Source organism: Sphingomonas pseudosanguinis (assembly GCF_014196255.1).
Lineage (GTDB): Bacteria > Pseudomonadota > Alphaproteobacteria > Sphingomonadales > Sphingomonadaceae > Sphingomonas > Sphingomonas pseudosanguinis.
Map to the genome: position 1 here is coordinate 1 of NZ_JACIDH010000002.1, position 114,503 is coordinate 114,503.

Sequence of the window (114,503 nt, forward strand, 5' to 3'; positions counted from 1 at the left end):
AAGGCCGACTGTTTGCCTAACCGCGCTCTATCGCTTTTTTTTTTTCCCCCCCCCCCCCCCCCCCCGGGGGGGGGGGGGCGGGGGGGGGGCCGCTTCCCCAGGCGAACAGTTCGCGGCGATGCCCCACCCCAACCCCTCCCCTGAAGGGGAGGGGCTCGCGTTGACTCGGCGCAATGTCATCACGCTCTAAATGGATCTGCTCAACAGCCGCATGGTCGGCGCTGCCGTTGGCATGGTGGGACCCCAGGCTTGGGTTGGTGGCGTCTCATTCACGCTGTCGATCGGGCTGCGCGCGGAGGCGTGGCGCTATGATCCGCTCTTTGCGATGCTGGCCGCGTTCGATCTGGACGCCGCGGCTTTTTGCAGACGGCCCGAGCCAAGCTCCGCCGCTCATCCAAGGGAAGCTAAGGGCTCATCACCGCCGTGCGGCTATCAGGTCCGTCAGCACCTGCAGGTCCTGCTCTGACGCGGTCCAGTGGGATGCGAACAGGCCGCCGGCACCGAACAGCGCCGCCGCGATGCTTTCACGGCCCGCCTTGCCCCAGATGGCGTTTAGTTGCTCGGCCATCGGATCGTCGACCGGCCCGTTGTCACCGCGCACATGGATGATCCACGCCGCGAGCGCCGTCAGCGTCGCCGGGCAATCCTGCCCGCGCGCACGGTTGACGGTCAGGCTTTCCAGCCAGCGCTGGCCGATCTTCTGCGATCCGTCCATGGCGATCTGGGCCAGCCGGTGCGGCAGGGCGGTGTTGCGGAACCGGGCGAGCAGCGCATCGGCATAAGCGTCGAGGTCTTGACCGAGCGCGGCGGCGATCGTGCGCGCCGCCTCCACCCGCATCAGCCGTTCGACCAGCGGGAACAGTGCGGGATCGGCGACCGCCTGATGGACATAGCTGTGCCCTGCCGCCAGCCCGAGATAGGCCAGCGCCGAATGCGCGCCGTTCAGCATGCGCAGCTTGGCGGTCTCATAGGGGCGCACGTCGTCGACCATTTCCGCTTCCACCCGGTCCCAGCCGGGGCGGGGGGTGGCGAAGCGATCCTCGATCACCCATTGGCGGAACGGCTCGGTCACCACCGCCGCCTCGTCGCGAAGCCCCAGCCGTTCGGCGGCGGAAGCGTAATCCGATTCTTGCGTCGCGGGCACGATGCGATCGACCATCGTCGAGGGGCAGGCGCATTCGCGGGCGAACCAGGCCGCCTCCTCGGGTGCATGGCGCTCGCAATAGGTCTGGAGCAACTCGCCCAGCACCCGGCCATTGTCCGCCAGATTGTCGCAGGACAGGATGGTCAGTCCGCCGATGCCGCTCAGGCGTCGCGCGCGCATCGCGGTGGCGAGGATGGTGTAAATCGTCTGCCCCCGATGCGCGGCGTCCAAGTCGAGCCGACCATCGGGGCCGCGCAGATAGCCCTTTTCGGTGACGGTCAGCGTCACGATCCGCGTCGAGGCCGCCGCCAGCGTCGCGGCCAGCGCGCCGGGGTTTTCGGGCGCGACGATGACATCGCGGACCGCGCCGATGATCCGGATTTCGTCGCCCGAAGGACCGCCACGCGTGGTGACCGAATAGAGACCGTCCTGCGGCACCATCGTGTCGCGTACCTGGGGCGAGCGGAGCGATACGCCGGTGATCGCCCAGTCGCGGTCGCCCGCCGCCATGGCGTCGTCGGTGAAGACCGCCTGATGCGCGCGGTGAAAGGCGCCAATGCCCAGATGGACGATCCCGGTCGCCTGCGCCGCACGGTCATAGGCGGGGCGCGCCACATCGGGGCGAAGCTGCGCCAGGGTTGCGGAAGACAGTCTCATATCCGGTACGCCTTTCGGACCAGCGTGCTGGTCAATTCCTGCGCCAGTTCGGCGGCTTCCCAATCCTCGATCCGGTGCTCGGCGACGAGCCGCGCGAGGAACGCGCAGTCGACGCGCCGCGCGACGTCATGCCGCGCGGGGATCGAGAGGAAGGCGCGGGTGTCGTCGTTGAAGCCGACCGTGTTGCGGAACCCGGCGGTCTCGGTCGTCATCTCGCGGAAGCGGCGCATCCCCTCCGGACTGTCATGGAACCACCAGGCAGGGCCGAGCTTCAGGCAGGGATAATGGCCCGCCAGCGGCGCCAGCTCGCGCGCATAGACGCTTTCGTCCAGCGTGAAGAGGATGATGGTCAGGTCGGGTTCGTTGCCGACCACGTCGAGCATGGGTTTCAGCGCCTGAACATATTCGGTGCGCACCGGAATGTCCGCGCCCTTGTCGCGACCATGGCTGGCGAACAGGCCGGCATTGTGGTTGCGGAACGATCCGGGATGGATCTGCATCACCATGCCGTCCTCGACGCTCATCTTCGCCATCTCGGTCAGCATCTGCGCGCGGAACAGCTCGGCATCGGCGGCGTCCCAGCGGTTGCCGACGATCCGGGCGAACAGCGCCTCGCACTCCGCCTGCGACAGATTGGCGGTGCGCGCGGTCGGATGGCCGTGATCGGTCGCGGTCGCACCGGCCGCACGGAAATCGGCGCGACGCTTGGCGTGTGCGGCGAGGTAGCCCGACCAGCTATGGACGTCCTCGCCGGTCAGCGCGGCGAACGTCTCCAGCGCGCCGGCGAACTGCTCATGCTCGACATCGATCACGCCATCGGGGCGATAGGTGGTGACGACCCGGCCGCCCCAGCCCGAAGCGCGGATCGCATGATGCGCGTCGAGACTATCCTGCGCCCCCTCGGTAGTGGCGAGGAAGTCGATGCGGAACCGGTCGAACAGCGCGCGCGGACGAAAGGCGTCGGTGGCGAGCTGCGCGTTGATCATATCGTAATAATGATCGGCGGTGTCGGCCTCCAGCCGGACATCGATGCCGAACACCTCGGCAAAGACATGGTCGAGCCACATCCGCGTCGGCGTGCCGCGAAACAGGTCGTAATGCGCCGCGAAGGTGCGCCAGGCGGCGCGGGGATCGGTCGCCGGCGTGCCGCCGCGATGCGGGATCGCGAGCGCGTCGAGCGAGACGCCCTGCGAATAGAGCATGCGGAAGACATAATGATCGGGCGCGAGCAGCAGGGTGGTCGCATTTTCCCATGGCGCATCGGTCGCGAACCAATGCGGATCGGTATGGCCGTGCGGGCTGACGATCGGCAGGTCGCGGATGCCGGCATAAAGCGTGCGGGCGATGGCACGGGTGTCCGGATCGGCGGGGAACAGCCGGTCGGGATGGAGTTCCAGCGGTCGCGTCATCGTCCATTCGCCTTTCTATGCAGCAGCCCGCGTTCCAGCCCGCGCAATTCGGCCAGTCCGCGCATCCGCCCAAGCAGCGAATAGCCGGGATTGGTGACCTTGGTCAGGTCGTCGATCATCTGATGGCCGTGATCGGGGCGCATGACGATCGACCGATTCTCGCGTTGCTGAAGCCGGACGATCTCGTCCACCACTTCGACCATATCCGCGCTCCCTTCCAGATGCGCCGCCTCGTGAAAGGCACCGTTCGGCTCGCGCTGAACGCTGCGAAGGTGGAAGAAGCCGATCCGCGATCCCAGCCGCTGGACCATGCCGGGCAGGTCGTTGTCCGCGCGGACCCCGAACGAACCGGTGCAGAAGCACAGGCCGTTGGCCGCACTCGGCACCGCATCGAACAACGCGGTGACATCCGCCTCGGTGCTGACCATGCGCGGCAGGCCGAAAATGGGGAAGGGGGGATCATCGGGATGGACCACCAGCTGGATACCGCATTCCTCCGCGACGGGGCACATCGCCTCCAGAAAGGCGATATGGTTGGCGCGCAACCGCTCGGGGCCGGTATCGGCATAGGTCTGGATCGCAGCCAGGAACTGGCCGGAGGTGAAGCTCTCCTCGCTGCCGGGCAGGCCGGCGATGATCGTGCGCTCCAGATGCCGGCGGGCGTCATCGTCCATCGCGGCGTGGCGGCGCGCGGCGGCCTCGATCGTCTCCGGCGTATAATCGCCGGCCGCACCGGGGCGACGCAGGATATGGATGTCATAGGCCGCCACCGCCTCCAGCTCGAAGCGCAGCGCGCGCGCGCCATCAGGCAATTCCCAGGCGAGGTCGGTGCGGGTCCAGTCGAGCAATGGCATGAAGTTATAAGTGACGGTGGTGATGCCCTCGGCCGCCAGATGGCGCAGCGTCGCCGCGTAGTTGTCGAACAGCTCGTCGCGCTCCGGGCCGGCGGTCTTGATCGCCTCGTGCACCGGCACACTCTCCACCGTGGTCCAGGCGAGCCCCGCCGCCTCGATGAGCGCGCGGTGCGCGGCGATCTCGGCGCGCGGCCAGACCACGCCGTTGGGCAGGTGATGGAGCGCAGTGACCACCTCGGTCGCGCCCGCCTGCCGGATATGCGCCAGGGGTATGGGATCGCTGGGGCCGAACCAGCGCATCGCCTGGGTCATCAGTCTGGAAGGCATGGGCGACTAATCCTGTAGATGGGTACGAACCGATCGGGGCGGAGCAGGACGCCCGCCAAATGCGAAATTGGTATGACCGATATTTTTTCCCCTGTCATCTGGTCCAACCAATTTTCCTTTTTGGCAATGTGATCGGATCGACATCCGGGTAGCCACACTTTCCTGCCCGGTAAGGGGAGGGGGACCATCCGAAGGATGGTGGAGGGGTGTCCCCGATCGTGATTGCGATCCAACATCTTGTACCGGGACACCCCTCCGTCAGGTCTGAGGCCTGCACCTCCCCTTAAAGGGGAGGAATTGGGTGAGCATCGATCTCGCTCAGCCATTCCATGGGGAACCCGCGGGGCTCGGTGTTCACCCGGATGTTTCACCATCCTATCTTACCAATTGCGCCATGCTGGCCAATCCCGCACGGCATGGTTAGACAGGGCTAAGGTACGACAGGGAGAGACAGGATGCGGGCGGTCATCATCGGCGAGGGCATGATCGAACTGTCCGGTGGCGGCGAGATGGGCGGCACGGCGCGCGGCCAGGGCTGGCGGCTGAGCTATGGCGGGGACACGCTCAACACCGCGTTGCACATGGCGCGTTCGGGGGCAGAGGTCGCCTATGCCACCGCGCTCGGGACCGATCCCTTCAGCGACGATCTGCTCCGTGCCTGGGCGGATGACGGTCTCGACGTGTCGATGGTGCTGCGCGACCCCAGTCGGATGCCCGGCCTTTATGCGATCCGGACCGATGCGTCGGGCGAGCGCAGCTTCGCTTATTGGCGCAGCGACAGCGCGGCGCGGCGCTTCTTCGAATTGCCCGATGCGGCCACGCTGCTGCCGCGGGCGATGGCGGCGGACCTGTTCTATTTCTCGTTGATCAGTCTGGCCGTCCTGCCCGAGGACGGCCGCCATGCGCTGCTCGATGTCGCACGGCAATTGCGGGCGGCGGGACGGACCGTGGCGTTCGACGGCAATTACCGCCCCATTTTGTGGCGCGATCCCGGCGAGGCCGCGCATTGGCGCGACGCGGCGATCGGCTGTACAACGATCGGGCTGCCGACCGCCGAGGATGAAGCGCTGCTGAGCGGCGAGCCGGATGCCGCGGCGGTCGAGGCGCATTGGCGCGCGGCCGGCGCACAGGAGATGGTGGTGAAGATGGGCGCGGCCGGCTGCCGGCTGACCGGGGGGCAGGTCGTCGCGCCTGCCGCATCGCTGGTCCCCGTCGATACGAGCGGCGCGGGCGATGCCTTCAACGCGGCCTATCTGCTGGCACGGATGGCGGGGAAGCCGCCGGTCGAGGCGGCGGCGGCGGGCCATCGCCTGGCGGGCTGGGTGATCCAACGGCGCGGCGCGGTGCCCGACCGCGACGCCGAGGCACCCTATTCGCGTCTGGAATGAGGGGCCGACGCCCGTCGCCAAACGGGCTATCCCATGCGATCAATGGCAGAGCCGCGTGTTTTCAACCCGTTGCGCAATGACGGAGCTTGCTGCATAACGGCCTATGACACAACGGTTACAAACGCCGCAGCCGCTTGACCGCATTCAGCAGAACTGGCTCGCAACCACCGAACGTCGGATCTTGAACTGGCTGTGCGCCAGGATGCCCGCCGCTATGACTCCCGACCGACTGACCGCGATCGGCATGGCCGGGGCCGCGCTGGTCTTTGTCGGCTATGTTGCCAGCAATATGGGGCCGGGCTGGCTGTTGCTGGCGCTGGCCGGTTATGCGGTGCAGTGGTTCGGCGACTCGCTCGACGGCAGTCTGGCGCGCTATCGCAAGATCGAGCGGCCATCCTATGGCTATTTCCTCGATCACAGCTGTGACGGGCTGGCCAATCTGATGATCGTGCTGGGCATCGGCCTGTCGCCCTTTGTCGGCATGAACGTCGCGCTGATCGCGCTGGCCGGCTATTTCCTGATGTCGATGCACGCCTTCCTCGCCGCGCGGGTGATCGGCGAACTGCGGCTATCCTATATGGCGGCGGGGCCGACCGAGCTTCGCCTGTTCCTGATGCTGTTGACGGTCGCGATGATGTTCGACGATCCGACCAAGGACCTGATCGGCAATGTCTCGGGCTTCGACATCTTGATCGGCGGGATCGGCGGCGGCCTGATCCTACTGTTCGTCATCCAGACCTTCGCGGTCGCCAAGCAGCTGGCGGTGACCGACCGGCGTTGACCCATGCCGGTCGTCGTCGATGACGACGACCGGTCGAGGCGATCAGCGGCTCAGCCCGCGGTCAGCAGACCGTGATGCTTCTTGCCCGAGGACAGCTTCACCGGCTCTGCGCCGATGGCGATGACGGCGTTCTCATCCACCACCTTCTCGCCATCAATGCGCGCACCGCCGCCAGCGATCAGGCGGCGCGCCTCGCCCTTCGACTTGGCGAAGCCCAGTCCGATCAGCGCATCGACGATTCCGATCGATCCGCCCGCCACCGCATAACTCGGCAGCGCGGCGCCGGCGGCGCCTTCCTCGAACGTCCGACGCGCCGTCTCGGCGGCTTCGTCGGCGGCGGCGCGGCCCCGGCACATGGCGGTCGCCTCATTCGCCAGGATCTTCTTGGCCTCGTTGATCTCGGCACCTTCCAGCGTTTCGAGGCGCGCGATCTCGTCCAGCGGCAGGTCGGTAAACAGGCGCAGGAAGCGGCCGACGTCGCGGTCGTCGGTGTTGCGCCAGAACTGCCAGTAATCGAAATGCGGCAACTGGTCCTCGTGCAGCCAGACCGCGCCGGCCATGGTCTTGCCCATCTTGCCGCCGTCCGCCGTGGTGATCAGCGGGGTGGTGACGCCGAACACTTCGGTCCCGTCCATGCGGCGGGCCAGCTCGATACCGTTGACGATGTTGCCCCACTGGTCGGACCCGCCCATCTGCAGGCGGCAGCCATGGCGCTGCGCCAGCTCGCGGAAGTCATAGGCCTGGAGGATCATATAGTTGAATTCGAGGAAGCTGAGCGACTGCTCGCGGTCGAGGCGCAGCTTCACCGAGTCGAACGACAGCATCCGGTTGACCGAGAAATGCTGCCCTACCTCACGCAGGAAGGGGATATATTCCAGCGCGTCGAGCCAGTCGGCATTGTCGACCATCACCGCATCGGTGGGGCCGTCGCCAAAGGTCAGGAAGCGTTCGAAGATACGCTTGATCGAGGCGACATTGGCCTTGATCCCGTCTTCGCCGAGCAGCTTGCGCGCCTCGTCCTTGAAGCTGGGATCGCCGATCTTGCCGGTGCCGCCGCCCATCAGCACGATCGGCTTGTGCCCGGTCTGCTGCATCCGGCGCAGGAGCATGATCTGCACCAGGCTGCCGACGTGCAGCGATGGGGCGGTAGGATCGAAGCCGATATAGCCGGGTACCACCTGCGTAGAGGCCAGCCGGTCGAGCGCGGCGGCGTCGGTCATCTGGTGGACGTAGCCCCGGTCATCCAGGGTGCGAAGCAGGTCGGACTGGTACGTCATGATGGCGATCCGTTACACCGCCGTTCCGCGTTCGTCACCCTCCGCCGATACAAATGGAGCGCGGGTGGACGGACCACCCGCGCTCCTCTGTTACGGCCCTAATCGGGGCTTAGCGGCAGACGGTGCGCCCGCCCCGTTCGACATAGGTGCAGGGACGATAGCCCGAACCCCGGCCGGTATAGTTGGTATAGTCGCCCTGCGAGCGGGGATCGACATAGCCCGGGTTGCGGCGCGCGCGGTCATATTCGCGCGCGACCCGCGCATCGCGGCGCGCCTGCCAACCGTTACCGCGCCAGCCCCGGTCGTCGCGCCATCCGCGACGCTCACCGCGCCAGTCGCCACGGTCGCCTCGACGGTCGTCGCGCCAGTCGCGCCGCTCGTCACGCCATTCGCGGCGATCCCGATCGCGGTCGTAACGCGGTCCGTCGCGCCAGGACTGGGCCTGCGCCTCCGATACGGGAAGCGCAGTGGTGGTCGCCACGCCGGCGACCGAAAGGCCCAGAATGGCAAAGACATGCAGGAATTTCTTCATACGCCAACTCCTTCGGGGCAACGGCCCCATGCCGGCATTTAACCGGCAAGGCGCTGTCGCGTTCCTTAACGGGGGTCAGCGACGCGGGAGCTGGCCCAGCGGATCGACCGGGGTGCGGCCCCGCCGCAGCTCGAAATGCACCTCGGGCCGGTCGGCAAAGCCGCTTTGTCCCGACAGGGCCAGCGTCTGGCCGCGCTTGACCGCCTGGCCGCGCTGGACGAGCAGCTTGGAGGCATGGCCATAGACGCTGGTCCAGCGGTCGCCATGCTTGACGATCACCAGCCCGCCGAGCGCGGCGATGCCGTCGCCGACATAGGCGACGACGCCGTCCGCCGTGGCCTTGACCGGGGTGCCGATCGGCGTCGCGATCTTGATGCCGTCATTGCGCTCGCCACTGGAGCCTGCGCCGAAGCGCTTCACCACGCGGCCCTCGACCGGCCAGACGAAGCCCGAGCTGAGCCGCGCCGGCGCCGCGACGACGGCGGTCGGCGGCAGGACGCGCGACGGTGTGGTGCTGGGCTTGGCGGGGGCCTGGTTGCTCGCCAGCGCCGGCTCGCCGCCGGTCAGGATGTCGTCGATGTTGAGCGAGAAGGCGGCGGCCCGCTCGGCGGCGGTGCTGGCGGGCGCGCCGACCGTACCGCCGGGGATCAGGACCCGCTGGCCCGCGCGCAGCACATAGGGCTCGGTCAGCGCATTGGCGTCGACGATCTGCGACCAGGGCACGCCATAGGCGCGCGCGATCGCGATACCGGTCTCGCCGGGGCGGACGAGGTGGAAGCGGCCGCCGGGAATGATCAGCTTCTGACCGATCCGCACCATATAGGGCGGCGGCAGCGCATTGGCGCGCGCGATCGCCTCGGTCCCGGCGCCCGTCTGGTCGGCGATGCTGCGCAGCGTGTCGCCGGGGCGGACGGTGTAGGTCGAGCCGGCAATGGCGCGCGCGTCGGGCGTGACCGGCCGGATTTCCCAGGAGGGGCGGGGGGCTGGCAACGTCGCGACCGGCTTTTGCGGTGCCGCCTCGACCATGGCGCGGGTCGCTGGGGGGCGGGCCTCTGGAGGCCGGGTGACCGGGGGGCGTGCCACCGGCCGGGTCGCCGTCAGGGGGACCGAGCGGCGGATCGCCGGGCGTGTCGTGTCGCGCGGCGTCGGGGCGGGCGTGATCGGGGCGGCGCGCGTGGGCAGCGGACGCGATGGTGTCGCTCGCGGCGTGACGGGAGCGGGCGTCGGCTGGACGATCGGCGGGGCGGGCGCGGTGGAGCCGGCGGGCGGCTCCATATTGGGGATGCACCCCGTGACCAGCATCCCGATGCCGATAATCCCCAGCTTCCGTTCCACGCCCCGTACCCCTTGGCTCATTCAGCGATAGGCCGCGTCGAGCATAGCAAGAGATGCGTCATGCGTAAGATCGAGATGCAGCGGCGTCACTGCGATGTAATCCTCGGCGATCGCGTCCAGATCGGTGTCATGGCCGGGCTGGTGCGGCAGGCGACCGAGCGCCAGCCAGTAATAGTCGTACCCGCGCGGATCGCTTCGCCGTTCGAAGGTGGCGCGGCCATAGTCGCGCAGACCCTGGCGCGCGATGCGGATGCCCTTCACCGCCTCCGGCTCCACCGGCGGGAAGTTGATGTTGACGAGCGTACGGGGGCCGAACTCCATACTGAGGAGCGGACGCAGCACCCGCTCGCCCCAAGCCTCCGCCGTGGCGAACGACACGCCGTCGCCGACCGCCTGTCGGGCGTAGCGCTGGCTCAGCGCGATCGAACGGATGCCCGCCATCGCGCCTTCCATGGCGGCGGCGACCGTCCCGGAATAGAACACGTCCTCGCCCAGATTGGCGCCGCGATTGACGCCTGACAGGATCAGATCGGGCTTCCGGTCGGCCATGACCTCGCCCAGCGCCATCAGCACCGAATCGGTCGGCGTGCCAGTGACCGAAAAGCGCCGCTCGCCGAACTGGCGCAGCCGCATCGGCCGGGTCAGCGTCAGCGAGCGGCTGGTCCCCGACTGATCCTCCGCCGGCGCGACGATCCAGACATCGTCCGATAGCGTCGCCGCGATCCGCTCCAAGGCAGCGAGGCCCGGTGCGTGATAGCCGTCGTCGTTGGTCAGCAGGATGCGCATCAGCGCGGCTCCAGCACCGCCTGCCCGCCCAGATAGGGACGCAGCGCGTCGGGCACGACGACCGAGCCATCGGCCTGCTGATAATTCTCGATGACTGCGACCAGCGTCCGGCCGACCGCCAGCCCCGAGCCGTTGAGCGTATGGACGAAGCGCGTGCCCTTGCCTTCCACAGGGCGATAGCGCGCCATCATCCGCCGTGCCTGGAAATCAGTGCAGGTCGAGCAGGACGAAATCTCGCGGTAGCGCGCCTGTCCGGGCAGCCAGACCTCCAGGTCATAGGTGCGCGCCGCCGAGAAACCCATGTCGCCGGTGCACAACAGCATCCGGCGATAGGGCAGGCCTAGTGCCTCCAGCACGCCCTCGGCGGCGGCGGTCATCCGCTCATGCTCGGCATCCGATTGCTCGGGGGTGGTGATCGACACCATCTCGACCTTGTCGAACTGATGCTGGCGGATCAGCCCGCGCGTGTCGCGCCCGGCGGCGCCGGCTTCGGAACGGAAACAGGGGGTCAGCGCGGTAAAGCGCAACGGCAGTTCCTGTTCGCTCAGGATCGCCTCGCGCACGATATTGGTGAGCGACACCTCGGCGGTGGGGATCAGCCAGCGGCCATCGGTGGTGCGGAACAGGTCCTCGGCGAATTTGGGCAGCTGGCCGGTGCCGAATGCGGCCTCGTCGCGGACCAGCAGCGGGGGCTGCACCAGCTCGAAGCCATGCTGCTCGGTCATCCGGTCGAGCATGAACTGGCCGAGCGCGCGTGACAGCCGCGCCATCGCCCCACGCAGCAGCGTGAAACGCGCGCCCGACAGCGCGACGCCGGTATCGAAATCCATGCCCAGAGCGGGCGCGATCACGTCATGCTCGCGCGCTTCGAACGCGAAGGTCGCCGGCTCACCCTTTTGATGGACCAGCACATTGTCATTCTCGTCCGCGCCCTGCGGCACATCGGCGGCGGGCAGGTTGGGGATGGCGGCGAGGGCGGTGTTCAGCTCGGCCTCGACGACACGCTCCTGCTCTTCCAGTTCGGGCAGGCGGGCCTTCAGGCCGGCGACTTCCTCCATCAGCGCCTGCGCGCGCGCCTCGTCCCGCGCGGCCTTGGCCTGGCCGATCTGCTTGGACAGGTCGTTGCGGCGGGTCTGGACGGCTTGCGTCTCGGTATTGATCGCGCGGCGGCGTTCGTCGATCGCGATCAGCATGGCCGACTGCGGCGCGGCACCGCGCTTGGCTAGGGCGGCGTCAAAGGCGGCGGGGTCGGCCCCGATCAGGCGAATGTCATGCATGGGGGCGAGGCTATGGCCTCCGCTCCGCCGTCACGCAACCCGTGGCGAAGCCGTCGCGTTATCCCTTTCGCACAGACAAGGAGATACGCGATGCAAGTGCCGCATAACAGCTTCGTGCTGGTCGTCGATGGCCGCAAGAGCCTGTTCTTCCGCAACGAGGGCGATGCCGAATATCCCAATCTGGTCGTCGAGCATGCGGTCGAACATCCCAATCCGGCGGACCGCGACCAGAAGACCGACAGCGCCGGCGCGGCCTCCTCGACCCAGAGCGGCGCGGGCGCGCCGCCGATCGCGCAGGGCGGATCGAATCAGGCCGGCGGCGGCGGACAGGGCGCGCAATTCGCCGCGTCGCGCGGATCGATGGGCGAAACCGACTATCACCAACAGGAAGAAGACCGCTTCGCGGCGGAGACCGCCGACATGCTGAAGCGCCGCGCGATAAAGCAGGAGTTCGAGTCGCTGATCATCGTCGCGCCCCCCAAGATGCTGGGCGAGCTGCGCAAACATTATCACAAGGAGGTCACCGACCGTCTGGTCGGCGAGATCGCCAAGGACCTGACCGGCCATCCGGTGCCGGACATCGAGGCCGCGCTGCAAAAGGCGTAACGCGGCCTCTCCGGCCGGCGGCGCGTCAGGCTTTGCTGGCGAGCCGCCGCCGGATCATGAGCGCCGCTGCGGCGCCGCCGAACAGCAAGACCATCGGCGGGGCGGGCACCGGCGTCGGCGGACCACCCGTCGAGCTGCCCGAGGACGAGGCGCTGCTGGCCGAGGATGCGCTCGACGCGCTGGAGGCCGAGCTGGCCGACGAACCGTTGGACGACCAGCCATCGCTGCTCGATCCATAGCCGCTCGACGACGCGGATGATGTCGAGGAGGCCGACGAGGTCGACGATGCGCTGCTGACGTCGCCCGACGACGAACTGGTCGACGAGATATTGCCCGACGAGGACGTGCTGCTGACCCCGCCGGTCGACGTCGAAGAACCGCCCGTCGAGGTGGAGGAGCCACCCGTCGACGTCGACGAACCGCCGGTCGAGGTGGATGACCCGCCCGTGGAGGTGGAGATACCACCCGTCGACGAACCGCCGGACGATGTCGACGATCCGCCGGACGATGTCGACGATCCGCCGGACGATGTCGACGATCCGCCCGTGGAGGTCGAGGAACCACCCGATCCGCCCGAGGCCGAGGATGTCGAACTCGATCCGCCGCTGCTCGTCGAGGACACGACGATATTGCCGTTCGACCCGCCGCCAAAGCCGAAGCCGCCGCCAAAGCCGCCCCCGAAACCGCCGCCAAAGCCTCCACCCCAGCCGCCGCCCCAACCGCCGATCACGGCCGGAACGTAACCGCCGCCGCTGACGAATGCGGGTGCGGCGGCGGGGAGGGGGACGGGAACGGGCGGGGCCTGCGTGGTGACGGTGATGACCGTTGGGGGCGGAGTGGTGGTAACCGTCCGCCGGGTGACGACGCGGCGAACCGGCACGGCCGCGACGCGGCGATGCACGATCTTGCGGCTGGGCTTGGTCTGTTTCAGGACCGCCGGCCGCTTGGGGCTTTCGACCATGTGCACGGCACCGCCGCCGATCACGGCACCACCTGCCGCACAGGCGGTCAGCTTCGCCAGGGCCATTCGCACGGACATCGTCAATTCCTCACACCGTACAGCCGAATGGCGCGACCGAGCGGCGCGTCCAGGCTCCTTACATCTTCTCCCCTGTCATCACACTGACCAAAAAAGCTTTAAGGGCCAAGGGCGATATTCCCCCTGGGCCGTACGGTTTTGGGATTCGAGAACCGCCCGATCGCAGGGAACCGGGCAGCGTCAACAGGATCATGTCATGCGGATGACACGCCCGGGCGACGCAGAATTCGGTTTTCGAGATTCGGGTGTGGAAAATCGTTTGCCGCTCAGCAGTTCGTCCATATTCCATTCACTTCGCAACATTATTATCAAAAACATAATCACGACGAAATGCCAGTCGCTTGCGGCAAGTGGTGGCACCGACTATAGGCGCTCTCGACCATCAGGGGGCGGCTCCGAGGACGCGGTGCAGAAATGTCGCGCCGACGGGCCCTTTGGGAGAGTGGTATGGCGACGGTGTTTGATCGCATGACGGAATCCACAGGCCCGGACGTGGCCAATGATCTCGACGAGAACTACCGTCCCAGCGCGGACGAACCGTTCATGAGCCTGAAGCAGCAGGCGTATTTCCGCCGCAAGCTGCTCGATTGGAAGGAGTCGATCCAGCGGGAGGCGCAGGGAACCCTGTCGCAGCTGCAGGTCGATTCGCTGCGCGAGCCCGATCTGACCGATCGCGCCTCGAGCGAGACCGACTGGTCGATCGAACTGCGCACCCGAGATCGCCAGCGCAAGCTGATCGCCAAGATCGATGCCGCGCTCCGCCGCATCGACGAGGGCGAATATGGCTATTGCGAGGTGACCGGCGAACCGATCAGCCTGGGTCGCCTGGAAGCGCGCCCGATCGCGACCATGACGGTCGAGGCGCAGGAACGGCACGAGCGCAACGAGAAGGTGTCGCGCGACGACTGAGCCATGGGCGGACCGCGATCCCGTCGTCCGGCGGCGCGGCCCGCTCGTCTCTCTTCGGTCGATTGGCCTTGCGGCCCCCGCGATATTAATGGAATGGCAACGCCATCGCGCGTAACGCATGATCGCGTGAGGAAGAACGGGGCCGCACGGAACTCGATATGGACGCGATGAGGCGCGAGCCCGACACCGGGCCGAACGAAACAGAGCAGCAGGGCAGCCGGCCGCGCCGCGACAGCCTGTTGCTGATGGCCACCATGACGCTGGCGGACGACGCCCATCCGCGTGAAGTGCGCGTGCGCAACATCTCCGAGGGCGGGCTGATGGCCGAACTGGCGACGCCCGTCGAGATCGGCACCGCGATCACCTTCGATCTGCGCGGCATCGGCCCCGTCTCCGGCCGGGTCGCCTGGTGCACCCAGGGGCGGGTCGGCGTGTCGTTCGACCGCCCGATCGATCCCAAGCTGGTTCGCAAGCCGGTCGGCGGCGGCACCACCACCCCCGAATATGCCAAGGCACCTGCGACCCCGCACACGCGCTCCTTCCACCGCTGAGACGGAACGCGGGCTTTCAGCCTCCCAGATATGGGAGGGGGCGCAAAGTCCGTTAGGCGCGATCGACATTCATCTTATTCCTCCCCTGTAAGGGGAGGTGCAGGTCGTAAGGCCTGACGGAGGGGTGTCGCGGTCCAAGAGGTTGGACCGCATCCACGGCTGGGTACACCTCTCTACTATCGTTCGGATACCCGCTCCCCTGGAGGGGATAGTTGCGAAACTGGCGTTTCCTCGCTCCTCACGCACCACCCCGGCCTGCGCCGGGGTGATGCGAAGCGTTTTGCAACGATCGCCTAGCAGCAGAGGAAGGAAACTGATCCAGCCAATCTACCATCCGGGCGGAAAGTCGGCTGCGACCATGATCCGACCTCGCTATCGGGACACCCCTCCGTCAGGCCTTACGGCCTGCCACCTTCCCTTGCAGGGGAGGAATGATGAGGGGTGCGGATCATCTCTCGGAGAGCCTTCAAATGGCCGATGGCTTGGTGTGTTGGGAACGCCATCATCGGCCCCGTGCCCGGTCTCGCATCCATCGCCCATGAAAAAGGCCGCGGCGGGCGTGATCGCCCGCGCGGCCGGTTGCGGATCGGGGTGGTGGCCGTGCGACCATCGTCATGGTCCGGTCACCCTGGCCTGCGATAAGGCCGCCGATCGTTGAGGCGAAGCGCTGCTAGATGTTCTGGATTTCCTCCTTCAGTCGCAGCTTCTGCTTCTTGAGATCGGCGAGGACCGCCGTGTCCGGCAACGGTCGTTGCGATTCGGCATGGATTCGCCGATCGAGCGTCGCGTGCTTGGTTTCCAGGGCCGTTTGATGCGCCGTATGCATAGGGCTTCAACCTCCTGTCCATTGGTAGGGGAAGGAAGTAAATCACCAATCGGGCATGTTGTCGCCATGGATTTTCGACCAATTCGACAAGCTGAGCCATTTGGCGGGACGACATGCCATCGGCGGGGGAAGGGCGCCGTCGCGACCTGACCAGGCCCCTCTCGCGCGATCGGGCGGGGCTTGCTAGAGGAGCATCGGGCTCGATCGGGAGGGGCAGGATGGACGTCACGCTGGCACGCGCACGGATCGACACGCTGCGGATCGAGCATCGCGATCTCGACGACGCGATCGCCGCGCTGCTTCAGTCCAATACGCCCGACCAGCTTCAAATCGCGCGCCTGAAAAAGCGCAAGCTGCGGCTGCGGGACGAGCTGGCCGAGCTTGAGGACCGGCTGATCCCCGACATCATCGCCTGATCGCGTCGTATCGGGACAGGCGATGGATCGCGGCTCTTGTCGCGTCGCGGCCCGCTATGCGAGCCAATCGGTCATGCTCGATTCCTCCACGCCCGAACCCTTGCACCGCAAGCTGATCGACGGTCTCTATACCGAGGCGATGGGCCTGGCCGAGGCGGCGCGCGGCTATTTCGACGGGATCGGCCGCGAGGATCGCGATGCGCTGGAGCCGGCGGCGCGGATCGGCTTTTCCTGCGAGTCGCTGAAAGTCACGACCCGGCTGATGCATGTCATCGCATGGATATTGACCCAGCGCGCGGTGGAGGCGGGCGAATTGTCCGAGGCCGACTCGCGCGCTTCCGTCCGGCGGCTGGGCCCGTCGCCCGAGTCGGACGAGGCGGTCGTCGCCGCCCTTCCGCCACGCGCCGCCGCGCTGACCCGCGCCAGCCTGGACCTGCATCACCGGGTCGAGCGGCTGGACCAGATGGCCGATGCGCCCGTCGCGGCGGTCAGCCCGGTGCAGATGCTCCAGGCGCGGCTCGGCGGCTCCTTCTGACGCCGCCCAGAGGTCACGCCCCCAGCGACAATCGCCGGCGGGCGGCTTCATATTGACGGGCAAGCGTCGCGATCCGCTCCGCCGCCGGTTCGACCGCATCGACCGCGCCGATGCCCTGGCCCGCCCCCCAGATGTCGCGCCACGCCTTGGCCGCCTGTCCGCCGCCGAAGTTCATCGTGCCGACATCGCCGTCGGGCAGATTGTCGGGGTCCAGCCCCGCCGCGACGATTGAGGCGCGCAGGTAATTGCCGTGCACGCCGGTGAACAGGCTGGAATAGACGATGTCGCTCGCCCGGCCCTCGACCACGCCCTGCTTATAGGCCTGGGCCGCATTGGCCTCCGCCGTCGCGATGAAGGGCGAGCCGATATAGGCGAAGTCCGCACCCATGGCCTGCGCCGCCAGGATGGCGTCGCCCGTCGCGATCGCCCCGGCCAGCGCCAGCGGTCCCTCGAACCATTGCCGGATTTCCTGGACCAGCGCGAAGGGCGAGAGTCGCCCCGCATGACCGCCGGCACCGGTCGCCACCGCGATCAACCCGTCCGCGCCCTTTTCCACTGCCTTGCGCGCGAAACGGTCGTCGATCACGTCGTGCAGCGTAATGCCGCCCCAACTATGGACGCCCGCATTCACATCCTCGCGCGCGCCCAGCGAGGTGATGACGATCGGCACCTTCCACTTGGCGCAGGTCGCCAGATCCTCCTCCAAACGATCATTGGAGCGGTGGACGATCTGATTGACCGCGAAGGGGGCCGCCGGACGATCGGGATGGGCGCGGTCGTGCGCCGCCAGTTCCTCGGTGATGCGGTGCAGCCATTCGTCGAGCAGGCTGGCAGGTCGCGCATTGAGGGCCGGGAAGGAGCCGACGATCCCCGCCTTGCACTGGGCGATCATCAGATCGGGATTGGAGATGATGAACAGCGGCGACCCGATCACGGGCAGCGCGAGGCGACTCAAGGCGGCGGGCATGCTCATGGCTTTACGATAACGTAAACGGAAAGTGTGTCCAGCCTGTGGCGATCGGTCGATTCGCACGCCAATCCCTTGTCATGGGATAATATGACACGGGTGACATTTGCATTGGGTCGGGGAGGGCGTAGAGCTTGGCCATTCCAACGTGAAAGGCCTCGATCCCGATGAAGTCCGCCCTTTCGGTCCTTCTTGCCCTGACCGTATCGACCCCTGCTCTTGCGGCGGGCCAATTGCCCCAAACGGTGGCGCCGGTCCTCTATGACATCACCATCCGCCCCGATGCCAAGGCGCTGACCTTTTCCGGTGAGGAAACCGTCGATGTCGATGTCCGCCAGGCGACGACGACGATCGTGCTGAACGCCGCCGAACTCGCCGTCACCCGCGCGACCTTCGACGGCAAGCCCGTGCCCTTCACGATGGACAAGGCCGCGCAGACGCTGACCCTCACCCTGCCGCAGGCGGCATCGGTCGGCCGGCACAAGGTCGGCTTCGCCTGGACCGGCACGATCAACCGTTCGGCCAACGGCCTGTTCGCGATCGATTACAGCAATGCCGATGGCAGCCAGTCGCGGATGCTCGCCACCCAGTTCGAGGCCCCCGACGCGCGTCGCTTCGCGCCGATGTGGGACGAACCGGCGTTCAAGGCCAAGTTCCGCCTGTCCGCCTCCGCGCCCAAGGGGCAGATGGCGATCTCCAACATGCCCGTCGCCTCGGTCGCGGCGCAGGCCGATGGCACGCAGCTCTATCGTTTCGGCGAGACGCCGGTCATGTCGAGCTATCTGCTCTATTTCGGCTCGGGCGATCTGGACCGGAAGACGGTGAACGCCAGCGGCGTCGAGATCGGCGTCGTTAGCCGCAAGGGCGTGGTAGACCAGGGCGATTACGCGCTCGGCTCGGCGTCCAAGCTGCTGTCCTATTATAACGACTATTTCGGCACGCCCTATCCGCTGCCCAAGATGGACATGATCGCCGGCCCCGGCTCCAGCCAGTTCTTCGGCGCGATGGAGAATTGGGGCGCGATCTTCTATTTCGAGAACGAGCTGCTCTTCGACCCCAAGGTCATGACCGAGAGCAACCGCCAGCGCATCCACACCGTCGTCGCGCATGAAATGGCGCACCAGTGGTTCGGCGACCTCGTCACCATGCGCTGGTGGGACGATCTGTGGCTGAACGAGGGTTTCGCGTCGTGGATGGAGGGCAAGGCCACCCACGACCTGAACCCCAGCTGGAACGCCGCCGCCGCCAGCATCGCGGGCGAGCGCGAGTCGGCGATGGGCATCGACGCGACCAGCGCCACCCATCCGATCATTCGCAAGATCGAGACGGTCGACCAGATCGGCGAGGCGTTCGACAGCATCACCTATCTGAAGGGGCAGGCGGTCATCGGCATGCTCGAATCCACCCTGGGTTCGGACATTTTCCGCAAGGGCATCCGGTCCTATATGGCCAAGTATAAGTACCAGAACACGGTGACCGAGCAGCTGTGGGAGGAACTGTCCAAGGCGTCGGGCACCAATATCGCGACGATCGCGCACGACTTCACGCTCCAGGGCGGCGTGCCGCTGGTGACGCTGTCGGGCGCGCGGTGCGAAGGCGGGCAGACGGTGGCGATGCTCAGCCAGGGCCGCTTCGGGCTGGATGAGGCGTCGAAGACCCCGCAGACCTGGCACGTGCCGATCCGCGTCGCGACCATCGGCGGCGTAGAGACCAGCACGGTCGTGACCGGGGCCGCGCCGGCGCCGGTCAAGGTCGGCGGCTGTGGCACCCTCGTCCTCAATCGCGGCAAGGGGTCCTATACGCGCGTGATGTACGACGATGCCGGCCATGCCGCGATCGTGCGCGACTATACCCGACTGTCGCTGGAGGACCGGCTGGGGACGCTGGGCGACGATTATGCACTGGCGGCGGGCGGCTATCAAAACCTGGGCCGCTGGTTCGACCTGATGGCGCAGGTCAAGCCCGATGCCGACCCGCTGGAATGGGGAACGGTCGCGGCGGAGCTGGGGCGCCTGGATGGTCTGTATGAGGGCACGCCGCTCGAAAAGCCGCTGCGCGCCAAGGTCGCGTCGATCCTGTCGCCCGTGCTAGCCCGGGTCGGGTTCGAAGCCAAGCCGGGCGAGAGCGCGCCGGTGTCCAACCTGCGCGAGGCGCTGATCGGTCGGCTGGGCACCAGCGGCGATGCGATGGTCGCCGCCCGTGCGCGCGGCTATGTCGCGGCGCTGGCCAAGGACCCGGCGGCGATCCCGGCGGCGATCCGCCAGCCGATCCTGTCGACCTACGCCACCCGCGCCACGCCGGCCGAGTGGGACAAGCTGCTCGATCTGGCCAAGGCGGAGCGCAACCCGGTGGTCAAGAACCGCTATGTCTCGCTGCTCGGCTATGCCGAGGACGAGAGCGCGGCGCGCCGGGCGCTCGGGCTGCTCAAGACCGACACCTTCACCCCGCCGCAGCGCGCCGCGCTGCTCCGTTCGATCGCGGGGGCGCATCCCGATCTGGCGTTCGACTGGGCGGTGGCGAACAAGGCGCTGGTCGACAGCTTCCTGGAGGAAAGCAACCGCGCGACCTTCATCGTCGGGCTGGGTGCCGGGTCGAACGATCCGGCGATGCCCGGCAAGATCCAGGCCTTTGCCGACGCCAACCTGCCCGAGGGATCGCGCGGCGGCGCCAAGCGATCCATCTCGCAGATCGCGGTGCGCAAGGCGGTGGCGGATCGGTTGAAGCCCGCCGTCCAGACCTGGCTGGCGCGGTGATCCGAAGGCTGGCGGGGTAAGGTGCCCCGCCGGCCTTTTTTGCCGTCGCCGCCGTCTCCGTCCCTCCGTTCAGCCTGAGCGCAGTCGAAGGCCACGGGGCGGTATCATGGCCGACCCTCACCCTTCCCACGCGTCTGCGACGCGCGGGCCCCTTCCCTCTCCCGGTGGGAGAGGGAGGGAGGCGCGAAGCGCCGGAAGGGTGAGGGTGGACCGCCGCTCAGCCCCGTGGCCTTCGACTGCGCTCAGGCTGAACGGAGGGGGTGGGTAGCCCCGACGCTGCGTGGCCGGGAAAATCGCCCACCCAAACCCCACAACCCCTTGTCTCGCATAACGAAACGCGGGAACCATGACGCTCCCGTCATTCAATCGTGAGCGCTTTCGTGATCCGTAACACGCTGGTCCTTCTCCTCGCCGCCACCGCCCTGACTGCCCCGCTGGCCGCGCAGGAGGATGGCGACAAGAAGGGCGGCTCGCATGCCGAGGCGGCGAAGGCCGAAGCGGAAGCCGCCTGGGCGCGCGCGCCGATCGACGACAGCGAGGTCCGCCACCGCGACAGCGTGACGATCAACGGCCGCAGCTATCCCTATATCGCCTCGGCCGGCACGCTGACCGTGCGGGACATAGAGGGCAAGCCGACCGCCTCGATGTTCTATACCGCCTATACGCTCGATGGCGTGAAGCCGGGCACCAAGCGGCCGGTGACGTTCCTGTATAATGGCGGGCCGGGCTCGCCCTCCTTCTGGCTGCGCATGGGTTCGTTCGCGCCGATCCGCATCCGCACGACCAGCCCGGAATTCGTCCGGCCGGCGCCCTATGATGTCGGGCCGAACCCGGACTCGCTGCTGGACAAGACCGACCTCGTCTTTCTCGATGCGATCGGCTCGGGCTATTCGCGGCCTTTGGGCGATATGAAGCCGGCGCAATTCTACGGCGTGGACGAGGATGTCGATGTCTTCGCCGGCGCGATCCAGCGCTATGTGACCAAATATGGCCGCTGGATGAGCCCCAAATTCCTGCTCGGCGAAAGCTATGGCACGCTGCGCTCCGGCGCGCTGGCCTATCAGTTGCAGGAGCGGGGCATGGCGCTCAACGGCGTCGTGCTGCTCAGTTCGATCATGAATTACGGCTATCGTCAGCCGGGGTTGGATCAGGTCTATCTGAACTACCTGCCCAGCTATGCCGCGACCGCCTGGTATCACAATCGCCTGACCGATCGCCCCGCCGATGTCGCGACCGTGGTGGCGCAGGCGCGCGCCTTTGCGGTCGGGCCGTACATGTCGGCGCTGGCCAAGGGCCAATCGATCTCAGCCCAGGAGCGCGACCAGATCGCCGAACAGATGAGCCGGCTGATCGGCCTGTCGCCCGACTTCATCAAGCGCGCGAACCTGCGTATCGACCTGCCGCGCTTCCAGAAGGAATTGCTGCGCGGGCAGGCGCGCACGGTCGGGCGTTTCGACTCGCGCTATCTGGGCATCGACACCGACGCCGCCGGCGAGCGGCCCGAGACCGATGCCTCTTCGGACGCGATTTCAGGGGCTTATATCGCGTCCTTCCAGGATTATCTGCAATCCACGCTCGACTATAAGACCGAGTTGCCCTACCGCCTGTCGGCGCGCGATGCGGCGGGGTGGACCTGGAATTGGAAGCATAAGGCGCCGGACGGGTCGCAGAACAATCCCAACACCGCGATCGACTTGGCTGCCGCGATGCGCGCCAACCCGTATCTCAAAGTCCTGTCGATGAACGGCTATTACGACATGGCGACGCCGTTCTTCGGGACGGAGAATGACCTGGGCCACATGATGCTGGAGCCGGCGCAGCAGGCGAACCTGCGCTTCACCTATTATCCGGCCGGGCACATGACCTATCTGAACCCCGATGCGCTGCGGAGCATGAAGGTCGATCTGGCACGCTGGTATGACGAAGCGGTCAGCGACGCGAAGTCGTCGACGCCGCCGGTGCCGCCTTCGGGGCAGGGGGCGCGGTAAGCTAGCGCCGGTAGAGCGCCCGGTAGGTTGCTTGGGCGAAAGTCAGGACAGCGACATTGCCGCTGGTCAAATGCCCTTGCAACTCATCGGGCGTTATCGTCAGAATCTTGTCGAGCGACGACCGGACATCGGGATTTCGCCAGTTCCATGTGGACGAACCGATCATGCCGGCGAACGCCTCCATCCTGTCAAACTGCCAGGCAAGGTTGACGATGGCCTGATAACAGGCGACGTAATCATCAAATGCGAAAACCTGACCTTTCGTCCCGAGGGATCGCAATCGGATTACGGTCGCCCGCGCCTCGTTCAGGGCATCGAACAGACGTTTGGAGTCCTGCTCGCCCCGCGCGTTGATATAGGCGATCGCTCCATGCGCGACAGCTCCCGCTTCGTCTTCGGTTCCCCAATCCTCACTATGACTGCGCATACCAGTGCGCGCCATTTCGACCATGGTAACGGGCTTGGCCATGTCGACGATGAAGGCATGGGTCGCTTCGATGAGCGCATCAAGAAACTCGGCTTCGCGCTTTGCCTTGTCCTGCCGTCGCCAATTTTGAAGCGCGACATACGCAACGCAGGCGGTGATGACTGAGGCTCCCGTACGCATCACGTCGAGCCAGTCGACCGTTGCTATAAAGGACGCGGCCTTGGACATGCTGTCGGCGATCATGATGACAGCTTAGTCGAGGTCAGGCGTTACGAGAAAGATATATGGTGGACGCACTTGGGCTCGAACCAAGGACCCGCTGATTAAGAGTCAGCTGCTCTACCAACTGAGCTATGCGTCCATTGCCGGTCTGCGGCAAGGCGGGGAAGCGATGTCCCCGGCTGGTGGCGCGCTGTTAGCGGAGCTTATCCGACCTGCCAAGAGGGTTTTTGACATTTTTCTTGCGGTCGGGATCGCGCGCGCCGATCCCGACCGGCCTCATACCTCAATAGCCGACGGTGAAGCGCTGGCGGATATGGCGCGGCTGCGCGATCTCGTCGGCCAGCGCGATGGCATAATCCTCATAAGAGATGCTGCTGCCCTGTTCGTTGGACAGGAGCGTATCGGTGCCCAACCGGAATTGGCCCGTCCGCTCGCCGGGCACGAACATCGCCGAGGGGGAGAGGAAGGTCCATTCCAGATCGTCGGCCTGACGCAGCGTGTCGAGGAAGGCCGCCCCCGCACGGGCCTCGGTCTTATATTCCTCGGGGAAGCCCGGCTGGTCGATCAGCCGCTGGCCGGGCGCGACCTCCAGGCTGCCGGCGCCGCCCACGACCAGGAAGCGGCTCACGCCCGATGCGCGGACGGTGTCGATCAACCCCGCTGCATCGGTCGGGGCGAAGGGCAGGGCGCTGACGACCGCGTCATGCCCGCGCAGCGTTTCGGTCAAAGCCGCCGGGGCGCTCGCATCCCCGGCGACGGCCGTGACGCCGGGCAGGTCCGCGATCCGCTCGGGCTGGCGGGCGATGGCGGTGATGGCATGGCCGCGATCCGACAATTCCTTGAGCAGGCGCGAGCCGACATTGCCCGAGGCTCCGATCAGTGCGATCTTCATGGCGTTCCTTTCGTCTTGACTGGGTGGTCTATTATGTAGACCGTTGAGCTATGCCTGCTTCCGCGATCGCACAAGACGTCACTTTCGAGGGACCGGGTCACAGCGATGTGACCGCCCCGTCACCGCTGTTGACCGGGGAAGGGGGCTGTCCGATCCGCGATGTGCTCGACCGGATCGGCGATCAGTGGACGCTCTTGGTGCTGGCCGCGTTGGAGCCGGAGACGCTGCGCTTCAACACGCTGCTGCGGCGGATCGGCGATGTGTCGAAACAGATGCTGTCGCGGACGCTGCGCCGGCTGGAAGAGGACGGCTTCGTCGAGCGCACCGTCTATGCGGAGGTGCCGCCGCGCGTCGAATATCGGCTGACCGATCTGGGACGCTCGTTCCTGGAGCCGATGCGCGGGCTGATCCGCTGGGCCGATACGCATCAGCCCGAAGTGGAGGCGGCGCGGGCGGCCTATCGGGCGCGTAGCCAATAGCGAAAGGGGCGCCACCGATCGCGGTGGCGCCCCATGCTGCTTCCCGGGTCGGGAAGGATCGCCGTCAGGCGATGTGAACCGCCTTGGTGATCATATGGTTGGCGATGCCCTCGGGGCCATCCTCCGAACCATAGCCGCTTTCCTTGACCCCGCCGAACGGCGCGTCGCCCCAGCTCAGGCGGACGGTGTTGATCGCGACCATGCCGGCTTCGATCTCGTCGGCCAGCTGGTTCTGGCGGCGGCCATTTTCGGTGAAGCAATAGGCGCCCAGGCCGAAGGGCAGGCGGTTCGCCTCGGCGATGGCGTCCTCGGTGGTGGCGAAGGGGCGGATCAGCGCGATCGGGCCGAACGGCTCCTCGTTCATCGCCTTGGCGTCGAGCGAGACATCGGCCAGCACGGTGGGTGCGAAGAAGAAGCCGCCGCCATCCTTGGCCTCGCCGCCGGTCAACTTGCGCGCGCCGTTTCGCACCGCGTCCTCGATCATCGCGCCGATCGCCTCGGGGCGGCGGGGATTGGCCATCGGCCCCATCTGCGTATCCGTCGACAGGCCGTCACCGATCTTCAGCGCGGCGGCGCGCTCGGCAAAGCCCTTGGCGAAGCGCTCGTAAATGCCCTCCTGCACATGGAAGCGGGTCGGCGCGACGCAGACCTGGCCGGCATTGCGGAACTTGTGGGTGACGAGCAGGTCGAGCGTCTTGTCGAGGTCGCAGTCGTCGAACACCAGCACCGGGCCATGGCCGCCCAGCTCCATGGTCGACTTCATCACCGTATCGGCGGCGAGCTTGAGCAGATGCTTGCCCACCGGCACCGAGCCGGTGAAGCTGAGCTTGCGGGTGACCGGCGAGGCGAGCAGATGGCGGGACACGGCGTCGGGCACGCCGAAGACCAGCTGCGCGACGTCACCCGGCAGGCCGGCGTCCTGGAAGCAGCGCATGATCGCGATGGCGCTAGCCGGCGTTTCTTCGCTGGGTTTGAGGATCACCGAACAACCGGCGGCAATCGCAGGAGAAATCTTGCGCACCGGGTTCATGACGGGGAAGTTCCAGGCGCAGAAGGCGGCGACCGGCCCGACCGGCTGGTGCAGCACCAGCGAGCGGGTGCCGGTCGGCCGGGGCAGGACGCGACCATAGATGCGCACCGCTTCGCCGGCATGGAAATCGAGCAGCGCGGCGGTGGCGGCGACCTCACCGCGCGCCTCGACGATCGGCTTGCCCTCTTCCATGGTGGCGAGGCGGGCCAGTTCCTCGGCGCGTTCGCGGACGAGCGCGGCGGTGCGATGCAGGACGGCGGCGCGCTCCTGCGGCGCGACCTTGCGCCACTGGTCGAAGCCGCGCGCGGCCGCCTCCAGCGCACGGTCCATATCGGCCTTGGTCGCCAGCGGCAGGTCGCCCAGCGGCTGGCCGGTCGCCGGGTTCAGCACCGCCTGCGTCTCCCGCCCGTCCGGCCCCAGCCATTCGCCGGCGATATAGAGGCCGTTCTTCACGTCAAATTGCTGGGCGGTCATGCGCGTCCTTTCCGATAGTCTGGCGATGATGCGCGCGGGAGATCGGCCTTTCGCGCCCGACATGCAAGGCCGGCGGCGGACGGAGCGGGGTCCGTTCGAGGCGGGTTGGCAAAAGCGATGAATTTTGAGGCGTCATGGCGCGTTTTGCCCGCTTTGGTGTTTCGCCATTTGCCAGCCGGGGACGGCATGGGCATGAGACGACCGGCAATTGGGGAGATAGCCTTGAAGGTCGGACAGGAATGTTGGCGGATCGAACGGGCCGACAGGATGGCGGTGATCGTCGATGCGGAAAATTATTTCCGCCTGGCGCGCCGCGCGATGCTGAACGTCAAGCGGCGAATCCTGCTGATCGGCTGGGATTTCGACGCGCGGATCGTGCTCGACCATGACGAGGCGCCGAACGAACCGCTGGGCGACTTCATCTACTCGCTCGTGCAGCGGCAGCCCGAGCTGGAGATATTCCTGCTCCGCTGGGACACCGGCGCGATCAAGTCGCTGTTCCGGGGGCGCACTTTCTTCACGGTGATGAAGTGGATGGCGCACAAGCGCATCCATACCAAGCTGGACGGCCATCACCCGATCGCGGCGTCGCATCACCAGAAGATCGTCATCATCGACGACCAGTTCGCCTTTTGCGGCGGCATCGACATGACCGGCGATCGCTGGGACACGCGTGAGCACCGCGACGACGATCCCGGCCGCAAGCGTCCGGGCGGCCAGCCCTATAAGCCCTGGCATGACGCGATCAGCGCGGTCGAGGGCCCGATCACGCGGGCGCTGGGCGAACTCTTCCGCGAACGCTGGCGGGCGGCGGGCGGCAAGCCTATGGCCCCCGCGGTGCCGGGCGCAAGCTGTTGGCCGGAAGGGCTGGAGCCGGACTTCCTGGATCAGGACGTCGCGATCGCGCGAACCATGCCCGAGATGGACGATCAGGCCCCGGTCCATGAGAATGAGGCGCTATTCCTGGCGCAGATCGCCCGCGCCGAGCGACACGTCTATATCGAGAGCCAGTATTTCGCCTCGCGCCGGGTGGCGGAGGCGATCGCCCGTCGGCTGGATGAGGAGGATGGCCCCGAATTCGTCATCATCAACCCGCTGACCGCGCAAGGCTGGCTGGAGCCGATCGCGATGGATACCGCGCGGGCGCGTCTGTTCGAGGCGCTGCGGCGGCGGGACCGTCACGGCCGGCTGCGGCTCTATCACCCGTTCACGGCCGGCGGCGAGGCGATCTATTGCCATGCCAAGATCCTGATCGCCGATGACCGCGTGTTCCGGCTGGGGTCCTCCAACCTCAACAACCGCTCGATGCGGCTCGACACCGAATGCGATCTGGCGCTGGCGGTCGAACCCGATAGCGATGCGGCCAAGCGGATCGCGGCCATCCGCGACGACTTGCTGGCCGAGCATCTGGGCGTCGCGCCGGCGCAGGTGGCGGACACCTTCGCACGGACCGGCTCGCTGATCGCCACGGTCGAAATCCTGCGCGGCGCGGACGGGCGGACGCTGCGTCCCTATGAAATCCCCGACCTGTCGAGCGTCGAGGAATGGCTGGCCGACCACGAGGTGCTCGACCCCGAAGGTCCCGACGAAATGTTCGAGGCGATCAGCGCGCGCAAGGGGCTGTTCCGGCGCCTGCGGCGGCATTGATGGGCGATGTCATCAACTTCCGCCAGGCGCGCAAAGGACTGGCGCGCAAGGCGGCCGAGCAGCAGGCGGGGGAGAACCGCGCCCGCTTCGGCCGGACCAAGGCGGAGAAGCAGCGCGACGCGGCGGAGCAGGAACGGCTGCGCAAGGAGCTCGACGGCGCGAAGCGGGAGGATTGAAGCTGGAGGTGGGTGACGGGATACCCTCACCCTTCCGGCGCTTCGCGCCTCCCTCCCTCTCCCATTGGGAGAGGGAAGGGCCCTACCCGCCAAGGCGGGGGGAAGGGTGAGGGTGGCTAACCCTGAATGACGAGCATCAACGCGGCGTGGCGAACCAGATCGTGTGCGTCGCGCCCTTGCCATTCTCGCGCGCGCGGACCTTGACTTCGTCGACGGCGAAACCCGCCCGACCCAGTCGACGAGTGAAGACAGGGTCCGGCGCCGCCGACCAGATCGCTAAGACGCCGCCGGGCCGCAGCGCGATCCGCGCCTCGTCCAGGCCACGCGCCGAATACAGCCCGTCATTGGCGGGCCGGGTCAGCCCGTCCGGGCCGTTGTCGACGTCGAGTAGGATAGCATCATACTGGCCACGTCCGGCATAGATGGCGTTGCCGACATCACCCATGGCCAGCGTCACGCGCGGGTCGTCCAGGCATCCATCGGTCAGGGCGGCCATCGGGCCACGCGCCCATTCGATGATGCCCGGCACCAGCTCGGCCACCGTCACCCGCGCCTTCGGCCCCAGCCGGGCCAGCACCGCGCGCAGCGTGAAGCCCATACCATAGCCGCCGATCAACAGATGCGGCGCCGGCCGGTCGCCCAGCCGGTCGCAGGTCATGGTGCCGAGCGCCACCTCTGAGCCGCTCATCCGCGTGCTCATCAGCTCGTTGCGGTCGAGCACGATCATGAAGTCGCCGCCGCGACGGAAGAGTCGCAGCGGCTCGCCGCCGGGCACCTCGGCAACGCCCAGCAGCTCGCGCGGGGTCATTTGCCCTGGCGTGCCTTGCGTGCGGCGTAACGCGCGTCGCGCGCGGCCTTCAGCTCGGCGGCGGTGGGCACGACCGGTGGGCGCGCGGCGGCAGCGGCGGCTTCGGCTGCAGCCTGGGCTTCGGCGGCCGCCTTGGCGCGGGCTTCCTCGCGTGCGGCCTTTTCCTGCTCGATAGCGGCCTTGTGCGCGGCGCGGCGCTCGGCCTCGGCCGCGGCCTTGGCTTCGCGCGCGGCGGCGCGGGCGGCGACCACCGCCGGATCGGGCGCGGCCTTGTTGCGCAGACGCTCGAGCGCCGCCGCCTTGGCTTCGCGCGAGGCCGCTGCACGATCGGAGAAACCGGGAACCTTATAGCCTGCCATCAATCATCTATCCCGCTGGAGGGGGCGGATAGCCCCAATGCACAACGGCCCCGCGATTGTTCGCGGAGCCGTTGGAGAAACTGGTGGACGCACTTGGGCTCGAACCAAGGACCCGCTGATTAAGAGTCAGCTGCTCTACCAACTGAGCTATGCGTCCATTTGCCACGATCGAAGCATCGGTCTTGCGACCCGCCTCGCGATCGGGAGGCGCGCCTTTAGCACTCTCGCCGATCTTTGCAAACGCTTTTTGGCCGAAATCGTCGATTTTGCCCTACCAGCGCGTCGAACGGCGATTTTCGCGGTCGATCGCCATCAGGATGCCCAGGCACAGCAGCACGGTCATCTGCGACGACCCGCCATAGCTGACCAGCGGCAGGGGGATGCCGACCACCGGCGCCAGGCCCATCACCATCATCAGATTGACCATGACGTAGATGAAGATCGTCGTGGACAGCCCGGCGGCGGTCAGCCGCGCGAAGCGGTTCTGCGCCGCATGCGCGACGTTCAGGCCCCAGCGGATGACGAGCAGGAAAGCGAGGATCAGGAAACATCCGCCGACCAGACCCCATTCCTCCGCCATGGTGGCGAAGACGAAGTCGGTATGCCCTTCGGGGAGATAGTCGAGATGGCTCTGCGTGCCGTTCAGGAACCCCTTGCCCCAGATGCCGCCCGAACCGATCGCGATCTTAGACTGGCTGATATGATAGCCGGTGCCCAGGGGATCGCTTTCGGGGTCGAGGAAGATCAGCACGCGGTTGCGCTGATAATCGTGCAGCACGAAATTGACCGCCAGTGGCGCCAGCACCGCCAATGCCATCGCGCCGCCGATGAACAGGCGAAGCGGCACGCCCGCCAGGAACATGACGGTCGCGCCGCCCGCGCAGATCATCAGCGCGGTCCCCAGATCGGGCTGTTTCATGACCAAGGCGGCGGGCACCGCGATCATTGCGGCGACCGGCCATATGCCGGAGAAGCGTCGCGTTTCGGCCGGCGGCATCAGTTCGTAGAAGCGCGCGGCCCCCAGAACCATGAACAGCTTCATCAATTCGGAAGGCTGGAGCCGGATGAAGCCGACATCCAGCCATCGCTGGCTGCCCCCGCGCACCGCGCCGAGCAGTTCGACCAACACGAGGGCGACGACCAGCACGGCATAGCCGGGGATCGCGATCCGCCGCCATAGATCGAGCGGCAGGCGCGACAGTAGCAGCGATCCGCCCAGCAGCACGAAGAAGCGCACGCCCTGCGGCTTGGCCCAGGGGGTCAGCGAGCCGCCGGCGGCCGAATAGAGCACGACCAGTCCGAAACAGCCGATCGCCAGCACCAGCAGGATTACGCGCCAGGGCAGCTGGGCGATCGGTTCGGGGATGATGCGCGGACCGCTCATGGATTGGGCTCCACTGCGTCCGCGCGGGGTTCGTTGGGGCTTGCCGCCATCGCCTCGGCCTGGGCGTCGGCGACGTTGGTGGCAGCCTCGACCGCCGGGGCGTCGGTGGCGGCTCCTGCATCGGTCTTGGTCGCGACGGAGGCGGGTTTGGGCGCTTGCGCAGCGCGATAGGCCGCTTCCTCGGCGCGCATCCGCGTCATGATGTCGCCGCCCCAGGTCGGCTCGCCTTCCGCCAGCGAGGCAAGCGCGCGGTCGCGGTCGAACAGATAGGTCATGATGTCGCGCCCGATCAGCGGCGCGTCGAGATTGCGCACGGTATGGCCGTTATGCTCCAGCACGATGGCGGCGGCATAGCGCGGATTGTCGGCGGGCGCGAAGCAGACGAGCAGTGCGTGGTCGCGCAGCTTGAAGGGTAGCTGGCCGTTCTTGAGCACACCCATGCGCCGCTCGGCCATGGTGATCCGGCGAACCTGCGCGGTGCCCGTCTTGGCCGCGATCGAGACGCCGGGCACCAGCATCCGCGCCGCGCCACCGGTGCCGCCCTGGTTGACCACGCCGAACATGGCATCGCGCACCACCGCCAGATGCTCGGACGAGACGGGCAGGGCGGGGGAATCGAGATGGACCTGATGCGCCAACAGGCTCGGCTGCAACGCCCGCCCGGACGCCAAGCGCGCCGCCATCACCGCCAGCTGCAGCGGATTGGCCAGCACATAACCCTGGCCGATCGAGGCGTTCAGGCCATCGGCGACGGTCCATTTCGTCTTGTATTTCTTTAGCTTCCACGCCGAATCGGGCACGGTGCCGTAACGTTGCGTGTTGAGCGGCAGGTCGAATTTCTGGCCCAGCCCGACCATGCGCGCGACCGGTGCGATCCGGTCATAGCCCATGCGGCGGATCATCTCGTAGAAATAGATGTCGCAGCTCTGCTCGATGGCGCCCTTCAGGTTGAGTGCGCCGTGCCCGCCCCGCTTGTGACAGTGGAAGACGCCGGTGCCGACCCGCATCGCGCCGGTGCACAGCACCCGGTCATTGGCGCCGACCCCGGCCTCCAGCAGCGCCAGGCCGTTCATCGGCTTGACCGTAGATCCCGGCGGATAGAGGCCCTGCGTTACCTTGTTCATCAAGGGCACATGGTCGTTTTCCGACAGCATCGCCCATTCCAGATGGCTGATCCCGTCCGAAAAGCTGTTGGGGTCATAGGCGGGCATCGACACCATCGCCAGCGTCTCGCCGGTGCGGCAGTCGAGCACCACCGCCGAGCCGGAATTGGTGCCCAGCCGGCGCGCGGCATATTCCTGAAGCCCCGCATCGATGGTCAGGCGGATATTGCGGCCCGGCACGTCCGGGCGGGTAGCGAGCTCGGCCACCACCTTGCCGCGCGCAGTAACCTCGACCCGCTTGGCGCCGGGTTTGCCGCGCAGATACGGCTCCAGCATCTTTTCCAGCCCGTCCTTGCCCAGCTTGAAGCCGGGGGTGACGAGCAGCTGGTCGCGCGTCGCCTTGAACTGTTCGGCGGTGGGTGTGCCGACATAGCCGGTCAGATGCGCGACGGCCGGGCCGGCGGGATAGAAGCGGGCGAAACCGCGCGTCGGCTGGACGCCGGGCAGTTCGGGCAGGCGGACGCTGATCGCGGCGAACCGGTCCCAGTCCAGCCGCTCGGCGACCTGCACCGGCTGGAACCCGGCGGCATGTTCCAGGTCGAGCCGGATGCGCTCCATCGCCTCGTCGTCCAGCCGCAGGATCTGGCGGAGCAGGCCCAGCACCCGGTCCTTGTCCTCCAACCGGTCGGGAATGATGTCGACGCGAAAATCGGTGCGGTTGTTGGCGATCGGCGTGCCGTGCCGGTCGATCAGCCAGCCCCGGCGCGGCGGTATCATCGTCGTGTTGACGCGGTTGCTCTCGGAGAGAAGATTATACTTCTCGTTCTGCGCGATCGACAGCCACGCCATACGGCCGGCCAGCATCAGGCCGACCGCGCCCTGCGCCGCGCTGAGAACAAAGGCGCGGCGTGAGAAGCTATAGGCCTGCGCGGCCTCGGTCATGATCCGGCCGGGGCGATCCATGCTCAGGCCCCTACCTCATGTCGCCCGCGTTTGCGATCGATCCATGCCACCAGCCGCGTCGCCATGGGGAAAAGCAGGATGGTGATGGCGATCTGGATGATCAGTGGCGCATCGACCTGCGCACCGACCGGCACCGCGATGAAGCGCCCCGCGATCAGGCAGAAAGCGATGGCACCGCTGGCGATCAGCCAGTCCTGCCAGAAATCACGGAACACCAGCCGATGCTCGAACAGGTCGATGGCGAGCGAGGTCAGCGACCAGAGCAGCATCGCCGAGCCCAGCGGCTGGCCCGACAGCAGATCGTCGAACAGGCCCAGCGGCGCGGCGGCCCAAAGCCGAAGCGCGAACCGCGCCACCAGCCGCCAGGCGAGCAGCATCAGCAGGCCGGCGGGCGGCTGCAACGGTACGATCGCCACCACCGGCACGATGGCGACGAACGAACCGGCCATCACGGTCAGCCAGGGCAGCGCGCGGGCGCGTGACGGGGGCAGTCCGGGGTCGAAGGGGTTGTAATGGTCGAGAGTCACGGCCGGGGTGCCGGCGCTGGTGGCGGCATCGGCATGAAGGCGCGCTGAACGATCGCGAAATCGAGCGTGTCGGGATGGCTGAACGGCTTGGCGACCGCCACATCGCCGCCGGCCGTCTGGATACGGGCGACGGGGATGTTGGGGGCGTACAGCCCGCCCGTGCCCGAGGTCACGAACAGCTCGCCCTTGGCCAACCGGACATTGGTGGCCACCGAACGGACGTCGAGCGTGCCGTCGCCGCGCCCGACCGCGATGGCAGGCATGCCGTCGCGGGTGCGCCGCACGGGGACAATGCTTTCGGGATCGGTCAGCAGCAGCACGCGGGACGCCGCCGGACCGGCCTCGGTCACGCGGCCGACCAGACCTTCCGGCCCGCGCACGCCCATGCCCGGCATCACGCCTTGCCAGCGACCGGCATTGAGCAGCGCGAAGCGACGGCCGCTCGATCCGGTCGAGCTGACCAGCCGGGCGACGGCGACGGTGTCGGCGGTGCGGTCGCGGATCGCCAGCAACCGGCGCAGGCGGCGATTGTCATAGGCGATCGTGCGCGCGGTCTGGAGCAGCTTGCGCGATTGCTCCAGCTCGGCGCGCAGCCGCGCATTCTCGTCATGAACGAAGAAATAATGGCCGATGGTGTCGGGTACGCCGCTTACGGCGTCGCCGACCGTGACGAACGCGCCCGAGATGGGGGCGGTCACGCTGCCCAGCGTCATGCGCAATGCGCCGAAGGCGGGCGGGTTGAAGGTCGATGCGACAAGCAGCACCGCGCCCACCACCGCACCCGCCACCGCGAGCACATAGGCCAGGAAAGCTCCATATTGCCGCCGTCGCGAAAACCCGGTGCGACGGTCGCGGGCAGGCGCCATGCGCCGGTCCCCTTATGCTGGAGGTTAGCCGTTCAGCAGGACGCCGCGATACATCGGGTCTTCCAGCGCGCGACCGGTGCCCAGCGCGACGCAGGTCAGCGGGTCCTCGGCGACAGTCACCGGCAGGCCGGTCTCGTCGCGCAGCACCTCGTCCAGCCCTTCGAGCAGCGCACCGCCGCCGGTCAGGACGATACCCTGATCGACGATGTCGGCGGCCAGTTCGGGCGCGGTGTTTTCCAGCGCGACGCGAACGCCCTCGACGATGGTCGCTACCGGTTCGGACAGCGCTTCGGCGATCTGGCCCTGGTTGATCGAGATTTCCTTCGGAACCCCGTTGACGAGGTCGCGGCCCTTGATCTGGATCGTCACGCCGATGCCGTCCGCCGGCGGACGCGCGATGCCGACTTCCTGCTTGATCCGCTCGGCGGTGGCTTCGCCGATCAGCAGATTGTGGTTGCGGCGGACATAGGAAACGATCGACTCGTCCATCTTGTCGCCGCCGACACGTACCGACGTGGTGTAGGCGAGGCCACGCAAGCTCAGCACCGCGACTTCGGTCGTGCCGCCGCCGATGTCGACGACCATCGAGCCGATCGGCTCGGTGACGGGCATGTCGGCGCCGATCGCGGCGGCCATCGGCTCCTCGATCAGGAAGACCTGGCTTGCGCCCGCGTTCGAGGCGGCGTCGCGGATCGCGCGGCGCTCGACCTTGGTCGAACCCGACGGCACGCAGATCACGATTTCGGGCCAGCGCGCGAACTTGCGGGGGCCATGCACCTTCAGGATGAAGTGCTTGATCATCTGTTCAGCGACGTCGATGTCGGCAATCACGCCGTCGCGAAGCGGACGGATCGCCTCGATATTGCCCGGGGTCTTGCCCATCATCAGCTTGGCGTCGTCGCCGACCGCCTTGACCTTCTTGATGCCGTTGATCGTCTCGACCGCGACGACGGACGGCTCGTTCAGCACGATGCCGCGTCCGCGGACATAGACCACCGTGTTGGCGGTGCCGAGGTCGATCGCCATGTCTTGCGACATGAATTTCAGGAAGCGGGGCAGGGGCATCGAGGCTTTCGTTCCGTCTGGTGGACCGGGTGGGCGTAACTCATATCCCGAACCGCCGCCAAGAGCCGTTACAGGCACCTGCACCGTCATTTGCGGGGTCGCGGGATGCCGTCGCTTGGGCTAGGGTTTGCCGCATGTCAATACGGCGTCTGCCTCCCCATCTCGTCAATCGTATCGCGGCCGGTGAAGTGGTGGAAAGGCCCGCCAGTGCGTTGAAGGAACTGGTCGAAAATTCGATCGATGCGGGTGCCACCCGCGTTGCAATCGTTCTCAGCCAGGGCGGGGTCGGCCGGATCGAGGTGGCCGATGACGGATGCGGCATGTCGGCCGACGACATGGCGCTCGCGCTGGAGCGGCACTGCACTTCCAAACTGCCCGACGAAGCGATCGAAGCGGTCGTGACGCTGGGGTTTCGCGGCGAGGCGCTCCCCTCGATCGCCAGCGTCGCGCGGGTGACGATCGAAAGCCGCCCGGCGGGTCGTGACGGCTGGTGCCGCGTCGTCGACAATGGCGACGTGCTGCGCGACGGCCCCGCCGCCGTGCCGCCGGGCACCCGGATCGTCGTGGAGGATCTGTTCGCGCGGGTTCCGGCCCGGCGCAAGTTCCTGCGCTCGCCGCGTTCGGAATATGCCGCCTGTCTCGACATGGTCCGCCGTCTGGCGATGGCGCGGCCCGACATCGCCTTCACGCTGGAGCATGACGGCCGCCGTGTCCTGACCGTGCCTGGCGGCGAGGAGCGGCCCGGTCGTGTGGCCGGGCTGACCGACCGCGCGCTGGCGGAAAATTCGGTGGCGATCGACTGGGTACGCGATTCGATCAGCCTGGGCGGGGTGGCGGGGCTACCGACCTTCAACCGGGGCATCGCCGACCATCAATATTTGTTCGTCAATGGCCGTCCGGTCCGTGACCGCTTATTGATGGGCGCGATTCGAGGGGCTTATGCCGAGATGTTGCCACGCGACCGTCATGCGGTCGTCGCGCTGTTCCTTGATATGCCGCCGTCCGAAGTCGATGTGAACGTCCATCCGGCCAAGACCGAAGTCCGCTTCCGCGACCCTGCGCTGATCCGCGGCATGATCGTCTCGGGCCTGCGTCGCGCGCTCGACGAGGCCGGGCATCGCAGCGTCCAGCGTCCCTCGGACTCGGCGCTGACGATGTGGCAGGCCGAGAGCGTGCCGGCGTCCGCCGTGCCGCCGCAGCCCGTCGATGACTGGAGCCATGCTGCGCCCGAGAGTCGGGTGATGGAGCGCCAGTCGCTCTTCGCCCCGCGCCCCGGCTTCGCCGCGCCCCCGCCGCTCGCCCGCGCCGAGCCGGCCTTCGCGCCGCCGCCCGAGGTGCGCCAATATCCGATGGGCGTCGCACGCGGCCAGGTCGCCAAGACCTATATCGTCGCCGAGGCCGAGGACGGGCTGGTGCTGGTCGACCAGCATGCCGCGCACGAACGGCTGGTGCTGGAACGGATGCGCGCCGCGCTGACCGGCGGGCGAGTGGCGTCACAGGCGATGCTGATCCCCGAAGTGGTCGAGCTGGACGAACCCGCATGCGATCGGCTGGAGGCGCGCGCCGAGGAACTGGCCGAGTTCGGGTTGGACCTCGAACGCTTCGGCCCGACCGCGATGCTGGTCCGCTCCACGCCCGCGCTGCTGGGGCAGAGCGACCCCAAGGGGCTGGTCAGCGATCTCGCCGATGAACTCGCCGCGTTCGATCAGGCGCTGTCCCTGCGCGAGCGGCTGGACCATGTGGCGGCGACGATGGCCTGCCACGGCTCGGTCCGCGCGGGCCGCATCCTTTCGGTCACCGAGATGAACGCGCTGCTCCGCGAAATGGAGGTCACGCCGCATTCGGGCCAGTGCAACCATGGCCGCCCGACCTGGGTGAAGCTGCAGCATGGTGATATCGAGAAGCTGTTCGGGCGGAAGTAGGGGCTGCGTCCCTTATTATGTCGTGGATGGGCTAAGGTGTTTCGACGCCTCCTGTTGGCGGCGGATGGTGGCGAGGTCGGCGGTCATCTTGTCCCATTCGCCCAGGCGGCGGTACGCTTCGGCCCTCATGGACAGTGGCCATAGGTTGCGGGAATTGCGAGCGATGGACAGACTCAGCAGTCTTACGCCCTCGCGTAAATCGCCGCGCTGAAGGGCAAGGATGCTCTCACCATGGATGATGCCGAGGTTCGCGGGATCGATCTTGCGGATTTCTGCGAAGTCCCGTTCGGCGTTCGTGGCATCTCTCTTCCAGGCATGGGCGATCCCGCGCAGTACCAGCGCCTGCAAGTCGCCGGGCTTGCTGGCGAGAATAATGGTGGCATCTGAGATTACCGCATCGAACGCGCCGGTCTGCAGATAATCGGACGCGCGATTGCGATAGGCGTCGGTGTTCTCGGCATTGATCGCGATGGCGGCGCTATAAGCGGCGATGGCACGCTTCCGATCGCCAAGCTGGTCGTGAACGAGACCCAGATTATAATGGAAGGCGTCCGCCTTCGGGTCTAACTGAATGGCAGCGGCATAGTCGGTTCCGGCGTGGCGATAGTCCCCCATGCGATAATAGGCCGAGCCCCGTGCGGCCAATATGGTAGGGCGGTCCTCTCCTGCATCCCCGTCGAGTAACGTGTTGCAGGCCGCGGCTACCTCCGTTGGCGCCCATTCATCCCTTCGGTCGTAACAGTGATCGCGAAGCGCCTGTTTGGGGACGTCGAGCAAAGTTTGTATGCCGAAGACGAGAACCCCGCCGCTCAGAAGGGCGTTCCACCCCATCGACATCCAGTAGCGGTTGGGATCGTCGGCTCGCGTGAATTCGCGCGAAAGGCCGCGCATCCACGGTTCGATACGGCCGGTCGTGAAACCTTGGATAACGGACCACATGGCGAGGGCGGCCCCGGCCAGGAGGAACAAGGGATGGAAACTGGGCGATCGGGCGAACGCCTCTGCCGAAGGCGTGAAGATGAGAAGGGCAAAGGCCGCCAATGCCATGACGGCCGCGACGCTCTTGATGAGCGTCGCCGTCGAACGCCATGAGAGATCTTCGGGAGCTTGCGTAATGTCCCGCTGGGCCGCCGTCGCCGCGAGATGGCGGACAATATATTGCATGGGCATCCAGGCGACGATCGCGATGAGGAGAAGAAGCCAAGCCCTGATCGGAACGTCGTCGAACATGCCGCCCCGTTCTGGCTTCAATAGGGGCGCAATGCAATCATAGGCTCCGGGCACGCCCATAGGGCTCCAGCCCGATCACCGCCTGTTGTCGAGGCGTCATCCCGCTTTACCCAATGGGGATGTCCAACCCTTTGAACGCGGTGCCAGCGCGTGCTGCGGCATATCAAAAGCGATTGATCGAGTTTAACCGGTACTTGATCGGACGGTGAGCCGAGCCCATAGGACGATGAGTTGAGATTTTTATCGTTCGGGCGTTTACCGTAACGAAACTTTTACACTCGGTCGTGTATTTAATCGACCATCGACAGGTAGGTAGTCAGATCATGAAGCACGTCATGGCCATCATCTTCGCGCTCATCCCGCTGGCTGCCGTTGTCAGCGCCTGCGTAGCCTGTCCGTAACGCCATTCCGCGCGGTCATCGTGCCGCGCATCACGTTGCCGTCTCCCAAGACGCAAAAAAAGGGCCGCCCGGACATGCCGGACGGCCCTTTCCTTGTCGGCTTCAGGCCGAAGCGCTGGGGCTTAGCCCTGCGCTTCTTCCTGCTCCGGCTGAACCTCGGCGGTGGCGCCGGGCTCTGCGTTGGGATCGTAATCCTCGGTGAAGCCGGCTTCGTCACGCTCGAACATCGAGGCCATGACGTCGACGCCCTGCGCCTGCATCTCGGCTTCTTCCGGCGAGCGGGCGACGTTGACCTTGACGGTCACGGCCACTTCCGGGTGAAGCGCGACGCGCACGTCGTACACGCCGATCGCCTTGATCGGACGGTCGAGCACGATCTGGCTCTTGTTGACCTTGTGGCCGTCGGCGACCAGCGCCTCGACCAGGTCACGCACCGCGACCGAGCCATACAGCTGGCCGACGTTCGACGCCTGACGGATCAGGGTGACGGTGGCGTTCTCGAAGGTCTTCGACTCGACCTCGGCCTCGGCGCGACGGTTCGCGTTGTCGGCTTCGATGCGGGCACGGTTGGCCTCGAACACCTTCTTGTTGGCTTCGTTGGCGCGCAGCGCCTTCTTGCGCGGCAGCAGGAAGTTACGGGCGAAGCCGTCCTTCACCGTGACCACGTCGCCGATGGCGCCGAGCTTCTCGACGCGCTCAAGCAGAATAACGTCCATCTTCTAGGACTCCTTACTTCACGACGTAGGGCAGGAGGCCCAGGTGACGGGCGCGCTTGATGGCCTGGGCCAGTTCGCGCTGCTTCTTGGCCGACACGCTGGTGATGCGCGAAGGCACGATCTTGCCGCGCTCGGACACGAAGCCCTGGAGCAGACGGACGTCCTTATAGTCGATCCGGGGCGCGTCCTTCGCGGAGAAGGGGCAGCTCTTGCGGCGACGGAAAAACGGGCGGGCCATTATGCGGCTTCCTCTTCACGATCACGACGGGGGCGGTCAGCGCGGTCGGGGCGTTCGCCACGATCGGCACGACGCTCGCGGTCGCGCTCCTGCTTGCGCATCATCACCGACGGGCCGTCCTCATGGCCGTCAACCTTGACGGTCATGTAGCGGATCACGTCTTCGTTGATCTGGGTCTGGCGCTCCAGCTCGGCGACGACACCGGCGGGGGCGTCGATTTCGAGCATGACGTAATGCGCCTTGCGGTTCTTGGCGATCTTGTACGCCAGCGAACGCAGGCCCCAGGTCTCGGTCTTCACGACCTTGCCCTGATTGTCCTCGACGATCTTCGTGGCGGCTTCCGCCAGCGCGTCCACCTGCGCCTGTGCCAGATCCTGGCGCGCAAGGAACACGTGCTCGTAAAGAGCCATGCAGCTTACCTTATGTTGGCCGATCGCTGATGCCCACCCCATGTGGGACACCCCTCCGGCTGTCTTCCATACTTCAATACCGTCACGCCGAAATGGCATGAGGGCGGGTGAAGCAGGTGCTTCCCGCCCAATGGTGCGCCGGCTCATAGCGATTTGGCGGCAAAAGGCAAGCGGAGAAGGGGGCGTGCCCTTGCCAGCGGCGGGCGACCTTTCTACCGCGCGGGCCATCCACTTACGCTTTGATGGCAGATAAGACATATGCGTGCATTCATCTTTCCGGGCCAGGGCAGCCAGGCCGTCGGCATGGGCAAGGCGCTGGCCGAGGCGAGCCCCGTCGCCCGCGAGGTGTTCCAAGAGGTCGACGAGGCGCTGGGCCAGCATCTCTATCGCCTGATGGTCGAAGGCCCCGCCGACGAGCTGACCCTGACCGAGAATGCGCAAGCAGCGATCATGGCGAACGCCATCGCGACCCTCCGGGTGCTGGAGAAGGAGGGCGGCGTCCGCCTGTCGGAGAAGGCCGATTTCGTCGCGGGTCACTCGCTGGGCGAATATACGGCGCTGTGCGCGGCGGATGCGATCGACCTGCCGACCACGGCGCGCCTGCTGAAGCTGCGCGGTCGCGCTATGCAGGCGGCGGTGCCGGTGGGTGAGGGGGCGATGGCCGCGCTGCTCGGCGCGGATCTGGAAAAGGCCAAGACCATCGCGGGTGCGGCGGTCGATGCGATCCTGGCTGAGGGCGGTGAGGAATTGGTATGCGCCGTCGCTAACGACAATGATCCTTCGCAGGTCGTGATCTCGGGCCATCGCGCCGCGATCGAAAAGGCGGTGGCGCTCGCCAAGGACCTGGGCGCCAAGCGGGCGGTCCTGCTGCCGGTGTCGGCGCCGTTCCACTGCCCGCTGATGCAGCCCGCCGCCGACGCGATGGACGCCGCGCTCGCCGAGGCGACGATCCGTGCGCCGCTGGTGCCGGTCTATGCCAATGTCGAGGCGGCGCCGGTGGCCGATCCCGGCGCGATCCGCGCGCTGCTGGTCGCGCAGGTGACGGGCATGGTCCGCTGGCGCGAATCGGTGCTGGCGATGGAAGGTGCGGGTGTCACGCAGTTCGTCGAGTTCGGCGGCAAGGTCCTCGCCCCCATGGTCAAGCGCATCGCGCCTGATGCGGATGCGGTCAGCGTCGTGACGATGGACGATATCGAGGGGTTTCTCGCCAAGCTCTGATTTTTGCGCGCAGAGGCGCGGAGGACGCAGAGGGGGAGTTGGGACCATGCGGGAAATTGATCTCGTCAGTGGGGATGTGGTCGATGTTGCCTTGCGGTTGCATCGCGAGCTTGGCCCCGGCCTTCTCGAAAGCGTCTATGAGATTGTGCTGGCCGCCAGATTGGCGGCCATGGGCTACCCCGTCGCGCGTCAGCGCAGCATCGATATCGAATTTGAAGGCGTGCGCATCGAAGGCGCTTTCAAGATCGACCTCTTGGTCGATGAGCGGCTCGTAGTGGAAATCAAGTCGGTGGAGCGACTGGCTCCTGTTCACGCCAAACAACTTCTGACGTATCTTCGTCTCACTGGGCAACCTGTGGGGCTGCTGATCAACTTCGGAGGGGAGACGCTGCGCGAGGGCATACGTCGCCTCGTCAACAACCACGTCCCCTCTGCGTCCTCCGCGCCTCTGCGCGAACAAAATTTCTAGGGAGTTTCTCAAAATGTTCGACCTGACAGGAATGACCGCCCTCGTGACCGGCGCATCGGGTGGCCTCGGCTCGGCGGTGGCCAAGGCGCTGGCGGCGCAGGGGGCCAAGCTGGCGCTCTCAGGCTCCAATATCGACAAGCTGGAGGCGTTTCGCAGCCAGCTGGGCGGCGATCATGTCGCGGTGCCGTGCAACCTGTCCGACGCGGCCGCCGTCGATGCGCTGATCCCGCAGGCCGTGGAAGCGCTGGGGGGCAAGCTCGACATCCTGGTCAACAATGCGGGCGTGACCCGCGACAATCTGACCATGCGGATGAAGGACGAGGAGTGGGACCAGGTCATCAGCGTCAACCTGGAGGCGACCTTCCGCCTGATCCGCGCCGCCGCCAAGCCGATGATGAAGGCGCGCTTCGGCCGCATCATCTCGATCACCTCGATCGTCGGTGCGACCGGCAATCCGGGCCAGGCCAATTATGCCGCATCCAAGGCGGGCATTGTCGGCATGTCGAAGGCCGTGGCGCAGGAACTCGCCAGCCGCAATGTCACCGTCAACTGCGTCGCGCCGGGCTTCATGCGCTCGGCGATGACCGACGTTCTGCCCGAGGCGCAGAAGGCCGCGCTGCTGGGCAAGATTCCGGCCGGCGATCTGGGCAAGGGCGAGGACATCGGCGCGGCGGTCGTATACCTCGCGTCGAAGGAGGCGGGCTACGTCACGGGCCAGACGCTGCACGTCAATGGCGGCATGGCGATGCTGTAAAAGGCATAAATGGCGGCATGGCGATGCTGTAAAAGGCATATTTGCCACGAATGAGCGTATCCTGGTCCAAGTCCGTCGCTGGACGGGCTTGCCAGAAAAGAGCGCGCGTTCTACGTGCGTTCAGGAATTACCAACCCCCGATGAATTACGAGAAGGGATTACCATGAGCGAGACCGCCGACCGCGTGAAGAAGATCGTCGTCGAGCATCTCGGCGTCGAAGCCGACAAGGTGACCGAGGACGCGAGCTTCATCGACGACCTCGGTGCCGACAGCCTCGACATCGTCGAGCTCGTCATGGCGTTCGAGGAAGAGTTCGGTGTCGAGATTCCGGACGATGCCGCCGAGAAGATCACGACCGTCAAGGACGCGATCACGTATATCGACGAGAACAAGGCCTGATTCCGGGGCCTCGGCCCGCAGATGATGCGGGCCGAACAGGCCGCCAAGGCCAGGTTTCAAGCGGCTCCCCGACCCCGACATAGCGGGCGGGGAGCCGTTTTCGTATGAGATGGAGTGGAATATGCGGCGCGTTGTCGTAACTGGTCTGGGTCTTGTCACGCCGCTGGGCGCGGACGTGGAAACCGCCTGGGCCAATCTGATCGCCGGCAAGTCCGGTGCGGGGACGATCACCCGCTTCGATACCACGGGGCAGAAATGCACCATCGCGTGCGAAGTGAAGCCCAAGGATCATGAATATGGCTTCGATCCCGACAAGCGCGTCGACCACAAGGTCCAGCGTCAGGTCGATCCGTTCATCGTCTATGGCATCGACGCCGCCGGACAGGCGCTGGAAGATGCCGGTCTGACCCAGATGGACGAAGCGACCAAGCTTCGCGCGGGCGTATCGATCGGCTCGGGCATCGGCGGTCTGCCGGGCATCGAGATCGAATCGGTCAACCTGCATGAGCGCGGCCCCGGTCGGGTCAGCCCGCACTTCGTCCATGGCCGCCTGATCAACCTGATCTCGGGTCAGGTCAGCATCAAATACGGTCTGATGGGGCCGAATCATGCGGTCGTGACCGCTTGCTCGACCGGCGCGCATTCGATCGGTGATGCGGCGCGCATGATCCGCGACGACGATGCCGACATCATGCTGGCCGGTGGTGCGGAAAGCACCATCAACCCGCTGGGCGTGGCGGGCTTTGCTCAGGCGCGCGCGCTTAACATGAGCATGAACGATCGTCCGACCGAGGCGAGCCGCCCTTATGACAAAGGGCGCGACGGCTTCGTGATGGGTGAGGGCGCGGGCGTCATCGTGCTCGAGGAATATGAGCACGCCAAGGCGCGCGGCGCGAAGATCTATGCCGAGGTCGTCGGCTATGGCCTGTCGGGCGATGCCTATCACGTCACCGCGCCGCATCCCGAGGGCAAGGGCGCCGAGAATGCGATGCGCATGGCGCTGCGCAAGGCGGGCATGGAGCCGTCGGACATCGACTATATCAACGCGCACGGCACCTCGACCATGGCCGACACGATCGAACTGGCCGCCGCCAAGCGCGTGTTCGGCGACGACCTGTCGGGCGCGTCGATGTCGAGCACCAAGTCGGCGATCGGCCATCTTCTGGGCGGTGCCGGTGCGGTGGAGAGCATTTTCTGCATCCTGGCGCTGCGCGACCAGATCGTGCCGCCGACGCTGAACCTCGACAATCCGGACGAGGGCACCGAGGGCGTCGACCTGGTGCCGCACACGGCCAAGAAGCGTGAGGTGAAGGCGGTGCTGAACAACTCGTTCGGCTTCGGCGGCACCAATGCTTCGCTGGTGATGAAGGCGATCTAATCCGTCCAACCGCCGTTCGTGGGGGGTGTTGCGTCTTGGGGGATCCCTGTGGCCTTCGACTGCGCTCAGGCCGAACGGCGGTGGGTCGCCCCCAATTCTACGCTACGCCCACATCCTGCCTTCCGTTCGGCCTGAGCCCTTCGGCTGGCTGGCAAGCCAGCCGCTCAGGATAAACTTCGGCGCGGAGCGCCGAAGTCGAAGGCCACGGGATGCGGGGTGAGTTTAGGGCGTGCACTTCGACTTCGCTCAGTGCGAACGCAGAGTGGGCTTATTGAATGACAACCCCGGCACCGTTCGGGTCTGCTTGCAAAATGGTTCGGCTCACGTCATCGGCCAAACAAGCAAGCAGACCCGGATCGGTGCCGGGGTTGTTTCCTGTCCGGGCCCATGCGCCCTAGTCAAAAACCGGGTGAGATATGCGCAAGGTCGGCTGTATCGGGTTGCTGCTGGGGCTGATCGGCATCGCCGTCTTCGCCTGGGTCGCGCATGACTGGGCAGGTAGCGGCCCGGCGGACAAGCCGCTCGCGGTCGTCGTGCCCGAGGGCGCCAGTCTCGCCCGTGCCGCCAACGAACTGCAAAAGGCGGGTGCGATCCGCTCAGCCGGCCGCTTCCGCCTCTATGCCCGGCTGTTCGGCGATGGCGGTGCGATCAAGGCGGGCGAATATGCCATCCCCGAACAGGCCAGCGCGTCCGACGTCCTGACCCTGTTGCAGGAGGGCACGGTTCGCCAGCGGCTGGTCCCCGTGCCCGAGGGCTATCCGTCGGTGCTGGTCCATGACGCACTGATGCGCGCCGATGGCCTGACCGGCGATGTGCCCGTCCCCGCCGAAGGATCGGTCCTGCCCGACAGCTATGCCTATCAGAAGGGCGACACCCGCGCCTCGGTGGTGGCGCGGATGCAAAAGGCGATGAAGGACTATCTCGCAAAGGCCTGGGCGAAGCGGAAGCCGGGCATCGCGGTCACCTCGCCCGAGCAGGCGATCATCCTGGCGTCGATCGTCGAGAAGGAAACGGGCAAGTCGTCCGAGCGGCGGACCGTGGCGGCGGTCTATGGCAATCGCCTTCGCATCGGCATGCCGCTTCAGGCCGACCCGACCGTCATCTATCCGATCACCAAGGGCCGTCCGCTCGGCCGCCGTATCCTTCGGTCGGAACTGCACGCCAAGAATGGCTACAACACCTATGCCAGCCCCGGCCTGCCGATCGGGCCGATCGCCAATCCGGGCCGCGCCTCGATCGACGCGGTGCTCGACCCGGCGGACAGCAAGGCGCTGTATTTCGTCGCGGACGGATCGGGTGGCCATGTCTTCGCCGACACGCTGCCCGAGCATAATGCCAATGTGCAGAAATGGTACGCGATCCGCCGCCAGCGCGGCGAGATGTAGAGGCTGCGGACTCCTTCCTGTTCCTCCCCTGTAAGGGGAGGTGGCAGGCCGAAGGCCTGACGGAGGGGTGTCATCGCTCGGTAGATGGGGCCTCACCCAACGACCGCATCCACCCCTTCCCTTGCAGGGGAGGAATGGACGCGGTCTAGCGTCGCTCGCTGGCGAGCCGCTGGGCGAGTTTCCGCTGCGAAGAGGCGGCATAGGTCCGGCAGGCGCCGGGCGCCGTCAGGAACCGGCTGGTCGCGCCGTCCTGATCGGCATGGGCGGTGATCAGAATGTCGCAGGGCAGGGCGCGCATCGCCGCCTGACCGCGCGCGAAGGCCGCGACCACCGCCGTGTTGGCGGATGCGGAGAAGCGATAATCGTCGGTCGACACCGGGTTGAGGCTGGCGGCGAAGACGATCGCCTTGCACCGCTGGCCTTCGCAGGCGCGCCAGTTCCAGCTCATGCTGCCCATCGTATGGCCGGGCGTCGCGCGTGCGATGACGCTGGTATCGCCCAGCGTGATGCGTTCGCCGTCGCGGACGACCCGCACCGCGCGAACCGCCGGAAAGCGGCTGTCATAGCCGATCTGCGGATCGTCCGCCGCCAGGCGGCCGGTGCGCAATCCCTCGGCCCCGCGCGCGCTCGCGATCACCGTCGCGCCGGTATCGCGCGCCAACGCGGCCAGGCCGCCGGCATGATCGAAATGCGGCTCGGTGCTCAGAATGTATTTTATGTCGCGCGGTGCGAAGCCCAGTTTGCGGACATTGGCGAGGATCGCCGGCGCCCCCTGGGGCAGCGCGCCGTCGATCAGGATCAGGCCCTTGCCCGTATCGATCAGCGCGACGTTCAGCCCGCCGAACCCGACCAGATAGGTCTTGCCGAACACCCGCACCGGCGGGCGCGGGGACAGCCATTCGGCGGCATGATCGGTGACGATCGGCCGGGTCAGCGGATCGGCGGCTTGCGGGATGGCTGGGGCGGCGAGGGCGATCAGCCAGGGGGCGATCAACCAGGGTGCGATGGGCTGCGCGAACATGGGCGGGGTTCCTCCTGTCGATCCTCATGCGCCAAGACGCCGGCGGCGCATAGCATTCCCGTTGCGGGCCATTGCGGAAGAATTCCAGACGGATAAATCCACACCGGGTCGTTTAACCATAAGCGAAGAATGATATTGCAACCTCGAGCGAGGGAGCGAACTTGGACAAGATTTTGGGATTGAGCGAACAGCAGAAAGCCTGTTTGCGCCTCGTGCATCGGGGACTGCGGACGAAGGAGATCGCACCGATCGTCCAATTGGCCCCCGCTTCGATCGACACCTATATCCGACAGGCCATGATCCAGCTGGGCACCCGCGATCGGCGCGAGGCGGCCAGGATGCTGGTGGAGTTCGAGGCGACCGACGGCCGACCCGTCGCCGCGCCCGTCGAGGCCGAAAACGCCGCCGGGAACCGCGATCCCGAGACGGATTCCACGCCTTCCAACCTATCCGAACGATTCGTATCCGAATTGGAAGGCCTTCCCAAACCCCTGTCCGATCGCGGAAATCGGCCACGGCGGATCGGTCGGGCAATCGTCGCATTGCTCAGGCCACCGCCGGTCGGGGGCGTCCAAAACGAACTGATGCTCGTCGACCGTATCCGAGAGATGCTGCGCGCCGCCTGTTTCATGGTCGTCGTCGTGGCGAGTTTGACGCTCATTTTCATCGGGGCCTTGCGGACACTTCGCTGAGGCCCCTTGTGGAGGCCCCATGGTTACGCTTGATCCGAATGATGCCGCTGCCGTCGCCCGCGATACCCAGTCCGCCTTTCGTCAGCTCGACGACGCGCTGCGCAGCACCGCGACCTTGACCATCTCGTTCCTCAACGCCGTGGCCGATGCCGGTGTGACTGCCAAGGAAAGCCAGCGCATCCTGTCCGTGTTCCACAAGAGCCAGGGCGACATCGTCGCGGCGCGGGGCGGCATGACGGCGGCGACGGCGATGCTGACGGGTATCCAGCGGCGCAGCAACATCGCCGAGACCGGTTTCGGTTGCCCCGGCCCGAACAACCCGCTGGACTATGCCCAGGAAACCCCGCCGCTGCGCATCGTCGCCTGACCGCGCAATCATGGCATGAGAAAGGTGATCGATAGCTCATGGTGCAGGTCACCTTTCTCGTCCTGACGATATTCAGCCTGATCTATGCGGGCCTTTTTGGTGGAAGGGATGGCCGATGGGCCGCGGGCTTCATAATGCTGGCCGTCATGCTGACAGCCGTGGACGATCTGGTGCATCCGTCCTACGCCAGCATGCATCCGATGGCGGTGGCGATCGACGCCGGGCTGTTGGCGGCGCTCATGGCGTTGATGGCGGGCAGTCGCTCCTATTGGCCGATCTGGATGGCCGCCGCGCAGATGCTGACAACGATCAGCCATTGTGCCGTGGCGTTCGTCCCGCAATTCGTGCCGAGAATCTATTACGCGCTGGGCACGGTCTGGGCGATCCCGTGTCTGGGATCGATGGTGGTTGGGATCGCGCTCGATCGGGCGGCGCGGAAACCCATCGCCTGACCGCATGGCTCGAGATTTATCTGAAGGCGCAGGATGCGCGTCGCCGGATGTTCCCCGCAGGGCTGATGGGCGATCCGGCCTGGGACATGATGGTCGACCTGTTCGTCACCGAAGCCAAGGGCAAGCGCCTGTCGGTCAGCAGCGCCTCGGTCGCGACCCGCACCGCACAGACCACGGGTCTGCGCTGGATCAACCGGCTGGTGGACGAGGGGCTGGTGATCCGCCTGAGCGACTCGACCGATCGCCGTCGCAACTTCCTGGTGCTGAGCGATGGTAGTTGGGCAAGGGTTCGCGATTGGGCGCGTGAGACGAGTGCGGCACTCGCCGCCGCGACACAGGACTAGGGCGGATCGACATTCAGTCCCCCTCAATTCCTCCCCTGCAAGGGGAGGGGGACCATGCGCAGCATGGTGGAGGGGTGTCACCGCTTGCGATGTTTGATCGACCTCGCAGGCCGGGACACCCCTCCGTCAGGCCTGCGGCCTGCCACCTCCCCTTCCAGGGGAGGAATAAAGTGAATGTCGATCTGCCCTAGGATCGTGGTGCCACCCGCTCTAGGATGCGCGGGTGACGAACGATCAACACCAGACCTTGCGCGACCTGATCATGAACGCGCTGCTGACGGCGGATGAAATGGGGGCCGCGAGTGTCGCCATCTGGCTGGATGCGGCGCTGGTGGAATTGACCGGGCAGGGCATACCCCCTGCCAGCGCCGCCGCATTGGTCGGCCTGCAAAGCTGAGAAGGGGGGCATGGCCTGGCGCCACGCCCCCGCAATGTCTTGATCAGCCCGCGATCTGCGGGCGCAGCGCCGAGGCTGCCCGGGCCTTGGCCTCCACATCGGCCATCGAACCACCCGTCACCCAGCTGCCGCCGACGCACAGCACGCGGTCAAAGGCCAGCCAGTCGGGGGCGCTCGCCTCGGTGATGCCGCCGGTCGGGCAGAAGCGTGCCTGATAGAAGGGCGCGGCGAGCGCCTTGAGCGCCTTCAGCCCGCCGCTCGTCTCGGCCGGGAAGAACTTGAAGTGCGTCAGGCCCAGATCCAGCCCGCGCATGATGTCGCCCGCATTGGCGATGCCGGGCAGATAAGGGATGCCGCTTTCCACGACTGCCGTACCCAGCCGATCGGTCAGGCCCGGCGAGACGATGAACTCCGCACCCGCATCCGCCACGTCGCGCAGCTGCTGTTCGTTGACGACGGTGCCCGCACCGACGATCGCGCCGGGGACCTTCTTCATCTCGGCCATGGCCTCCAGCGCGGCGGGGGTGCGCAGCGTCACCTCCAGCACCTTCAGACCGCCCGCGACCAGCGCTTCGGCGAGCGGGCGGGCGGTGGCGGCGTCGTCGATGACCAGCACGGGGATGACCGCGCTGGTGCGCATGATGGTGGCTATGTCGGTCATGAATGCTCCTGGGCAAAGGCCGCGGCCGCGCCGAAGAGGCCGGGCTGGGGATGGGTGATAAGCTTGACGGGGATGCGCGCCATCAGCGACTGGAAGCGGCCCTTGGCGACAAAGCGTTGGTCGAAGCCCGAGCGCAGCAGCTTGTCCTTGATCCGGTAGCCGAGGCCGCCCGCGATCACGACGGTCTTGGCCCCCTGCGCCAGCGCGAAGTCGCCCGCGACGGCACCCAGCGCGAGACAGAAACGATCGAGCGCAGCGAGCGCGATCGAATCGGTGCCTTCCAGCGCCTCGGTCCAGATTTCGCGGTCGTCGCGGCTGGGCACCGCGCGGCCCTCCAGTGAGGCCAGCGTCTCATAGATGGCGACGATGCCGGGGCCGGAGCAGATCCGCTCGCACGACACGCGGGTATAGGTGCGGCGCAGGCGCTTCAGGATCGCATCCTCGATCCCGTCGAGCGGGGCATAGTCCATATGCCCGCCCTCGGTTTCGATGACGTGATAGCGGTTGGGCGTCATCAGCACCTGCGCGACGCCCAGACCCGTGCCGGGGCCGCAGACGGTGACGACGCCGTGTTCGGGCATCGGCTCCTCGGGGCCGCAGATATGGAGAAAATCCTCCTGCGGCACCTGCGCGACCGCATGGCCGACCGCGCCGAAATCGTTGATGACGGTATAGACGTCGGCGCCCAGCCGCTCGGGAATGAGCGAGGGGCGGATGACCCAGGGATTGTTGGTCATGCGGATCACGTCGCCGGTGATCGGCGAGGCGATGGCGAGCGAGGCAGCCTTGGGCAGCGGGCGACCCAGATGCGCCTCGAACGCCTGCCAGGCGGTCTGGAGCGACGCGTGCTCGGCGGTCTTCTGCGTGCAGGGTTCGCCCAGCTTCACCACGCGCCCATTCTCGACCTCGGCGATCGCGAAGCGCGCATGCGTGCCTCCGATGTCGACGGCGACGATTTCCATGATGTCCTCCCCTTTTGTCTTTTACAGGCCCGCGCCGGCGAGAATGGGCGAAGCGCCCTTCTCGGCTTCGTCGGCGGCCTGGCGGAACAGCGCGAACAGCTCGCGGCCCATGCCCTGTGCCGGGGCGGGCGTCTCGGCCTGCTGTCGTGCTGCCCATTCGGTCGGATCGACCAGCGCGTTCAGCGTGCCCTCGACCGCATCCAGCCGAACGATGTCGCCGTCGCGGATCAGGCCGATCGCGCCGCCGCCGATCGCCTCGGGGCTGAGATGGATGGCGCACGGGACCTTGCCGCTGGCGCCCGACATGCGGCCGTCGGTGACGAGTGCGACCTTGAAGCCCCGGTTCTGGAGCACGCCCAGCGGCGGGGTCAGCTTGTGCAGCTCGGGCATGCCATTGGCCTTGGGGCCTTGGAAACGGACGACGACGACGACGTCGCGTTCCAGCTCGCCCGCCTTGAACGCGGCCTGCACCTCAGACTGGTCGGAGAAGACGCGGGCAGGCGCCTCGATGACCCAGCGCTCGCGCTCGACCGCCGACACCTTGATACAGGCGCGGCCCAGATTGCCCGACAGGATGCGCATGCCGCCATCGGCCGAGAAGGGCGCGACGGCGGGGCGCAGGATCGTCTCGTCACCGCTGTCGCCGACCGGGGTCCAGCTGAGCTTGTCGCCCTCGATCACCGCCGTCTGGCCATAATCGGACAGGTCCTTGCCCGCGACGGTCAGGATGTCGCGGTGGAGAAGCCCGGCGGAGAGAAGCTCGCGGATGACATAGGGCATGCCACCCGCTGCCTCGAACCCGTTCACATCGGCCGAGCCGTTGGGATAGACGCGCGCGATCAGCGGCACGGCGGCCGACAGGCGATCCATGTCCTCCCAGTCGATGATAATCCCCGCCGCGCGTGCGATGGCGGGCAGGTGGATCAGGTGATTGGTCGAGCCGCCGGTTGCCAGCAGGCCGACCGCCGCGTTGACGATCGCCTTTTCATCGACGCAGCGCCCCAGCGGGCGATAGTCGTCGCCCCGCTGGCCGATCGCAGCCAGCCGGTGGACGGCGGCGCGGCTGAGTTCCTGCCGCAGCTTGGTGCCCGGATTGACGAAGGCGGCCCCCGGCATGTGCAGGCCCATCACCTCCATCATCATCTGATTGGTGTTGGCGGTGCCGTAGAAGGTGCAGGTACCCTTGGAATGATAGGCGGCGATCTCGGCATCGAGCAGTTCGTCGCGCCCCGCCTTGCCCTCGGCAAAGGCTTCGCGGACGGCGGCCTTCTGCTTGTTGGGCAGGCCGGTCGGCATCGGTCCGCCGGGGACCAGGATCATCGGCAGATGCCCGAAGCGCAGCGCACCCATCAGCAGACCCGGCACGATCTTGTCACAGATGCCGAGCAGCGCCGCGCCCTCGAAGGTACCGTGGCTCAGCGCGACGGCGGTCGACAGCGCGATGGTGTCGCGGCTGAACAGCGACAGCTCCATGCCCGCATAGCCCTGCGTCACGCCGTCGCACATGGCGGGCACGCCGCCCGCGACCTGCGCCGTCGCGCCGACTTCGCGTGCCCAGACCTTCATCAGTTCGGGGTAGCGATAATAGACGGCATGGGCCGACAGCATGTCGTTATAGGCCGACACGATGCCGATATTCATGCCGCGATCCGCCTTCATGGCGTCGCGGTCTTCCTCGGTCCCGGCATAGGCATGGGCGAGGTTGGCGCAGCCCAGATTGGGGCGGCGCACCGCCGTCTCGGCCTCATGCGCGATCAGGTCGAGATAGGCCTGACGTCCCGGACGCGAGCGTTCGATGACCCGGTCGGTGACGGCAGAGACGGCGGCGTTGAGGCTCATTGCTCGCTCCAGTGGATGTCGATCGGCAGTTCGACCTCGGCCAGCACCCGGCCGACCGGATAGGGGGAGGAGGCGCCTTCCTTGATCGCGTCCTCGAGCACCTTCTTCTTGGCGGGGCCCGAGATGGCGAACATGATCGAACGGGCCGAGACGATGCCCGCCCGGCTGAGCGTCACGCGCGCGACCGGTGCTTCGGGCGGCAGCGGGTCGGGCATCAGGCCCAGCGCACGGCGTTCCTTCGGGCCGTTGAGCGCTTCGTCATAATCCGGGCCCGGGAAGATCGAGGCCGTGTGGCCGTCGGTGCCCATGCCCAGCAGGACGAGGTCGAGCGGCCAGTGGAGTTCCTGCATCAGCGCATCGGCCGAGCGGCCAGCCGCCTTATAGTCCTGCGTCGCCTGCGGCACGATCGGCATGACGCGCGCGCCCTTGGGCAGGAAGATCTTGCCGATCATCGTCACGTTGGACAGCGGGTCGCCCAGCGGCACGATACGCTCGTCGGCGGGGACGATGGTCACGCGCTTCCAATCTAGCTTGGCCTGGGCCAGTTTCTCATAGACCGGGATCGGCGTCTTGCCGCCGGACAGCGCGATCACCGCCGCGCCGCGTGCCTCGATCGCGCTTTCGATGATGAACTGGATGTCGCCCGCCAGCGCGTTCGCCATCTCGGTGGTGTCTTCGTAATCCCACCATTCGATTTCGTCGGTCATTATACTCGTATCCCGAATATCTGGGCGCGGTGATCGGCCCGCCATGCGAGCGGGCCGAGATCGCGCGAATAAGGCCCGGCTTCGTTACGAAGCCGGAATCGGTCAATCGTCCTGCCAGGTCACGCCGTCGCGCTCGGTCAGCGCGATCGCGGCGGACGGCCCCCAGCTCCCGCTGGGATAGGTCTTGGGCTTGACGTCATTGGCGTCCCAGCCGGCGCGGATGGCATCGATCCAGGTCCATTGCGCCTCCACCTCGTCGCGGCGGACGAACAGCGTCTGGTCACCCTCGATCAGGTCGAGCAACAACCGCTCATAGGCGATGCGGCGGCGGGTGCCCGCAAACTCGGCATCGAGCGACAGGTTCAGCGGCACCTCGCGCAGGCGGATACCGTCGCGGTCGAGGCCGGGCTCCTTCGCCATCACCAGCAGCTGAATATATTCCTCCGGCTGCAAACGGATGACCAGCGTATTGGGCTGGAGCAGGCCGCCGCGACCGGCAAACATCGAATGCGGCACCGGCTTGAACTGGATCGCGATTTCGGAACGGCGCGCGGCCATGCGCTTGCCGGTACGCAGATAGAAGGGCACGCCCTGCCAGCGCCAATTGTCGACATGCGCCTTGATCGCGACGAACGTCTCGGTCTTGGACGGCTTGCCCAGTTCGTCGGCATAGGAACCGACGATCTTGCCGCCCACCGCACCGTCGGCATACTGACCGGTGACGGTGTTGTGCGGGACTTCCTCGGGCGTCATCAGGCGCAACGAGCGGAAGACCTTGGCCTTTTCGTCGCGGATCGCGGTGCCGTCATAGCGGGCCGGCGGCTCCATCGCGATGAGCGCGAGCAGTTGCAGGATATGGTTCTGCACCATGTCGCGCAGCGCGCCGGCGCCCTCGTAATAGCCCGCGCGATCCTCCAGCCCGACCGTCTCGGCGATGGTGATCTGGACGTTGTCGATGCCATGCGCGTTCCAGATCGGCTCGAAGAAGAAATTGCCGAAGCGCAGCGCCAGGATGTTTTGGACGGTTTCCTTGCCCAGATAATGGTCGATGCGGAACGTCCGCTCCTCGGGGAAGCCGAACGCAACCGCGTCGTTGATCTCCTTGGACGAGGCGAGGTCGTAGCCGAGCGGCTTTTCCAGGCCGATCCGCACCGTCTCACCCGCCAGGCCGACCGATTCGAGGCCCTTGATAGTGGACTCGAACAGGCTGGGCGCGGTCGACAGATAGATGGCCAGCCCGTTCGACACGTCGCCGACCTTCTCGGCGAGCGCCGGGAAGCCCTCCGTGGTGGAGGCGTCGAGCGACTGATATTGCAGGCGCTGCAGGAAGCCGTCGATCCATTCGGGCTTCTTGCGATCCTCGGGCAGGAAGGTGTCGAGCGCGTGCGCGGCGAATTCGCGGAAGCTGGCATCGTCATGATCCGACCGCGCCGTACCGGTGATGGTCAGCCCTTCGGGCAACAGGCCATCGGCATGAAGGTTGAACAGCGAGGGCAGCAACATGCGCTGCGACAAATCGCCGGTCGCGCCGAACAGCAGCAGCTTGCCTACGGGATTGCGCGTCATGACGTCTCCTTCGAAAACGGAGCTTAAAGGACCAGGCCGGCGGTCGGATCAAGCCCGGCCATGATGTTCAAATTCTGGACCGCCGCACCCCCGGCACCCTTGCCCAGGTTGTCGAGCGTGGCGATCAGTCGCGCCTGACCCGTGGCCGCATTGCCGCAGACGCGCAAGGTCATCCGGTCGGTTCCGGCATTTTCCTCGATGTTCACCGCCGCTACGGCATCGGCCGAAAAGCGCACGATGCGGCTATCGGCATAGGCCTCGGCCAGCACGTCGGCGATACGGTCGAGCGAGGGCGCGCCGGGCAGGGCGTAGAGGGGCAGGGGCACCTCGACGACCATGCCGCGATAGGTGTCGACCACGGCGGGCGCGAAGATCGGGGCGTAGGTCAGGCCCGAATGGACCTGCATCTCGGGCGCGTGCTTGTGCGCGAGGGTGAGGCCATAGGGGCGGAAGGCGCGCTCCTCGGCGGTCTCATATTCGGCGATCATCGCCTTGCCGCCACCCGAATAGCCCGAGGCGGCGTTGACGGAAACCGGCCAATCGGCGGGGACGATGCCGGCACGCACCAGCGGCCGGACGAGCGCGAGGAAGCCGGTGGGATAGCAACCGGGGTTCGAGACGAAGCGCGCCGACGCGATCCGATCCTGCTGCTCCGGCTCCAGTTCCGCCAGGCCATAGACCCAGCCTTGCGTCGTGCGGTGCGCGGTCGAGGCGTCGACGACCCGCGTCCGGTCGTTGCCGATCAGCGAGACGGCTTCACGCGCGGCATCGTCGGGCAGGCAGAGGATAACGAAATCGGCGTCGTTGATCGCCTCGCGCCGCGCCTCGGCGTCCTTGCGGCGGTCATCGGGCAGGGTGACGATCGAGAGGTCGGCACGGCCCGACAGCCGGTCCGCGATCTCCAGCCCCGTGGTGCCGGCGCCGCCATCGATGAACACCGTCTTCGTCACTGCACCTTCTCCAGCAATGCCGCGTCGCAATAGCCGACCAGCCCGAGCAGCGGCGCGATGCCCCAGGCATGGCCACCCGCCAGTTCCAGCACTTCAAAGGCCTCACCGGCCTTCAGCTCGGCCAGCACCGCCGAATCCGGACGACGCCCCTCACGCAGCGTAGCGGGGGCGTTGGTGCGATAGGAGAGGGGGGCGGCGTAATGCGGCGCGAATACGTATTCAGCCAGTCGCACGTCCGCCAGATCGGGGCGCACCGCATTGGTGCGCGGGTCGAGGCGCGCCGTGCGCCCCTGCAGTGCGAAGCTCTTACGCGCTGGCCCGCTGGAGGGCGGGGGCGTCGCCAGCGCCGATGAAATGTCCGAATTCTTCAAGAAAGTCCGCCCCTTCAGGTGTCCTGGCGACAAAGATGTTGCGCTTGTCGCTATCGTCGCGTTGGCGGCGCAGATAGCCCAGCGTTCCCAATCTATTCAAGGCGCGGGTAACGACAGGTTTCGAGACGTTCAAGGCGCGCGCCAAACCGCGCACCGTATGGGGGCCGGGACGAAGATAGACGACGAGCAGCAGGGCCATCTGGCGATTGGTCAGGTCGGGTTCACCCGAGCGGACATAATCGACCAGGGCGCTCATCCAGGCCAGCAGCGACTGCGGTTCGTGTGGGTGGGACACGATGGCGATTCCAATGGCTGTGCCGGGCTTTGCCGGGCGTTGTTTCGATGTCATAACGCCCTTTGTTCGTGCTGGTTTCCACTCCTGTTCCCCGCTCCACAACATCTTAAAATGCGGCCTCCGGGGAACCATTTGGCGCCTCGATCATGCCCCCGTGCCGCGCGCATGGTTGATCGCGGCCCGCGCCTCGCCTATGTGCGCGCTTTCGCACACCCTTTCATCGGGATCATACGCGCCTCATGTTCGCATTCCTGCTCGTCATCCACGCCATCATCGCCGCGACTCTGGTCACGGTGATCCTCATGCAGCGGTCGGAAGGCGGCGGTCTGGGCATGGGCGGCAGCCCGTCGGGCCTGATGTCGGCACGGGGTGCCGCGGATTTCCTCAGCCGGGCGACCGCGGTGCTGGCGACCGCATTCGTCGGCTTCTCGATCCTGCTCGCGGTCCTGGCCGCGACGCGCGGCGCGCCCGCGATCGACACCTCGCTGGCGCGTACGCCCGCGACCCAGGCACCGATCACCCAGCCCGCGCCCGCCCCGGTTCCCACCGGTACGGCGCCCGCGACCCAGCCGGCCGACAATTCGGCGGTTCCGCTCGCCCGCTAAACCTCGTTTCCACCGCAGCATAGGCCAACGCGCCGCCGACAATTTCCGGCGGCGCGCATCTTTGCTGTTGTCGTATCCACCCCATCCAAGCTAGGCGATTCTCCCCATGGCGCGGTATATCTTCATCACCGGCGGCGTGGTTTCGTCGCTCGGCAAGGGCCTCATGGCGGCCTCTCTTGCGGCTCTTCTGCAGGCACGCGGTTACCGCGTGCGCATCCGCAAGTTCGATCCCTATCTGAACGTCGATCCGGGCACGATGAGCCCGTATCAGCACGGCGAGGTCTATGTGACCGACGACGGGGCCGAGACCGACCTCGACCTCGGCCACTATGAACGCTTCACCGGCGTGGCCTCGCGCCAGTCGGACAACGTCACCTCGGGCCGGATCTACAAGACGATCATCGAGCGCGAGCGGCGCGGCGACTATCTGGGCGCGACCGTCCAGGTGATCCCGCACGTCACCGACGCGATCAAGGCGTTCGCGCGAGCCGATACGGTCGACGAGAATGGCGAGGATCTCGACTTCGTCCTGTGCGAGATCGGCGGCACGGTCGGCGATATCGAATCGCTGCCCTTCATCGAGGCGATCCGTCAGCTCAAGAACGAGCTGGGGCGTGGCCAGTCGATCAGCATCCACGTCACGCTGGTGCCCTATATCGCGGCGGCGGGCGAGCTGAAGACCAAGCCGACCCAGCATTCGGTGCGCGAGATCGCCGCGCTGGGCGTGTCGCCCGACGTGCTGGTCTGCCGCTGCGAGCATCCGCTGCCGGCCTCGGACCGTGCCAAGATCGCGCTGTTCTGCAACGTGCCGCCGTCCGCCGTCATCCCGGCGCTCGACGCATCGAGCATCTATGCGGTGCCGTTGCAATATCATGCGGAGGGTCTTGATTCGGAAGTGCTGCGCGCATTCGGCATCGAACCGGAGGGCGCGCCGAACCTGTCGCGCTGGACCGAGATCGTCGACCGCCTGACCAATCCGGAAGGCGAAGTGACGATCGGCGTGGTCGGCAAATATGTCGGCCTGCAGGACGCCTATAAGTCGCTCAACGAAGCGCTGGTCCATGGCGGCATCGCCAACAAGGTGAAGGTCCATATCCGCTGGATCGACGCCGAGCTGTTCGAGGGCGACGAGAGCGAGATCGCGCAGCAGCTCGAGCCGTGCCACGCCATCCTCGTCCCCGGCGCGTTCGGTGAGCGCGGCGCGGCGGGCAAGATCGCGGCGGTCCGCTTCGCGCGCGAACGCCGGGTGCCCTATTTCGGCATCTGCTTCGGCATGCAGATGGCCTGTGTCGAAGGCGCGCGCGATCTGGCGGGCATTGCCGACGCCTCGTCGACCGAATTCGGCCCGACGTCCGAGCCGGTCGTCGGCCTCATCACCGAGTGGATGGGCCGCGACGGTCTGGAAAAGCGCGAGGCGAGCGGCGACCTCGGCGGCACGATGCGTCTGGGCGCCTATCAGGCGAAGCTGGCGGGCAACAGTGTCGTCGCCTCCATCTATGGCTCGGAGGACATCTCCGAGCGCCACCGTCACCGCTATGAGGTGAACACCGCCTATAAGGAGGCGCTGGAGCAGGGAGGCCTGGTGTTCAGCGGCATGTCACCCGACGGCACGCTGCCCGAAATCGTCGAGCGGCCCGACCATCCCTGGTTCGTCGGCGTGCAGTTCCACCCGGAGTTGAAGTCCAAACCCTTCGACCCGCATCCGCTTTTCGCCAGCTTCGTCGAAGCGGCGGTGAAGCAGAGCCGGCTGGTTTGATTTCGAAACCCCGCCTCCCGATGGAGGCGGGGTTTTTCGTTGGGGCCATGTTGTTTGCTTGGCGGGTGGTGGGGCGTGGGCTTCGACCGCGCTCAGCCTGAACGGCGGTGGGGGATGGTGTCGATGCTTTGGCGATGATCGCACGGCCCCAAATTCCCAACCCTCCGTTCCGACTGAGCGAAGTCGAAAGCCACGGGAAAACCTGCCCGCTTGGTGGATGGCGGGGCGTGGGCTTCGACTTCGCTCAGCCTGAACGGCGGTGCGGGGTGGTGTCGGCGCTTTGGCGATGATCACACGTCGCAAAAATCTCCACCCTCCGTTCTGCCTGAGCGAAGTCGAAGGCCACGGGAAAACCTGCCCGCTTGGCGGATGGTGGGGTGTGGGCTTGGACTTCGCTCAGCCTGAACGGCGGTAAGGGATGGCGTCGGCGTTTTGGCGATGATCACCCATCGTAGAACCCCCACCCCCGTTCCGCCTGAGCGAAGTCGAAGGCCACGGGAAAACCTGCCCGCTTGGTGGATAGCGGGGCGTGGGCTTCGAATCCGCTCAGCCTGAACGGCGGCGCGGGGTGGTGTCGGCGCTTTGGCGATGATCACACGTCGCAAAAATCTCCACCCTCCTTTCTGCCTGAGCGAAGTCGAAGGCCACGGAAAAACCTGCCCGTTTGGCGAATGGCAGGGCTTGGACTTCGACAACATTCAACCTGAATGGTGAAGCAGGAAAGGCCGACAAAAAACAGAAGGCGCCCGGACCCGTCGGTCCGGACGCCCCGCGACGTCTTCAGGGAGGGAAAGACGTCGAGTGGTTTACGCCGCCTTGGCCGCGTCGGCCTCACCGGCGTGATGCTCCACCGCCGCGAGCGGCTGGCCCGTCTTGATCGCGATCGTCTTGGGCTTCATCGCCTCGGGCACCTCGCGGACGAGGTCGATGACGAGCAGGCCGTCGTTCAGGCGCGCATCCTCGACGAACACGAAGTCCGCCAGTTCGAAGCGCCGCTCGAACGAGCGATTGGCGATGCCGACATGCAGGAAGTTGGGCGCGTTGGCCTTGTCATCCTTCTTGCCGGTGACGAGCAGCATGTTCTGCTGCGCGGTGATCTCGATCTCGTCACGGGCGAAACCGGCCACCGCCAGGGTGATGCGGTAACGGTCGTCGGCCAGACGCTCGAGGTTGAAGGGGGGATAGTTTTCCGCCGAAGCGCCGCGCGAATTGGCCTCCAACAGGTCGAACAGCCGGTCGAAGCCGATGGTCGAGCGGCGGTACGGGGTCAGATCGATACGCATGTCAAAACCTCCATCAGAAGCGAATTGAAGAGGATCGGCCGCCCCGCCTGCGCATGAGTCGGGGCTCACCCATCCGTACGGCCCGTCATCGGCACCGTACGCGAACCGATATGGTTCGTGCAAACTGGGCTTCAAGGGCCACGCAGGATCGAAAAGCAAAACTTCGGTCCCGCCAAGCCGTCTGTGGATTGAATACCTATCAAATCGATGTGTGAATGGGGGATGAAATAAGAAAGGGAGCTTCCATGTCCTTGACCCTCGCGTTGATCCTCGCCGCCCAAACGACGCCGGCCGTACCTCCGCAGGAAGACCCCGCGCCTCCCCAGGCCGAGGGGCGACTGGGCACCGCGCAGCAGGGGGGAGGGGATGTGGTCGTCACCGCCCGCCGTCGTGCCGAGACGATCCAGACCGTCCCCATCGCCATGTCGGTGATCGGCGGGACCGCGCTGGCCGAGACGGGGACGTACAATGTCAACCGGTTGACCCAGATCCAGCCGACGCTGCAATTCTATTCGACCAACCCGCGCAATTCGGCGGCGAATATCCGCGGGCTCGGCGCGCCGTTCGGCCTCACCAATGACGGGATCGAGCAGGGCGTCGGCATCTATGTCGATCAGGTCTATTACAGCCGCATCGCCTCGGCGACGTTCGACTTCACCGATACCGAGCGGATCGAGGTGCTGCGCGGGCCGCAGGGCACACTCTATGGCAAGAACACCACGGCGGGCGCGATCAACATCATCACCCGCGCGCCCAGCTTCACGCCCGAGGCGCGGGTCGAGCTGAGCGCGGGCAATTACGATTTCTTCCAGGGCAAGGCGTCGGTGTCCGGCCCGCTCGTCGACGACAAGGTGGCTGTGCGGCTGTCGACCTCGCTCACCACGCGGCGGGGTACCGTCTATAACACCCGCCAGCAGGAATGGCAGAATTCGCAGGACAATCTGTCGCTGCGCAGCCAGTTCCTGTGGCACGCGACGCCAACGCTCGACCTGACCCTGTCGGGCGATTATGCGCGGCAGAACCCCAATTGCTGCGTCCAATATTATGCGCGGGTCGGCGCGACGCAGCGGCCGCTCGATCGGCAATATCCCCGGCTCGCCGCCGCGCAGGGCTATAGCGTGCCCTCGACCAACGCCTTCGACCGGCTGACCGATGTCGATACCGATCTGCGCGCCAAGCAGGAGCTGGGCGGGCTGTCGCTGGTCGCCAACTGGGATGTCGGCGAGGCGACGCTGACCAGCGTGTCGGCATGGCGCTTCTGGCATTGGGACCCATCGAACGACCGCGACTTCATCGGCCTGCCGATCACCACCGTCTCGGCCAATCCGTCGCAGCAGAGCCAGGTGACGCAGGAGCTTCGCATCGCCTCGAACGGCAAGCGAACGCTCGATTATGTGCTCGGCGCCTTCTACTTCTGGCAGTCGATCGACACACAGGGGTTGCAGGTTCAGGGACCGGCGGCGAGTGCCTTCCTGCTCAACCCGACGAGCGCCGGCGGACGCAATCCGGCGACGCTCAACGGCCTGACGTCGCGCAACACGATCGGCTTCACCAACACGTCGGCGGCGCTGTTCGGCAAGCTGACCTGGCATGTCGACGATCGCCTGTCGGTCGCGCCCGGCCTGAGGCTGAACTATGACCGCAAGGACGGCACCTATCTGTCGACCGTCACCAATGGCGCGGGCTCCAGCACACTGACCAGCGATCAGCGCGGCGTGCTGTCGCCGCAAAGCTACACGCCGTCCTTCACCAACTGGAACCTGTCGGGCGACCTGACCGTCGCCTATGAATTCAATCCCAACGTCCATTATTACGCCACCTATGCGCGCAGCTATAAGTCGGGCGGCATCAACCTGTCGGGTCTGCCGCTCGATGCCCAGAGCAATCCGATCCTGGCGACGCAGACGGTACGCCCCGAAAAGGTCAATCATTTCGAGTTGGGGCTGAAGACCCAGTTCGCCGACCGGCGCGCGACGGTGAACATCGCCGGCTTCTGGACCGAGATCAGCGATTATCAGGCGACGGTAAACAACCTGCAGGTCAACGTGCTGCGCGGTTACCTCGCCAATGCGGGCCGCGTGCGGACGCGCGGGATCGAGATCGACTCGGCCTTCCGCCCGACCAGCCGCTTCAATATCTACGCCAATGGCGCCTTCACCGATGCGCGCTATACGCGCTTCACCAACGCGCCATGCCCGCCCGAGCTGTCGGGTGGCACCGCGCTGCCGGTGGTGAACGGCCAGATCGTGGGCACGCCGGCCGCCGCCGGTACGCCCGGCAATTCGCTGCCCTATTGCAATATCTCGGGCCAGTGGCTGCCCGGCGTCTCGCGCTGGGCCTTTTCCTATGGCGCGGAATATGACCTGCCGGCCACCGTTGGCGGCGTCGAGGGGCAATTCTATCTGGGCTATGACGGCAGCTACCGCTCGAAATTCTCGTCCAACCCGTCGCGCTCCGCCTATACCGACATCGACGGCTACAGCCTGTCCAATCTGCGTGCGGGCTTCAAGGCGCCGGGCAATTTCAACGCCTTCGCCTGGGTCCGCAACCTGTTCGACCATGATTACTATGAGGTGCTGGCCACCCAGTCGGGCTCGACCGGCCTGATCGTCGGCCAGCCTGGCGATCCGCGTACGTACGGCGTGACCATCTCCAAATCCTTCTGATCGGAGCCGACCGAGGGCACGCGGGGGAAATTCGAGTCGAATTCCTCCGCCGTCCAGATTCCGTTCATCTTGATCTGCTATAGCCAAGGTCCCGTACGGGCGCCGGGCCGGCACCTGGGAACGGCAGTCTGGAAGCTCCCCGTTCCCTTGCCGGTCTCGGCGGCTTTTCGCGGTGACGTCGAAGGTGCTGTTGCCATAATGCCAAACGCCCGGACCGTTTCCGATCCGGGCGCCTGCGTGACGATCGCTCGTCAGCCCCCTTTTCCCGCTCCCGCATCAACCTCGTTGGGTGAGCGTTGGAGCAATCCCCGAACCACGGCCGTTGCTGCCTGTGTCTCAGTGAGATTGTGGTACGTCAGCGCTGCGGCTTTTGCCATCCCCTTGCGGCATCGCTGCTACGATTGAAGTCGAAGTGTGTCCGGCCTGCAACAATCGGGGGCTTGGCCGGTTTGGCTCTGCGACAAGGGGGTGGCATTGCCAGCATGGGGAGCCGCCCCTACAGCCGCTTTTGCTTTAGGTTTCCCATGGATCGATCGGACTTGCATGATCCTGTCTCGCTATGAACGGATGATCGCCCGGCGCTATCTGCTGCCGGGCAAGGGGGAAGCGTTCATCTTCCTCGTCGCGTCGATCAGTCTGGTCGCGGTCATGCTGGGCGTCGCCGCGCTCGTCATCGTCATGAGCGTGATGAATGGCTTCCGCGCCGAGCTCTTCGACAAGATCGTCGGGTTGAACGGCCATGCGGTGGTGCAGGGGGCGGGCGGTCGCCTGCCCGACTGGCGCGACATCGTGCGCGAGGCCAAGGCGACGCCGGGCGTCACCAGCGCGGTGCCGATGATCGAGCAGCCGCTGATGTCCAGCTATAATGGCCGGGTCGAGGCAGTGCTGGTGCGCGGCATGCGCGTCGGCGACATGCGCGGCAACTCGGCGATCCGCTCCAAGGTCATCATGGGCAGCCTGATGAGCGTGACGCCCGGCAGCGGCCGGATCGCGATCGGCAGCCGCCTGGCCGAGGCGCTGGGCGCGAGTGTCGGCTCGGAGATTTCGCTGATCAGTCCGCAGGGGCAGACGACGCCCTTCGGTACGGTGCCGCGCATCGTCAGCTATACGGTCGGCGCGATCTTCGAGATCGGGGTGTACGACTATGACAAGGCCTATGTCATCATGCCGATCGAGGATGCGCAGACGCTGCTCCTGATGGGCGACACGGTCGGCATGGTCGAGATACAGACGACCGACGCCGACCGGGTCGGGCAGATCCTGGCGCCGCTCGCCGACAAGCTGGGCGGGCGCGCAGTGATCGCCGACTGGCGGACGATGAACGCGCAATTGTTCGAGGCGCTCGCGGTCGAGCGGGTGGCGATGTTTACCGTGCTGTCGATCATCATCCTGGTCGCGGTGTTCAACATCCTGTCCTCGCTGATCATGCTGGTCCGTGCCAAGACGCGCGACATCGCCATCCTGCGCACCATGGGCGCGACGCGCGGTGGGTTGATGCGTATCTTCATGACGGTGGGCACGACCATCGGCGCGCTCGGCATGGTCGCGGGATTGGTGCTGGGCGCGGTGTTCCTGTTCTACCGCCAGGCGGTGGTGAATTTCGTCCAGTTCGTCACAGGCCAGAATCTCTGGGACCCGTCGATCCGCTATCTGACCGAGCTGCCCTCCAAGCCCGACCCCGTCGAGATCGTCGTCATCGCGGCGATGGCGCTGGTCTTCTCCTTCCTCGCCACGCTCTACCCCGCCTGGAAGGCGGCGAGCACGGACCCGGTTCAGGTGCTGCGCTATGAATGATCCGATCATCCGCATGGGCGGCGCCATCGCGCGGCGCGCCGCCGAGCCGGTGCTGGAGACGGTGGGCCTGTCGCGCAGCTTCACCCAGGGCGGCCAGACGATCGAGGTACTGCGCGGCGTCGAGCTGGCGATCGCGCCGGGCGAGATCGTGGCGCTTCTCGGTCCCTCCGGCTCGGGCAAGTCGACGCTGCTGCAGGCCGTCGGCCTGTTGGAGGGCGGCTTTTCGGGATCGATCCGCATCGCGGGCGAGGAGGTGTCGAAGCTCGACGCGCATGGTCGCACCGTGGCGCGGCGCGACTATCTGGGCTTCGTCTATCAGTTTCACCATTTGCTGCCCGACTTTAACGCGACCGAGAATGTCGTGTTGCCGCAGCTCGTACAGGGCAAGATGCCCGTCGCCGCCGAGACGCGCGCCAAGGGCCTGCTGACCGCATTGGGTCTCGGCCATCGCCTGACCCATCGCCCCAGCCAGTTGTCGGGCGGCGAACAGCAGCGTGTCGCGGTGGCGCGCGCGCTCGCGAACCAGCCGCCTTTGGTGCTGGCGGACGAGCCGACCGGCAATCTGGACGAGCATACCTCCGAGGTGGTGCTGGCCGAGTTCCTGCGGCTGGTGCGCGGCGAAGGCTCGGCGGCGCTGATCGCGACGCATAACGAGCGGCTGGCGCTGAAGATGGACCGTGTGGTCCGGCTGCACGAGGGGCGGTTGCAGTGAGCGCCTGGACGGAGACGCCGACCCTGACGTGTCGCCATGTCCGTCTGCGCCCGTTCGTCGAGGGCGACCTGCCGTCGCTGGTCGAGGTGGCGCGCGAGGGCGATCTCTGGAACATCTTCTACGCCAATGTCTCGATGATGAAGACGCCCGAGCGCTGGCTGGCGGCGGCGCTCCAGGAACGCGACGTGGGCCGCGCGCTACTCTTCACGGTCGAGACGCCGGCGGGCGAGATCGTCGGCACGACACGCTATATGCGGATGTCGCCGCAGCATCGCCGGCTAGAGATCGGCGGCACCTTCTACGCCACGCGCGTGCAGCGGACCGGCGTCAATACCGAGGCGAAGCGGATGCTGCTCGCCCACGCCTTCGAGGTGATGGAGTGTCAGGTGATCCAGATCCGCACCGATGCGCTCAACAAGCGCAGCCAGACGGCGATCGAGCGGCTGGGCGCGAGGAAGGACGGCGTGCTGCGCGGGCATCAGGTGATGGCCGATGGGCGCATCCGTGACAGCGTCGTCTATTCGATCATCGACCGCGAATGGCCGGGCGTGCGCGCCAATCTCGATTATCTGCTGGGGAAGCACGCATGAGCGGTATCGCAGATTTCACCGTCAAGGCGGCGGATGGCGCGGCCGTCGACATGTCGACCTTTGCGGGGCGGGTGCTGCTGATCGTCAATACCGCGTCGAAATGTGGTTTCACCCCGCAATATGAGGGGCTGGAAGCGCTTCATCGTCGTTATGAAGGGCGGGGGCTGACCGTGCTGGGTTTCCCCTGCAACCAGTTCGGCGCGCAGGAGCCGGGCGATGCGGCGGAGATCGCGAATTTCTGCTCGCTGACCTATGATGTCAGCTTCCCGGTGATGGCGAAGATCGACGTCAATGGCGACGATGCCGATCCGCTGTTCCAATGGTTAAAGGCGCAAGCGCCGGGCCTGTTGGGCACCAAGGCGATCAAGTGGAATTTCACCAAATTCCTGGTCGATCGCGATGGCAAGGTGGTAGATCGCTATGCCCCCACGACCAAGCCGGAGGATTTGGTCAACGACATCGAGGGGCTGCTTTAAGGCCCGCTTCCATTCATTCGAAGGGCGAGAGAAAGTCGGTATTCTCGGCGGATGTGCCGGCGTGCGCTTCGACTGCGCTCAGCGTGAACGGGGCACGGGATTTATGCCCAACCTCCGTTCAGCCTGAGCGAAGTCGAAGGCCAAGGACCACCCTCACATCGAAAACGCGCTCGCACCCTTTTTATGATCCAGCGCCGACGCGATCGCCGTGATGCCGCCGAACAGGAAGCTGATCCCGACGATATAGCCCGGCAGCGTCATCGCGCTCCACGGCAGGGTGGCCAGCACAAACAGCGCCAGGATGATGTTCAGCACCCCCATCGCGATCATCCACCCGCGTCGCCGCCGCATCTTCGCGCCCAGACCGATCTCCAGCGCGCCGCGCAGCCCCAGCCATACCGCGACCAGAATGGTGATCGAGATCGCGCCCGTCGCCGGCTCGAACGCCATGATCAGACCGATGATCAGCGTGACCAGACCAAAGCCGATCGCATAGCCGCGCCCTTCATGCCCCTTGCCGAAAATCCCGGCCCCCACCGACACGAGGCCGGAGGCGATCAGGAACGCCCCCACGACCAAGGTCGCGGCCAGCGTGGCGGGCACGGGAAACACGAACGCGGCAAGGCCGAGCAGCGCCGACAGGACGCCATAGGCCAGTATCCAGCCCCAGCCCGCACCGGGCCGCAGCGCGGTGGCAAAGGAACGGTCGGTGTCGGTCATCGTCTCTCGCCCCAATCTGGATCAAGTCCTTCTGTCACCGTAACGGATCGGTGGAGGGCGGGTTCCGCACTGGTCGAATCACGCGCGAGCGGGTAGGGGTGGGCGATGCATTCCGGATATGTGCCGCTTCGCATCTTTTCCTCCTTCACGATGCTCGACGGCGCGATCGATCCCAAGGCGATTGCGGCGCAGGCCAAGGCCAACGCCTTTCCCGCCGCCGGCCTGACCGACCGCAACGGCCTCTATGCCGCGATGGCCTTTTCGGACGCCGCGAAGAAGGCGGGGGTGCAGCCCATCATCGGCACGATGCTGGGCATTGCGCGGCCCGACATGCCCGAGAATGTCGGCGCGGTCGTCGACTGGGTTGCGCTCTATGCGCAGGATATGACCGGCTACGACAATCTGTGCGCGCTGGTATCGGCGGCGCATCTGGAGCGGCCGATCGAACTGGCCGCGCATGTCGGGTTCGACGTGCTGGAAAAGTTCAGCACCGGCCTGATCGCGCTGACCGCGGGTGGCGAGGGCGGCATCGCGCGCCTGTTTGCGGAAGGCCAGCCGGACCGCGCCAAGGCCTATGCCGACCGACTCCAGACGATCTTCGGCGACCGGCTCTATGTCGAGCTCGCCCGCCGTGACGACGCGATCGAGATGGCGGCCGAGCAGGATTTGATCGATCTCGCCTATGAACGCGACCTGCCGTTGGTCGCGACCAATCCCTGCTGCTTCGCCGATAGCGGCTTCCGCGACGCGCATGACGCCATGCTGTGCATCGCCAATTCGACCTATGTCGAAATGGACGACCGCCCGAAGAGCTGCCCCGAGGCATGGCTGAAGCCCGCCGAGACGATGAAGCAGCTCTTCGCCGATCTTCCCGAAGCGATCGAGAACACGCTCGTCGTCGCACGGCGCTGCGCGGTAATGGCCCCGTGGCGCAAGCCGATCCTCCCCAGCCTGGCGGGCGACCGAGAGGGCGAGGCGGCGATGCTCCGTCGCGACGCGACCGCCGGTCTGGAGGCCCGACTCGACCGTATCGCCGAGTTGGAGGGCGAAGGCGAACCCGGCTGGCGCGAGGCCTATCACGAACGGTTGAAGTTTGAGGTCGACATCATCATCCAGATGGGCTTCCCCGGCTACTTCCTGATCGTCGCCGACTTCATCAAATGGGCTAAGGACCACGACATCCCCGTGGGGCCGGGTCGTGGTTCGGGCGCGGGCTCGGTCGTCGCCTGGGCGCTGACCATCACCGATCTCGATCCGTTGAAGCTCGGCCTCCTGTTCGAGCGCTTCCTGAACCCGGAACGCGTGTCGATGCCCGACTTCGACATCGACTTTTGCGAAACCCGGCGTGGCGAGGTCATCCGCTATGTCCAGGAGAAGTACGGCCGCGATCAGGTCGCGCAGATCATCACCTTCGGTAAGCTGAAGGCGCGCGCGGTGCTCAAGGATACCGGCCGCGTGCTCCAGATGAGCTATGGCCAGGTCGACCGGCTTGCCAAGCTGGTGCCCAACCACCCGACCGACCCCTGGGATCTCAAACGCGCACTGAACGGCGTGCCCGAGTTGGCCAAGGAGTACGCCAACGACAATCAGGTCCGCCGCCTGCTCGACCTAGCCACCAAGCTGGAGGGCCTGCCGCGCCACTCCTCGACCCACGCCGCCGGTGTGGTGATCGGCGACCGGCCGCTGGCGCAGCTGGTGCCGCTCTATCGCGATCCGCGCTCGGACATGCCGGTCACGCAGTTCGACATGAAGTTCGTCGAGGGCGCGGGGCTGGTCAAGTTCGACTTTCTCGGCCTCAAGACCCTGTCGGTGCTGCAAAAGGCGGTGCAGCTGCTCGCCAAGCGCGGGGTCGAGATCGATCTCGGTGCGCTCGCATGGGACGACGAGGCGACCTATGCCCTGCTCCAGAAGGGCGACACGGTCGGTGTGTTCCAGCTGGAATCGGAAGGCATGCGGCGCACCCTGTCCGCCGTCCGCCCGTCGAACTTCGGCGACATCATCGCGCTCGTGTCGCTCTACCGACCGGGTCCGATGGACAATATCCCCAGCTTCGGCCGCCGCAAGCAGGGCACCGAGGAGATCATCTACCCGCACCCGTTGCTCGAACAGATCCTGTCCGAGACGTACGGCATCTTCGTCTATCAGGAACAGGTGATGCAGGCCGCCCAGATATTGGCGGGCTATTCGCTGGGCGGCGCCGACCTGTTGCGTCGCGCGATGGGCAAGAAGGTCAAGGCGGAGATGGACGCACAGCGCGCCATCTTCGTCAAGGGATGCCAGGAGGTGAACGGCATCCCCGCGCAAAAGGCCAATGAGCTGTTCGACTTGATCGACAAGTTCGCAGGGTACGGCTTCAACAAGAGCCACGCGGCGGCTTACGCGCTGCTCGCCTATCAGACCGCGTGGCTGAAGGCGCATCACCCGCACGAATTCTATGCCGCCTCGATGTGCTATGACATGGCGCTGACCGACAAGCTGGCGATCTTCGTCGACGACGCCCGGCGCATGGGCGTGACGATGCTGCCCCCCTGCATCAATGCCAGCCAGGCCGAGTTCGATGTCGAGCCGCATGAGGAGGGTTTGGGCGTCCGCTATGCGCTCGGCGCACTGAAGTCGGTCGGCGAAGGCGCGATGGAAAGGCTGGTCGTCGAGCGCAATGCCGGTGGCCCGTTCGACACGCTCGATGCGCTGGCCAAGCGGGTCGATCCGCGCCTGATGAACAAGCGCCAGCTGGAAACGCTGGCGTCGGCGGGCGCGTTCGATGGGATCACGCCCAACCGCGCGGGCGTCCATGCGGTTGCCGAGACGATCCTCGCCATCGCCGCGCGCACCCATGAGGGGCGGACGAGCGGGCAGGGCGGGCTGTTCGGCGAAACCGAGGTGGCGGGTGACGCGATCAAGCTGCCGACCGGCACCCGCTGGAGCCTGTCGCAACGGATGGAGCAGGAGAAGGAGGCGTTCGGCTTCTATTTTTCGGCGCATCCGGTCGATCGCCACGCGCATATCGCCAAGATGCATGGCGCGCGGACCTATACCTCGCTGACCGAGCTGATCATTCCCGATGACGGCGCACGGATCGGCGCGACGATGGCCGTGCTGGTCGAGGATGCGCGCTGGCGGACCTCGGCGCGCGGCAAACGCTATATGATGGCGCAGCTGTCCGATGCGACGGGGCAGTTCCTGGCGACCTGTTTCGACGATTCGGTCGCGGGCGATCTGGAAAAGGCGGCCAAGGAAGGCGACTGCGCGCTGGTCACCGTCGAACTCGATCGCCGGCCGGGCGAGGAGGCACCGCGCGTCAGCATCAAGCGGGTCCAGCCCTTCGATGGCCTCGCCAGTACGGCCAAGTTCGTGGTCGAGGTCACGGTGGCGGACAAGGCGGCGTTCAAGGCGCTGCATGCGATGCTCGACCCGCTGCGCAACGGCCGGGGTGAGGTGCGCGCGCGGATCACGGGGCCGGAGGGCGATACGCTGCTGATGCTCGGGCGCAATTTCCTGCTGGACGCCGAACTGGCCAGCCATATCGAGGATTTGCCGGGCGTGACGGGGGTGGCGATGAAATCGTCCGAGGCGCGGCTGGCGCTGGTGGGGTAAGTGACGCAAGTCTCAGTAGGTTGAGGGTGGCGACCGGCCACCTCCTCATTCCTCCCCTTTAAGGGGAGGTGGCAGGCCGTCAGGCCTGACGGAGGGGTGTTCCGCCATCGAGAATTCACACCCCTCCACCATGCTGCGCATGGTCTTCCCCCGTTACAGGGGAGGAATATGCTCTCAAAACGCGACCAACTCCTGGCGCGAAACCAGATTTGCAGTCTCGTGGATACGAGTCTCGTGTCAACCGCCGACTTCGCGGCGATCCTGCTCCGCATCACCGGCTTCGCCATGATTGCCATAGCCGCCGCCCGAGCTGTCGGCCTCGTCTTCGTTGGGCAGGTTTTCCGGGCTGGTCTGTTCGGGATCGGTGATCATCTTTTCTCTCCTTCGATGGCATAACGCTTTGGCGAAGCGGGACGATCCTCAGAACAGCTCACCTTGCGGGCCTTTGGGCGGGCGGAAACGGGTGTTATCGAGCTGAGGCCGATCGAGGTTCAGCCCGTGCAGACGACAGGCGCGGTGAAACCGGACTCGCAGCAGCTCTGCCCACGGCCCTTGCCCCTTCATCCGGGTGAAGAAATCGGGGTCGTTGTCGCGCCCGCCGCGCAACGACCGGATGATCGCCATCACCTTGCCCGCGCGATCCGGAAAATGCGTGTCGAGCCAGGCGCGGAACAGCGGCGCGACTTCATGCGGCAGGCGGACGGGGATGAAGAAGGCGTGGCGCGCGCCCGCTTCGGCGATGCGCGCGATCAGATGCTCGATCTCGTGATCGGTGATCGCCGGGATGACCGGTGCGATCGAGACATAGGTCGGTATGCCCGCCGCCGCCAGTTTGGCCACCGCCGCCAGCCGCCGCTCGGGCGTCGGTGCGCGGGGCTCGATCGTCCGCGCGACCTTGGGGTCGAGCGAGGTGACCGAGAGACAGACGGTCGCCAGCCCCTTCGCCGCCATCGGCGCGAGGATGTCGATATCGCGGACGACACGGTCGGATTTGGTGGTGATCGCCAGCGGATGGTTGGTTTCCGCCAGCACGTCCAGGACCGCGCGCGTGATCCGCCATTCGCCCTCGATCGGCTGATAGGGATCGGTATTGGTCCCCAGCGCGATCGGTGCGACGCGGTAGCCCGGCTTGGCCAGCTCGGCGCGCAGCAGTTCGGCGGCATTGGGCTTGGCGAACAACCGGCTCTCGAAGTCCAGCCCCGGTGACAGGTCGTGATAGGCATGAGTCGGCCGTGCGAAGCAATAGATGCAGCCATGCTCGCAGCCGCGATAGGGATTGATCGAGCGGTCGAACGGCACGTCGGGCGAGCTATTGCGGCTGAGAATCGTCCGGGGATTTTCGACGGTGACGCTGGTCTTCACCGGCGGCGGCGCGCCGTCGACCAGCCCCTGCATGTCGAGCCAATCGCCGTCCGCCATCGCTTGCGGCAAGGCGAAGCGTCGGCTGGTTGCGTTGATTGTTGCGCCCCGCTGTGTCCGCTTCGCCGTATCGCCCTTGCCCATGGTCGCAGAGTAGGATTATGATCAGAACATAGCAAGAACGATGGAGTCGATCATGGCACGTCTCGACTATCTCGAACTGCCGGTGGGCGACCGGGCGGCGGCGAAGCTCTTCTATGCCGAGGCGTTCGGCTGGACCTTCACCGATTTCGGGCCGGACTATGCCGCGACGATGAGCGGCGATACCGATGTCGGGCTGGACGCCGCAGCCGACAAGGTCAGGGCGATGCTGCCGGTGATCCGGGTCGATGATCTGGAGGCGACGCTGGCGGCGGTCGAGGCGGCGGGCGGCACCGTCTGCGTACCGATCTTCGCCTTTCCCGGCGGGCGGCGCTTCCACTTCCGCGATGTCGACGGCCACGAACTGGCCGCGATGCAGCCCGATTGAGTCAGCGCTCCAACAGGCGCGGCATCAGCTCGACGAAGTTGCAGGGGCGATGGCGGCTGTCGAGCTGGTCGCGCAAGATGCCGTTCCACGCATCCTTGACCGCGCCGGTCGAGCCGGGCAGCGCGAAGATATAGGTGCCACGCGCGACGCAGGCGCAGGCACGCGACTGGATGGTCGAGGTGCCGATAGTCTGGAAGCTCAGCCAGCGGAAGAGTTCGCCAAAGCCGGGGATCATCTTGGTCGCGATCCGCTCGACCGCCTCGGGGGTCACGTCGCGGCCGGTGACGCCGGTCCCGCCGGTGGTCAGGATGCAGTCGATGCTGGCGTCGTCGATCCAATGGTTGAGCTGCGCGACGATCTGGTCGGCGTCATCGCGCAGGATGGTGCGGTCGGCCAGTTCGTGCCCGGCATCGGTCAGCAGCCCGACCAGCGTGTCGCCCGAGCGGTCCTCCGCCAGCGAGCGAGTGTCGGAGACGGTCAAGACCGCGATGCGGACGGGGGTGAAGCGGCGGGTGGTGTCGATGGGCATGGCGAGGTGAACGTCTCTGCGCGGGTTTCGGGGGCGGCTTGGCTGGTGGTGGGGCGTGGCCTTCGACTGCGCTCAGGCTGAACGGAGCGCGGAGCGTGCGCTTCGACTTCGCTCAGCGTGAACGGATGTCTGGACTAGCCCTAAAGTCCAACCCCCGTTCAGCCTGAGCGCAGTCGAAGGCCAAGGGAATCCCCCGAACCCGATCAATTCGCCTGGGGAAGCGCGGTATTCGACTGTGGACTGACGGTCGCGTTCAGCGCGATCGTCGTCTTCGGCGCGACGCTGGCCTGCGCGACGTTCGGGCGTTGCAGCCGCACCGCCGATGCGCCGGGCAGGCCGGGGAAGCGCGGCCACATGCCCTGCGCCAGCGCCGCGCGGCTGGGCGACTTGGCCTTGCCGGTCTGCCCCTCGTACATCCAGTAGTTGCGCAGGACCATGGTGACGTATCCGCGCGTCTCCCAATAGGGGATGCTCTCGATATAGAGCAGCGGGTCGCCGCCGTCGCGGACCAGGCTGTTCCACTCGCCGACCGGCTTGGGCCCGGCATTATAGGCGGCGATCACCTTGGGCAGCAGGCCGCCGGTGACGCCGGTCATGTCGCGCAGCCGCTCCAGATGGCGCTGGCCGATGTCCATGTTGGTCGACGGCTTGGTCAGCGCCGAGCGGTCGATCGACACGCCGCGTTCGCGCGCGAAATCGGTCGCGGCGGCGGGCATGATCTGCATCAGGCCATAGGCGCCCGCCGGGCTGACCACCTTGTTGCGAAAGCCGCTTTCCTGCAGCGTATGCGCATAGACCAGCGCCTTTTCGACGCGCCAGCCGCTGTCGGGCGTCCAGCTGGGCGTCGGATAGCGTGCCTCGGCGGTGGCGGTGACACCCGCCGGGCAGTTGTGCGCCAGCCAGACGGTGGTGGCGGGCAGATCGAACGATTCGGCGAGGCGAACGAGGCTGCGGAATTCGGTGGGCTGGCCGATCCGTGCCTGCTGGCGGATGACCTGATCGGCCAGATCGGTCTCGCCGATCTCGGCCAGCGCGGCGGCGACCAGGATGTTGGGACGACGATCGAGCGCGGCCCAGTCGGTCGCGACCAGCTGCCCGCGCGGCTCGCGCTCGCCCTGCATGCCCAGCGCTTGTCGGGCAAGCTGGCCATAAAAGCTCTCGCGATACTGCGCGGCGGTGCGCAGGCGGCCCTCAATCCGGTCGGGACGGCCGCACACCATGTCGGCGCGGGATGCCCAATAGAGCGCCGCCGCGCGCAGGTCGATGTCGGTGGCGCGCGCCGCCGTGCCCTCGAACGCGGTCTGTGCGGTCTGGCAGTCATTTTGCCGCCACGCGGACAGGCCGATCGTCCAGCGGCCTTGGATCGCCCAGTCGCCATAGCCATTGGCCGCCTTGGTCGCCATCGCGCGGGCATTGGCGTCGTCGCCCGACAGGAAATACATCCACGCCACCCGCTGCTGCCACTCGGTCAGCGCATCGGACGACAGGCCCGAGGTCGAATCGAGCAGCGCCTGCGCCGAAGCTCCATCATCGGCCTTCACGAAGGGCTGCATCTTCACCGCCAGGTCGGCGGCGATCATGTCGCTCTTCACGCTCTTGGCGCGGGTGCGGCGGGGGGCGCCGTCCTGCCAGATCAGCGTGTGGGTTTCGGGCAGCGGCGGCAGGTCCTGTGCGCCGCGCGAACGGGCGAGCCGCGCCAGCTGTTCGGCCTGGGGCAGTTCGGGGGCTTCGTTGAGCAGCGCAACCAACCGCTCGACATCGACCTTGGGCGACCCCTTGGCGGTGTAGAGTTCGGCGCGGGCGATGGCGTGAAGCGGGCCGGGCTTGAGCGAGTCGAGCTGCAACTGCGCATCGGTCCAGCGGCCGTCGCGGATCGCGGCGAAGACGCGGGCATAGCCGGCCTTCTGGTCGGCGTCGAGCAGCGTGGGGATGCTGGGGGAGGCTTTCAGAGCGGCGGCGCTCCGGCTGGTCGCGGCGTCGAGCGGATCGGCCATCGCGGCCCCGCCTATCGCTGTCCCGGCGGCCAGCACGGCCCCGATCGACAGCGTGCGTATGACGGCGTGCCCCAGCTTCATTTCGCCAATTCCCCTATGAGCAATTGCAAGTCCTTCCAGCTTTCCGCCTTCGCCATCGGCTTTTCGATCAGGAAGCGCGGATGGAAGCTGGCGATCGCCTGGCTTTTGCCGTTCTTATGGTCAACGGCATGTAAATGTCCGCGCGCGCTGGTTAATTCGGTCCCGAGCACGGCACGGCTCGCCGCATTGCCCAGCAGGAGCAGCCCGCGCGGACGGATCAGCCCGACATGGTGGCGTGCGATGTCGGCAAGTCGCGTCTCCAGATCGGCGGGCGTGCGACCCGCCAGCGGCCGCCTGGCGCAGACCGAGGCGAGGTGGACCGTATCGCGCGACTGGCCGATGGCGGCCAGCATCCGGTCGAACAGCCGGCCGGGCGCGCCCGACAGGATCTGCCCAGCCTCGCCATCGTCGCGGTCCGGACAGTCGACCAGCACCATCAGCGCCGCGTCGGCCGGCCCCGTCGCGGTCAGCGACACGCCGTCCCATGATGCTTCGGGCGCGGCATCGGACAGCCGCCATTCCAGAAACGCCGCCAGCGTATCGGGCAAAAGCGTCGGTGCGGGGGCCATGACGGGGGCGGCCGTTCGAGGCGCGGCGGGGGTCAGTGGCGTCGGCGCGAAGGTGACGGGTTGGACCGGCTCCGCCATCCAGTCGCGCGGTGCGTCCTCGACCAGCAGGTCGACGCCCGCGTCATGCCACCAATCCAGCAGGCTGGCGGCCAATGCACTGTCGAGCGGTGCAGTGTCGAACGTCGGAATGGCCCCCATATGACATTAGCCCATGCTGCAAGGTTGACGTGCGCGTCAATCTGTCGGATCGGCTGTCAGGACAGAATGTTTTCCGTCCGCGCCCGGACGAGCCCGATCAGCGGGACGCTACGGCAGCGGCGCGGACCAAAAGCGAGGATGCCATGAGCGAACGCGAATCGATGCCCTATGACGTGGTGATCGTCGGCGCTGGCCCGGCGGGCCTGTCGGCGGCGATCCGGCTGAAACAGCTGGCGGCGGAGACGGGTGGCGAGCTGGCGGTCTGCGTGCTGGAAAAGGGCTCGGAAGTCGGCGCGCACATCCTGTCGGGCGCGGTAATCGACCCGATCGCGCTCGACGAGCTGCTGCCGAACTGGCGCGAGGATGGCTGTCCGCTGGCCGAGGTGCCGGTGACGGAGAACCTCCACTGGATCTTGAGCGCGACGAAGCACCGCAACCTGCCGCACGCGCTGACCCCGCCCTTCATGCACAACAAGGGCACCTATACCGGCAGCCTCGGCAATCTGTGCCGCTGGCTGGCGGGCAAGGCTGAGGAACTGGGGGTCGAGATCTTCCCCGGTTTCGCGGCGGCCGAGATCCTGTTTCACGAGGATGGCCGGGTAAAGGGCGTCGCGACCGGCGACATGGGCGTGGCGCGCGACGGCACGCACAAGCCCGATTATCAGCCGGGCCTCGAACTCCACGCCAAATACACCTTCTTCGCCGAAGGGGTGCGCGGCCATCTGTCGAAGGAAATCATCCGCCAGTTCGACCTCGCCCGCGACAGCGATCCGCAGGTTTACGGCCTCGGTATCAAGGAACTGTGGGACATCGATCCCGCCAAGCATGTGCCGGGCCGCGTGATCCACACCCAGGGCTGGCCGCTGGGTGACGACGCCAATGGCGGCGGCTTTATCTATCATCAGGCGGGCGGGCAGGTCGCGCTCGGCTTCGTGACGTGGCTGAACTACACCAACCCCTATATCTCCCCATTCCAGGAGATGCAGAAGTGGAAGACCCACCCTGTCATCGCCGAACTGCTGAAAGGCGGCAAGCGAGTCTCCTACGGCGCGCGGGCGATCAATGACGGCGGGCTTCAGGCGATCCCGAAGCTGACCTTCCCCGGCGGCGTGCTGGTCGGCTGTTCGGCGGGATTCCTCAACGTGCCGCGCATCAAGGGCACGCACGGCGCGATGAAATCGGCGATGCTGGCGGCCGAAGCCGCGTTCGCCGCCGTCCGGGCGGGCCGCGAGGGTGACGAGCTGACCGACTATCCGGAAGCGTTCCGCGCGTCCTGGCTCTACAAGGAGCTGTCGACCGTTCGCAACGTCGTGCCCTTGGTCAAGAAGTACGGCGATACGCTGGGCTCGGGCCTGGCGGGCGTGACCATGTGGGCCGAGCATTTCGGGCTGAAGATGCCCTTCACCATGAAGCACAAGCCCGATCACGAAAGCCTGTGGCGCAAGGATCAGGTGAAGAAGCCCGATTATCCCAAGCCCGACGGCGTGCTGACCTTCGACCGGCTGTCCTCGGTGTTCCTGTCGAACACCAATCACGAGGAGGACCAGCCGGTCCATCTGACGCTCAAGAACGCCGATGTGCCGATCGAACACAACCTGCCCTTGTTCGACGAGCCCGCGCAACGCTACTGTCCCGCCGGTGTTTACGAGGTGGTGGGCGTGGAAGAGGGCGATCCGAAGTTCGTGATCAACGCCCAAAACTGCGTCCACTGCAAGACGTGCGACATCAAGGACCCGACCCAGAACATCAACTGGGTCGTGCCGGAAGGCGGCGGAGGACCCAATTATCCCAATATGTAAGCGTCCGTTTCTCCCTTCGATCCTGATGATCGCGATCGCCGCCGGCTGGGCCGGCCCGGCGGTCGCGGCGTCCGAGCCGCTGGCGGCCTATCTCGCCGCGCGGGTCGCGGCGGCGGACGGGCGGGCCAAGGCGGCGGCGGACGATTTCGCGGTCGCGCTCGGCGGCTGGCCCGATGACCCGGCGGTCGCCGTGCGCGCCTATCGCGAGGCGATGATCAGCGGCAACGAGACGCTGGCGCTGCGCGCCGCACGGGTGCTGGAGGCCGAGAAGGTCGCCCCGATGGACGTGGTGTTGCTCGACCTGGCGGTCGCCGCGCGGGAGGGCGATGCCAAGCGCTTCGATGCGGCGGTGGCGCGGCTGGACGAGGGGCCGTTGCGTATCCTGTCGCCAAGCCTGCGCGGCTGGGCCGCCTGGGATCGCCGCCAGCCGGTCGAGCCGGCGCTGGCGGGGGCCGGCAAGGAGCCGGTGGCGCGCAAGCTGGCGGATGAAACCCGGCTGTTGATCGCGCTGTCCGCCCGGCAATTGGACGGGAAGGCGGCTCGACTGCTGATCGAGGCGATGCGCCCGCCCGCCGACACCCGCATCGCCGCCGCGTCGCTGATCGCCGGGCGCGGGGACGAGGCGACGGCGCGCGCGCTTTTGACCGACCCGCTTGTCCGGGCGTCTCGCAAGACGCTGGGGGCCAAGCCGAGCCTCGGCTTCGGCGTGTCGCGTCTGCTGCTGCGCGTGGCGGGCGAGCTGGTGAGCGAAGGACCGCGCCCGCTGGTCATCGCGCTCGGCCGCACCGCGCTGATCGCGGACCCGCATAATGACCGCGCCCGGCTCGTGCTGGCCGAGGCGCTGTCGAAGGACGAGGCGTGGACGGCGGCGATCGCCGCGCTGGAGGATGTCGATCCACGCGGCGCCTTCGCGCACCGTGCCGCGATCGTGCGTATCGGCCTGCTGGCGGCGGCGGATCGACAGGGTGAGGCGCTGATGCTGGCCAAGGGGCTGGCGACGGACAAACGCGCGACGGTCGACGATTGGCAGGTCTATGCCGACCAGCTGATCGCCGCCAGCCGACCCGCCGACGCGGCTGCCTGGTATGAAAAGGTCACCGAAGCCGATCCGGCGCTGCCCTGGGCGGCGTGGCTGCAATATGGCGGCGCGCTGGATCAGGCCGGCCGCAAGGACGAGGCGGATGCCGCACTCGCCAGGGCCGTGGCGCTCGGCCCGGACGAGCCGCTGGCGCTCAACTATCTGGGCTATGCCCGGATCGAGCGGGGACAGGATGTTCCGGCCTCGCTTGCCCTGCTGGAACGCGCGAGCAAGCTGGCGCCCGAGGATGCATCGATCACCGACTCGCTTGGCTGGGGCTATTACAAGGCGGGGCAGGTGCGCCGCGCGCTGCCGCTGGTCGAACAGGCCGCGATGGCCGAACCCGCCAATAGCGAGATCAACGATCATCTCGGCGACATCTACTGGGCGCTGGGGCGGCATTACGAGGCGCGCTATGCCTGGCGTGCCGCCGCGCTGACGGCGGACGAGGGCGCTAAGGTGGAACTGGCCGTCAAGATCGCCCGCTGATCGCGCTTGCCGCTGACGGGCCGACATCGCATGGACGATCCATGACCGCTATCGTCGAACCCGCGCCCGCCAAGATCAATCTGGCGCTTCATGTCCGCCGCCGCCGCGACGACGGCTATCACGAGCTGGAGACGCTGTTCGCCTTTTGCCGGGACGGCGATGTCGTCACGGTCACACGTGCCGATGCGACCGACTTGACGCTGACCGGGCCGTTCGCGGGCGTGCTGGCGGGCGAGGCGACCGACGATAATCTGGTGATGCGCGCCGCGCGCGGGTTTTGCGCACGCTTTGGGGTCGAGGACGGCCATGCCATCACGCTCGACAAGCATCTGCCGGTCGCATCGGGCATCGGCGGCGGATCGGCGGATGCGGCGGCGACCTTGCGCGCACTGGCCCGGCTGCACGGTGTGGCCATCGATCACCCCGAGCTGTTCGCGCTGGCGGCGGAATTGGGGGCAGATGTCCCCGCTTGTCTGCTCGGCCGGACGGCGTTGGGGCAGGGTAAGGGCGATGCCCTGCAGCCGCTGGCACCATTGGGCGATCGGCCCGTGCTGCTCGTCAATCCGGGGGTGGGCGTATCGACGGCGGCGGTGTTCTCGCGTTGGGACGGTGTCGATCGCGGTGGTCTGGGTGACGGTGATGTCTGGGCGATGGCGGCGGCGGGGCGCAATGATCTGGAGCCGCCGGCCCGTGCGCTGGCCCCGGCGATCGACCAGGTGCTGGATCTGCTTGGCCGGGCGCCGGGTGTCGTGCTGTCGCGCATGTCGGGATCGGGCGCGACCTGCTTTGCCGTGTTCGGATCGGTCGCGGCGCGCGACGCGGCGGCGCGGGCGGCCGGCGATCGGGGCTGGTGGACGCTGGCGACTTTTTTGACCTGATCTTTGTTCCCATCTTGTTCCCATGGAACAAAACACATACATTGCAGATGCGTTGAACGGACCACGAGGTTGGTCTAGCGAGGGAAGCATCTGATGGCCGCCAATCTGAAAGTGATCGAAACAGGCATGGCAACCGCAAACGCAGACCGTCAAAAGGCGCTCGACGCCGCGCTCGCTCAGATCGACCGGGCATTCGGCAAGGGCTCGGCGATGAAGCTGGGGCAGAAGGAGACGATGCAGGTCGAGGCGATCTCGACCGGCTCGCTGGGTCTCGACATCGCGCTGGGCGTCGGCGGCTTGCCGCGCGGCCGCGTGATCGAGGTCTATGGGCCTGAATCCTCGGGTAAGACGACGCTGGCGCTGCACGTCATCGCCGAGGCGCAGAAGATGGGCGGCACCGCCGCCTTTGTCGACGCCGAACACGCGCTCGACCCCGTCTATGCCAAGAAGCTGGGCGTCAATATCGACGAACTGATCGTGTCGCAGCCGGACACCGGCGAGCAGGCGCTGGAAATCACCGACACGCTGGTCCGCTCGAACGCGATCGACGTGCTGGTGGTCGACTCGGTCGCCGCCCTCGTGCCGCGTGCCGAGATCGAGGGCGAGATGGGCGACAGCCATGTCGGCCTTCAGGCTCGCCTGATGTCCCAGTCGCTCCGCAAGCTGACCGGCTCCATCAGCCGTTCGCGCTGCATGGTGATCTTCATCAACCAGCTGCGCATGAAGATCGGCGTGATGTACGGCAATCCGGAGACGACGACGGGTGGCAACGCGCTGAAATTCTACGCCTCGGTCCGGCTTGACATCCGTCGCACCGGCCAGATCAAGGATCGCGAGGACATCACCGGTAACACGACGCGTGTGAAGGTGGTGAAGAACAAGGTCGCGCCGCCGTTCAAGCAGGTCGAATTCGACATCATGTATGGCGAGGGCATCTCGAAGATCGGCGAAATCCTCGACCTGGGCGTCAAGGCCGGTCTGGTCGAGAAGTCGGGCAGCTGGTTCTCCTACGACTCGGTGCGGATCGGGCAGGGGCGTGAGAACGCCAAGAACTACCTGCGCGACAATCCCGACATGGCCGATCGCCTGGAACGGGCGATCCGCCAGCGGACCGAGAAGGTGGCCGAGGAAATGATGACCGGCCCCGATGCCGAGGACGACATCTGACGAAAAGCGGCCCGCCGGCGACGGTGGGCCGTTTTTCCATGGGCCGCCCCACGGGGTGGCTAAGGGGACAGGGCGATGACCAGCGGGCAGGATTGGCAGGGGCGTGTCGGCGATGTCTGGGCGGCCGAATGGCGGCGGACGGAACGGAGCTTCGCCGATCTGGCCCGTCATCTGGATCAGGTGATCGCCAACAATGCCCCGGAGAGCGGCCGTGCGCTCGACATCGGCAGCGGTGCTGGGTCGACCAGCATGGCGTTGCAGGCGGCACGACCTGCATTGCAGGTGACCGGGGTCGACCTGTCGCCCGAACTGGTCGCCCTGGCCAAGGAGCGGGCGGAACAGGGCGGGGCGGATGGTGCGCGTTTCGTATGCGGCGATGCGATCGCGGTGGCACGGGCAGAGGGGCCGTTTGACCTCTTCGTCTCGCGCCACGGTGTCATGTTCTTCCCCGACCCCGTCGCCGCCTTTGCCGGGCTGCGTCAGGCTGCTGGCGATGACGCACAGATGATCTTCTCCTGTTTCGACGATCGCTCCCGCAACAGCTTCGCGACGGTGGCGGATGAAGCGGTCGGCGTCACGCCACCGCCGGTCGACGGCTATGAGCCGGGCCCCTTCGCCTTTGCCGACAGCGATCATGTGGCAAACTGGCTGGAGGACGGCGGCTGGCACCCCGAAGGGGCGGCGCGCATCGCGTTCGACTATGTCGCGGGTCAGGGCGACGATCCGGTCGAGGACGCGCTGTCCTTCCTGTCCCGCATCGGCCCGGCGGCGCGCGCCATGGCGGTGGCCGATGCGACCGAGCGCATGCGTATCGCCGACGCCCTCCGGGGGATACTGGCGAACTATCGTGTCGACGACCGGATCGTCTTGCCGGCCAGCGCGTGGATATGGCGCGCAACGGTCAGTCTTTGAGCTTGGGCCGGATCGACAATCAGTCCACCATCTTTCTTTTCCTCACCGGTAAGGGGTGGAGAGCGACCTTTGTCGTGCCCAGGGCCCCATCTCGCTCGCACACATCCGACGGATGGTGGGAGTGTCACGTCGTCGACGCGGTCTAGACCGGGATGACATTGTCTGGAATCAACGCGAGCCCCTCCCCTTCAGGGGAGGGGTTGGGGTGGGGCATCGCCTCACACCGTCCGCTTGTGGAAGCGGGGGGCCCCCCCCCCCCCCCCCCCCCCCCGTGGGGGGGGGGGGGGGGGGGGCCCCCTCGCCTCACACCGTCCGCTTGTGGAAGCGCCCCACCCCCGGCCCCTCCCCTGAAGGGGAGGGGTGGGTTCACTTCATGTCATCCTGCTTTAAGTGATCAACCGGGACAGCCTTTCGTCAAGCTTGCGGCCTGCGACCCTTTCCAGGGGATCGTAGTGAAACTGGCCCTTCCCTACTGATCACGCGCCACCCCAGCGAAGGCCGGGGTCCAGAAGCTGGACGCCTTCCATCGCTTATCAGCGCTGACCCAACTGGACCCCGGCCTGCGCCGGGGTGGTCTGAAAGGTTTTGCAACGATCCTCTTCGAGGGGAGGATAGGATGAAGGTCTATCCGACCTGGCTCGATCTTCTCCCTTAAGGGCACGGGTTTTGGCATGCCCCCGGCACGGTAAGATGACGCCCGGGGGGCTATCTCGATCGCCCACATTGCAGGAATGGTGGGGAGTACCGGTCGTGGATGCGGTCCCATCTCACAGGCGAGAACACCCCTCGTCAGGCTGCCGGTCTGTCGTCTCCCGCTCCGGGCAAAACTAAAACCAATGTCGATCCGGCTCAGACTGGGCCGCGCTTTCAAATACAGCCATGGCGTCGCCGTCACGAGGCCTTCGATCGCCCCATAAACCCCGGTTGAACCCGCCCCCGCACCTGATGCGTTATCGCGCCCGCACAAGGGGAGCCATCATGACGATCATCGTCCATCATCTGGAAAACAGCCGGTCGCAGCGCATCCTCTGGATGCTGGAAGAACTGGGGCTTCCGTACGACATCCGGCATTACAAGCGCGACCCCAAGACAATGCTGGCGCCGCGTGAACTGCGCAACGTGCATCCGCTCGGCAAGTCGCCGGTGATCGAGGATGACGGGCTGGTGGTCGCCGAGACGGGTGCGATCATCGAATATCTGGTCGGCAAGGGCGATGGACGCCTGGGTCCGCCCGCGCACCGCGAGGCGATGCAGCGCTGGCGCTTCTGGCTGCATTATGCCGAAGGCTCGCTGATGCCGCCGCTCTTCGTGCTGCTCGTGCTCAGCCGGATTCCGTTAATGGGCAAGACCGCGATGAAGCGGTTCCAGCCGATGGTCGATCGCCACCTCGACTATGTCGAGAGCGAACTCGCCAAATCGCCCTGGTTCGCGGGCGATCAGATGACGGCGGCCGACATCATCATGAGCTTTCCGCTGGAAGCCGCCCGCGCGCGCGCCGGGTTGGACGAGCGGCGGCCGGCCACCATCGCGTGGCTCGAGCGTATCCATGCCCGCCCCGCCTATCAGGCCGCGCTCGCCAAGGGCGGTCCCTATGCCTATGCGTGAGGCATAGGGACCGGCGATCAATGCCCCCCGATCTGGCGGAAGCTGTCGGGGGCGGGTTCGGCCGGCGTGCCCGACGGGGCCTTGAGCGAGGCGACGTCCACCGGCTCGGGCGGGTCGAGCGGCCCTTCCCATTTCGCGATCACCGCGCTGGCCACCGCATTGCCGATGACGTTGGTCGCCGAGCGGCCCATGTCGAGGAAATGGTCGACCGCCAGGATCAGGAGCAAGCCAGCCTCGGGGATGTTGAACATCGGCATGGTCGCCGCGATCACCACCAGCGAGGCGCGCGGCACGCCGGCAATCCCCTTCGACGTGACCATCAGCACCAGCAACATCGTGATCTGCTGCCCGATCGACAGGTCGATGCCATAGGCCTGCGCGATGAACAAAGCCGCGAAGGTCATGTACATCATCGAGCCGTCGAGGTTGAACGAGTACCCCAGCGGCAGCACGAAGCTGGCGATGCGCGGCGGCACGCCGAACCGGTCCAGCCCCTCCAGGATGCGGGGGTACGCGGCCTCCGACGAGGCGGTCGAGAAGGCCAGGATCAGCGGCGCGCGGATATGCGCCAGCAGCTCGCGGATCTTGCCGCCGATGAACAGGGTCGCGACACCGATCAGGACCAGCCACAACAGGAACAGCCCCAGATAGAAGCTGCCCATGAAATAGGCGAGCTTGCCGATGACGCTGGGGCCGCGCTCGGCCAGCGTGCCGGCGACCGCGGCGAACACCGCGATCGGCGCGACGCGCATCACATAATCGGTGACCTGCAACATCACCGCCACCAGCGCGTCGACCGCACGGACCAAAGGCGCGGCGCGCTCGCCCACCGCCGTGATCGCGACGCCCAGGAACAGCGATCCGATGACGATCTGGAGCACCTCGTTGGTCGCCATCGCCTCGATCAGCGAAGCCGGGACGAGGTGGGTCACGAATTTCTGCAGGTCGAACCCGGCCTTCACCACGCCGCTATCGGCGGTGACGGCGGGTAGCGGCAGGTTGATGCCGACCCCCGGCTGGAGCAGGTTGACCAGGATCATGCCCAGGCTGAGCGAGACGAGGCTGGCCGACAGGAACCAGGCGAGCGAGCGGATGCCGATCCGCCCCAGCGCCTTGGTGTCGCCCATCTGCGCGATGCCTGACACCAGCGTCGCGAAGACCAGCGGCGCGATGATCATCTTGATCAGCCGCAAGAACAGGCCGGTGACGATCGCGAAATAGCCGGCGATCGCTTTCAGTTGCTCGGTCGCGGCGGCGCTGCCGTCGTCGATCGACAGGTTGAGCGCCAGGCCGACGATCAGGCCGAGCACCAGCCCGATGAAGATGTACAAGGTCAGCCGCTTGGCCATGCATACCCCAAATTCCAATTGCGCGCGCGAGCCAAGGGCATTGCGGCGCTCAGGTCAAGAATTCTATCATCGCGGCCATGCAGACCCTGATGTCCCGCCGCGCGCTGATCGCGGCCGCCGCCCTGCCGCTTCTCGTCCGGCCGGGGCTGTTGCGCGCCGCCGAACCCGATCTGTCGGCCTTGCGCGACATCACCACCGGCGCGGTCCCGATCGACGCGGCCGAACGCGCGCGGCGGCTGTCGCGCGCGCAAGGCCTGATGAAGGCGAACGGCATCGGCGCAGTGCTGATCGAGCCGGGATCGAGCATGGTCTATTTCACCGGCGTGCGCTGGGGGCGTAGCGAAAGGCTGACCGCTGCGATCCTGCCGGTCGACGGCGAACCGTGCATCGTCACGCCTTTTTTCGAGGAACCTTCGGTGCGCGAGACGCTGTCGGTCCCGGCCGAGGTGCGGGTGTGGCAGGAGGATCAGAACCCGCTGGCGGTCGTGGCGGGCTTCCTGCGCGATCGGAAGCTGGCGAACCGGCCGATCGGGATCGAGGAAACGGCGCGCTTCTTCGCCTTTGACGGGTTGCAAAGGGTGCTGCCCGACGCGCGGCTGGTGTCCGCCAATCCGGTGGTGCGCGGATGCCGGATGATCAAGACGCCCGCCGAGATCGCGCTGATGCAGGTGGCGACCGATGTGACGATGGCGGCTTATCGCTGGCTCCATCCGCGCGTCGAGGCGGGGATGACCGGCGCGGAGATCGGCGCGCTGATGAGTGCCGCGACCCGCAAGCTGGGCGGCGCACCCGAATTCAGCATGGCGCTGATCGGCGAAGCCTCCGCCTATCCGCATGGCAGCAAGCAGGTTCACCGGGTGGCGGACGGGCAGGTCGTGCTGATGGACTGTGGCTGCACCGTGCAGGGCTATCAATCGGACGTCTCGCGAAGCTGGGTCCATGGCACCGCGACGGCCGAGCAGCGCAAGGTCTGGGATATGGTCGCGAAGGGCCAGCAGGTGGCGCGCGGGGCGGCGCGAATCGGCGCACCGGCGGGCAGCATCGACGATGCGGTTCGGCGTTTCTACACCGCCCAAGGCTATGGCCCCGATTATCGCTTGCCGGGCCTGTCGCATCGCACCGGCCATGGCATCGGCATGGACGGGCATGAGCCGGTCAATCTGGTGCGCGGCGAGGCGACGCCGCTGGCACCGGGCATGTGTTTCTCCAACGAGCCGGGGCTGTATCTGCCGGGCAAGTTCGGCATCCGGCTGGAGGATTGCTTCCACATAACCGAGGCGGGCCCGGCATGGTTCTCGACCCCGCCCCGCTCGATCGACGCGCCGATCGGATGACCGCCGAACTGGACGCACGCGGCTATGTCCGCTGGCTGACACGTCTCGACGATGCGGCGTTGGCGGAGTTGACGGCGCTGTTCGCCGACTGGCCGGGCGGCTGTCCGGGGCAGAGGATCGATCCGGCGCAGACCGAGGGATTGTCGTTCGTCAGGCGTTTGTGTTCGGACCTGAACGGGGCTCCGGGCGCAGATTTCCGTCCCGTCCGGGCCATCCTGTTCGACAAGCAGGACGGTGCGAACTGGGCATTGGCATGGCATCAGGATCGCACCATCGAGGTCGCGGAGCGCCGCGACACGGATGGCTTCGTGCCATGGACCGTCAAGCAGGGGCGGGTGCATGTCGCGCCGCCCGTGTCGCTGCTGGAGCGGATGCGGACCGTGCGCTTTCACCTCGACCCGGTGGACGCCGACAATGCGCCGCTGCTGGTCTCACCAGGGTCGCATCGGCTGGGCCTCATTCCCGAAGCGGCGATCGGCGACGTCGTTGCGCGCTGTGGGGAGACCATGTGTCTTGCCGACGCCGGATCGGTCTGGGTCTATCATACGCTGATTCTCCATGCCTCGGCCCGGTCCCGGCCCGGGCGGCATCGACGGGTCTTGCAGATCGATCTGTCTGCGGGCGGCTTGCGCTGGGGCGCTGACGGTGAGGGGAGGGCGTCATGAACCCGACATCCGTTCGTCCCCCTGCTGTGCATATCGATGCGACGGAACGAGGCGAACGCGCGGGCGCTTGAGCGCGCGCGAAACCTCGCCTAAGTCGCGTTTCATGACCTCGACCAACGACATCCGCCGCGGCTTTCTCGACTATTTCGGAAGCGAAGGGCATCAGATCGTGCCCTCCGCGCCGCTCGTGCCGCAGAACGACCCGACGCTGATGTTCGTGAATGCGGGCATGGTGCCGTTCAAGAACGTGTTCACCGGCCTGGAGTCGCGCCCCTATACCACCGCGACCAGCTCGCAGAAGTGCGTGCGTGCGGGCGGCAAGCATAACGATCTCGACAATGTCGGCTATACCGCGCGGCACCATACCTTCTTTGAAATGCTGGGCAATTTCTCGTTCGGCGACTATTTCAAGGAACAGGCGATCACCCATGCCTGGACCCTGCTGACCAAGGTCTGGGGCATCCCGGCCGAAAAGCTGACCGCCACCGTCTATCACACCGATGACGAGGCGTTCGAGCTGTGGAAGAAGATCGCGGGACTCCCTGAGCACAAGATCATCCGCATCCCGACCAAGGACAATTTCTGGGCGATGGGCGAGAACGGGCCGTGCGGTCCGTGCTCGGAAATCTTCTACGATCACGGCGACCATATCTATGGTGGCCCCCCCGGCAGCCCGGAGGAGGATGGCGACCGATTCGTCGAGATCTGGAACCTGGTCTTCATGCAGTTCGAGCAGGAAGCCAATGAGATCGTCGGCGAGCTGCCCAAGAAGTCGATCGACACCGGCATGGGGCTGGAGCGGATCGCGGCCGTCCTGCAGGGCGTGCACGACAATTACGACACCGACACCTTCAAGGCGCTGATCGCCGCTTCGTGTGAACTGACACACACCAAGGCGGAAGACGGCCCGAAGGCGTCGCACCGTGTGATCGCGGATCACCTTCGCTCGGCCGGTTTCCTGGTGGCGGACGGCGTGCTGCCCGCCAATGAAGGGCGCGGCTATGTCCTGCGTCGCATCATGCGCCGTGCGATGCGTCACGCGCATCTGCTGGGCGCCAAGGAGCCGTTGATGCACCGGCTAGTTCCGGCGCTGGTCGCGGAGATGGGCGCCGCCTATCCCGAACTGGTCCGCGCGCAGCCGCTAATCGAAGCCACCCTGAAGCAGGAAGAGACGCGCTTCCGCCAGACGCTCGACAAGGGATTGAAGCTGCTCGACGAAGCGACCGCGGGCATGGCCCCCGGCGCGACGCTGGCGGGTGAGACGGCGTTCAAGCTTTATGACACCTATGGCTTCCCCTATGACCTGACCGAGGACGCGCTGCGGGCGCAGAACCTGTCGGTCGACCGGGCGGGCTTCGACGCCGCCATGGCCGAGCAGAAGCGCGCCGCGCGTGCGGCGTGGAAGGGCTCGGGTGCGAAGGCATCGGACGACGTCTGGTTCGACATCGCCGAGGAAACCGGCTCGACCGAATTCCTGGGCTATGCCTCCGACACCGGCGAGGGCGAAGTGCTCGCGCTGGTCAAGGACGGCGCGCGGGTCGACAGCGCGGCGGCGGGCGATACCGTTTCGGTTATCGTCAACCAGACGCCCTTCTATGGCGAGAGCGGTGGTCAGGTCGGTGACAGCGGCACGATCTCCAGCGATACCGGGCTTAAGGCGGTCGTCACCGACACCTCCAAGCAACTCGGCCGCGTCTTCGTGCATAATGCCGAAATCCAGGAAGGCGGCATCAAGGTCGGCGACAGTGTGAAGCTGGCGATCGATACGACCCGCCGCGCCGCGATCCGCGCCAACCACTCGGCGACGCATCTGTTGCACGAGGCGCTTCGCCAGCGGCTGGGCACCCATGTCGCGCAGAAGGGCTCGCTCGTCGCGCCCGACCGGCTGCGCTTCGACTTCTCGCAGCCGGTCGGCATGACCGCCGACGACATTGCCGAGGTCGAGACGAAGGTGAACGAGCAGGTGCGCGGCAACGGTCCTGTCGTCACCCGCCTGATGACGCCCGACGAGGCGATCGAAATGGGCGCGATGGCGCTGTTCGGTGAGAAGTACGGCGACGAGGTTCGCGTCGTGTCGATGGGCGAGGATGCCGATGGCACCTACAGCCTCGAACTCTGCGGCGGCACGCATGTCAGTGCGCTGGGCGAGATCGGTGTATTCAAGATCGTGTCCGAAGGCGCGGTGTCGAGCGGCGTGCGCCGGGTCGAGGCGCTGACCGGCGAGGGCGCGCGCGCCTATCTGTCGCATCGCGACGACATGCTGAAGGCGGCCGCCGCGACGCTGAAGACGACGCCCGACGAGGTGCCCGCGCGCATCGCCGCGCTGGTCGAGGACCGCCGTCGTCTGGAGCGCGAACTGGCCGAGGCCAAGAAGGCGCTGGCGATGGGCGGCGGGGCCGGCGGTGCGGCGGCCGGGCCGGAGCAGATCGGCGACGTGGCGTTCATCGGCCAGGTGCTCGACGGGTTCGAGGCCAAGGGGCTGCGCGGTGCGGTGGACGATGCCAAGCAGCGGCTGGGCGGCTCGGGCGTCGCGGTGATGGTCGCGGTCAATGATGGCCGCGCCTCGGTCGCGGTCGGCGTGACCGACGACCTGACCGCTAAGCACAATGCGGTCGACCTGCTGCGCAAGGCCGTGGCCGCGCTGGGCGGGCAGGGCGGTGGCGGCCGTCCCGACATGGCGCAGGGCGGCGGCCCCGATGGCACCAAGGGCGCAGAGGCCCTCCAGGCGGTGCGGGACGCGCTCGCGGGGTAACGGACGACAACAGCCAAGGGGAGAGTGGCGATGGACAAGAGACGGATGACGGCCCTGCTGGCGGGGGTCGTGCTCCTCTTGCCTTCGCCCCTTCTCGCGCAAGCGGCGGCGCAGAGCGCGCCGGCCGCGACCAGCGATCCGGTGGTGGTCACCGCGCGACCGATCCCGCGCGAGGCCGAGATCAAGGATCAGATCCTCGGGGTGACCGGTCGTCCGCAATCGGACATGCCGCTGATGCGGTTTCGCGAGCCGGTCTGTATCGGCACCGCCGGGCTGCCGGTCGCCGCCAGCGAGGAAATCCTGCGGCGGATGATGGCGACGGTCCAGTTGCTGGGCATGCAGATGGCACCCGATGGATGCCGGCCCAACATCCTGATCCTCTTCGCCGACAATCCGCAGGAGCAGCTTCTGGGCTTGCGAACCCGATCGCCGCAGATCTTCGGCGACCTGACCCGCCCGGCGGTCAGCCGCATCGTGAAGGCGCCGGGGCCGGTCTATGCCTGGAATGCGGCGGTGCGGGTGTCGCGTGACGGCGACCTCGTGATCCAACAGGAGGGCCCTTCGACGAACTGGCCGGAAATGAAGGTCGGTGCGGCGTCGCGTCTGCTCAGCCCCGTTCGTCAGGACATCGCCGCCTCGGTCGTGGTGATCGAGCGCAAGGCGTTGCTCAACAAGACATTGGTGCAGATCGCCGACTATGCGGTGATGCGCAGCATGGCGGCGACCAAACCCGTGGCCGACGCGGCGGTGCCGACCATCCTGACCCTGTTCGACAAGGATGCGACCGCGCCGTCGGAATTCACCGAGTTCGATCGCGGCCTGCTGGGTGGGCTGTACCAGTCGCCGCGCCATGCCGGCGCGACGCAACAGATCGCCAATATGGCGCGCGGCGTTCGCGAAGCGTCGACCACACCATGAGGGGCATGTGGCGTGGGCCGATCCTGGCAATCGCCAGTCTGCCCGCACTGACCGGCGCCCAAACGGCCACCGCGCCGGGGGGTGCAACCGATCCCGTCATCGTCACCGCACGGCCCTTGCCGCCGAGACGCGAGACGTTGCGCTGGTTCGCCACCATATCCGGCTATCCGGACAGCGATCGGCCGCTGTCCCGCCTGACCGAGCCGCTCTGCATCGCCAGCAGCGGCTTGCCGGCGACGCTGGCGATGCCGATCGCCGACCGGATGCTGGGGCATGCCGAGCGGCTGGGGATCAAGCTGGGCGGCGAGAAATGCCGGCCCAATGTCCTGATCCTGTTCGTCGATCACGGGCCTGCGCACATCGCATGGCTGATCGATCATCGCCCGGGGATGTTCGGTGAACTCGCTTATGCCGACGTCCGCGCGCTGGCGAAGGACAAGGGGCCGGTCCATGCCTGGCACATGACCGCGCTGACCAGCCGTGACGGCGATCCCCTGATCGCCATGCCGGGTGAGCTACCTACCCTCCATATCCCCAGCGCCAGCCGGATCAACCTGCCCGTCAAGTCGCATATCGCGGCGGCCGTCGTGATGATCGAGCGCGATGCCGTGATGGGCAGGACGGTCGAGCAGATCGCCGACTATGCGACGATGCGGGCGCTGGCCGTCGTGCGTCCGCGTCAGGCATCGGGCGTCTCCACCATCCTGACCCTGTTTGAGGGGGACGCCGCGCCGGGCGCGTTGACCGCGTTCGACTGGGGCTATCTGCGCGGTCTCTATGCGGGACAGGGAAATCGCGCGCCCGCGCTTCAATATGCCGCCATGGCGCGTTTCGTCGAGGACGAGATCAACGGCGGAGACAAGACACCGTGACAGCCAATGCCGGTCGCCGCGACCTGACCACCGGGCCGATTGGCCGCACCCTGTTGCTGTTCGCATTGCCGACCCTGGGATCGAGCGTGTTGCAGTCGCTGAACGGGTCGATCAATGCGATCTGGATCGGCCAGTTTCTGGGCGCGCGAGCGCTGGCCGCGACGACCAATGCCAATATCATCATGTTCCTGCTGGTCGCGGCGACCTTCGGGTTCGGAATGGCGGCGACGATCCTGATCGGCCAGAATATGGGGCGGCGCGACGTCGACGCGGCACGGAGGGTGCTGGGCGCGGCGCTGGGGCTGTTCCTGATCATCTCCGTTCTGACGGTGATCGTCGGCTGGCTCGCGGCGCCCGCCATCCTGCGCGCGCTGTCGACGCCGGACGATGTCTATCCGCTGGCACTGGCCTATCTGCGCATCATCTTCGTCGCGATGCCGCCGGGGTTCGTCAGCGTGTTGTTCACCATGGCGCTGAGGGGTGTTGGCGATTCGGTCACGCCGCTGAAGTTCATGGCGCTGGGATCGGTGCTGGACGTCATCCTGAACCCGGTCTTCATTCTCGGCCTGGGGCCGTTGCCGGCGCTGGGTATTCAGGGATCGGCGCTTGCGACGTTGATCGCCAATGCGGCGTCGCTGATCGGGCTGGTCGGCTTCATTTATGCCCGTGATCTGGTCGTGCGGCTGCGCGGGGCCGAATGGCGCTATCTGATGCCCTCCACCGAGCTGCTGCGGACGATCGTGGTCAAGGGCTTTCCCATGGGGCTGCAGATGCTGGTCGTCTCCACCTCCGCGCTCGCCATGATGGGGCTGGTCAACCGGCATGGGACCGCGACGACGGCGGCGTACGGCGCGGCGAACCAGCTCTGGACCTATATCCAGATGCCCGCGATGGCGGTAGGCGCGGCGGTCAGCGCGATGGTGGCGCAAAATATCGGGGCGGGGCAATGGGACCGGGTCGACCGGGTCACCCGCGCCGGGCTGCGCATGAACCTGTTGCTGACGGGGGCGCTGGTCGGAATCGTGACGCTGCTCGACCGGCATGTGCTGTGGCTGTTCCTGGGCAGCGAGCCGGCGGCGATCGACATCGCCACGCGGATCAACCTGATCGCGGGGTGGAGCTTCATGCTGTTCGGCATCTCGATGGTGCTGGCGGCGACGGTGCGGGCCAATGGCGCGGTGGTGGGGCCGCTGGTCATCCTGGCCATCGCGATGTTCCCGGTGCGCTTCGGGCTGGCCTATGCGCTGTCGCCGATGCTCGGGTCGGATGCGATCTGGTGGAGCTTTCCGGCCGGATCGCTGGCCTCGATGCTGATGACGATCGCCTATTATCGCCGTGGCGGCTGGCGCAAGGGCAAGCTGACCGCCGCGCCGGAGGAATGCCACGAACAGGCGATGGCCGAGGGACAGCCGACCAACAAGGCGATGCCGGTCGGCTGATCCCGCCTGCGCGTCACGCCGGGGCGATCACCTCGATGATCCCGGGCGCGATGCGGGCGGTGACCGGCGTGCGCGCCAGCACCTCGCCATCGATCGAGATGGGCAGCGGCGGGATGGTGTTGAGCTTGATCTCACGCCCCCGGAACTCGCGCACCTTTTCTTTGCGATAGTCGCTGCGCAGGATGCTGGCGCCCCAGTTGACGATCAGCCGGCGCTTCACATGGCCGCACACCGCCTGCACCACGATCTTGCCCGAATCGACGGCGGCGGACTCCACCAGCTCGGTGCCGCCGTGATAGGGGCCGTTGGAAATCCGCACCTCGACGACGCGCAGCCGCTCGCGCTGGCCATCCTGCTCGACGATCAGCGTGAAGGGGCGGAAGCGCAGGAACTGATAGGCCGCCCAGCCGAGATAGCCGAGTCGCCCCGCCACGCGCTTCAGGCCATGTGGCACGGTTTCGGCGATCTTGGGGCTGATCCCCATCGCGGCGCAGTTGGCGTAATAATCGTTGTCGATCATCCCCAGGTCGATGCGGCGCGGGCGACCGGTGCGGATCACCTCCACCGCGCCCTCGATGTCGAGCGGGATGCCGAGCGAGCGCGCGAAGCTGTTCGCCGTGCCCAGCGGCAATACGCCCAGCATCACGTCATGGCCGACCATCAGGTCGACAAGGCCGCTGATCGTGCCGTCACCGCCGCCCAGGATCAGCAGGTCGGGCTTAGCCGCCAGCAGTTCGCGGACCGTCGGCTCGAGCTCTTCGGGGTCCTCCACGGCACGCGCGTCGACCTTGTAGGGCAGGTCGGACAGCGCCGCACAGGCACGGCGGAACAGCGCCTGGCCGCGCCGGGACTTGGCGTTCACGACCATGGCGGCCGATCGTATCTCTCTCAACCTGGGTTCCTTTCGCTCGCGCAACGCTTGGCAAGCCGGGTATGATCCCCCAAATGCCAATATGATGACCGCTTCCTATCCTGCGCTTCGCCTTCGCCGTACCCGCGCCTCCGCCTGGAGCCGGCGGCTTCATGCCGAAACGGTGCTGACCCCGGCCGATCTGATCTGGCCGCTGTTCGTGACCGAGGGGCAGGGGGTGGAGGAGCCGATCGCCAGCCTGCCCGGCGTATCGCGCTGGTCGCTCGACGGGATCGTGGCGCGCGCGCGAGAGGCGGCCGATCTGGGTATTCCCTGCCTGGCGCTGTTCCCCAATACGCCGTCGCACCTGCGCAGCGACGACGGGCGCGAGGCGCTGAACCCCGACAATCTGATGTGCCGCGCGATCCGCGCGATCAAGGATGCGGTGCCGGAGATCGGCGTGCTGACCGATGTCGCGCTCGATCCCTATACCACGCACGGCCATGACGGGCTGGTCGACGAGGCCGGCTATGTCGTCAATGACAGCACGGCGGACGCGCTGGTCCAGCAGGCGCTGACCCAGGCGCGTGCGGGGTCGGACGTGATCGCGCCGTCCGACATGATGGACGGTCGGATCGGCATGATCCGGAGCGCGCTGGAGGCAGAGGGCTTCGCCAATGTCCAGATCATGGCCTATGCCGCCAAATATGCGAGCGCCTTTTACGGCCCGTTCCGCGACGCGGTGAACACGCGCGGCCTGCTGAAGGGCGACAAGAACACCTATCAGATGGATCACGCCAATGCCGAGGAGGCCCTCCGCGAGGTCGCGCTCGATCTGGCCGAGGGCGCCGACAGCGTCATGGTGAAGCCGGGCCTGCCCTATCTCGACATCATCCGCCGGGTGAAGGCGGAATTCCGCGTGCCGACCTTCGCCTATCAGGTGTCGGGTGAGTATGCGATGATCGAGACGGCGGTCGCCGCCGGTGCGGCCGACCGTGATGCGATGGTGCTGGAGACGCTGATGGCGTTTAAGCGCGCCGGCTGTTCGGGGGTGCTGACCTATCATGCCGCCCATGCCGCGCGCCTGTTGAACGCCTGACCATCGCCGCGCCCGCTCCGCCGCCCGTGATGCCCCTGACGCGTCTGGTACGCCCGCTGTTCATCGCGACGATCCTGACCGGGTCGTTCCTGCTGTTCCTGGTCCAGCCGATGGTGGCGCGCATGGCGCTGCCCCGGCTGGGCGGCGCGCCGGCGGTGTGGAACTCGGCGATGCTGGTCTATCAGGCGCTGCTGCTGGGCGGATATGCCTATGCGCACGCCCTGGGGCGATGGCGGCCGCGTGTGCAGGCGGCGATCCATATCGGTGTGCTGCTGATCGCGGCCTTGTGGCTGCCCATCGGGCTGATCGCGGTGCAGCCCTCGGCCGATGCCGAACCGGCCATATGGGTGCCCTGGCTGCTGGGCTTGTCGATCGGCCCGCTCTTCTTCGCCGTGTCCGCGCAGGCGCCACTGATCCAGCGCTGGTTCGCGCTCGCCGAGCCGGGGCGCAATCCTTATGCGCTTTACGCCGCGTCGAACCTGGGCAGCTTTGCCGGGCTGGTCGCCTATCCGCTGCTCGTCGAGCCGAGCATGGCGCTGCATGCGCAAAGCCTGATGTGGAGCGCGGGCTATGCGCTGCTCGGGCTGCTGGTCCTGGTCTGCGCGACCCGGTTGCCGGCGATCGGTCGGGACGCGCCGGTGGTGGCCGAACCATCGCCGGCCCCCGGGTGGCGGCGGATCGGCCTGTGGGTCGCGCTGTCGGCGGTGCCCTCGGGGCTGGTGCTCGCGACCTCGACCTATATCACCACCGACATCGTCGCGATGCCGCTGCTCTGGGTCTTGCCGCTGGGGCTGTATCTGCTCAGCTTCATCATCGCTTTCGCCACCCGGCGCGGGGTGGCCGACATCCTGACCCGGATCGCGCCGGTGACGCTGCTGCTGTTCGGCGGGGTTATCATGGATGGCCATCCGCAGCGCCCCTATTTCAACGCCGGCGTGGCGCTGGCGCTGCTCTTCATGGTCTCGGTCGGGCTGCACACCGCACTTTATCGCGCGCGACCGGCGGCGGACCGGCTGACGGGCTTCTATCTCTGGATGGCGGTCGGCGGCGTTCTGGGCGGCATTTTCGCCGGCATGGTCGCGCCGGTCGTCTTCGACTGGACCTATGAATATCCGCTGCTGATCCTGGCGGCGGGCGCGCTGATCCCGCAGATGTTCCTGACCGAGGGATTGCGGCGGCTGTGGCGGCGACATCATCGGACGATGCTGATCGCGCTGGCGGTTATGTTGGGCGTGTTCCTCGACCTGCGACTTGTCGGGCCGGATCGCTGGTTCGGCGAGGATCAGCAAGGGCCGGCCTTCCTCGTCATCGCGGCGCTCGGGTTTCTGACGATCGGTGCCCGCGCGGGCTTCACGCTGTTATTGGCGGTGACGCTCGTCATGTTCGGCGGCTATCGCTCGCTGGCGCTTTCCATGGCGCACGATGCCCGGATGCGCAGCTATTTCGGCGTCTACACGGTGCGCGACGTCGCCGGCTATCGCGAGCTGGATCACGGATCGACCGTTCATGGTATCCAGTTGCGCGGCTCGGTCGAGCGTGAGCGGACGCCCACCACCTATTATGCGCCTTTTTCGGGGGTGGGCCGTGCCATGCGGGCCGCGCCCTCGCTATATGGCCCCGGCGCACGGATCGGGGTCGTCGGTCTGGGGACTGGAACGCTGGCCTGCTATGCCCGGCCCGGCCAGCATTGGCGCTTCTACGAAATCGATCCCGTCATGGTCCGGATCGCGCGCGATACCGGCCAGTTCGCCTATCTGCGGCATTGCCGGCCAGACCCGGTCATTCGCATTGGCGACGCGCGTATCCGCCTGAGCCAGGATCGCAGCGCGAGTTTGGACCTGTTGGCGCTCGACGCCTTCTCCTCCGATGCGGTCCCGGCCCATCTCCTGACGCAGGAGGCATTTGCGACCTATGGCCGGGTCTTGGCGCCGCGAGGATTGCTGCTCGTGCATATCTCCAACCGCTTCGTCGATCTGGAACCGGTGGTGGCCGCCGCCGCGCGCGCAGGCGGCTGGGCGGTGCGCAAGCTGGCCTATAACCCGACCGATCTCGACCGCGACGTGCAGGCGACCAACTCGGTCTGGCTGGCCCTGTCGCGGGATCGCGGGATGCTCGCCGCGCTGGAAGCAACGGGCGGCGACTGGACCACCGTCACCGCGCCGCCTGGCCTGCGCGCCTGGACCGACGATTACTCGACGGTCCTGCCCTTCATCCGCCGCTTCTGACCGTCTCAGGCGGTCGGCAGGCTGGCCGACAGCGTATCGATCTGGCTGCCCTGACGCGCGATGACCTCTGCGGTACGGGCGCGCAGGGCGACCAGCGCGGGATAGTCGGGCAGCAGTTCGGCCGCACGGGCGATCGCGCGGTCGTCGATCTCGGCTAGAATGGCCGAGGTGCGCGCCCGGATTTCGTCCAGCGTCGCCAATTCGGTCTGCGCCGTCAGCCAGGCCTCGCTGCCCACCGCCTGGCCGCGCGCTTCGCCCGCACTGGTGCGGGCTCGGGCATGGGCCTTGGCGAACTCGGCCTCGATGGCGTCCAGCCGGCCGCTCAGATCGCCGATCGCGCTGTCCAGCGCCGGGTCGGGCTTGAGCGGGACCGGCGTCACCTCCGGCTCGGCGAAACCCTGCTTCTCGGCGGGGCGAACCGCGAGCGAGGGATAGCGGGTGGCATCGCGCGAGCATCCGGCGAGCGGCGCGGCCAGGGCGACGCCGAGGAACAGCCATGACAGGGCCGGGCGGGGGCGGAGAGGAGCGTGCATCATCGCGGATCACCCTAGACATGGAAGGCGCGCCGAGAAAATGCCGCAAACGCGCTTGTGTGCCGTGCGCGAAGAAATTGTGGATAACCGCAGAAAGGCTATTGCCACAATCCGAAACGACTTCTATCAGCCCACCTCCACAGCGCGCCCGTAGCTCAGCTGGATAGAGCATCAGACTACGAATCTGAGGGTCGGACGTTCGAATCGTTCCGGGCGCGCCAGTGGATCACATATCAGGCCTCGACAGAGGCCCCATGCGCGCCCGTAGCTCAGCTGGATAGAGCATCAGACTACGAATCTGAGGGTCGGACGTTCGAATCGTTCCGGGCGCGCCATTTTCTTTCATCGATAAAGCAACGCATCGTCACCCGGCGTGTCTCGCCGCATGCGGCGCCCCGGCCCGATGCCGGGACGCAGCAAGGCGATCAGCGCCAGCCGAGGGCGGGGGCGATGTGGCGCAGGATGTTGTCGATCACATGCGCGTTATACGCCACGCCCAGTTGATTGGGTACGGTGAGCAACAGCGTATCCGCCTCCGCGATGGCCTCGTCGGCGCGGAGTTGTTCGATCAGCTTTTCCGGCTCGGCGGCATAGGAACGGCCGAAGACGGCGCGCATATTGTCGATGACGCCGACCTGATCGCTGCTGTCGTCGCGCCCGAAATAGGCGCGGTCCTGATCATTGGTCAGCGCGAAGATCGAGCGGGAGACGGACACGCGCGGCGCTCGCTGATGGCCCGCCGCCGCCCATGCCTCGCGATAGGCGCGGATCTGCTTGGCCTGCTGGACATGGAACGGCTCGCCGCTCTCATCGGCCTTCAGGGTCGAGCTTTGCAGGTTCATGCCTTGCTGCGCCGCCCAGACCGCCGTCGCATTGGACGCGGACCCCCACCAGATGCGATCGCGCAAACCGGCCGAATGCGGCTCCAACCGCAACAGGCCGGGCGGGTTGGGGAACATCGGCCGCGGATTGGGCTTGGCGAAGCCCTGACCCTTCAGCAGGTGCAGGAAGACCTCGGCATGGCGACGACCCATATCGGCGTCGGTCTCACCTTGCGCCGGGCCATAGCCGAAATGCCGCCAGCCATCGATCACCTGCTCGGGCGAACCCCGGCTGATGCCCAGCTGCAAGCGGCCGCCGCTGATCAGATCGGCCGACCCGGCATCCTCGACCATATAGAGCGGGTTTTCATAGCGCATGTCGATGACGCCCGTTCCGATCTCGATCCGCGACGTCCGCGCGCCGACGGCGGCGAGCAGCGGAAAGGGCGAGGCGAGCTGCTGCGCGAAATGATGGACCCGGAAATAGGCCCCATCCGCCCCCAGTTCCTCCGCTGCGACCGCGAGGTCGATCGACTGGAGCAGCACGTCCTGCGCCGAACGCGTGGCGGACTGGGGCGAGGCGGACCAATGGCCGAAGGAGAGGAAGCCGATCTTTTTCATGGGGGCAAGATAGGCGCGACGCATGTCCAGCGCATCAGGGCGGATGCGTCGTTTCGCGAAACGGAGCCTTTCCGGCGGGACTTGCTACGCCGCGCGGAACCGCCTGAACGCCGCTGGCTTGGGCGGCGGTGCGCGCATCAACAGGCCCAGCGTAATGCCCGACGCGAAACAAATATAAATCTGGTCGATCAGATAATAGAGCATATTGTCGCTCAGCCCTGCGACGTTGAAGCACAGGGTCAGCATGATGATGAAGATCGCCAGCCCGGGGTCACGCCGGAACCGGGTGATCGCCAGCGCGCATATGCCGAAGATCAGCCAGAGATAGGTCGCAAGCCCGACAAAGCCCTGTTCGAACGTGATCTGTACGAAGATGTTGTGCGCCCCCGATCCGCCGGCCGCCTTCAACGGGAAGAAGTCGGGTGAACTCGGCAGGAAGGAATAGGCACCGTGGCCCAACAGCGGTGCCTCCAGGATGACCGACCACGCCGCCTTCCACAGGAACATGCGCCACGTCCCCGAATCGGCTTCCACCCCGCCTTCGGTTTCGGTGTCGCCGCGTGCCGTGGCGACGAAATATTCGTAGCTGACGGTCGGCTTGGAATGGAAGACCTCGGTGATGCGCTCGTTGACGCTGGGTATGGCCAGTGCGAGCAACGGCGCCGGCAGGACCATCAACAGCCATAGGGGGCGGCGCAGCGTCGACACGAGGATGAACGCGAACAGGGCGACGAAGGCGGACCGGGTGCCGGTGAGCAGCAGTTCGAGAGTCGCCACCGCACAGAAGAGGATCGCGACGTTGCGGATCGCGCGGCTCTTGATCCAGCCCCAGACCAGCCCGTGATAGCAGAAGCTGACATAGAAGAAGAGGAAGAAGGCCAGCATGTTAGGATGGCCCGCCGCACCTTGCAGACGCTGTCCGAACCCGTCCAGGGCATAGAAGACGATCGAGATCAGGATCGGAAATATGCCGGTCACGATGATGACGTCGGCGATCCGGCTTATCGAGAAATACCGGCTGTAATGATAGCCGATCGCGAACATGCAGAAGAAGGTCAGGACGTTCCAGACGAACTTGATCCCGTCCACCGGATAGGCGGTATAGGCCAGCGATCCGAACAGCGAGATCAGGAAGGGAAGCCACAGGGCAAGCGGAACGACGGCGTCCGATTGCATCGCCCGGTTCGAGAACAGCGTGAAGCCCAGCAGGCTGAACGCGATGAACACGAAGGCGAAGTTGAACAGGATACCGAGCGTGACGTTCGTGGAGCCCAGCGAGATGGAGGTGCCCATCAGCACGCGGTCCATCCCGAAGCGGAGCGTCAGCAACAGGAAGACCAGACCCGAAAAGGGGGCGGCCATCCACCCCTTGCCATGGCGGGGCGGGGCGGCGGGACGCGGGCGCATGTCCCGACCGGCGGCGGGATGGCGAAAGCCGGGGAAGGTCGGGGCACGAACCGTCACGGCTTCGCCGGTCCCAGGCGAAGCGTCGCGTCGAAGGTCGGGCCCATGGCGCGCGCAAAGGCATTGGTCACATGGCCGTGATCGGCGAACACGCTATGGCCGCTCTGGATGAAGTTGCACACGTCACGCCGACAGACGAATTTGCGCACGTCGATCAGCGACAATTTTCCATCCGACATCAGCCGCTTCTCCGTGTCGAGGACATTGGCGAAGTCCTGACGGAAGGCGGCGTTCGTCACGCCGGTGCGATGACGCGGTCGGCCATGAAAGGCCAGATCGCGCGACACGACGCTGGGCAATTCATATTCCGGATTGGGGATGGCGGCGACCGCGTACACCGTCTTCCCCGCCGCGTTGAGTGCATCGACGGTTTCGGCGAAGCGGCGAGCGGCGGGCAGGAAGCGCTGATCGGGCGGCGTGGCGCGGCCCAGCCGCTTGCCGACCTCCTTGCGATATTGCGGCCAGTTCTGCGCCAGGATCACGGTCTTGGCGGGGAGCGCCGCGATCTCGCGGAAATTGCGGTTCTGGATTTGCGCGCAATTGGCGTCCTGTCCGCCGTTCACCGTCGGCGCGCAGCCATAGGCGTTGACCAGCACCGCCGAGCGGCCATGCAAGGCGGCGCGCAAGGCCGGGACATACATCTGGGCATGGCTGTCGCCCCACAGGATGACGTCCGCCTTGCGCGGATCGCGTGAGGGAAGGTCGATCGCGCAGGCATAATAGGCGCCCAGCCGCACGAAGGACGAAGGGCCACACCGCCAGCTATCGTCCTGATCGGCATTCAGGGCGACGATCGCGGGCGAAAAACGCTGCGGAAAGCCGTTGCCAACGATGAGCGCCAGACTGGCCAGCGCCATGACGGCACCGGCGGCGGCGGACCAGCTCCAGATCTTGGCGCGCGAATTCATATGCCGGAACGGACGCTCGACATAGCGCCAGGACAGATAGGCTGCGACGACCGACGCCGCGACCGCCACCGTCGCGATCACCGGCGTGATGGGGTCGATATAGGCGTAGCGGACGAAGGCGAGGATCGGCCAATGCCAGAGATAGAGCGAATAGGAGATCAGGCCGATGAACCGCAGCGGCGCCGCCCCCAAGACGGGCGAGAGGCCATGCTCGCCCTTTTGGCCCGCCCAGATGATCAGTGCCGATCCCAGCACGGGGGGAATGGCGCTGAGGCCCGGAAACGGAGTGGTCGCGCTATAGGCCAGGACTGAATAGACGATCATCGCCACGCCGGCGAGGGCCGCCACGGCGCCAATCACGCGGTTGCGCACCGCCGGTATGATCCCCGTCGCCAGCAGCGATCCCGTCAGCAATTCCCATGCGCGCGACGGCATGAGATAGAAGGCCATGACGCCCTTCATATTTCCGACGAGGAATTGCGCGGCCCAGAAGGACGCGATCATCATTGCGACGATCGCGATCGGAAGGACCCGCCGGCGCCACCGCCCCAGCACCAGGATGCAGAGCGGGAAGAAGATGTAGAACTGCTCCTCGACACCCAGCGACCAGGTGTGGAGTAACGGCCATGTCTCGGTGATCGTGGCGAAATAGCCCGACTGCCGCCAGAAATAGACGTTCGAGCCGAAGAGCAGCGCCGACCCCATGCTCTTGCCGAACGCCAGCAGGTCACCGGGAAGCAGGAGGACGAGGGCCGCGACCGTCGAGATCGTCATCATCGCGGTCAGCGCCGGCAGGATGCGGCGCAGGCGGCGTTCGTAGAAGCGGGTGATCGACGAGTCCTGGAGCAGGCCCGTCGTGATCAGAAAGCCGGAGATGACGAAGAAGACGTCGACGCCGACGAAGCCGCCGCGAAACAGCTCCACCCCGGCGTGAAAGAGCACGACCGGCACGATCGCCAGCGCGCGCAGGCCATCGATGTCGGCGCGGTAGGCGATCTTGCTGGGCTGAAGCGGCGCGGCGGGCGTGTCATCGGCGGCGGCCGGCCGATGGCCATGATCATTCACGGTCGAAGGACGGATGAACGAATCGACGATGCTGCCGTTATGGGTGGTCGAGGACATGGTGACGGGCCGTCCGGCTTATGCGCGATACAGGTCGACGGTCCGGCGCGGCCGAACGAACGCCGTGAGCGATCCCGTCGCGACATGCCCAATCCCCGATCGCACGGTGTCAAAGCCCATGATCATCTCAACCCCTTCGATGGGTCGGGCTTAGATAGGCGATTTGTGCGACGCAACGCGGATGGCGTGCAGGCTGTATGGAGATGGGTCCCCGTTAAATCGCATCATTCGGCGTGTGACGGGCCGGTGATGTATCCGCTTCGCCAAGACCTAGAAGTTGGCCGATAAGATCAGAAAAGAACCTTAAAACAGAACCTTGAAGCGGCCTCCTGTCGCATATCCTGAGTGCCGCCGGCCGTTGGCCGCTCCCCCTATGTGCCCGGACATGCCCGTTGGAGACGCAGCCGCCTTTCGAGATGTGTTCGCCTTTGGGACGGCCGCGGGCAAATCCGCTCCGTCCGCAAAGGGCTTTCAGGTCGGACACCCGACCGTCGCATATGAGGATGGGCGGCGGTTACGAGCCGACCGGAACCCCCTGTGCCGCCGGCATGTCGACGATGTCCGAGGACTCCGCCCACAGGTTGATCCCGCCATCCTCGGCCGCCCGGTCGATGGCGGCCAGTTCCTCAGCCAAGAAGTCCAATCGCCGTACCGCGTCGAGCGAGTCGTCCAACTGCTCGACGGTGCGTGCGCCGATCAAGGCGGAGGTCACGCGGGGATCGCGCAGCGTCCAGGCGATGGCCATCTGCGCCAGCGTCTGTCCGCGCGCCGCCGCGATCTCGTGCAACCGGCGGATCGCCGCGAGATTGGCGTCGGTCAGCAGCGATTGCGACAGCGACCCGCCGCGACTGGCGCGCGCATCCTGGGGAACGCCGTTCAGATATTTGTCGGTCAGCATGCCCTGTGCCAGCGGCGAGAAGGCGATGCAGCCGGTGCCGAGATCCTCCAGCGTCGCCCGAAGCTCGCGCTCGATCCACCGGTTCAGGATGGAATAGCTGGGCTGGTGGATGAAGAGCGGCACCTTCTCCTCCGCCAGGATCGCGGCGGCACGGCGGGTCAGGCCCGGCTCATAGGAGGACAGACCGATATAGAGCGCCTTGCCCTGCCGGTGGAGCTGGACGAGCGCGCCCATCGTCTCTTCCAGCGGGGTGGTCGGGTCGACGCGGTGCGAGTAGAAGATGTCGACATAGTCGACGCCCATCCGCTTCAGGCTCTGGTCGCAGCTGGCGATCAGATATTTCTTGGACGAGCCGATGTCGCCATAAGGCCCCGGCCACATGTCCCATCCCGCCTTGGTCGAGATGATCAGTTCGTCGCGGTGCCGCGCGAAGTCGCTGGCGAGCACGCGGCCGAAATTCTCCTCCGCCGAACCATAGGGCGGGCCGTAATTGTTCGCGAGGTCGAAATGGGTGACCCCGCGATCAAAGGCGCGGCGCAGGATCGCGCGGCCCGTCTCGAAGACGTCGGTACCGCCGAAATTCTGCCACAGCCCCAGGCTGATCGCCGGCAGGCGAAGGCCGCTGCGCCCGACGCGGCGATAGGGCATGCCGGCGTCATAACGGTGGGCATCGGCGGTGTAGGGCGTGGAAAAGGGCATGGGAGGTCCTCGAATATCACGACCATCTAATCCGGGCGGCGCAGCGGTGCCAATGGCCTGGGTCAAGATGACGGCGGGGTTCGAACGGATCGGGACATCCGCCGTTCCGCGTGTGTTCAAGGACTTGCACGCCTCCTAGCGGAGGAACCCTATCGGCCTTCGGCTCTTCAAGGCCAGGTTGTTGATCCAGATGATGGTCCGCCCATCGTCTGGTCGCCCCTGTCGAGTGAGGAGAGAGACGATGGATCTGGGTATCAAGGGGCGCATCGCGCTCATCAGCGGATCGGATTCGGGCATGGGCAAGGAAACCGCACGCCTGCTCCTGGAGGCCGGCGTTCGCGTCGCGCTGACCGACAAGCCGGGCGGCACGATCGACGAGGCGGTCGCCGAGCTGGCACCGCTGGGCGAGGTGATCGCGGTCACCGGCGATGTCACCAAGCCTGACGATGTCGCCGCGCTGTGGCGTGAGGTCCGCGAGCGGCTGGGCGAACCGGACATCTATGTCAACGCCGCCGGCGTGACCGGGGCCACCGGCGACTTCCTGGAGATCGACGATGCCGGCTGGCAGCAGACGCTCGACATCGACCTGATGGGCGCGGTGCGCATGTGCCGCGAAGCGATCCCGGCGATGCGCGCCAAGGGCTGGGGCCGGATCGTGCTGTTCGCTTCGGAGGATGCGGTGCAGCCCTATATCGACGAGCTTCCCTATTGCGCCGCCAAGGCCGGCATCCTCAGCTTGGCCAAGGGGCTTTCCAAGGCCTATGGTTGCGACAATGTGCTGGTGAACACGGTATCGCCGGCCTTCATCGCCACGCCGATGACCGACAAGATGATGGAGAAGCGGGCCAAGGAGAAGGGCACCAGCTTCGACGAGGCGATCGACAGCTTCCTGGAGGAAGAGCGCCCCGGCATGGTGCTGAAGCGGCGCGGCCGGCCCGAAGAGGTGGCGGCAGCGGTCGCCTTCCTGTGTTCGGAGCGGGCGAGCTTCATCAACGGTGCCGGTATCCGCGTCGATTCCGGATCGGTGTTCACCATCGCCGGGTAAGGCATCCACCTTTCCGCTTGCGCGACGGGTCCGCTGAGGGGACAAGTCGCGCAAAAGCGGAGGGGATCATGGATAGGCATTGGGTCTTGCTGGCATCAGTGGCGTTGCTGGCGACTGGGGCGGCGGCGCAGGAGACGCCGACCGGCTCCCTGGGTGCGACCAACTATGCTGTCGACGAGCCTATGCCGACGCCCGGCGGCGCGCCCAGTTTCCGCGACGAGTTCGCCACGCGCATCGACCCGGGCCGGTGGCGCTGGGATACCGAGCGTAACAAGGCCGGCTGGTATAATAACGAGCTGCAATATTATCCCGGTCCCGACCGCTCCAACGCGCGGGTCGAAAACGGCGCATTGGTGTTGGAGGCGCGGCATGAGGCGGCGAAGGATGCGCCCGATTGGGGTGGGCAGGCCTATACCTCCGCCAAGCTGGTGACGCGCCAGTCGCTCGGCTATGGCTTTTACGAGATCCGCGCCAGGCTGCCATGCGGGCGGGGCACGTGGCCGGCGATCTGGTTGCTGCCGACGAGTGGCGGTCCCTGGCCGGCGGCGGGCGAGATCGACATCATGGAGATGGTCGGCTGGAACCCCGACGTCGTCCATGCGACCATCCATTCCGCCGCCTATAATCATGCCAAGGGGACGCAGCGCGGAGCCGAGACCCGCGTCGCCGATGCCTGCACCGCCTATCACCGCTATCAACTCGACTGGACGCCGCAGGCGATCACCATCGGCGTCGATGGTCGCGCCTATATGAAGGTGCGCAACGATCGGCCGGGCGGGGCGGTGGCTTGGCCCTTCACCCGGCCCTATGCGCTGATCCTCAATCTGGCGGTCGGCGGCGACTGGGGCGGCAAGAAAGGCGTTGACGATGCCGCGCTGCCCCAGCGGATGTCGGTCGATTACGTACGCTATTGGCAGGCGAAATGATCCTCCCCGGACAGGCAAGGACCCTTAGAGTAGCGTGCCCGACAGGATCGCCAGCGCGATCGTGAAATAGATGACGAGGCCGGTCACATCGACCAGCGTCGCCACGAACGGCGCCGAGGCGCTGGCCGGATCGAAGCCCAGCTTTTGCAGGACGAAGGGCAGCATCGATCCAGCCAGCGATCCGAAGGTCACGATCCCGACCAGCCCGGTGCCGACCGTCATGGCGACCAGCCCCCAATGCGGGCCGTAATCGTAAAAGCCCAGTGTCTGCCACAGCGCGATCCGCGCCATGCCGAGCAGCCCCAGGATCGCACCCAGCGTCAGCCCCGCCGGCAATTCACGCAAAGCGACCCGCCACCAGTCGCGCACCCGCACCTGGCCCAGCGCCAGCGCGCGGATGATCAGCGAGGTCGCCTGGCTGCCGCTATTGCCGCCCGAGCTCATGATCAGCGGGATGAACAGCGTCAGGACGACGGCGCGCTCCAGCTCGGACTCGAAATGCTGCATCGCGCTGGCGGTCAGCATTTCGGAGAAGAACAGGATGCTCAGCCAGCCCGCACGCTTGCGGATCATCGCGAGAAAGCCGGTTTCCAGATAAGGATTGTCGAGCGCCTCGACGCCGCCGAAGCGCTGCGTGTCCTCGGTATGTGCCTCGACCAGCGCGTCGAGCACGTCGTCGACGGTGACGATGCCGATCGGGCGGCCCTGTTCGTCGATGACCGGCAGTGCGAGCAGATCGTGGCGGCGGATCAGATGCGCCACCTCTTCGCGGTCGGTGGTCGGCGCGACGGTGATCGGGTCATGGCCGCGCGCCAGATCGATCGCCAGCGACGCCGGCTCGGCGGCGATCAACTGGCGCAGCGAGACGGTCGCGACCAGCCGGCCCTGCGGCTCCAGCAGGAAGACCGAATAGACGGTTTCGCGGCTGCGCTCGACGGTGCGGATATGCGCCAGCACGTCCGCGACGGTCGCGTCGGCGGGGCTGGCCACATATTCGGTGGTCATCATGCCGCCGGCACTGTCGGGTGGCCAGCGCAGCAGCGTGTCGATCGAGGCGCGGACGGTGGCGGGCAGGCCGGCGCGCAGCGCGGCGGCATCCTCCTCGTCCATCTCGGCCAGCACGTCGGCGGCGCGGTCCTCCGCCATCTGCGCGATCAGCGCGACGGCGCGAGTGGGCGCCAGGCGCGTCAGCAGGTCGGCGGCGCAGCGCAGTTCCGGGCTGTCCAGCACGGCGACGGCGCGGCCGTCGGGCATTTGCGTGAGCGCATCGGCCGCATCCTCGAGGGGAAGCGACTGGAGCGTGTCGACGAGGTCGGCGATGGAGACACCGCGACGGGATGAACGGAAACCGGCGGCGACGCCGGCAATCAGATCGTTGACCATGGTAAACCTTTCGACCGCACGACCCGGGCGGACGAAAGCCAGTCGCGAAACTAGCGGTCGAGCCCGAGGCGTGCGGCGCTACTGGAACTGTCGCTGGACATGTTCTCGCTTTCTGGAACGACGCAGGGGCTCCCACGCCTGGGCCGCCCTCTGCGCTCGGGGCAGACGGTCGTCAACACCCGCGCGGGAAAGTTCCGGCCCCCTGACACTTTTTTCACGAAGCGACCAAGGGACCCCGGCACCGGCTCCGTCTGGAAGGGCAAAAGCATCCAAAGGGGACCTTATCCGTGCATCGCCTGCTTTTCGCCTCGACCGCGACGCTTGCCCTGGTGGCCGGCTCGGCGGCGTCGGCCCAGACCGTGATCGACATCAAGCGAACCACGCCCGTCCGCACCGCGACCATCAAGAACGGCGCGGCCGACGACATCAACATCGTGGCGGCGGGCAGCGTCGTCACCAGCGGCGGTACGGCGGTCAGCCTGGATAGCAATAACAAGGTCGCCAATGCCGGCACCATCCAGATCACCGACGCCAATGACGCGATCGGCATCGGCGCGGCCGCCGGGGTGACCGGCGAGATCACCAATAGCGGCAAGATCGTCCTGGATGAGAGCTATACGCCGACCGATCTCGACAAGGACGGCGATCTGGACGGCCCGTTCGCGCAAGGATCGCGTCGCACCGGCATCCGGACGGCGGGGGCCTTTGCCGGCAATGTCACCAATAGCGGCGAGATCACGATCGAGGGCAACGACTCGGCCGGCATCCATCTGAACGGGCCGCTGACCGGCAATCTGGCGCAGTCGGGCAAGGTCAACGTGCTGGGCGACCGCTCGGTCGGTGTCCGCACCGGTGCGGTGTCGGGCAACGTGACGCTGGGCGGCACCACCACGGCGGTGGGGCAGGGCGCGGTCGGCGCGCGGATCGACGGCGATGTCGGCGGCGCGCTCACGATCGAGGGCGGTATCGGCTCGACCGGCTATCGCTACACCACGCCGCCGACCGATGTGTCGAAGCTCGATCCCGACGATCTGTTGCAGGGCGGGTCGGCGCTGATCGTTGGCGGCAATGTCGCGGGCGGGATTACGCTGGGCAACGCCACGGGCAAGGTGGCGGACGTCATCTCCAACGGCGCCGCCCCCGCGATGCAGATCGGCGCGACCGACCGGGCGATCGTGATCGGCGCGACCGGTGGCGCGACCCCGGCGGCGGGGCTGGTGGTCAATGGCCGCATCTCGGGCGTCGGCGTCTATAGCGGGGTGAAGGCTACCGCGCTGGCGATCGGTGGCCTCGGCGGCAATGTCCAGATCGCGCAAGGCGTCGCGGTCGGCGGAACGATACAGGCCAGCGCCAATGGCGCGGAGGCGACCGCGATCCGCTTCGGCGCAGGGGCCGCGACACCCGAGCTGCGCAATGGTGGCACGATTGCCGCGACCGGAGGCGGCGCGCCCGCGACGGTCACCACGGCGGTGCTGATCGACACCGGGGCCAGCCTGCCGACGATCCGTAACAGCGGCAGCATCAAGGCGACCGCCGCCACCGCTTCGGCCACCGCGATCCTCGACCGCACCGGCGGGCTGACCCTGGTCGAGAATAGTGGCGCGATCGCGGGCGCCGGCGCGGATTCGTCGCGCAGCGTCGCGATCGACCTGTCGGCGAACAGCAGCGGCGCGGTGGTGCGTCAGATCGCCCCGGCGACGGGTGCGGCCGCCCCGACCATCACCGGGGCGATCCGCTTCGGCAGCGGCAACGACCGGCTGGAGATCGCGGCCGGCACCGTCTCGGGTGATGTCGGGTTCGGGGCCGGCAACAACCGATTGGAGATGAGCGGCACCGGTATCTATGCCGGCACCGCGACCTTCGGTGCGGGCGCGGACAGCCTGGTCATCGGCGGCACGGCACGGTTCGACGGGGTCGCCGACTTCGCCGGGCTGGGGCAGGATACGCTGTCGATCACCGGCAAGGGCGTCTTCGCCGGACGGCTGGCGAATAGCGGCCATGTCGCGGTCAGCGTCGCCAGCGGCGGTGGCACCTTCGCCACCAATGGCGTGACCAACATCGCCTCGCTGACCATGGCCGACCAGTCGATCCTGAGCGTTGCGCTCGACAAGACCAACCCCACCGCCAACCTGATCCAGGTCGGCGGGGCGACCACCATCGGCGCGAACAGCCAGTTGGCGCTGCGCGTCTCGGGCGGGGCGGACGTGACCGGACGCTATATCGTTCTGCGCTCGGGTACGCTGACGGGGGCGAACAATCTGTCGCTCGCGCCATCGGCCATGCCCTTTCTCTACAAGGGCGCGATCGTCGCGGCGCAGCCCAACGAGATCGCGGTCGAGGTCAGCCGTAAGGCGAAAACCGAACTCGGGCTGAATGGTGCCGGCGTCAGCGCCTTCGATGCGATCGACGCCGCGATCGGCAGCGATGCCAAGCTCGCCGACTCGATCCGCGGCATTTACGACGGCGCGGCCTTCCGGGGCGCGATCGAGCAGATGCTGCCCAACTATGCCGGCGGCGTGTTCGAGGGCGTGACGCTCGCCTCGCGCACGGCGGCGGCACAGCTGCGCGAACCGGCGGGCGAGTTCAGCGAGGAAGGCAAATGGGGCTATTGGCTGTCGCCGCTGGGCTGGGACTCGTCCAAGGGCACCCGCTCGACGCGCAGCTATGACGTGCGCGGCTGGGGCGTCAGCGGCGGCATCGAGCACAAGACCGATGCCGGCAATTTCGGCGCGTCGCTCGCCTATCTGAAGGGCCGCGACAATGAAGGCTCGGCGGTCAACCGGGTCGATCACAGCCAATATGAGCTGGCCGGCTTCTGGCGCGCGCGCTGGGGCGCATGGGCGGCGCAGGCCCGCGCCTCGGCGGCGTTCATCAACTTCGACTCGCAACGCCAGTTCGACGGCGTGATCGGCTCGGAAGCGGTGCAGCGCCGCGCCACCGCCGACTGGAAGGGCATGCTGTATTCCGGCTCGGGCTCGGTTTCCTACGAACATTGGGTCGGCCAGTTCAATATTCGCCCGATCCTGGCTGTCGACTATTACCGATTGAACGAGGATGGCTATCGCGAGGTTGGCGGCGGCACCGGCTATGACCTGACCGTGCGCAAGCGCAACAGCGACGAACTCGCGCTGACCGCCAGCGTCGCGGCGGGCATCAATTTCGGTGGCGACAATCGCTATGCGCAGTGGAGCCGCCTGGAGGTCGAGGCCGGCCGGCGCGAGCGGATCGCCGGTGCGCTGGGCCGTACGGTGGCCAGCTTCGGCGACGGTACGCCATTCATCCTCGATCCCGAGGCACGCGGCGGCGGCTGGATCGGGCGGGTGCGCGCGATCACCGGCACCAGCGAGATCCAGTTGAGCGGCGAGGTGAACGCCGAACAAAGGCTTGGCAACGTGGCGCTGTCGGCGCGCGCGGCCCTTCAGTTCGCCTTTTGAGGCGAGTTCGTCCGCGTGCACCCCCCCTGTAACGCGCGCGGGCGTCCGGAGCCCCACCCCGTCCTCGGGTGGGGCTCCTTTCCACGGGCGGAGGGTTCGGCTAAACGACCGGCCTTCCGCCCTTTTTGTCCGGTCGATACCATGACGCCCACCGGGATCGAGGCCGTCTTCCTCGCCAATCGCGACAAGCTCGTCCGCTTCCTGGCGGCGCGTGGCGCGGGCGATGCGGCGGAGGATCTGGTCCAGGACCTATGGGTCAAGATGGCGGGGCGGATGGATGGTCCGATCGCCAACCCGCTGGCCTATCTCTACCGCGCCGCCGACATGCTGATGATCGACCGCTATCGATCGCGGCGGCAGGCCGAACGGCGCGATCAGGACTGGGCCGAGGACCAGCATTTGCAGGAGGCTGGCCCCGAGCCGCCCGCCGAGCGCGCGCTGGTCGCCCGCCAGACCGCCGAGCGGGTGGCGGCAACGCTGACCGCGCTGGGCGAACGGCCCGCGACGGTCTTTCGCCGCGCCCGGATCGAGGGCATTCCCCAACGCCAGATCGCGGCCGAACTCGGCGTCAGCATCAGCACCGTCGAAAGCGATCTGCGCATGGCGGCCCATGCGCTCGCCGCGCTCAAGGACCAGATCGGATGAGCCAGGACCCCGTCAACCCCATCGATGACGTCGCGCTCGACTGGGCGCTGCGCATGGCCGATCCCGCGCGCGCCGATTGGGACGGCTTCACCGACTGGTTGGAGGCCAACCCCGTGCATGCCGCCGCCTATGACCGCATGACGGCGGCGCTGCTCGACGCCGAGGATTCCCTGCGCGCACATCCTGACGTCATCGCCCCCGAGCCGGTGATCGTCGAGGCGGAGCCGCCCCGCCGCCGCCCGCTGCGCTGGATCGGGGGAGCCGTCGCGGCGGCGTTGGTCGGCGCGGTCGGCGTCGGCCTGTGGAGCGAGCGGCCGCAACCCTATGTGATCGAGACGGCGGCGGGCGAGGTGCGGCGGGTGCCGCTGGCGGATGGCAGCGCCATCATGCTGGCGGGCGGATCGCGGATCACGCTCGACCATGCCGATCCGCGCCGCGCGGTGATGGAGCGCGGCGAGGCGCTGTTCCAGGTGCGGCATGACGACCGTCATCCCTTCTCCGTCGATGCGCGCGGATTGGCGCTGACCGACCTCGGGACCGTCTTCGACGTCCGGCTGGGCCGCCGGATGACGCGGGTGGCGGTGGCGGAAGGGGCGGTGATGGTCAATCCGCGTGGGGCCGCGCTGAGGCTCGACGCGGGGCAGGCGGTGCTGGCCGAGGGCAATAGGCTGGTCCGCCAGACGGTGGCGGCCGAGGCGGTCGGCGGCTGGCGGGACGGGCGGCTGGCCTATGACGGCGCGGCGCTGTCCGATGTGGCGGAGGATCTGGCGCGGTTCCTCGGGCGACCGGTCGCCGTCCGGCCATCGGTGGCCGGTCAGGCCTTTCGCGGGACGATCGACCTGAACGCCGTGCGGCGTGACCCCAGACTGCTCGGCGCGCTGCTCAACGTGGCGGTGCGCGAGGATGGGCAGGGCTGGATGCTGGAACCGCGCGGGTGAGGATTGCGGGGGGCGTGTTGCTGAGCATCGTCGGGGCGGTTCCCGCCGTGGCGGCCGAGCGCGTGCCCGTCGACCTCCCCGCCGGAACGGTCGGCAGCCAGGTCATGGCGCTGGGCCGGGCCGGTGGTGCCAGCGTCGTCGTGCCCGATCCCGGCCTGTGGCGCCGCCCGGTCCCCGCGCTGCATGGGCGGATGACGGTGGAGCAGGCGCTGGCCGTCATCGCTCGCCGGGCGCAGGCGCGCGTCGAGCGGCTGGGCGGCGCAGGCTGGCGGCTCGTCCCGCATGCGCCGGATCGTCCCGTCGTGATCCGGCCCCGGCCAGCGCCTATCCCACCGCCCGAGGTGCCGCCGGGCGATGTCGTCGTCACCGCCAGCAAGCGCGACACCGCCCGCGATCACTTCGCGGGGCAGGTCGTGCAGGTGGCGGGGGCCGATCTCGAACTGGGCGGGGCAGGGGGGACGTCCAGGCTCGCCGATCGGATGACGGCCATCGCCTCGACCTATCTGGGGGCGGGCCGCAACAAGCTGTTCATCCGGGGGATCGCCGATTCCAGCTTCACCGGACCGACCCAGGCGACGGTGGGCCAATATTTCGGCGACCTGCGCCTGAGTTACAACGCGCCCGATCCCGATCTGCGTCTCGCCGATCTGGCGGCGGTCGAGGTGCTTGAGGGGCCGCAGGGGACGTTGTACGGCGCGGGGTCGCTGGGCGGGCTGATCCGGCTGGTGCCCAATGCGCCCGATGCGACGCGGTTCGGCGGATCGGCGATGCTGGGCGGATCGGCGACGACGCACGGTGCGCCGGGTGCGGATGCGCAGGCGGTGCTCAACCTGCCCGTCATCGCCGACCGGCTGGCGATCCGACTGGTCGCCGACGCCGCGAGCGAGGGCGGCTATATCGACAAGCCGCTGCTCGACCGCACCGACGTCAACCGCACCCGGATCGAAGGCGGTCGCGCCGCCGCCCGGCTCGACCTGGGGCGCGCGTGGAGCGTCGAGGCGATCGGCATCGGCCAGCGTATTCGCGGCGCCGACAGCCAATATGCCGATCGCGACGGCACGCCGCTCAGCCGCTCGGCGCCGGTGACCGAAGGCTTCTCGGCCGATTTCGTGCAGGGTCAACTCGTCCTGTCGGGCCGGATCGGGCGGGTACGTATCCGCTCGAGCAGCGGGGTGACCGCGCATGACTTGATGGAACGCTATGACGCGACGCCGCCCGGTGGCCCGGTCCAGCTATTCGCGCAGGCCAATCGCACGCGGATGCAGGCCAATGAGACCCGCGCCTGGTATTCCAGACCGGATGGCTCGGGCTGGCTGGCGGGGTTCAGCTATATCCACAACACGACGCGCCTGACCCGCCTGTTCGGCGAGCCGGATGCGCTGGTACCGCGCACCGGCGTGGTCAACGGCGTCGAGGAAGCGACGCTGTATGGCGAAGCGAGCCTGCGGCTGTTGCCCGGCCTGCTGACCACCGGCGGCTTGCGCGTCACCCATTCGGTGCTCGACGGTGGGGCCGAGGACCTGCCCGCCGCCTTGTCACTTCAGGCGGTGCGGCAGTTGCGCGAAGTGACCGCCAGCCGCGCGCAGACCATCCTGCTGCCCTCGGCCTCCGCGCTGATCGACCTGACGCCTAGCGCGCAGCTGTTCCTGCGCTATCAGCAAGGGTTCCGGCCGGGCGGGCTGACGATCGAGGGGCCGCTGGTCCGCCGCTTCCGCAACGACCGGGTCGCAACGATCGAGGCGGGGTTGCGCACCGGACGGCCGGGACGCGATCCGATCGATGCGTCGGTCACGCTGGCGCATACCGCCTGGCGCGACATCCAGGCGGACTTCATCGATTCGACCGGCTTGCCCAGCACCGCCAATATCGGCGACGGCCAACTCTGGACGATCGAGGCGCTGGTCGGCGCGCGACTGTCCGACTCGCTGCGGATCGAGGGCGCGGTGTCCTATAATGACAGCCATATCGACGAGCCGTCGAACAGCCGGGCCTTCGCCCTGCTGCAAGGGGACGTAGCCGATCCCTCGCTGGCGCGCGCGACGATCCTCGCGCGGTTGAGCCAGATCCCCAATATCGCGCGGATCACCGCACGGACAGGGGCGGTCTATCACCGGACGCTGGCGGGCGGGCGCGACCTGCGCATTGATGGCTGGCTGCGCTATGTCGGCGCGTCGCGGCTGGGTGTCGGCCCCGTGCTGGGCGAGCAGCAGGGCAGTTACCTCGACAGCGGCGTGACTGCCCGGTTGGGGCTCGGCG

Annotated in this window: 103 protein-coding genes and 4 tRNA genes (1 of these 107 running past the window's edge); 56 read left to right on the forward strand and 51 right to left on the reverse strand. The window is 66.8% G+C overall.

All coding sequences use genetic code 11. The features are described 5' to 3' along the window. Positions 1-190 precede the first annotated feature (190 nt). A complete protein-coding gene (locus GGR48_RS04130; RefSeq protein WP_183950641.1) occupies positions 191-466 on the forward strand; it encodes a hypothetical protein in 276 nt (91 codons plus the stop codon). On the opposite strand, the gene GGR48_RS04135 is transcribed toward GGR48_RS04130, so the two are convergent. From GGR48_RS04135 to uxuA, 3 genes are read right to left on the reverse strand one after another with little or no spacing between them, the layout of a single operon-like run. Continuing rightward, the gene (locus GGR48_RS04135) at positions 416-1,801 is read right to left on the reverse strand and encodes a mannitol dehydrogenase family protein (RefSeq protein ID WP_183950642.1); all 1,386 of its coding nucleotides are present in this window, start codon (positions 1,799-1,801) and stop codon (positions 416-418) included. The two genes, GGR48_RS04130 and GGR48_RS04135, sit on opposite strands and share 51 nt — an antisense overlap. Continuing rightward, on the reverse strand, positions 1,798-3,210 hold the full coding sequence (gene uxaC / locus GGR48_RS04140) for a glucuronate isomerase (RefSeq protein ID WP_183950643.1): 1,413 nt from the start codon (positions 3,208-3,210) through the stop codon (positions 1,798-1,800). The genes GGR48_RS04135 and uxaC overlap by 4 nt, the downstream gene beginning before the upstream one ends. Next, positions 3,207-4,391 carry a mannonate dehydratase gene (uxuA, locus tag GGR48_RS04145; protein WP_183950644.1) on the reverse strand — a complete coding sequence of 395 codons (1,185 nt, stop codon included), beginning with the start codon at positions 4,389-4,391 and terminating at the stop codon, positions 3,207-3,209. Before uxuA ends, uxaC begins: the two co-directional genes overlap by 4 nt. Before the next feature lie 455 nt (positions 4,392-4,846). Here uxuA and GGR48_RS04150 point away from each other — a divergent pair, with 455 nt between their 5' ends. Next, positions 4,847-5,779, forward strand: coding sequence for a sugar kinase (locus GGR48_RS04150; RefSeq protein WP_183950645.1), 933 nt, complete (start codon positions 4,847-4,849; stop codon positions 5,777-5,779). Positions 5,780-5,882: 103 nt separating this feature from the next. Continuing rightward, positions 5,883-6,560: a CDP-alcohol phosphatidyltransferase family protein gene (locus GGR48_RS04155; RefSeq protein ID WP_183950646.1), complete on the forward strand. Its 678-nt coding sequence runs from the start codon at positions 5,883-5,885 to the stop codon at positions 6,558-6,560. A 50-nt stretch (positions 6,561-6,610) separates the two neighbouring features. Here GGR48_RS04155 and tyrS read toward each other — a convergent pair whose 3' ends face one another. From tyrS to serS, 5 genes are all read right to left on the reverse strand, one after another. Beyond that, a complete protein-coding gene (gene tyrS, locus GGR48_RS04160) occupies positions 6,611-7,837 on the reverse strand; it encodes a tyrosine--tRNA ligase (RefSeq protein WP_221211384.1) in 1,227 nt (408 codons plus the stop codon). Between the two features lie 109 nt (positions 7,838-7,946). Beyond that, the gene (locus GGR48_RS04165) at positions 7,947-8,369 is read right to left on the reverse strand and encodes a hypothetical protein (RefSeq protein WP_183950647.1); all 423 of its coding nucleotides are present in this window, start codon (positions 8,367-8,369) and stop codon (positions 7,947-7,949) included. 75 nt (positions 8,370-8,444) lie between these two features. Then, positions 8,445-9,704 carry a peptidoglycan DD-metalloendopeptidase family protein gene (locus GGR48_RS04170; protein WP_338110497.1) on the reverse strand — a complete coding sequence of 420 codons (1,260 nt, stop codon included), beginning with the start codon at positions 9,702-9,704 and terminating at the stop codon, positions 8,445-8,447. Positions 9,705-9,725: 21 nt separating this feature from the next. Beyond that, positions 9,726-10,490, reverse strand: a complete 765-nt coding sequence (gene surE, locus GGR48_RS04175; protein ID WP_183950648.1) for a 5'/3'-nucleotidase SurE — start codon at positions 10,488-10,490, stop codon at positions 9,726-9,728. After that, the gene (gene serS / locus GGR48_RS04180; protein ID WP_183950649.1) at positions 10,490-11,767 is read right to left on the reverse strand and encodes a serine--tRNA ligase; all 1,278 of its coding nucleotides are present in this window, start codon (positions 11,765-11,767) and stop codon (positions 10,490-10,492) included. Before serS ends, surE begins: the two co-directional genes overlap by 1 nt. A gap of 90 nt (positions 11,768-11,857) precedes the next feature. Between serS and GGR48_RS04185 the strand changes: the two genes are divergently transcribed. Then, positions 11,858-12,373, forward strand: a complete 516-nt coding sequence (locus GGR48_RS04185) for a host attachment family protein (protein ID WP_183950650.1) — start codon at positions 11,858-11,860, stop codon at positions 12,371-12,373. A gap of 25 nt (positions 12,374-12,398) precedes the next feature. On the opposite strand, the gene GGR48_RS04190 is transcribed toward GGR48_RS04185, so the two are convergent. Further along, positions 12,399-13,400 carry a PEP-CTERM sorting domain-containing protein gene (locus tag GGR48_RS04190; protein ID WP_240455991.1) on the reverse strand — a complete coding sequence of 334 codons (1,002 nt, stop codon included), beginning with the start codon at positions 13,398-13,400 and terminating at the stop codon, positions 12,399-12,401. Between the two features lie 459 nt (positions 13,401-13,859). Here GGR48_RS04190 and dksA point away from each other — a divergent pair, with 459 nt between their 5' ends. Together dksA and GGR48_RS04200 are read left to right on the forward strand one after the other, a co-directional pair. Then, entirely contained in the window at positions 13,860-14,321 is a 462-nt protein-coding gene (dksA, locus tag GGR48_RS04195) for an RNA polymerase-binding protein DksA (protein ID WP_183950652.1), read from the forward strand. A 158-nt stretch (positions 14,322-14,479) separates the two neighbouring features. Further along, complete coding sequence (locus GGR48_RS04200) at positions 14,480-14,872, forward strand: PilZ domain-containing protein (RefSeq protein ID WP_183950653.1); 393 nt, start codon at positions 14,480-14,482, stop codon at positions 14,870-14,872. Positions 14,873-15,542: 670 nt separating this feature from the next. Here the strand turns inward: GGR48_RS04200 and GGR48_RS04205 are convergent. Then, positions 15,543-15,698 carry a YdcH family protein gene (locus tag GGR48_RS04205; RefSeq protein WP_183950654.1) on the reverse strand — a complete coding sequence of 52 codons (156 nt, stop codon included), beginning with the start codon at positions 15,696-15,698 and terminating at the stop codon, positions 15,543-15,545. 218 nt (positions 15,699-15,916) lie between these two features. Between GGR48_RS04205 and GGR48_RS04210 the strand changes: the two genes are divergently transcribed. Together GGR48_RS04210 and GGR48_RS04215 are read left to right on the forward strand one after the other, a co-directional pair. Further along, a complete protein-coding gene (locus tag GGR48_RS04210; RefSeq protein WP_183950655.1) occupies positions 15,917-16,114 on the forward strand; it encodes a YdcH family protein in 198 nt (65 codons plus the stop codon). Between the two features lie 73 nt (positions 16,115-16,187). Beyond that, entirely contained in the window at positions 16,188-16,649 is a 462-nt protein-coding gene (locus tag GGR48_RS04215; RefSeq protein ID WP_183950656.1) for a DUF1465 family protein, read from the forward strand. Between the two features lie 13 nt (positions 16,650-16,662). On the opposite strand, the gene GGR48_RS04220 is transcribed toward GGR48_RS04215, so the two are convergent. Further along, positions 16,663-17,622, reverse strand: coding sequence for an NAD(P)H-dependent flavin oxidoreductase (locus GGR48_RS04220; RefSeq protein WP_183950657.1), 960 nt, complete (start codon positions 17,620-17,622; stop codon positions 16,663-16,665). Between the two features lie 161 nt (positions 17,623-17,783). Between GGR48_RS04220 and GGR48_RS04225 the strand changes: the two genes are divergently transcribed. Then, complete coding sequence (locus GGR48_RS04225) at positions 17,784-20,369, forward strand: M1 family metallopeptidase (protein ID WP_183950658.1); 2,586 nt, start codon at positions 17,784-17,786, stop codon at positions 20,367-20,369. A gap of 368 nt (positions 20,370-20,737) precedes the next feature. Then, entirely contained in the window at positions 20,738-22,357 is a 1,620-nt protein-coding gene (locus GGR48_RS04230) for a S10 family peptidase (RefSeq protein ID WP_338110496.1), read from the forward strand. A 1-nt stretch (position 22,358) separates the two neighbouring features. Here the strand turns inward: GGR48_RS04230 and GGR48_RS04235 are convergent, their stop codons facing one another. The 3 genes from GGR48_RS04235 to GGR48_RS04245 all read right to left on the reverse strand — a co-directional run bounded on the left by GGR48_RS04235 (position 22,359) and on the right by GGR48_RS04245 (position 23,898). Next, positions 22,359-23,027: a hypothetical protein gene (locus tag GGR48_RS04235; protein WP_183950660.1), complete on the reverse strand. Its 669-nt coding sequence runs from the start codon at positions 23,025-23,027 to the stop codon at positions 22,359-22,361. A 42-nt stretch (positions 23,028-23,069) separates the two neighbouring features. Continuing rightward, positions 23,070-23,145: transfer RNA gene (locus GGR48_RS04240), tRNA-Lys, on the reverse strand. A 144-nt stretch (positions 23,146-23,289) separates the two neighbouring features. Beyond that, on the reverse strand, positions 23,290-23,898 hold the full coding sequence (locus GGR48_RS04245) for an NAD(P)-dependent oxidoreductase (RefSeq protein ID WP_183950661.1): 609 nt from the start codon (positions 23,896-23,898) through the stop codon (positions 23,290-23,292). A 50-nt stretch (positions 23,899-23,948) separates the two neighbouring features. Between GGR48_RS04245 and GGR48_RS04250 the strand changes: the two genes are divergently transcribed. Beyond that, positions 23,949-24,377: a winged helix-turn-helix transcriptional regulator gene (locus GGR48_RS04250; protein ID WP_240455990.1), complete on the forward strand. Its 429-nt coding sequence runs from the start codon at positions 23,949-23,951 to the stop codon at positions 24,375-24,377. A 64-nt stretch (positions 24,378-24,441) separates the two neighbouring features. Here GGR48_RS04250 and GGR48_RS04255 read toward each other — a convergent pair whose 3' ends face one another. Beyond that, positions 24,442-25,881, reverse strand: a complete 1,440-nt coding sequence (locus GGR48_RS04255) for an NAD-dependent succinate-semialdehyde dehydrogenase (protein WP_183950662.1) — start codon at positions 25,879-25,881, stop codon at positions 24,442-24,444. A 192-nt stretch (positions 25,882-26,073) separates the two neighbouring features. On the opposite strand from GGR48_RS04255, the gene GGR48_RS04260 reads away from it, so the two are divergent. Continuing rightward, a complete protein-coding gene (locus GGR48_RS04260) occupies positions 26,074-27,528 on the forward strand; it encodes a phospholipase D-like domain-containing protein (RefSeq protein WP_420854056.1) in 1,455 nt (484 codons plus the stop codon). Continuing rightward, the gene (locus GGR48_RS04265) at positions 27,528-27,704 is read left to right on the forward strand and encodes a DUF4169 family protein (RefSeq protein ID WP_183950664.1); all 177 of its coding nucleotides are present in this window, start codon (positions 27,528-27,530) and stop codon (positions 27,702-27,704) included. The genes GGR48_RS04260 and GGR48_RS04265 overlap by 1 nt, the downstream gene beginning before the upstream one ends. 136 nt (positions 27,705-27,840) lie before the next feature. Here the strand turns inward: GGR48_RS04265 and GGR48_RS04270 are convergent, their stop codons facing one another. The 8 genes from GGR48_RS04270 to GGR48_RS04305 form a co-directional block, all read right to left on the reverse strand. Further along, positions 27,841-28,512, reverse strand: a complete 672-nt coding sequence (locus tag GGR48_RS04270) for a spermidine synthase (RefSeq protein ID WP_183950665.1) — start codon at positions 28,510-28,512, stop codon at positions 27,841-27,843. Further along, entirely contained in the window at positions 28,509-28,871 is a 363-nt protein-coding gene (locus tag GGR48_RS04275; protein ID WP_183950666.1) for a DUF6481 family protein, read from the reverse strand. Before GGR48_RS04275 ends, GGR48_RS04270 begins: the two co-directional genes overlap by 4 nt. Positions 28,872-28,952: 81 nt before the next feature. Continuing rightward, positions 28,953-29,028: transfer RNA gene (locus GGR48_RS04280), tRNA-Lys, on the reverse strand. Between the two features lie 114 nt (positions 29,029-29,142). Beyond that, positions 29,143-30,255, reverse strand: a complete 1,113-nt coding sequence (gene rodA, locus GGR48_RS04285) for a rod shape-determining protein RodA (protein WP_183950667.1) — start codon at positions 30,253-30,255, stop codon at positions 29,143-29,145. Then, positions 30,252-32,321 (reverse strand): penicillin-binding protein 2, encoded by a 2,070-nt coding sequence (mrdA, locus tag GGR48_RS04290; protein WP_183950668.1) that lies wholly within the window; start codon positions 32,319-32,321, stop codon positions 30,252-30,254. The genes rodA and mrdA overlap by 4 nt, the downstream gene beginning before the upstream one ends. Positions 32,322-32,323: 2 nt before the next feature. Beyond that, complete coding sequence (locus GGR48_RS04295; protein WP_183950669.1) at positions 32,324-32,848, reverse strand: rod shape-determining protein MreD; 525 nt, start codon at positions 32,846-32,848, stop codon at positions 32,324-32,326. After that, positions 32,845-33,714 (reverse strand): rod shape-determining protein MreC, encoded by an 870-nt coding sequence (locus GGR48_RS04300; protein ID WP_183950670.1) that lies wholly within the window; start codon positions 33,712-33,714, stop codon positions 32,845-32,847. The genes GGR48_RS04295 and GGR48_RS04300 overlap by 4 nt, the downstream gene beginning before the upstream one ends. Positions 33,715-33,738: 24 nt before the next feature. Continuing rightward, on the reverse strand, positions 33,739-34,779 hold the full coding sequence (locus tag GGR48_RS04305; RefSeq protein WP_007403442.1) for a rod shape-determining protein: 1,041 nt from the start codon (positions 34,777-34,779) through the stop codon (positions 33,739-33,741). 134 nt (positions 34,780-34,913) lie between these two features. Here GGR48_RS04305 and mutL point away from each other — a divergent pair, with 134 nt between their 5' ends. Then, a complete protein-coding gene (mutL, locus tag GGR48_RS04310) occupies positions 34,914-36,701 on the forward strand; it encodes a DNA mismatch repair endonuclease MutL (RefSeq protein WP_183950671.1) in 1,788 nt (595 codons plus the stop codon). Between the two features lie 15 nt (positions 36,702-36,716). Here the strand turns inward: mutL and GGR48_RS04315 are convergent, their stop codons facing one another. From GGR48_RS04315 to rpsF, 4 genes are all read right to left on the reverse strand, one after another. Beyond that, complete coding sequence (locus GGR48_RS04315; RefSeq protein ID WP_183950672.1) at positions 36,717-37,931, reverse strand: tetratricopeptide repeat protein; 1,215 nt, start codon at positions 37,929-37,931, stop codon at positions 36,717-36,719. A gap of 523 nt (positions 37,932-38,454) precedes the next feature. Next, the gene (gene rplI / locus GGR48_RS04320) at positions 38,455-39,048 is read right to left on the reverse strand and encodes a 50S ribosomal protein L9 (RefSeq protein WP_183950673.1); all 594 of its coding nucleotides are present in this window, start codon (positions 39,046-39,048) and stop codon (positions 38,455-38,457) included. 13 nt (positions 39,049-39,061) lie between these two features. Further along, entirely contained in the window at positions 39,062-39,286 is a 225-nt protein-coding gene (gene rpsR / locus GGR48_RS04325) for a 30S ribosomal protein S18 (protein WP_007403456.1), read from the reverse strand. Further along, entirely contained in the window at positions 39,286-39,696 is a 411-nt protein-coding gene (rpsF, locus tag GGR48_RS04330) for a 30S ribosomal protein S6 (RefSeq protein ID WP_183950674.1), read from the reverse strand. The genes rpsR and rpsF overlap by 1 nt, the downstream gene beginning before the upstream one ends. A 258-nt stretch (positions 39,697-39,954) precedes the next feature. Between rpsF and fabD the strand changes: the two genes are divergently transcribed. From fabD to mltG, 6 genes are all read left to right on the forward strand, one after another. Beyond that, the gene (fabD, locus tag GGR48_RS04335; RefSeq protein WP_183950675.1) at positions 39,955-40,914 is read left to right on the forward strand and encodes an ACP S-malonyltransferase; all 960 of its coding nucleotides are present in this window, start codon (positions 39,955-39,957) and stop codon (positions 40,912-40,914) included. Between the two features lie 46 nt (positions 40,915-40,960). Then, positions 40,961-41,383, forward strand: a complete 423-nt coding sequence (locus tag GGR48_RS04340) for a GxxExxY protein (RefSeq protein WP_183950676.1) — start codon at positions 40,961-40,963, stop codon at positions 41,381-41,383. Between the two features lie 13 nt (positions 41,384-41,396). Next, on the forward strand, positions 41,397-42,137 hold the full coding sequence (gene fabG, locus GGR48_RS04345) for a 3-oxoacyl-[acyl-carrier-protein] reductase (RefSeq protein WP_183950677.1): 741 nt from the start codon (positions 41,397-41,399) through the stop codon (positions 42,135-42,137). A 163-nt stretch (positions 42,138-42,300) separates the two neighbouring features. Continuing rightward, positions 42,301-42,537 (forward strand): acyl carrier protein, encoded by a 237-nt coding sequence (locus tag GGR48_RS04350; protein ID WP_007403554.1) that lies wholly within the window; start codon positions 42,301-42,303, stop codon positions 42,535-42,537. A 121-nt stretch (positions 42,538-42,658) separates the two neighbouring features. Continuing rightward, entirely contained in the window at positions 42,659-43,915 is a 1,257-nt protein-coding gene (gene fabF / locus GGR48_RS04355) for a beta-ketoacyl-ACP synthase II (protein ID WP_183950678.1), read from the forward strand. Positions 43,916-44,331: 416 nt separating this feature from the next. Continuing rightward, entirely contained in the window at positions 44,332-45,300 is a 969-nt protein-coding gene (gene mltG / locus GGR48_RS04360) for an endolytic transglycosylase MltG (protein WP_183950679.1), read from the forward strand. Between the two features lie 145 nt (positions 45,301-45,445). On the opposite strand, the gene bla is transcribed toward mltG, so the two are convergent. Further along, entirely contained in the window at positions 45,446-46,321 is an 876-nt protein-coding gene (bla, locus tag GGR48_RS04365; protein WP_183950680.1) for a subclass B3 metallo-beta-lactamase, read from the reverse strand. A gap of 161 nt (positions 46,322-46,482) precedes the next feature. Between bla and GGR48_RS04370 the strand changes: the two genes are divergently transcribed. From GGR48_RS04370 to GGR48_RS04390, 5 genes are all read left to right on the forward strand, one after another. Beyond that, complete coding sequence (locus tag GGR48_RS04370; protein WP_183950681.1) at positions 46,483-47,013, forward strand: helix-turn-helix domain-containing protein; 531 nt, start codon at positions 46,483-46,485, stop codon at positions 47,011-47,013. A gap of 19 nt (positions 47,014-47,032) precedes the next feature. Beyond that, a complete protein-coding gene (locus tag GGR48_RS04375) occupies positions 47,033-47,380 on the forward strand; it encodes a hypothetical protein (protein ID WP_183950682.1) in 348 nt (115 codons plus the stop codon). A gap of 38 nt (positions 47,381-47,418) precedes the next feature. Then, positions 47,419-47,832, forward strand: a complete 414-nt coding sequence (locus GGR48_RS04380; RefSeq protein WP_183950683.1) for a hypothetical protein — start codon at positions 47,419-47,421, stop codon at positions 47,830-47,832. A gap of 47 nt (positions 47,833-47,879) precedes the next feature. Next, positions 47,880-48,176 (forward strand): helix-turn-helix domain-containing protein, encoded by a 297-nt coding sequence (locus GGR48_RS04385; RefSeq protein WP_183950684.1) that lies wholly within the window; start codon positions 47,880-47,882, stop codon positions 48,174-48,176. A 223-nt stretch (positions 48,177-48,399) separates the two neighbouring features. Continuing rightward, positions 48,400-48,573 carry a hypothetical protein gene (locus GGR48_RS04390; RefSeq protein ID WP_183950685.1) on the forward strand — a complete coding sequence of 58 codons (174 nt, stop codon included), beginning with the start codon at positions 48,400-48,402 and terminating at the stop codon, positions 48,571-48,573. A 43-nt stretch (positions 48,574-48,616) separates the two neighbouring features. On the opposite strand, the gene eda is transcribed toward GGR48_RS04390, so the two are convergent. The 8 genes from eda to GGR48_RS04430 form a co-directional block, all read right to left on the reverse strand. After that, positions 48,617-49,234: a bifunctional 4-hydroxy-2-oxoglutarate aldolase/2-dehydro-3-deoxy-phosphogluconate aldolase gene (gene eda, locus GGR48_RS04395; RefSeq protein WP_183950686.1), complete on the reverse strand. Its 618-nt coding sequence runs from the start codon at positions 49,232-49,234 to the stop codon at positions 48,617-48,619. Next, positions 49,231-50,196: a glucokinase gene (gene glk / locus GGR48_RS04400; RefSeq protein WP_183950687.1), complete on the reverse strand. Its 966-nt coding sequence runs from the start codon at positions 50,194-50,196 to the stop codon at positions 49,231-49,233. The genes eda and glk overlap by 4 nt, the downstream gene beginning before the upstream one ends. 21 nt (positions 50,197-50,217) lie before the next feature. Then, positions 50,218-52,035 (reverse strand): phosphogluconate dehydratase, encoded by a 1,818-nt coding sequence (gene edd / locus GGR48_RS04405; protein WP_183950688.1) that lies wholly within the window; start codon positions 52,033-52,035, stop codon positions 50,218-50,220. Then, complete coding sequence (pgl, locus tag GGR48_RS04410) at positions 52,032-52,742, reverse strand: 6-phosphogluconolactonase (protein WP_183950689.1); 711 nt, start codon at positions 52,740-52,742, stop codon at positions 52,032-52,034. The genes edd and pgl overlap by 4 nt, the downstream gene beginning before the upstream one ends. Before the next feature lie 102 nt (positions 52,743-52,844). Further along, on the reverse strand, positions 52,845-54,308 hold the full coding sequence (gene zwf / locus GGR48_RS04415) for a glucose-6-phosphate dehydrogenase (RefSeq protein ID WP_183950690.1): 1,464 nt from the start codon (positions 54,306-54,308) through the stop codon (positions 52,845-52,847). Positions 54,309-54,331: 23 nt separating this feature from the next. Continuing rightward, on the reverse strand, positions 54,332-55,258 hold the full coding sequence (argC, locus tag GGR48_RS04420) for an N-acetyl-gamma-glutamyl-phosphate reductase (protein WP_183950691.1): 927 nt from the start codon (positions 55,256-55,258) through the stop codon (positions 54,332-54,334). Then, entirely contained in the window at positions 55,255-55,629 is a 375-nt protein-coding gene (locus tag GGR48_RS04425; protein ID WP_338110495.1) for an SH3 domain-containing protein, read from the reverse strand. Before GGR48_RS04425 ends, argC begins: the two co-directional genes overlap by 4 nt. Then, positions 55,565-55,885, reverse strand: coding sequence for a MarR family transcriptional regulator (locus GGR48_RS04430; protein WP_058732142.1), 321 nt, complete (start codon positions 55,883-55,885; stop codon positions 55,565-55,567). Before GGR48_RS04430 ends, GGR48_RS04425 begins: the two co-directional genes overlap by 65 nt. Positions 55,886-56,163: 278 nt before the next feature. Here GGR48_RS04430 and secG point away from each other — a divergent pair, with 278 nt between their 5' ends. Next, positions 56,164-56,529, forward strand: a complete 366-nt coding sequence (secG, locus tag GGR48_RS04435; RefSeq protein WP_183950692.1) for a preprotein translocase subunit SecG — start codon at positions 56,164-56,166, stop codon at positions 56,527-56,529. A gap of 106 nt (positions 56,530-56,635) precedes the next feature. Next, complete coding sequence (locus tag GGR48_RS04440) at positions 56,636-58,285, forward strand: CTP synthase (protein ID WP_183950693.1); 1,650 nt, start codon at positions 56,636-56,638, stop codon at positions 58,283-58,285. Positions 58,286-59,091: 806 nt separating this feature from the next. Here the strand turns inward: GGR48_RS04440 and GGR48_RS04445 are convergent. Next, a complete protein-coding gene (locus GGR48_RS04445) occupies positions 59,092-59,568 on the reverse strand; it encodes an Hsp20 family protein (protein ID WP_183950694.1) in 477 nt (158 codons plus the stop codon). Between the two features lie 245 nt (positions 59,569-59,813). Here GGR48_RS04445 and GGR48_RS04450 point away from each other — a divergent pair, with 245 nt between their 5' ends. The 5 genes from GGR48_RS04450 (at position 59,814) to GGR48_RS04470 (ending at position 65,806) form a co-directional block, all read left to right on the forward strand. Further along, positions 59,814-62,234: a TonB-dependent receptor gene (locus GGR48_RS04450; RefSeq protein WP_183950695.1), complete on the forward strand. Its 2,421-nt coding sequence runs from the start codon at positions 59,814-59,816 to the stop codon at positions 62,232-62,234. Between the two features lie 543 nt (positions 62,235-62,777). Next, positions 62,778-64,028 (forward strand): lipoprotein-releasing ABC transporter permease subunit, encoded by a 1,251-nt coding sequence (locus tag GGR48_RS04455; RefSeq protein ID WP_183950696.1) that lies wholly within the window; start codon positions 62,778-62,780, stop codon positions 64,026-64,028. A 13-nt stretch (positions 64,029-64,041) separates the two neighbouring features. Then, a complete protein-coding gene (locus tag GGR48_RS04460; protein WP_183950963.1) occupies positions 64,042-64,740 on the forward strand; it encodes an ABC transporter ATP-binding protein in 699 nt (232 codons plus the stop codon). Then, positions 64,737-65,330, forward strand: coding sequence for a GNAT family N-acetyltransferase (locus GGR48_RS04465; protein WP_183950697.1), 594 nt, complete (start codon positions 64,737-64,739; stop codon positions 65,328-65,330). The genes GGR48_RS04460 and GGR48_RS04465 overlap by 4 nt, the downstream gene beginning before the upstream one ends. Next, on the forward strand, positions 65,327-65,806 hold the full coding sequence (locus GGR48_RS04470; RefSeq protein ID WP_183950698.1) for a glutathione peroxidase: 480 nt from the start codon (positions 65,327-65,329) through the stop codon (positions 65,804-65,806). Before GGR48_RS04465 ends, GGR48_RS04470 begins: the two co-directional genes overlap by 4 nt. Before the next feature lie 153 nt (positions 65,807-65,959). Here the strand turns inward: GGR48_RS04470 and GGR48_RS04475 are convergent, their stop codons facing one another. Then, positions 65,960-66,526: an HdeD family acid-resistance protein gene (locus GGR48_RS04475; RefSeq protein WP_183950699.1), complete on the reverse strand. Its 567-nt coding sequence runs from the start codon at positions 66,524-66,526 to the stop codon at positions 65,960-65,962. Between the two features lie 105 nt (positions 66,527-66,631). On the opposite strand from GGR48_RS04475, the gene dnaE reads away from it, so the two are divergent. After that, positions 66,632-70,120: a DNA polymerase III subunit alpha gene (gene dnaE, locus GGR48_RS04480; protein ID WP_183950700.1), complete on the forward strand. Its 3,489-nt coding sequence runs from the start codon at positions 66,632-66,634 to the stop codon at positions 70,118-70,120. 237 nt (positions 70,121-70,357) lie between these two features. Here the strand turns inward: dnaE and GGR48_RS18280 are convergent, their stop codons facing one another. Both GGR48_RS18280 and GGR48_RS04485 read right to left on the reverse strand, forming a co-directional pair. Further along, positions 70,358-70,492, reverse strand: coding sequence for a hypothetical protein (locus GGR48_RS18280; protein ID WP_276207996.1), 135 nt, complete (start codon positions 70,490-70,492; stop codon positions 70,358-70,360). A 48-nt stretch (positions 70,493-70,540) separates the two neighbouring features. Further along, positions 70,541-71,623, reverse strand: a complete 1,083-nt coding sequence (locus GGR48_RS04485; protein ID WP_183950701.1) for a PA0069 family radical SAM protein — start codon at positions 71,621-71,623, stop codon at positions 70,541-70,543. Between the two features lie 52 nt (positions 71,624-71,675). On the opposite strand from GGR48_RS04485, the gene GGR48_RS04490 reads away from it, so the two are divergent. Next, complete coding sequence (locus GGR48_RS04490) at positions 71,676-72,008, forward strand: VOC family protein (RefSeq protein ID WP_183950702.1); 333 nt, start codon at positions 71,676-71,678, stop codon at positions 72,006-72,008. A 1-nt stretch (position 72,009) separates the two neighbouring features. Here GGR48_RS04490 and moaB read toward each other — a convergent pair whose 3' ends face one another. The 3 genes from moaB to GGR48_RS04505 all read right to left on the reverse strand — a co-directional run bounded on the left by moaB (position 72,010) and on the right by GGR48_RS04505 (position 75,379). Further along, positions 72,010-72,537, reverse strand: a complete 528-nt coding sequence (gene moaB, locus GGR48_RS04495; RefSeq protein ID WP_183950703.1) for a molybdenum cofactor biosynthesis protein B — start codon at positions 72,535-72,537, stop codon at positions 72,010-72,012. A 203-nt stretch (positions 72,538-72,740) separates the two neighbouring features. Beyond that, positions 72,741-74,612, reverse strand: a complete 1,872-nt coding sequence (locus tag GGR48_RS04500; RefSeq protein ID WP_183950704.1) for a lytic transglycosylase domain-containing protein — start codon at positions 74,610-74,612, stop codon at positions 72,741-72,743. Next, positions 74,609-75,379: a uracil-DNA glycosylase gene (locus GGR48_RS04505; RefSeq protein ID WP_183950705.1), complete on the reverse strand. Its 771-nt coding sequence runs from the start codon at positions 75,377-75,379 to the stop codon at positions 74,609-74,611. Before GGR48_RS04505 ends, GGR48_RS04500 begins: the two co-directional genes overlap by 4 nt. A gap of 143 nt (positions 75,380-75,522) precedes the next feature. On the opposite strand from GGR48_RS04505, the gene GGR48_RS04510 reads away from it, so the two are divergent. The 6 genes from GGR48_RS04510 (at position 75,523) to GGR48_RS04535 (ending at position 83,307) form a co-directional block, all read left to right on the forward strand. After that, on the forward strand, positions 75,523-77,178 hold the full coding sequence (locus tag GGR48_RS04510; protein WP_183950706.1) for an electron transfer flavoprotein-ubiquinone oxidoreductase: 1,656 nt from the start codon (positions 75,523-75,525) through the stop codon (positions 77,176-77,178). 25 nt (positions 77,179-77,203) lie between these two features. Further along, the gene (locus GGR48_RS04515) at positions 77,204-78,745 is read left to right on the forward strand and encodes a tetratricopeptide repeat protein (protein WP_183950707.1); all 1,542 of its coding nucleotides are present in this window, start codon (positions 77,204-77,206) and stop codon (positions 78,743-78,745) included. Positions 78,746-78,786: 41 nt separating this feature from the next. Further along, positions 78,787-79,623 (forward strand): 4-(cytidine 5'-diphospho)-2-C-methyl-D-erythritol kinase, encoded by an 837-nt coding sequence (locus GGR48_RS04520; protein WP_183950708.1) that lies wholly within the window; start codon positions 78,787-78,789, stop codon positions 79,621-79,623. Positions 79,624-79,716: 93 nt separating this feature from the next. After that, a complete protein-coding gene (gene recA, locus GGR48_RS04525) occupies positions 79,717-80,790 on the forward strand; it encodes a recombinase RecA (protein ID WP_058716777.1) in 1,074 nt (357 codons plus the stop codon). 75 nt (positions 80,791-80,865) lie between these two features. Beyond that, a complete protein-coding gene (locus tag GGR48_RS04530) occupies positions 80,866-81,702 on the forward strand; it encodes a class I SAM-dependent methyltransferase (RefSeq protein ID WP_183950709.1) in 837 nt (278 codons plus the stop codon). A 978-nt stretch (positions 81,703-82,680) separates the two neighbouring features. Further along, positions 82,681-83,307 carry a glutathione S-transferase family protein gene (locus tag GGR48_RS04535; protein WP_183950710.1) on the forward strand — a complete coding sequence of 209 codons (627 nt, stop codon included), beginning with the start codon at positions 82,681-82,683 and terminating at the stop codon, positions 83,305-83,307. 17 nt (positions 83,308-83,324) lie between these two features. Here GGR48_RS04535 and GGR48_RS04540 read toward each other — a convergent pair whose 3' ends face one another. Then, positions 83,325-84,656 (reverse strand): dicarboxylate/amino acid:cation symporter, encoded by a 1,332-nt coding sequence (locus GGR48_RS04540; protein ID WP_183950711.1) that lies wholly within the window; start codon positions 84,654-84,656, stop codon positions 83,325-83,327. 77 nt (positions 84,657-84,733) lie between these two features. On the opposite strand from GGR48_RS04540, the gene GGR48_RS04545 reads away from it, so the two are divergent. The 6 genes from GGR48_RS04545 to GGR48_RS04570 all read left to right on the forward strand — a co-directional run bounded on the left by GGR48_RS04545 (position 84,734) and on the right by GGR48_RS04570 (position 92,636). Further along, entirely contained in the window at positions 84,734-85,990 is a 1,257-nt protein-coding gene (locus GGR48_RS04545; RefSeq protein ID WP_240455989.1) for a M24 family metallopeptidase, read from the forward strand. Continuing rightward, entirely contained in the window at positions 85,945-86,655 is a 711-nt protein-coding gene (locus GGR48_RS04550; RefSeq protein WP_240455988.1) for a phytanoyl-CoA dioxygenase family protein, read from the forward strand. Before GGR48_RS04545 ends, GGR48_RS04550 begins: the two co-directional genes overlap by 46 nt. Positions 86,656-86,758: 103 nt before the next feature. Next, entirely contained in the window at positions 86,759-89,407 is a 2,649-nt protein-coding gene (gene alaS, locus GGR48_RS04555; protein ID WP_183950713.1) for an alanine--tRNA ligase, read from the forward strand. 30 nt (positions 89,408-89,437) lie between these two features. After that, positions 89,438-90,325 carry a hypothetical protein gene (locus GGR48_RS04560; protein ID WP_183950714.1) on the forward strand — a complete coding sequence of 296 codons (888 nt, stop codon included), beginning with the start codon at positions 89,438-89,440 and terminating at the stop codon, positions 90,323-90,325. Further along, a complete protein-coding gene (locus GGR48_RS04565; RefSeq protein ID WP_183950715.1) occupies positions 90,322-91,197 on the forward strand; it encodes a hypothetical protein in 876 nt (291 codons plus the stop codon). Before GGR48_RS04560 ends, GGR48_RS04565 begins: the two co-directional genes overlap by 4 nt. Continuing rightward, the gene (locus GGR48_RS04570; RefSeq protein WP_183950716.1) at positions 91,194-92,636 is read left to right on the forward strand and encodes an MATE family efflux transporter; all 1,443 of its coding nucleotides are present in this window, start codon (positions 91,194-91,196) and stop codon (positions 92,634-92,636) included. The genes GGR48_RS04565 and GGR48_RS04570 overlap by 4 nt, the downstream gene beginning before the upstream one ends. A gap of 13 nt (positions 92,637-92,649) precedes the next feature. Here GGR48_RS04570 and GGR48_RS04575 read toward each other — a convergent pair whose 3' ends face one another. Continuing rightward, positions 92,650-93,504, reverse strand: coding sequence for a diacylglycerol/lipid kinase family protein (locus GGR48_RS04575; RefSeq protein ID WP_183950965.1), 855 nt, complete (start codon positions 93,502-93,504; stop codon positions 92,650-92,652). Between the two features lie 88 nt (positions 93,505-93,592). Between GGR48_RS04575 and hemB the strand changes: the two genes are divergently transcribed. Both hemB and GGR48_RS04585 read left to right on the forward strand, forming a co-directional pair. Beyond that, positions 93,593-94,585 (forward strand): porphobilinogen synthase, encoded by a 993-nt coding sequence (gene hemB / locus GGR48_RS04580; RefSeq protein ID WP_183950717.1) that lies wholly within the window; start codon positions 93,593-93,595, stop codon positions 94,583-94,585. Positions 94,586-94,614: 29 nt separating this feature from the next. Then, a complete protein-coding gene (locus GGR48_RS04585) occupies positions 94,615-96,810 on the forward strand; it encodes a spermidine synthase (protein WP_183950718.1) in 2,196 nt (731 codons plus the stop codon). Positions 96,811-96,815: 5 nt separating this feature from the next. Here GGR48_RS04585 and GGR48_RS04590 read toward each other — a convergent pair whose 3' ends face one another. Beyond that, positions 96,816-97,346, reverse strand: a complete 531-nt coding sequence (locus GGR48_RS04590) for a hypothetical protein (protein WP_240455987.1) — start codon at positions 97,344-97,346, stop codon at positions 96,816-96,818. Positions 97,347-97,487: 141 nt separating this feature from the next. On the opposite strand from GGR48_RS04590, the gene GGR48_RS04595 reads away from it, so the two are divergent. Next, positions 97,488-97,564, forward strand: a tRNA-Arg gene (locus tag GGR48_RS04595). Between the two features lie 37 nt (positions 97,565-97,601). Continuing rightward, positions 97,602-97,678: transfer RNA gene (locus GGR48_RS04600), tRNA-Arg, on the forward strand. 90 nt (positions 97,679-97,768) lie between these two features. Here the strand turns inward: GGR48_RS04600 and GGR48_RS04605 are convergent. From GGR48_RS04605 to mgrA, 4 genes are all read right to left on the reverse strand, one after another. Then, a complete protein-coding gene (locus GGR48_RS04605; protein ID WP_183950719.1) occupies positions 97,769-98,785 on the reverse strand; it encodes an LLM class flavin-dependent oxidoreductase in 1,017 nt (338 codons plus the stop codon). A gap of 84 nt (positions 98,786-98,869) precedes the next feature. Continuing rightward, positions 98,870-100,249, reverse strand: coding sequence for an O-antigen ligase family protein (locus GGR48_RS18365; RefSeq protein WP_183950720.1), 1,380 nt, complete (start codon positions 100,247-100,249; stop codon positions 98,870-98,872). Further along, complete coding sequence (locus tag GGR48_RS04615) at positions 100,246-102,279, reverse strand: acyltransferase family protein (RefSeq protein ID WP_183950721.1); 2,034 nt, start codon at positions 102,277-102,279, stop codon at positions 100,246-100,248. Before GGR48_RS04615 ends, GGR48_RS18365 begins: the two co-directional genes overlap by 4 nt. Before the next feature lie 514 nt (positions 102,280-102,793). After that, the gene (gene mgrA / locus GGR48_RS04620; protein WP_183950722.1) at positions 102,794-103,876 is read right to left on the reverse strand and encodes an L-glyceraldehyde 3-phosphate reductase; all 1,083 of its coding nucleotides are present in this window, start codon (positions 103,874-103,876) and stop codon (positions 102,794-102,796) included. Positions 103,877-104,117: 241 nt separating this feature from the next. On the opposite strand from mgrA, the gene GGR48_RS04625 reads away from it, so the two are divergent. After that, positions 104,118-104,921: an SDR family NAD(P)-dependent oxidoreductase gene (locus tag GGR48_RS04625; RefSeq protein ID WP_183950723.1), complete on the forward strand. Its 804-nt coding sequence runs from the start codon at positions 104,118-104,120 to the stop codon at positions 104,919-104,921. A 68-nt stretch (positions 104,922-104,989) separates the two neighbouring features. Further along, entirely contained in the window at positions 104,990-105,847 is an 858-nt protein-coding gene (locus GGR48_RS04630) for a glycoside hydrolase family 16 protein (protein WP_183950724.1), read from the forward strand. Positions 105,848-105,871: 24 nt separating this feature from the next. On the opposite strand, the gene mgtE is transcribed toward GGR48_RS04630, so the two are convergent. After that, the gene (gene mgtE / locus GGR48_RS04635) at positions 105,872-107,230 is read right to left on the reverse strand and encodes a magnesium transporter (RefSeq protein ID WP_183950725.1); all 1,359 of its coding nucleotides are present in this window, start codon (positions 107,228-107,230) and stop codon (positions 105,872-105,874) included. 287 nt (positions 107,231-107,517) lie between these two features. Here mgtE and GGR48_RS04640 point away from each other — a divergent pair, with 287 nt between their 5' ends. The 4 genes from GGR48_RS04640 to GGR48_RS04655 all read left to right on the forward strand — a co-directional run. After that, positions 107,518-110,664: an autotransporter outer membrane beta-barrel domain-containing protein gene (locus GGR48_RS04640; RefSeq protein WP_183950726.1), complete on the forward strand. Its 3,147-nt coding sequence runs from the start codon at positions 107,518-107,520 to the stop codon at positions 110,662-110,664. 141 nt (positions 110,665-110,805) lie between these two features. After that, positions 110,806-111,309 carry an RNA polymerase sigma factor gene (locus tag GGR48_RS04645; RefSeq protein WP_183950727.1) on the forward strand — a complete coding sequence of 168 codons (504 nt, stop codon included), beginning with the start codon at positions 110,806-110,808 and terminating at the stop codon, positions 111,307-111,309. Continuing rightward, positions 111,306-112,247, forward strand: coding sequence for a FecR family protein (locus GGR48_RS04650; RefSeq protein ID WP_183950728.1), 942 nt, complete (start codon positions 111,306-111,308; stop codon positions 112,245-112,247). Before GGR48_RS04645 ends, GGR48_RS04650 begins: the two co-directional genes overlap by 4 nt. A gap of 14 nt (positions 112,248-112,261) precedes the next feature. After that, on the forward strand, positions 112,262-114,503 hold the 5' portion of the coding sequence (locus tag GGR48_RS04655; protein ID WP_338110494.1) for a TonB-dependent receptor. 146 nt of this gene lie beyond the right edge of the window; the window shows 2,242 of its 2,388 coding nt (coding positions 1-2,242); the start codon lies at positions 112,262-112,264; its stop codon lies off the right edge, out of view.

Coding starts and splice junctions, on each gene's coding strand:
- glk (WP_183950687.1), bottom strand. CDS start 50,196: ATGGAAATCGTCGCCGTCGACATCGGAGGCACGCATGCGCGCTTCGCG.
- alaS (WP_183950713.1), top strand. CDS start 86,759: ATGACCTCGACCAACGACATCCGCCGCGGCTTTCTCGACTATTTCGGA.
- GGR48_RS04590 (WP_240455987.1), bottom strand. CDS start 97,346: ATGATGCACGCTCCTCTCCGCCCCCGCCCGGCCCTGTCATGGCTGTTC.
- mutL (WP_183950671.1), top strand. CDS start 34,914: ATGTCAATACGGCGTCTGCCTCCCCATCTCGTCAATCGTATCGCGGCC.
- GGR48_RS04445 (WP_183950694.1), bottom strand. CDS start 59,568: ATGCGTATCGATCTGACCCCGTACCGCCGCTCGACCATCGGCTTCGAC.
- GGR48_RS04530 (WP_183950709.1), top strand. CDS start 80,866: ATGACCAGCGGGCAGGATTGGCAGGGGCGTGTCGGCGATGTCTGGGCG.
- GGR48_RS04190 (WP_240455991.1), bottom strand. CDS start 13,400: ATGGCCCTGGCGAAGCTGACCGCCTGTGCGGCAGGTGGTGCCGTGATC.
- GGR48_RS04615 (WP_183950721.1), bottom strand. CDS start 102,279: ATGTCCTCGACCACCCATAACGGCAGCATCGTCGATTCGTTCATCCGT.
- GGR48_RS04270 (WP_183950665.1), bottom strand. CDS start 28,512: ATGACCCCGCGCGAGCTGCTGGGCGTTGCCGAGGTGCCCGGCGGCGAG.
- GGR48_RS04200 (WP_183950653.1), top strand. CDS start 14,480: ATGGACGCGATGAGGCGCGAGCCCGACACCGGGCCGAACGAAACAGAG.
- moaB (WP_183950703.1), bottom strand. CDS start 72,537: ATGCCCATCGACACCACCCGCCGCTTCACCCCCGTCCGCATCGCGGTC.
- mgrA (WP_183950722.1), bottom strand. CDS start 103,876: ATGCCCTTTTCCACGCCCTACACCGCCGATGCCCACCGTTATGACGCC.
- GGR48_RS04470 (WP_183950698.1), top strand. CDS start 65,327: ATGAGCGGTATCGCAGATTTCACCGTCAAGGCGGCGGATGGCGCGGCC.
- fabF (WP_183950678.1), top strand. CDS start 42,659: ATGCGGCGCGTTGTCGTAACTGGTCTGGGTCTTGTCACGCCGCTGGGC.
- GGR48_RS04380 (WP_183950683.1), top strand. CDS start 47,419: ATGGTGCAGGTCACCTTTCTCGTCCTGACGATATTCAGCCTGATCTAT.
- GGR48_RS04535 (WP_183950710.1), top strand. CDS start 82,681: ATGACGATCATCGTCCATCATCTGGAAAACAGCCGGTCGCAGCGCATC.
- GGR48_RS04315 (WP_183950672.1), bottom strand. CDS start 37,931: ATGTTCGACGACGTTCCGATCAGGGCTTGGCTTCTTCTCCTCATCGCG.
- GGR48_RS04245 (WP_183950661.1), bottom strand. CDS start 23,898: ATGAAGATCGCACTGATCGGAGCCTCGGGCAATGTCGGCTCGCGCCTG.
- GGR48_RS04540 (WP_183950711.1), bottom strand. CDS start 84,656: ATGGCCAAGCGGCTGACCTTGTACATCTTCATCGGGCTGGTGCTCGGC.
- mltG (WP_183950679.1), top strand. CDS start 44,332: ATGCGCAAGGTCGGCTGTATCGGGTTGCTGCTGGGGCTGATCGGCATC.
- GGR48_RS04455 (WP_183950696.1), top strand. CDS start 62,778: ATGATCCTGTCTCGCTATGAACGGATGATCGCCCGGCGCTATCTGCTG.
- GGR48_RS04520 (WP_183950708.1), top strand. CDS start 78,787: ATGACCGCTATCGTCGAACCCGCGCCCGCCAAGATCAATCTGGCGCTT.
- GGR48_RS04340 (WP_183950676.1), top strand. CDS start 40,961: ATGCGGGAAATTGATCTCGTCAGTGGGGATGTGGTCGATGTTGCCTTG.
- GGR48_RS04510 (WP_183950706.1), top strand. CDS start 75,523: ATGAGCGAACGCGAATCGATGCCCTATGACGTGGTGATCGTCGGCGCT.
- GGR48_RS04300 (WP_183950670.1), bottom strand. CDS start 33,714: ATGGCGCCTGCCCGCGACCGTCGCACCGGGTTTTCGCGACGGCGGCAA.
- GGR48_RS04650 (WP_183950728.1), top strand. CDS start 111,306: ATGAGCCAGGACCCCGTCAACCCCATCGATGACGTCGCGCTCGACTGG.
- GGR48_RS04135 (WP_183950642.1), bottom strand. CDS start 1,801: ATGAGACTGTCTTCCGCAACCCTGGCGCAGCTTCGCCCCGATGTGGCG.
- GGR48_RS04185 (WP_183950650.1), top strand. CDS start 11,858: ATGCAAGTGCCGCATAACAGCTTCGTGCTGGTCGTCGATGGCCGCAAG.
- serS (WP_183950649.1), bottom strand. CDS start 11,767: ATGCATGACATTCGCCTGATCGGGGCCGACCCCGCCGCCTTTGACGCC.
- recA (WP_058716777.1), top strand. CDS start 79,717: ATGGCCGCCAATCTGAAAGTGATCGAAACAGGCATGGCAACCGCAAAC.
- GGR48_RS04130 (WP_183950641.1), top strand. CDS start 191: ATGGATCTGCTCAACAGCCGCATGGTCGGCGCTGCCGTTGGCATGGTG.
- fabD (WP_183950675.1), top strand. CDS start 39,955: ATGCGTGCATTCATCTTTCCGGGCCAGGGCAGCCAGGCCGTCGGCATG.
- GGR48_RS04545 (WP_240455989.1), top strand. CDS start 84,734: ATGCAGACCCTGATGTCCCGCCGCGCGCTGATCGCGGCCGCCGCCCTG.
- GGR48_RS04250 (WP_240455990.1), top strand. CDS start 23,949: ATGCCTGCTTCCGCGATCGCACAAGACGTCACTTTCGAGGGACCGGGT.
- GGR48_RS04350 (WP_007403554.1), top strand. CDS start 42,301: ATGAGCGAGACCGCCGACCGCGTGAAGAAGATCGTCGTCGAGCATCTC.
- GGR48_RS04450 (WP_183950695.1), top strand. CDS start 59,814: ATGTCCTTGACCCTCGCGTTGATCCTCGCCGCCCAAACGACGCCGGCC.
- GGR48_RS04305 (WP_007403442.1), bottom strand. CDS start 34,779: ATGCCCCTGCCCCGCTTCCTGAAATTCATGTCGCAAGACATGGCGATC.
- GGR48_RS18280 (WP_276207996.1), bottom strand. CDS start 70,492: ATGATCACCGATCCCGAACAGACCAGCCCGGAAAACCTGCCCAACGAA.
- GGR48_RS04630 (WP_183950724.1), top strand. CDS start 104,990: ATGGATAGGCATTGGGTCTTGCTGGCATCAGTGGCGTTGCTGGCGACT.
- rodA (WP_183950667.1), bottom strand. CDS start 30,255: ATGAGCGGTCCGCGCATCATCCCCGAACCGATCGCCCAGCTGCCCTGG.
- GGR48_RS04215 (WP_183950656.1), top strand. CDS start 16,188: ATGCTCGATTCCTCCACGCCCGAACCCTTGCACCGCAAGCTGATCGAC.
- edd (WP_183950688.1), bottom strand. CDS start 52,035: ATGAGCCTCAACGCCGCCGTCTCTGCCGTCACCGACCGGGTCATCGAA.
- rplI (WP_183950673.1), bottom strand. CDS start 39,048: ATGGACGTTATTCTGCTTGAGCGCGTCGAGAAGCTCGGCGCCATCGGC.
- GGR48_RS04490 (WP_183950702.1), top strand. CDS start 71,676: ATGGCACGTCTCGACTATCTCGAACTGCCGGTGGGCGACCGGGCGGCG.
- mgtE (WP_183950725.1), bottom strand. CDS start 107,230: ATGGTCAACGATCTGATTGCCGGCGTCGCCGCCGGTTTCCGTTCATCC.
- mrdA (WP_183950668.1), bottom strand. CDS start 32,321: ATGGATCGCCCCGGCCGGATCATGACCGAGGCCGCGCAGGCCTATAGC.
- rpsR (WP_007403456.1), bottom strand. CDS start 39,286: ATGGCCCGCCCGTTTTTCCGTCGCCGCAAGAGCTGCCCCTTCTCCGCG.
- dnaE (WP_183950700.1), top strand. CDS start 66,632: ATGCATTCCGGATATGTGCCGCTTCGCATCTTTTCCTCCTTCACGATG.
- GGR48_RS04255 (WP_183950662.1), bottom strand. CDS start 25,881: ATGACCGCCCAGCAATTTGACGTGAAGAACGGCCTCTATATCGCCGGC.
- GGR48_RS04235 (WP_183950660.1), bottom strand. CDS start 23,027: ATGATCGCCGACAGCATGTCCAAGGCCGCGTCCTTTATAGCAACGGTC.
- fabG (WP_183950677.1), top strand. CDS start 41,397: ATGTTCGACCTGACAGGAATGACCGCCCTCGTGACCGGCGCATCGGGT.
- zwf (WP_183950690.1), bottom strand. CDS start 54,308: ATGACGCGCAATCCCGTAGGCAAGCTGCTGCTGTTCGGCGCGACCGGC.
- GGR48_RS04155 (WP_183950646.1), top strand. CDS start 5,883: ATGACACAACGGTTACAAACGCCGCAGCCGCTTGACCGCATTCAGCAG.
- GGR48_RS04220 (WP_183950657.1), bottom strand. CDS start 17,622: ATGAGCATGCCCGCCGCCTTGAGTCGCCTCGCGCTGCCCGTGATCGGG.
- GGR48_RS04645 (WP_183950727.1), top strand. CDS start 110,806: ATGACGCCCACCGGGATCGAGGCCGTCTTCCTCGCCAATCGCGACAAG.
- GGR48_RS04575 (WP_183950965.1), bottom strand. CDS start 93,504: ATGGTCGTGAACGCCAAGTCCCGGCGCGGCCAGGCGCTGTTCCGCCGT.
- GGR48_RS04625 (WP_183950723.1), top strand. CDS start 104,118: ATGGATCTGGGTATCAAGGGGCGCATCGCGCTCATCAGCGGATCGGAT.
- secG (WP_183950692.1), top strand. CDS start 56,164: ATGTTCGCATTCCTGCTCGTCATCCACGCCATCATCGCCGCGACTCTG.
- uxaC (WP_183950643.1), bottom strand. CDS start 3,210: ATGACGCGACCGCTGGAACTCCATCCCGACCGGCTGTTCCCCGCCGAT.
- GGR48_RS04500 (WP_183950704.1), bottom strand. CDS start 74,612: ATGAAGCTGGGGCACGCCGTCATACGCACGCTGTCGATCGGGGCCGTG.
- GGR48_RS04430 (WP_058732142.1), bottom strand. CDS start 55,885: ATGAGCGCCCTGGTCGATTATGTCCGCTCGGGTGAACCCGACCTGACC.
- GGR48_RS04275 (WP_183950666.1), bottom strand. CDS start 28,871: ATGGCAGGCTATAAGGTTCCCGGTTTCTCCGATCGTGCAGCGGCCTCG.
- rpsF (WP_183950674.1), bottom strand. CDS start 39,696: ATGGCTCTTTACGAGCACGTGTTCCTTGCGCGCCAGGATCTGGCACAG.
- tyrS (WP_221211384.1), bottom strand. CDS start 7,837: ATGACGTACCAGTCCGACCTGCTTCGCACCCTGGATGACCGGGGCTAC.
- hemB (WP_183950717.1), top strand. CDS start 93,593: ATGACCGCTTCCTATCCTGCGCTTCGCCTTCGCCGTACCCGCGCCTCC.
- GGR48_RS04205 (WP_183950654.1), bottom strand. CDS start 15,698: ATGCATACGGCGCATCAAACGGCCCTGGAAACCAAGCACGCGACGCTC.
- GGR48_RS04440 (WP_183950693.1), top strand. CDS start 56,636: ATGGCGCGGTATATCTTCATCACCGGCGGCGTGGTTTCGTCGCTCGGC.
- GGR48_RS04375 (WP_183950682.1), top strand. CDS start 47,033: ATGGTTACGCTTGATCCGAATGATGCCGCTGCCGTCGCCCGCGATACC.
- GGR48_RS04560 (WP_183950714.1), top strand. CDS start 89,438: ATGGACAAGAGACGGATGACGGCCCTGCTGGCGGGGGTCGTGCTCCTC.
- GGR48_RS04550 (WP_240455988.1), top strand. CDS start 85,945: ATGGTTCTCGACCCCGCCCCGCTCGATCGACGCGCCGATCGGATGACC.
- GGR48_RS04605 (WP_183950719.1), bottom strand. CDS start 98,785: ATGAAAAAGATCGGCTTCCTCTCCTTCGGCCATTGGTCCGCCTCGCCC.
- GGR48_RS04260 (WP_420854056.1), top strand. CDS start 26,074: ATGAGACGACCGGCAATTGGGGAGATAGCCTTGAAGGTCGGACAGGAA.
- GGR48_RS04485 (WP_183950701.1), bottom strand. CDS start 71,623: ATGGGCAAGGGCGATACGGCGAAGCGGACACAGCGGGGCGCAACAATC.
- GGR48_RS04165 (WP_183950647.1), bottom strand. CDS start 8,369: ATGAAGAAATTCCTGCATGTCTTTGCCATTCTGGGCCTTTCGGTCGCC.
- uxuA (WP_183950644.1), bottom strand. CDS start 4,391: ATGCCTTCCAGACTGATGACCCAGGCGATGCGCTGGTTCGGCCCCAGC.
- GGR48_RS04150 (WP_183950645.1), top strand. CDS start 4,847: ATGCGGGCGGTCATCATCGGCGAGGGCATGATCGAACTGTCCGGTGGC.
- GGR48_RS04460 (WP_183950963.1), top strand. CDS start 64,042: ATGGGCGGCGCCATCGCGCGGCGCGCCGCCGAGCCGGTGCTGGAGACG.
- GGR48_RS04515 (WP_183950707.1), top strand. CDS start 77,204: ATGATCGCGATCGCCGCCGGCTGGGCCGGCCCGGCGGTCGCGGCGTCC.
- bla (WP_183950680.1), bottom strand. CDS start 46,321: ATGTTCGCGCAGCCCATCGCACCCTGGTTGATCGCCCCCTGGCTGATC.
- GGR48_RS04385 (WP_183950684.1), top strand. CDS start 47,880: ATGTTCCCCGCAGGGCTGATGGGCGATCCGGCCTGGGACATGATGGTC.
- GGR48_RS04505 (WP_183950705.1), bottom strand. CDS start 75,379: ATGGGGGCCATTCCGACGTTCGACACTGCACCGCTCGACAGTGCATTG.
- eda (WP_183950686.1), bottom strand. CDS start 49,234: ATGACCGACATAGCCACCATCATGCGCACCAGCGCGGTCATCCCCGTG.
- GGR48_RS04585 (WP_183950718.1), top strand. CDS start 94,615: ATGCCCCTGACGCGTCTGGTACGCCCGCTGTTCATCGCGACGATCCTG.
- GGR48_RS04225 (WP_183950658.1), top strand. CDS start 17,784: ATGAAGTCCGCCCTTTCGGTCCTTCTTGCCCTGACCGTATCGACCCCT.
- dksA (WP_183950652.1), top strand. CDS start 13,860: ATGGCGACGGTGTTTGATCGCATGACGGAATCCACAGGCCCGGACGTG.
- pgl (WP_183950689.1), bottom strand. CDS start 52,742: ATGACCGACGAAATCGAATGGTGGGATTACGAAGACACCACCGAGATG.
- GGR48_RS04210 (WP_183950655.1), top strand. CDS start 15,917: ATGGACGTCACGCTGGCACGCGCACGGATCGACACGCTGCGGATCGAG.
- GGR48_RS04475 (WP_183950699.1), bottom strand. CDS start 66,526: ATGACCGACACCGACCGTTCCTTTGCCACCGCGCTGCGGCCCGGTGCG.
- GGR48_RS04565 (WP_183950715.1), top strand. CDS start 90,322: ATGAGGGGCATGTGGCGTGGGCCGATCCTGGCAATCGCCAGTCTGCCC.
- GGR48_RS04265 (WP_183950664.1), top strand. CDS start 27,528: ATGGGCGATGTCATCAACTTCCGCCAGGCGCGCAAAGGACTGGCGCGC.
- surE (WP_183950648.1), bottom strand. CDS start 10,490: ATGCGCATCCTGCTGACCAACGACGACGGCTATCACGCACCGGGCCTC.